The following is a 110,549-nucleotide window of genomic DNA, read 5'->3' on the forward strand; positions in this document are numbered from 1 at the left end:
GGTTTCGTCGGCGGCGGCCACAAGCCCACGCCCTGCCTCATCAAGCGGGGCACCGTCGATCCCGGTGACAACGCAGCCGGCGGCCCGGCACAAAGCGATGCCGGTCGCGAAGTGCACGCTGCTGGAGAGGTCTCCGCCATCGGTGACATACGCGGCGCGCCTGCCGGCAGCGACCCAGCCAGCGCCAGCGTCGTGGACACGACCCGAGGCCGGAAACGTTCGACGAAACCAGGGTGGGCCGGCAGATCCACGGCCCGGAATCCGGGCGCACCCGGGAACGGCGGATCCAGGTTGACGTCCACCAGTCGAGTAGCGGGCGAGGGCGTCAGCAGTGCGTCCTCGGCCCCGCCACACCGTACCCGGGCGACCGTCCCGTCAGTGACGAAAACCTCGCCACTGAGCGGATCGACCACCGCCGCCGCCCCATACGCAGCGCCACGTTGACGGCCACCAGCATGGTACCGACGGCGCAGTTCAGTGTGCCGCACAGGGGATGCACCAGCCACTGACGCAGAGCTCCGGCGGCGCCCTGCTGCCCGCCTTCCTCCCCGAGTACCGCGTCATCAGGCCGTGCGGTGCGGATGGCGTCGAGGATCGCCTTCTCGGCCTCCACATCGGCGGCGGTGGCGAAGTCCCCGGCGCCCTTGTCGATCCGGTCGAGCCGCCGGCCGTACATGTCGCGGACCACGTCCGCGCCGGCCCGCACCCCGGTTATCGCGACTGCAGCATCGTCGGAACTCACATATGAGTGGATCACGCCGTGCAGACTGTCGATGGGAGGCAGGCCGGAAGGAGACAGCGGGCAAGAACGAAGACGAGGTGGCACGGGCGGTAGCCCGGGGCCCGGCTCAGCACGAAGCGACTCCGACAGCTGGGTGACCCCTATGCCGGTCCTGCCTTGCTCGAAGCTCCGAAGAACGAGCGGACCCGAGACGCCGGAGGAGAACGTATGCCGCACCATGCAGCGGAGATCACACATCGGTTGGTTTCCTCGCCGGGAGGCCGGATTCATCTCGCGGAGCAGGGAACCGGACCGCTGGTGCTGCTCGTACACGGCTTCCCGGAATCCTGGTACTCCTGGCGCCATCAGCTGCCGGCCCTCGCGGCGGCGGGATACCGCGCGGTCGCCGTTGATGTCCGCGGCTACGGCCGCTCCTCCAAGCCGGCCGCGACGGATGCGTACCGGATGCTCGATCTGGTGGAGGACAACGTCGCGGTGGTGCACGCCCTGGGCGAGGAGTCGGCGACGGTCGTCGGCCACGACTGGGGCGCGGCCATCGCCGCGAACTCAGCCCTCCTCAGACCGGAGGTCTTCCGGGCGGTGGGGCTGCTGAGCGTCCCCTACACCCCGCGCGGCGGGCCCCGTCCCAGCGAGGTCTTCGCCCGGATGGGCGGGGACGAGGAGTTCTACGTCTCGTACTTCCAGGAACCGGGCCGCGCTGAGGCCGAGATCGAACCCGATGTACGGAGCTGGCTCGCGGGCTTCTACGCCGCCCTGTCCGCCGACACGATGCCCGCACCCGGTGCTCCCGATCCGCACTTCGTCACCGGGGCCGGGACGCTGCGCGACCGGTTCCCCTCCGGCAGGCTGCCCGCCTGGCTCAGCGAGAGGGACCTCGACGTCTACGCCGAGGAATTCGAACGCACCGGCTTTACCGGAGCGCTCAACCGCTACCGGAACATGGACCGCGACTGGGAGGACCTCGCCGACTTCGACGGCGCTCCCCTCACTCAGCCGTCCCTGTTCATCGGCGGCGGCCTGGACGCTTCCACGGCCTGGCTCGCCGACGCGATCGAGGCGTACCCGGTCACGCTGCCGGGGCTGGTCTCCTCCCACATCCTCGACGGCTGCGGCCACTGGATCCAGCAAGAACGTCCCGCCGAAGTCAGCCGTCTCCTGACCGACTGGATTGCCGCCCTGCCGGCCTGACACACTCGCGCGCCGCCCAGTGCTGTCGCACCACGGGAACATCCGCGCCGCCCGAGAAGACTTCCGGGGAACGGCCGAAATGATCCTCTGGCTGCAAGCCGCCGCAAAACCGATGGTCGGCCGCTCCGCCGGGGAACGACACCGCTGCGGCTTCGCGTCGGGCTGGAGCGTCCGGGCGTACGAGGACTCGCTCACCGCCTTCCGCGGAACTCCGGCGCCCCGGCGACGATGTGCGGCAGACCTCCCGCCCCGGCTCCTGACCGGCCTCCCTACCCGCTGATGGTTGCCGGGGGCGGAGTCCAGCGGCTTTTGGGCGGGATGGTGCTGCTGACTCCGAAGTCGTTCTTGAGCTGCTCGGGAATGGCGTAGTGCATGACGCGGCCGCGGGTGAGAGAGCTGAGTTCGAAGAGGGTGGTGAAGTGGCCCAGACGGTCCAGGGCCCAGGCTCCGAGTGGGGAGTTGTCCTCGACCGTCTCGAAGACATTGAGCAGGGCGGGGGCGGCTTTGACCGCCGTGTCCCAGGGGGTGCGGGGTACTTGGAGCCAGTCGGCGCAGGTGTCGCCGATGAGGGCGCCGACGACGGGGTCGAAGAAGGTACCGGGGACGACTTCCTCGTAGAGGTCGATGAGCTGGCGGGTGAGCTGGGCGCCCTCCTCGGACGGGCCCATGTGCCGGGTCATGTACAGGTCGGAGAACTCCCGGGCTGCCCTGAGGTCCTTGGGCACGTGGTTCTGGTCGACGCCGAGCATGGCGCCTACGACCCGCCAGGCGTAGTAGTAGGCGTCGGCGCCTTCGGTGCTCATGTGGATGCCCAGGCGGTGCAGGGCGTCCAGGACCTGGATGGAGAACATCATCTGCCCGCCGATCATGTCCTCCTGACAGATCGGTGTACCGAGGCCGGCGATGTCCCAGTGGTCCTCGCGCCTGAGATGGTGGCGGATGGAGGCGTGCAGCAGGCGGACCTTCTGGGCGGCCGGGATGAAGCGGCTGCCGGCCTCGAACGCGTCGGGCTGCATGAGATAGACGGTGAACTGCCCGGTCTCCGCCATCCGTTTGGACGGGTACTTCAGTGAATGGGTGGCCGACAGCAGCTTCGCCACGTGCGGCAGGACGTAGCAGGCGGGCATGGAGGCGAAGGACAGGGCGGTGGAGATGTGCACGTTGTTGTCGATGAAGAACAGCCGGGCCCTTTCCATCTCACTCCAGTCCACCCAGGCGGGCGGCGTGCTGGTCTCGTGCAGGTACTGGTGGGCCACGTCCGGCAGGCCCTCGGGCAGTTCCTGGCCGACGGTGGAGACGTACCGCATGAGGGTGTTGAACTTGCCCACCTCGCCGCGCTCGAGCAGTGTCGCCACGGTCGCGTCGGCCAGTTCGTCGCCGGCCGGCCGCAGGGCGTCCATGGATGCTTGGGTGTAGGTCATCGGTGCTGCTCCCGGGGGTGCGGCGGTCAGTGGTGGCGAGCGGCGGCGAATGTCGCCAGGCCGGACAGGGCGTGGTGGGCTTCGGCGGTCAGGCCGGCGTCGGCCAGAGCCTCGCGGGCTGCACGCAGCCGGGCGGTGATCATGTCTTCGACGCGGGTGACGGCTCCGGTGCGGCGAGCGATCTCCCGTACCCGCTCCACCTGCCGCTCGCTCGGTTTTCCCTGTCCCAGCAGGTGGTGGAGTTCGCGGCGCTCCCCCGGGGCGGCGGACCGCAGGGTGTGGGCCATCAGGGCGGTGGGCCGGTTGCCGATCAGGTCGTCGGCCGGGTTCTTTCCGGTTCGTGCGGGGTCGCCGAACAGGCCCAACAGGTCATCGCGCAGCTGGAACGCCTCGCCCAGCGGCAGGCCGTAGTCGCTGTACGCTTCGAGCAGCCGCGGCGGGGCGCCGGCCAGGAGGCCGCCGATGTGCAGGGGGTGTTCGACGGTGTACTTGGCGGTCTTGTAGCGGACGACTTTCACCGAGGCGTCCGGGTCCGGCTCGGCGCCGGTGCGCAGGATCTCCAGGCACTCCCCCGCCACCAGCTCACGGGCCAGCACCCCCCACAGTGGCCGGGCTCTGTTCAGATAGGCCCCGGGCAGGCCGCAGGTGGTGAACAGCTGGCCGGCCAGCGACATCAGCAGGTTGCCTGTCAGCATGGCCAGGGCCCGGGCACCGGCTTTCGGCCGCGCATGATCGGTGAGCGCCTCGCGCAGGGCGATGTGCGCGGTGGGGCGGCCGTGTCGGGTACGGCTGCGGTCGATCAGGTCGTCGTGGACGACGGCGGCCGCGTGGACCAGCTCAATCGCGCCGGCGGCGCGTACCAGCGCCTCGCTGTCGGGCTGGCCGGCCCCGCGCCAGCCCCAGTAGCAAAACGCCGCCCGGAGTCGTTTCCCGTGCTCCGTCGCCGCATGCATCTGCTCGGCGACCATCCCCAGAGAGGCGTCGATGTCGGCCAGCGCCTGCGCTTCCGCGGTGACGAACTCGTCGAGGACTTGGTCGACGCGGCTTTTCAGCAAGGCGTGCTCGTCCAGTTCACTCACTGCCGCTCTCCGTCTGGATGCGAGTGGTGACGGTACGGGCGAGGACCTCCAGGTGAGCCGGCGGCGTGGCCGCATACCGGTCCAGGACCAGGCGGCCGCGCGCCTTGGTCTCCTCCCGGCCGTCAGCCAACAGCTCGCCGAGGTCGGCGCGGCGCAGCAGACCGCTGACACCGCCCAACGCGCTGCTCAGACCGCAGACCGCCAGATCGGCCAGCCCCGCCGCCAGAGCAACGGCGTCCCCGGCCAGACCTGGCCCGCGGCCGTCGTGATGTGTCACGGCATGTCCCCCTGCAAGGCAGTGTTTTCCCCGGCTCCGGCCGTTCGGCAAAGAGCGAGTTCAGACGGTGTTCGGCACAATGCGCTTCGAGTGTGACCGTCGATCACCTCTCCGTGGGACCCATATGCACTATCGAGTGATCTTTCTATAAAGAACCCCGTCCTTGGTACGCGGTTGAGACCATGCGGCACCTCACGGGTCAGGGCGGTGCCCAGCGCCTGCCCCTTCAGGCGCGCGGCAGTTCTCCGGGGAGGAACGCCCTCCGTCCGCCGGAATCCGACCACTGGCCAACTCCCTTACCGCCGTGGCTGGTTGGGGTTTACCCGTCGGCCCACTACGGGGGGGGCCGCACTGCCGCAGAACGACGCACGCCCGTCGGGTGCCGAGCGGGAGAAGAGAGCTCCTCGTACGCCACCCGCCGCACGTCTCCGGTGGCCGGCCTGTGGCCTTCGGCCCGCGCCCAGGCCGGCTCCGCCGCGCCCGGCACGAGAAGCTCCTCGCGCTCAGCGGTCGACGCTCGCAGCCCTTCGGAGGCCGACATGAGAGTCCGGACCATGCCGTGAGGTGTCCAGCGATCCGGGGCTGCGCGGCCAAGGCCGGCGCCGCCGTACTACGCCGGGAACGTCCACTCCCCACCAGTCGACGCCCGTCCGGTCACGCCGGCATGACCTGCCGCCACCTTCGGCGTCTTCCGCGCAGGTGGCGGCCAGGTCGTCGAGCAACAGGGGCGGGGCGGAGATCAGGGCCGTCCCGGCGAAGAAGGCCGGGGCCGGGACTCGGCCGGCCCCGGCCCTGCGGAGGTTTTCGGCAGATACCCGGCTGCCGCTGCCCCGCCGACCATGCCGCGGTCACCGCGGACCTCGCGGCGCAAGGCCTTGAAGCGCTCTTCACGTTGCCGCCCTTGCGGCCTCAGGAACTCCCACCACGCCTGTGATACTAATACCGGTATAAGTATTGGAAGCGTCGCATCTCAAGGAGTCACGACACATGGTGGAGATCAAGACCGACACGGCACTGGAGACGATGCGCGAAGCCGGACGCGTCGTGGCCCACGCACTTGCGGCCGCCCGCGCGGCGGCAACCGTGGGAGTCCGTCTGCGCGAGCTCGATGAAGCCGCCCGTACCGTTCTGGCCAAGGCCGGAGCACGCTCTCCGTTCCTGGGCTACCAGCCCGCCTTCGCCCCGCTCCCTTTCCCCGCCGTGATCTGCGCCTCCGTGAACGATGCCGTCGCGCACGGCATCCCCGGCGACTACCGCCTGCGCGACGGCGACCTGGTCAGCATCGACTGTGGAGCCGAACTCGACGGCTGGACCGGCGATGCCGCGATCAGCTTCACCGTCGGCACCCCTCGTCCCGCCGACCTCGAACTCATCGCCGCCACCCAACAGGCCCTGGAAGCCGGCATCGCCGCCGCCGCCGTCGGCCATCGGATCGGCGACATCTCCCATGCCATCAGCACGGTAGCCCGCAAAGCCGCCTGCGGCATGCCGGCGGACTTCGGCGGCCACGGTATCGGCCGCCAGATGCACGAAGACCCCCACGTCCCCAACCACGGACGACCCGGCCGCGGCTTCCCCCTGCGCCACGGTCTCACCCTCGCCATCGAACCCATGCTCATGGCAGGAGGGCGCAACGACTACCGCACCGACCCCGACGGATGGACCCTGCGCACGATCGACGGCAGCCGAGCCGCCCACATCGAACACACCATCGCCATCACCGAGGACGGCCCCCGCATCCTCACCCTGCCCTGATCTCCAACCCGCTCTCACCCGGCAGCCGGGCGCATCGGCCACTCCCGGAAGCACCACCGGTGAAACGGGTCCTGCCGGCACCGGGTCCTGCTGGGCAGTACAGGCAACCTTGAACACGGAGCGGACGGCGCGTGGGCGCAGGGTGGCCGATCGCCCCGAACCATCCCCGGGGCCGGCCGTTTCCCTTCCGTGCCCGTGGTCCAGGCCGTGTCGCCCACCTTGACCGCTTCCGAGTGCCATCGCCTCAAGAAGGCTGTCTGCGGTCGCAAGCCCCCGCATCGGGCCCGGCAGCGGGCAACTACCGTACTGCCGGCTGCCCGGAGGTGCTCCCGTACCGGGACAACCGCGCAGACGCTGCTGCACGTGGCCACGGGCAGCAGACCGGCGGCGCCGAGCACGGAGCCGAGGAGCACGACGGCGCGCGGGCCGCGTCGGCCGAGAATGCGCCCGACGTGGATCCCGGCGAGGGCGGAGACGACGAGGCCGAGTGGGAACGCCGCGGTGGTCGCTCCGGCCGGCGGTCGTGGCGGTGAACTGCGGGCCGAGGACGGCGGAGGCGCGGCAGACGATGCCCCGGCTCACGGCCTGCGTGGCGCAGGGGCGGGCGGGGTGGGTGCGGGGCCGCGACCGGTCCCCTGCTCCGGTCGCGGCCCCACGCACAGGGCCGCCCAGGCCGGTCACGAGCCGCAGCAACCACCCGCCGGGGCCTCCTCGGCAGCCGCCCCGACCGCGGCGGGGACACCGAGCTGGACGAGCTGCGGCGTGGGCGCGCAGCAGCCGCCGTCGGCCTGGGCGGCCTCCGGGGCGTCGAAGAGGCCGGCACCACCGCAGACTCCGGTCTCGGGCAGGGTGAGTTCGACGCGGTCGGCCGCGTCGAGGTCACCGGCGATCGCGGCGGCGACGGAGCGGACCTGCTCGTAGCCGGTCATGGCGAGGAAGGTCGGGGCGCGGCCGTAGGACTTCGTGCCGACCAGGTATACGCCGGGTTCGGGGTGGGAGAGCTCGCGGTGGCCGTGGGGGTAGACGGTGCCGCAGGAGTGCTGGTTGGGGTCGATCAGCGGCGCGAGTCCGACCGGTGCCTGGAGGCGCTCGTCGAGGTCCAGGCGCAGCTCGTCCAGGAAGGTGAGGTCGGGGCGGAAGCCGGTCAGTACGATCACTTCGTCGACCGCGTCCAGGCGGCGCCCGTCCTCGCCGGCGAGGACCAGGCGGCCGCCGGCGTCGCGCTCGATCGCCTCGGTGCGGAAGCCGGTGACCGCGTCCGCGTATCCCTCGTCGACGGCGGTCTTCGCGGCCAGCCCGAGGGCTCCGCGGGCCGGGAGCTGGTCGGCCTCGCCGCCGCCGAAGGTGGAACCGGAGATGCCCCGGCGCAGGATCCACACCGCCTTCGTTCCCGCGCCGTCGTCGGACTTCGCGAGATCGGCGAGGTGGGCGAGGGCGGTGAAGGCGGAGGCGCCGGAGCCGATGACGGCGGTGCGCTTGCCCGCGTACCGAACGCGGACGGCGGGGTCCTTCAGGTCGGGGATGCGGTAGGTCACCCGGTCCGTAGCGGCCTTCTCGCCAAGGGCGGGCAGACCGCTGCCGCCGGCCGGGGACGGGGTGGCCCAGGTGCCGGAGGCGTCGATGACCGCGCGGGCGAAGAGCCGCTCCTCGCGACCGTCGGCATGGGTGGTGTGCACGACGAACGGCTGCTTGTCCCGGTCGGCGTCCACGATCCGGTCCCGCCCGGCCCGGGAGACACCGGTGACGGTGGCGCCGAGACGGACGCGGTCACCGAGGACGTCGGCCAGCGGCTGCAGGTAGAGCTCGGCCCAGTCGCCGCCGGAGGGGTAGGTGGCCGGGTCGGGGCGCGTCCACCCGGTCGGGGCGAGAAGCTTTTCGGCGGCCGGGTCGACGACCTCGCTCCAGGTGGAGAACAGGCGCACGTGCGACCAGTCGCGCACCGCGGCGCCGGCAGTGGGCCCGGCCTCCAGAACCAGGGGCTCGATGCCCCGGTCGACCAGGTGGGCGGCGGCGGCCAGACCGGTGGGGCCGGCTCCGATCACGACGACGGGCAGCTCGGTGGTGGCGGGCGCGTTCACGGCGACTCCTTGCTTGTTTTGACATCCGTCGATGGCTTGCGTGACCCACCATGGCACTTGCATTGACGTCCGTCAACATAGACGGACATCGAAATCGTAAGGGTTGCCGATGGAGCACATCGACGTCGTCGTGATCGGCGGTGGCCGGTCCGGACTTGCCCCCCGCCCACGCCCTGCTGCGGGCCGCGGCCCATGGCGCTGGAGGCACCCGACCGCGCGGCCGGGTCGTGGCCGCGCTACTACGACAGCCTCACGCTGTTCTCATCCGCCCGGTACAGCTCCCCGCCGGGGCGCCGTTCCCCGGCGGTGGTCCGGACCGCCATTCGCACCACGACGAGGCCGTTGCCCGGCCCACGGCCCATGCCGACCGCCTGGACACCGAGGTCCAAGACCTCGGCGGCGGGAGGGTATCGCGGCCGGGGTGTCGGGGCCGGCGTTCGCCGGGCTGGAGTGGCGGCGCAGCCTGCCGTCGAAACCGCTGGGCGGGGTGGGCCAGGACGCGGGCCACCCCGCCCGGCGCCCGGACGTCCGCCTCGTGCGCCGGTGACGGGGCCTCCCCGCGCTGGTTCGACGTATGTCAACATAGAAGCATGTCGAATGCGAAGGTGCTGCCGCTGCTCGAGCCGGCCGGCGACCAGGGTGTGGCGCCGTGCTGCCCGCCGCTGACCGAGCGCCCGATGACCGCCGATGAGGCCGAGACGGCCGCGCGGATGTTCAAGGCGCTCGGTGACCCGGTGCGCCTGCGGTTGTTCTCCTCAGTGGCCTCTCACGAGGGCGGGGAAGCGTGCGTGTGCGACATCTCCGACGTCGGCGTCTCCCAGCCCACGGTGTCCCACCACCTGAAGAAGCTGAAGGAGGCCGGTCTGCTGACCTCCGAGCGGCGCGGCACCTGGGTGTACTACCGGGTCGAGCCGTCGGTCCTCGCCGCGATGGGCAAGCTGCTGGCCATGCCGACCGCATTCTGACGCCCGGACGGACAAAGGGGGAAGCAGTGGCGAGTGGGACGTGGAGCGCGGTGGTCGTGCCGCTGACGGCGGTTCACGCCGAGCAGGTCCTGACGGTCTATCAGGCAGGGATCGACGAGGGCAACGCCACCTTCGAGACCAGCCCGCCGTCCTGGGAGGCGTTCGACGCCGCGAAGCTGCCCGAGCACCGCTTCGCCGCCCTCGACGAGCAGGGGACAGTGCTGGGCTGGGCCGCCGTGAGCCGGGTCTCGGACCGGTGCGCGTACGCGGGCGTGGTCGAGCACTCCGTCTATGTCCACCCCGCTGCGCGCGATCGCGGCGTCGCAGCCGCCTTGTTGAAGGCACTGGTCGACTCCGCGGAAGCGGCCGGGATCTGGACCATCCAATCCGGGATCTTCCCCGAGAACACCGCGAGCCTGGCACTCCACGAGCGGGCCGGATTCCGGATCATCGGCACGCGGGAGCGGATCGGACGCCATCACGGTGTCTGGCGCGACGTCGTCCTTGTCGAGCGCCGCAGCCCTGCCTGGCCGCCGCCGGCCACCTCCACATCCACGTACTGCGTCACGGGGCCGTGGTCAGGGGTGCGGGACCGAACTTCTTGCGCCAGGCAAGCGCGACGTAGACCAGCCCGATCAGCACCGGGACTTCGATGAGCGGTCCGACGACGCCGGACAGGGCCTGGCCGGAGGTGACGCCGAAGGTGGCGATGGCGACGGCGATGGCCAGTTCGAAGTTGTTGCCCGCGGCGGTGAACGCCAGGGTCGTGGTGCGGTCGTAGGCCAGACCCAGGCCCTTGCCGAGCAGGAACGTGCCGAAGAACATGATCGCGAAGTAGACCAGCAGCGGCAGCGCGATGCGGGCGACGTCCAGCGGCTGGGAGGTGATGGTCCTGCCCTGGAGGGCGAAGAGGATGACGATCGTGAACAGCAGCCCGTACAGCGCCCACGGACCGATCTTCGGCAGGAAGCGCTGCTCGTAGCCTTCGCGGCCCATCTTCTTCTCACCGACGCGGCGGGTGAGGAAGCCGGCCAGCAGCGGGACGCCGAGGAAGATGACCACGTTCAGGGCGATCTCCCCCATCGAGATGTCCAGGTGCTCGCCGTCGCCCAGGCCGAGCCAACCGGGAAGCAGGTCGAGGTAGAACCAGCCCAGCAGGCCGAACGCGACGACCTGGAAGACGCTGTTGAGCGCCACCAGGACGGCCGCGGCCTCCCGGTCGCCGCAAGCGAGGTCGTTCCAGATGATGACCATGGCGATGCAGCGGGCCAGGCCGACGATGATCAACCCGGTGCGGTACTCGGGCAGGTCCGGCAGGAAGATCCAGGCCAGCGCGAACATCACCGCGGGCCCGAGGACCCAGTTGACGACCAGGGAAGAGATCATCAGCTTGCGGTCGCCGGTGACGGCGTCGAGCTTGTCGTAACGGACCTTCGCCAGGACCGGATACATCATGATCAGCAGACCGAGGGCGATCGGCAGGGAGATCCCGCCGATCTCCACCTTCGCCAGCGCGTCGCCCAGTCCGGGGATCATCCGCCCGAGCCCGAGGCCGACGGCCATGGCGATGAGGATCCACACGGCGAGGTAGCGGTCGAGAGTGGAGAGCTTCTTGACGACCGAGTCGTCCCCGCCGGCCGGACCGGGGGCGGCGGTGATGGGCTCGGTGGAGGTCACGGGCAGGCCCTCTTGTTCTCGGCAGCGGTACGGGCGGAGGCGGCCAGCTCGGCGAACTGCTCCGACAGGCCGGCCAGGACCTCCGGCTTGAGCCTGTAGTACGTGAAGCGGCCGCACGGCTCGGTCTCCACCAGACCCGCCTCGCGCAGCACCTTCAGGTGGTTGGACAGGTTGGTCTGCTTGGCTCCGGTCTCCTCGACCAGGTGCGTCGTGCAGAGCGTCTCGCGCGCCAGCAGGGTCACGATCTTCAGGCGGAGCGGATCGCCCAGCACCCGGATCACGTCAGGTTCGACTGAAGTCAGCATGCGCTGATACTGTCACATCATCAACCGTTGATACCAGCGGGGGCCGAAGTCATGGGCGGCCGGGTTCCGCCATGCGACGAGAGAGAACGATCACCATGGCCGACAAGCCGTCCGTCCTGTTCGTCTGCGTCCACAACGCCGGCCGCTCCCAGATGGCCGCCGCGTGGCTGACCCACCTGGCCGGCGACCGCGTCGAGGTCCGCTCGGCCGGCTCCGACCCGGGCACTGCCGTCAATCCGGCCGCCGTCGAAGCCATGGCCGAGGTCGGCATCGACATCTCCGGGGAGAGGCCGAAGATCCTCACCGTGGACGCGGTGAAGGAGTCCGACGTCTGCATCACCATGGGCTGCGGCGACACCTGCCCGGTCTTCCCCGGCAAGCGCTACCTGGACTGGAAGCTCGAGGACCCGGCCGGCCAGGGCGTCGAGGCCGTACGTCCGATCCGCGACGAGATCAAGACCCTGGTCGAGGACCTGATCGCCGGGATCGCCCCGGAGAAGACGGGGTGAGCGGGATACGCGAGGTCTCGTCATCGGCTCCGGCCCCGCCGGACACACCGGCGCCCCCTCCACCGCCCGTGAGGAGGGAACCGCTCCACCGTGCGGGTCGGCACCGGAGCAAGGGGAGCACCCAGACGCGGGAAGGCGTCCCGGCGTGACCTGCGGGTGACGGCCTTGGCGCAGGCCGGCCGCCGCGCCAGGCCCGGCGCGCTTCGGCATCCGCGCCTGCCCCATTCCCATAAGAAATTTTATGGGGCAGTCTGCGCTGCTGAACTATTCCTCATCGATGCTGGTGTTGTCCCGGCACCGCGGTCTACCGCCGCGAAGCTCACGGCGCCGAGCGCCGCACCTTCCCGTTCAGGAGGAAAACTCATGCCGAAGGTCTTGATGGTCGTATCGGGCGCGAACAGCCTGGTACTGGCCGACGGATCCGCCCACCCCACCGGTTACTGGGCAGAGGAGGTCGCCGCCTCCCATGAGGTCCTCACCAACTCCGGAACCGACGTGGTGATCGCGACGCCGGGCGGTGTGCCGCCGACCGTCGACGCGCTCAGCCTCGACGAGCGCGGCGGCGTCTCCCCGAGCGACGCGCAGCGGTTTCGCACCTACCTCGACGGCATCGCCGACCAGCTCGGTACTCCGCTGTCCCTGGCGAAGGTACGGGCAGGCGACTACGACGCGATCTACATCCCCGGCGGGCACGCCCCGATGGCCGACCTCGCGCACGACGCCGACCTCGGTCGGCTGCTGAACGACGCCGACGCGCAGGGCCGGACCGTGGCGGCCCTGTGCCACGGAGTCGCCGCCCTGCTGAGCGCCACCGGGCCGGACGGTTCCTTCACGTTCGCCGGACGCGCTCTGACGTCCTTCACCGACGAAGAAGAGCGCCAGGGCGGCCTGGGCGACAACACCCCGTACTTCGTGGAGAGCCGGCTGCGCGAGCGGAAGGCCGTCGTCGAGACCGGTGCCGCGTGGAGCGACACGGTCGTCGCGGACGGCAACCTGATAACCGGCCAGAACCCGCAGTCCAGCACCTCCACCGCCCAGAGGGTCCTCAAGGTCCTCGCGAACCGCTGAAGGCCCCGGGCACCATCACCGCGAGGGGCGCGTGGCTGCATGCGCCCCTCGCCGCGCGGCTCCTGCACGGTGTCTCTTTCTGCCGCGTCTCTTTTCTACCGCTGACCGCGACACCCCGAACCAGAGGAAGCCCCGCCGCGGGACTGTCGTAAGCAGGCCGTGCGACCACTGACCGGGTGGTCGGACAACACCGGATCAGGAAACCGCCTGCCGGCCCGACAGCCGCTCCCGCGCGTGCGTGGCCAGACGTGGCATCGGGCCCACGGGATGCGACAGGCCACCGGCGGGCGCCCCGGACAACGCCCGTCGGCAACCGGTACCGGCCTGGGCCGGTCATCTGACGCTCGTAGCACAGGGCGTGGTGCTGCTGTTGTCCACCGCGTGGTTTTCTTTGCGAGTGATCAACGAGAAACGCTTCAGTGCGCCGAGACTTGATCTGTTGCTGACGTTCCTGGAGGTCTACCGGGCAGGGTCCCTGTCAGCGGCGGCTCAGCGCCTGGGGGTGACCCAGCCGGCTGTCAGCGGTCAGCTCGCGCGACTGGAGGGCCAGCTCGGAGAGCCGCTCTTCGTGCGCAGCTCGAAAGGGGTGACGCCAACGGCACGGGCAGCGGTGCTCGCCTCGCGCGTCGGCGTGCACGTGGACGGACTGCGCGAAGCGGTGACCTCCGGAGACGCACAACCGCTCCTGACGGGCACAGTGCGGATCGGCGGAGCCGCCGAGCTGATGACTCTGCGGGTGATGCCGGCACTGGCCCATCTGACCAGGCGGGGGTCCGGGTTGATGTCACCCTTGGGCTGGCCGACGACCTGCTGTCCGCACTGGCCGCCGACCGCCTGGACGTCGTCGTCTCGGCCGTCAGACCCAAGCTCGCGACTGTCGTGGCACAGACACTCGTCGACGAGGAATTCGTCCTGATCGCCTGCCCCGCGCTCGCTCACACCATCGGTGCCGAACGGCTGCGGACCGACCCGGTAGCCGCCCTGGCGCACCTCCCCGTGGTGGCGTACAACTCGGATCTGCCCATAGTGCGCCGATACTGGCGCAGCGAATTCGGGCGACGCCCGCCGAACCCCGTGGCGATGACCGTCACCGACCTGCGAGCCGTCCTCGAAGCAGTGATCGCGGGCGCCGGGTTGTCGGTCCTGCCGCACTACATCGCCGCCTCCGCACTGGAAACGGGGAAGGTGGTGCAATTGCACCACCCCCAGGCCGCGCCGCTGAACACTCTGTACCTGGCCGTCCGCCGCGGCGTTCCGGGGAATCCGGCTGTCACCGTCCTGCGTGATCAACTCCAGCAGGCAGCTCGCAGCTGGAACAGCCTGTGACCGCGTCCCCCACCCCGCCGGGATGCCGCGGCGGATGTCCTGCCCTGATCACCGCGGCTCGCTGCCGCCGCGACGCAGGCCACCGCATGTCCACATGCGGCCGCGATCTACGGCACCCGCTGAGTTGACGACGACCGCAGCCTGCGGTGTGGAGTCCCGCCAGGCAGACGGTTGCGGTCTTCTCGTAGCGGGAGAGAAGAGCGGTTCCGCCCAGGACGCGTTACTGCGGCTGCAGGACATCGGCCGGCGGCTGTTCGAACGTAACCCGGTGCTCCTCCAGCTCGGAAGCACCCGAGCCGGCGCCGACACCGTCCTGGCCCGGCATGCGCCCGGCTGATCGAGAAGGGCAAGGCGTCAGGCGAGTTCGCCCCCGCGGCGCCAGTCACCCGGCTGGTGGCCGCAGTCACCGTTCTCGGCCACGCAGCAGGCGACGAAGCCGGGGCGGGACCGCATGTCAGTGGAAGAGGCGGCAACATGGCTGCGGACCGCCACACTGGCCCTCCCGAGCATCAGGCCGAGCAACTCGGCATCCTGGGCCGCTTCGTCCGCCCAGGACGAAAAGGGTCTGTGCCGGCCGGACACGGATTCGCCGCCGGGGACGGTCTGCCGCCGCGCTGCCGGCTCTCACACCAGCTCCGGGGACCCGGGCTTTCTCAACGGTGCGTGCGGACGCTTCTCACTCCATGGCAGCAGAAGCCCGGGCCGGCCCCGTCCGCCCCGGCATCGGTACGAGACGGCGCCAGGGCAACGAAGCGGGAGTCGGCAGCCGGGCAGAGGCTGTCCCGCCGACGCGTACCTCCTCTGTCCGGAGTACAGCGGAAGCGGGCCGGCGCTGTACCTGACGCGGTGCGCCGACCGCCTCCAGGCACATGCCGGCCAGGCACCCGGCGGAGAAGGGCTATGAGGACCTCGGCGGGCGCGTGCCCTCGGCGCCTTCCGCTCCCGGGTCCACGTCGCCCTTCCTCTCGGACGCACGGCTTCTCCGGCCGGACTCCGATGCCCGGCGCTCCTCCTCCGGTGTCATGTCCTTTTCGCCGGTGACCTGCTCCAGAGGTGATTCGCCGCTCTTTTCCCGCTTGTCGGGCTCGTTCATCGTCACTCCTCGCTGGTAGCGCGTCCCGGCAGCATGGCGATCCCCGGGAGGCTCTTCACGCTCATCTTGCTCCCGCACCCCTCGGCCCGCACTCGGTGAGACTCTCAAAGGCGCTCGCCGGCCGGGCGCCGGCGCACCGGCCGCAGCGCCCGTTCGTACGGCTTCGACCACAGCCTCATGCAGGCGCCGGCTGTCGCCCCCGGTCGCGCACCGTACGGGACTGCCCGGCATCGTCAACCAGTCGGCAGCGCCTCCGACCGAAGCGCAGCCCGGCCTCGCCGCCGGCCCACGCGGTGTGCCTGCCCTGGGAGGAAAGCGCCTGCCGGCCGGCATCTCCGAGGCAGTCTGCGACCCCGTCGGCACCAGGGAGGAACGCACCACCGTCCCCCGGAGAGGGTCGCGCTCCGGCCGGGCCACACCGGAGCCGGCGCGCACAACACCCGTGCCGCTCGGCCGGCCTGCGCCGATGCCTCCTTCGACCACACGCGCCCGCCAGTCGGCAGCAATGGGTCCGTCTCCCACTGACCGGCTGACTCTCCGTTGTCCGCTGGTGCGCCCCTTCGCCGGGGCGCACCAGCGCCCGGTCCTCGCGCGCGAAGGTCGTGGTGCCTGGTCCTCCGTCGAAGACCGCCCCTGTCGGGAACCTGCGCCGTACCGAGGGCGACAGACCCCGGGGCGCCGGGCCGTCCTGAGGGCGGCCACCGGGCTGAACAGGCAGGAACGTACCTTGAGGGGAAGGGGGCACCTGATGCCCGGTGCTCGGTGGGGTGTCCCGGGGGCCTCCCGGCACCCTTCAGCCGGGCAGGTCGCCGTTGCCGCCCAGGTTCGCGACCATCCGACGCAGGACGTTGATCGTCGTCACGAAGTCGGCAGCATCAATGCCTTCGTGCATCTGCTCGTGAACACGCAGGTTACGTTCCCTGGCCCGCAGGCGGCCGGCCTCTCCGGCCTCCGTCAACGTCATGGCCCCCGCCTCCTCCGTCATCCAGCCACGAGCGACCAGGTCGTCGAAAACGCTGTCGAAGTCGATGCCCAGGTCGTCGTACGACGCCAGCCGCTCCGTCAGCGGGGCACGCGTCCATGCCCCAGGTTCCCCGGCCACATGGTTGAGCGTCCACCAATGCGGCTGCGTCAGGTCCTCCACCGCCAACTGGCCACGGAGGGCCCCGACCACCTGCCGGTATGCCTCGCCACTCCACGCTCCGATGGGTTGAGCGGCCAGTTCCTCGTGCGAGTACACCTTGATCGCCATGCTCATGCGCCTCCTTCAGGAATCGCTGGAACATGATCACCGTAAGACCTCAAGTCAGCTTGACATCAAGGAAGTTGCCAGGCGGTCCTGACGCCGAACACCTTCACGCAGACCTGGGCCGGGTCATTTGGTCATGGACGACAACCCGTCCTGCGGGCCCAGGTTGCCGACGAACGAGCCGAAGCCGCCTTGCTCGCCACCCGGTTCCCCACCTGCACCGGGGCCGTCAACCACTGCGTGTTCGACGCTCCGCAGACTGAGTGCCAGAACGGGCTGCCGGTCGACCAGCGGGGCCAGGCACCTCTGATGGGCGCCTGCCGGCCCGGCCGCTGCCGCAAATCCGTGATCACGCGAGGGCACGCTCCCGTCTCGATCGCCGAGTTCCGCAAACAGCCACGAGAGGCGAAGTCCGAGATCACAGAACCGGACGACAGGCTCGACACCCTCGCGACGGTGACCGTAGACCTCGGTGATCGTGGACCTCTGCCACGAGAACCAGGCCCTGGAGAAGCGCGTCGGCGACCGGAAGCCCACCGCCCTGCCCACCGCAAAGGGCCGCGGCTGCCGCTCGCGCTCCCGCAGTACTGGAGGCACCGCTTCGGGAGGACTGGTGACCTTCACCAGCCCTCCCGAAGCGGCCGAGCCTGTCCCGTCGTCTCGTAAAGTGACCGCCATAGCATGCCGAATCAGTGAACTGGTCATCGACGCAGCGGACCCCGACCGACTGGCCGCATTCTGGAGCGACGTCCTCGGTTACGTCGAACTCGGCCGGGAGAGCGACGGAAGCATCGAGATCGGCCCGCCCGACGTCGGTTTCGGCGGCCCGCAGCCCACCCTCGTCTTCAGCCCGACCAGTGCTCCCCGGGCGGAAAAGCTCCGACTGCACATCGATGTCAACGCCACCGACCGCGACCAGGATGCCGAGCTGGAACGACTCCTCGCTCTCGGCGCAAGGCCCGTCGACGTCGGCCAGACCGGCGCCGAAAACTGGCACGTCCTGGCCGACCCCGAGGGCAACGAGTTCTGCCTCCTGCACACCCGGCTCAAGCCCTTCTGACAGGGGTGTCCGTCCTCAGGCACTTCCTCCGTAGGGCACAGCGACGGCTCACGCAGGAACAGGAATGCACAGGACAACCAACAGGTGGGAGAGCGCCGGCGCGATCCGCCCGACCACCTCGTCCCCGGCCCCGGATCCGGCCCCGAATCCGGTCCCGCACACTCGACCACCCACCCGGCCCTCACCGCACGAGACCCGTTCTCAAGAAACCCACCACACCCCAGCCCGCACACCGCCCAACGCACCGACTGCCCACCTCACCACCGGCAGCTCGCCGGCCTTCGGACTGCTCTTTTCCCGTCAAGGGCGCCTACGGCTTCGCTACGTGACGGGCTTCACCGCCCGTGACCGGGGTGCCCCGAGTACGCAGGAAGCCCGTACCGGAGCAACTGTCGCGGCGCCGGCCCAGATTCCCGGTCCCGCTCGATTGCGGCGTGGATCATGCGCCCCGGAGGAAGTCTGTCGACCAGTGAGGCCGCTCGTCTCGACGAGGTCCCCATTGCCTGCCCATGCATCACCGGAGCCCGCAACCTCGCGCGTGCCTTCACCGGTCCGGTGCGGCATCACCGCAGGACGATGCTCGGACTACGGATCCAAGAGGCCGAGCAGTCCACGATCGGACCTGTCCGACCGTTCGGCGGCTTCCTGCGGCAGGTCTTCGACGCAGTGACGGCTGGTCCGCCCCCGGCCCACAGCTTCAGGCGTCGTCGGAGGTCACGTCTGCCGCGTGGAACTGCTGAAGAGAAGCAGGCGCGGACGCGCGACGTTCGCCCTGCTGCGAGCGCGTATTCTCGCGAGGCCCTGAGTCCGGACCCGGGCTCAGGCCGGGCCCACCGCCTTTCCAGACCTGCGGACCGGCGGGTCAAGAACCTTGTCGACCTCCGTGGACGCGATGTCGAGGAGTTCCCCACCGAACAGGCGGAGGGACTCTTCCCAAGGGTGGCCGAAGCTGCCGAAGCGGAAGTCCTCCGCGATGAAGATGCAGCAGTCCCCGCCGGGGTACGGGCTCAGTGGCCAAACCCGTTGCCCAAGGCCGCCGACCTCCTGCGGTGCGAAGCGATACGACGTGTGCTGCCAGTCGAGGGCGAACAGCGTGTCCGTCGGGCCCCCGCAGGAGGACAGCCCCTGCTCGACCACCGCAACCAGGCGGTCCAGACGCTCGTAGCTCGGATCGTCGTCAAGCGCAGCAAGGCTCCAGGTCACCGATGCGACGGGCTCCTCGATGGCCGGCCACGTGAACGAACTCATACTCGGCCGGAAGAGGAAATCCTCGTAGCAGCGGTCCCCTACGCGTTGGTACTCAGCCTCTGCCGGTGCGGCCACGGGAACTTCCATCATGTCGCGATCCCGTCGATTCGCCCGACGGACACTGAGGAATCGTTCCCGGAAGCACGGACCGAACCCGATTCACACAGCCCCTCAGGCCTTCGCGCCGAGACGCCAGGCGGCCCGGCCGACAGTCCGGGGCGGGCTGTCGGCCGGGCCGGGGAACCGTGCGTGTGGCATCTGCCTGCCGGGGGCAGCCCTCGGGAGGCGCCGCGAAGGTCAGGTGTCGATGCCGGTCACCGCGGTCGGGCCCAGTGGGGCATCGTCCTCGGTAATGCCGGCCTCGCGCAGAGCGGTGATGGCCACTTGCTTGGCGTGCTGCTCCGCGCTGTGGCTGTCATCGGCTTCCACCTCCAGGCGGATGCTGAACGTGCCGTTGTCATTGACGGTGAGGATGTCCAGGTCTTCCGACTGGCCCAGCACGGTGTGCTGGGGATCGGACGGACGCAAATGCCGCACGACAGCAGTCCGTTGGGACTCGGTGACTTCGTGCAGAAACGTGCCCGGGATGGAGATGACGTAGGTGGTCATGCAGACTCCCTTTTCTCGTGCCAAGCCGTCCGGTGCTCCCACAGAGCACCCCCGGGCCTGTCGGGGATCGAGCAGGAGCGAGAACTCCTCGAACGCGATCCGCTGTACGCCCCCGGCGGTCGGTCTGCGGTCTTCGGTACGGGCCCAGGCCAGTTCCGCCGCCCCGGCGTGAGAAGCTCCTCGCGCTCGGCGTCGCCGGGGGCCGGGCCGGTCGGTGCGGACAAGACCTGACGCCACACTCCTTCCGGACGCCCCGCCGCACCATTTCGAGGACCACAACCCGTCTCCACCTCCTGCCCCACCACGGCGGATACACCCGGCGTTTCCTGTCACCTCAGCCGAACGAACCAACACCGCCCGGCGGGTGACGGATGACCGGCGGTATGCCCTAGCCGGCCGCGGGCCCGGTGGGGACTCGGGCCTTGACACGCTTGCCGGAGGGCTCACGCTGTGCCGCGAAGTCCTCGCACACCGCGGTGACGATCTCCAGGCCGTGCCCACCGACCCGGGCCGGATCGGCGGGCAGGACGAGCGGCAGGACCGGGCTGGTGTCGGACACCGTGATCTCCAGGACCGGACCGGACAGCTCCACCTCGACGGCACAGGGACCCGGCGCGTACTTGCGCGCGTTGGTCACCAGCTCGCTGACGACCAGCTGGGCGATCTCCGTCAGCCGGGGCGAGACCTCGATCCAGCCGTCCCTGTGCAGCTGGGCCAGGAAACCGGTGACGAACCGCCGGGCGTCCCCGATCACCCCGGGCGTCACGTCGAACGCCTCACCGGCCCACACGCACCGGCCCGCGAGCACCGGCCGGCCCGGCACCGCACCGCCCACGGCGCCCGGGAAGTCCCGGCGAGCGGGCGAAGCGGCAGCACCGGCGCCGGCCGGCTCCCCCGTCGCCCGGTCGCTGTCAGCTCGCCGGGCCTGCGGACGGTGGAGGTTCTGGTCGCCGTTCATACCTGAGCACGTGCCCCGTCCGCCGCCCGTCAACCAAGGAAAGAAAACCTCGTTGAGTACCCCCCACGCCCTCATGTAGTCACCCGGAAAACGGAGAACCGGACGCGGAACAGCACCCGCAGGACCGACGCGGCCCACACGGCTCGCGGACCACACCGGCCACGCCGTGGACAGCGACCCGGTTCTGCTTCCCGCAGGGTCTGCGCGAGGCGCAGCCGGCGCCGTACCAGCCCGGAGAGCCCCGACTGCACCGAGGAGCAGCACGCCGAAGCCAAACGGCTGCGAGCGCTGGAGCTGAGTGCCGCCGTCGCCACGCCCCCTACTGGACCACGGTGGAGAAGGACGAGCTGGTGGAGGTGCGGGTGACGCCCATGCACGCCCACGAACCCCGTGGGAGAGGGTGGCGTGATGGCACGGAATCAAGGGGCACGGGGCGAGGTGGCGGCGTCTCGCCGCAGCACATCTCACCGAGTCGTACGTGATAACCCCTGACCTGCGCGGACACGGCCACTCGGCCATGGAACCGCCCTGGGACCTCGAGCGTCAGGTCGCGGACGTGCTGGCCGTGCCGGCCGGCCGGGGGCTCACGCGGGTCGACGTAATGGGCCATTCGTACGGCGCCCGGGTCGCCACGCGCCTGTCCCGGACAACTCCGGAGCGTATCGACCGGCTCGCCCTCCTCGACCCGTCGGTCCAGCTCCCGGCGCAGCCAGTGGGGGAACAGGCCCGCAGGGGCATGTCCCTCCCCCCTTACGACACGCCCGAGCACGCACGAGCCGAGCGTGCCGCCGCATGGCCCTTCGCGTCCGGACAGACGCTGGACGACGAAGTGGAAGAACAACTGGAACAAGGGCCCGGCGGCCGGTGGTGTCGGCGCCTCGAAGCAGCGGCTGTGGCCACCGCGTGCTCCGGGATGGCCCGCCCGCAGATCCTTCCTTCACCCACGGCGGACACGCTCTTGATGATCGTGCGGCGATCGGCTTCCTACGCTCCGAGTACGTCGCCGACTGCCGCGGCGTACTCGGCGGCAAACCGACCGTCACCGAGGTGGACCCGGACCCCATGCTGTACCCCGAGAACGACCCGACCCGACCTGGTCGGGCCGCTGCTGCACCGGTTCCTCACCCGGCGTGACGCACCGCCTGTTCCGGGCGGAAGTGGCCGGGTCACAGAACCGGCCCCGGCCGGCTCTCCCGCCTTCCCAAGGCTGCCCTGAAGCGGGCCGTCGAGTCGCACCTCGGGCGGTCAGCCGGCCTTGGCGGTTTCCTCAGCTCGTGCCCGGGCGGAGGTGGGCCGGCCGGAGCCGGTGCCGGTCTCGATGATCGTGCCGTTGAAGGTGAGGCGGTCGGCGGTGGCCGCGCAGAGCCGGGGGTCGCTGAACGCCTTTGTCCACCCGTCGAAACGTACTGCCGTCGTCGTCCGGCCGGACCGCAGACCTGACCGCTGGAGTCCGTCCCGGACACCGCGGTTTCCTCGGGTCACTCCTCCACAGTCCGGACCCCGCCTCGGTGCGCGGTCGGCAGGTGCACCACCACCAGCGTGAACGCGGCCAGTGCGACGTTGCGTGCCGCGGCGTCCAGGCCGTTCCAGTCGGACGACTGCCACATGGCGAACCATTCCCCGCCGATGGCCATGAAGCCGAGTCCGAACAGCAGCAGCACCATGACGAGGCCGAGCGTACTCACCCGACGCGCACGCTCGTACGCTCCACGGCGCAGCCCCACGCCCCAGAGCCAGGTGGCGAGAAGAAGAAGCACCGCGGCCAGGCTTTCCCAAACGATGATGACGACGTAAGCCACGTCCTGCACGACCGGTGACTCGATCGCACGCCACATCAGGTCCGGGTCCTTGAAGGTCGTGTCCATCGCGAGGACGTGCCGGACGAACTGCTGATTGGTCCCGAAGTCAGTGATGTTGCCGAAGGCAACCAGGGTCATGTAAAGCGCCATGGTGCCCGTCAGTGCCGTCGCCGCCACGGGCAGCGTGCCGAGTCGGCCCGCCTTGTCGAGTCCCGCCCGCCACGATCCGGTGCTTTTCTCGCTGCCTGTCATGTGCCCTCCCCGTCAGTCCAGCGGCACATCCTCGGCCGCGCGGATTCACTCAAGACGAGTATGCCGCTCGACCGGGCCCGATCCGGTTGAACCGGTGCCCGAACCGCCCGCGCACAGCCGCCGGTTCGACCGTCCACAGCCTGACACCGGCAAGGGCCCCGCCCATGGCCGTACCACCGAACGGCCTGGCCGTCCGTCACGCAAAGAACCGTTGCAGTACTAGGCCGTGTATCGAAAGTGCTGCCATGCACCTGAGCTGTGTGCGCGAAGGCTGAGCGCAACTCGGTGGCGCCTGGAAGTGGAAGTGAGGAAGGATCGCACACATGGTTTCGGTATTGCAGAACGTGGCGATTGACTGTGCGGATGCCTACGAGCTGGCCCGGTTCTGGAGCAGAGTGACTGACCGTCCACTGCATCCGGAGGACAAACCGGGTGACCGGGAGACTCAGGTGCTGCTGACGGGAGGCCCAGTGCTGTACTTCAACCAGGTGCCCGAGTCTAAGAAGACCAAGAACCGGATCCATCTGTGTTTGCGCCCTGAGACATCGCGTGAGCAGGAGGTGGAACGGCTACTCGGCCTCGGTGCCACCCTTGTCACCGATCACCGGAATCCCGATGGCTCTGGGTGGGCAGTCCTTGCTGACCCCTAAGGCAACGAATTCTGCGTTCTCCGCAGCAAGTCCGACCGAATCGCGATGAGTTCCTGACGGCCACGCGCCATCCTGGCCGTTTCGTATGACTGCTGGTCACAGCCACTCGTTGATGGCCGCTACGAGGACGGTAGCTTCGTAGCGGACCGCGAGCTTGTCGTACCTTGTGGCCACGGCGCGGTGCCTTTTGATGCGGTTGATGCCGCACTCGACCGCGTGGCGGGCCTTGTAATCCTCCGGGTCGAACTTCGGCGGACGGCCGCCGCGGGAACCGAGCTTCTTGCGGTTGCGAGCCTGGTCGGCCTTGTCCGGGATGGTGCAGCGGATTCCCCGGCGGCGCAGGTAGGCGCGGTTCTTGCGGGAGGCGTACGCCTTGTCGGCCCGCACGCGGTCGGGGCGGATGCGTGGCCGGCCCGGTCCGGTGCGGGGCACGCGGATCTTCTCCAGTACGGGTTCGAACTGCGGCGAGTCGCCGCGCTGTCCTGCCGTGACCACGATCGACATGGGCTTCTGACCTTGCTCGACGGCCAGGTGCAGCTTGGTGGTGAACCCGCCGCGGGAGCGTCCGAGTCCGTGATCGCGGGGCTCGTCAAAGACGCCGCCCGGTGGTTCCTTTTGCAGGTCGCCCTGCTTGCGGGCCCCGGCTGCATGCTGATGGGCGCGGCAGACCGTGGAGTCGACGCTCAGGTCCCACGTGATCGCACCCTTCGCGTCGGTCAGGGACTGGAGGCGGGTGAGGATCCGGTGCCAGGTGCCGTTCCGCTGCCAGCGACGGAACAGGTCGTAGATCCGGCCCCATGGCCCGTACTCGACGGGCACGTCCCGCCACGGAACACCGGTGCGGACCCGGAACCGTATGCCGTCGATCAGCTGCCGTCGAGGCCAGACGGGAGGCCGCCCTGCCTTCGTAGCCTTCGGCAACAACGGCTCCAACACTACCCACTGCTCGTCCGTGAGATTTCCCCGACCCATGAACCGTGATCATCCACAGCTCAAAATCCGCTTTCGATACACGGCCTAAGGGTTGTCCCGTAAATGATCTTCGAGTCGTCTTGGGTAGGGCTGGTCGCTGTGCGGTCCGTTGGCCTACCCGGCGAGAGCGAGGTTGTGCAGGCGGGCGATGCCGAGCATGGCGTGGTGGACTCCGTCGCCTTTGAGGCGGCAGTCGCGGAGGATCTTCCAGGTCTTCATGCGGGCGAAGACGTGCTCGACGCGGGCGCGGACCTGCTTGTGGGACTTGTTGTGCGCCTGCTTCCACTCCGGTAGTTCTTCGCCTTTGCGCCGGCGGTGTGGCATGACGAGTCCGGTGCCGGGGTAGCCACCGTCGGCGATCGTGAGGGTCTTGCCGACGGCCGCCTTGGCGCCGGATTCCTCCCAGGCTTTGCAGTCGTTGCGGTTTCCGGCAAGCGGTCTTCCCACCGCGACGACCAGGCGGGTGTCGGCGTCGATGACGACCTGATGGTTGGTGGAGTACCGGTAGTTCTTCGACTGCGCGGCGATGGCGTGGTCCCGGGTCGGGACCAGAGTGCCGTCCACGATCAGCACGGTGTCCTTGGCGAACCGCTTGCGGGGCTGGAGCGCGAGCATCGGCCCGAGGTGGTCGATGATGCGGTCGGCCGCCGACTTGGAGACCCCGAACAGCGGGGCGAGCTGGCGCATGGTCAGGTTGGTGCGCCAGTACGCCGCGACCAGCAGGGCCCGGTCCTCCAGCGGAAGGCTCCACGGCCGGCCCTTGCGGACCGCATCCGCACCCTCGCGTCGCAGCACGGTCACCAGCTTCCCGAAACAGCGCGGGCTCAGCCCGGTGAACGGGGCTATCCAAGACGGCTCCGACGCCGTGATCACACCAGCCACACCAAGATCATCTCACCCGTGACCAGCAGTTACGGGACAGGCCTTAGGAGGCGTTCGATGCGTCGCGCTCGGACCTGGAGGAGACCAGGACGCCGACCTTGTCGATGCGGTGCTCGGGGTTACCGCGGTCGTCGCGCCAGAAGTTGCCGGCGGCGTCGTCCTCGGGCGTCGCACAGGTGGAGATCGTGATCATCGCCTTGGTGGGCTTCTTCCCCGGCTCGCCCGGGACCGCGGCCCGCTGCTCGGCCAGGGAGCGCTCCGACCGGAAGGAGGTCTTCCTGGTCTCCGTGATCCGGTACTCGTGCACCATGCCGTCTGCCGCGACGAGGACGGAGTCACCGGTGTCCAGGGCCGGAAGATCGCGCAGCGGCCCGCCTGCGGAGAGCCGGTGCGCCGTGACCAGGTAGTTGCCGACCTCTCCGGGGCCGACGCCGCCCTTGTCCCCGTGCGGGCTGGCCGCGAGGCCCTTGTCCTGGATCCGCGTGCCGGCCCAGTCGTCGGTGGTGCCCTCGTACGGGACGACGCGCAGGTTCTCCAGGCCGATCTCGGGGATGGCGAGCACGGCGGACCGGATGCGCGCGTCGCTCTTCGGAGGCGCAGGCTCGGGCGACGGCGTGACGGCGCCGGCGGACGCGGCGACCGAAGCCGTGGCGGCGCCCGGGGCCGGGGACACTGCGGTCGGGGCGGTCGCCGCGTTCGCGGAGGGGACCTCGGCGGACGCGGCCGCAAACCTGTCGTCGCCGCTCGCCGCGTCGGCCCCGGTGGAGCAGCCGAGCAGCGCGACCATGACGGCGGCGAGTGTCGCGGGGACGGTTCGGTGACTCAGCATGGCATTCCAGGGTGATGGCCAGGCGGTCACACCACGGCGGGCGGCGGAACCTATCGGGCAAAACGACGATAGTCGATCGAATGTTTCCATAACAGGGTTCCCGCACGCGAGAACGGCCATTCACAGAGCACGGGATTGCACGGAATGCGGCAGCAAAAACACCCTGAGTGACGGAAGCCCCCTGGACGAAAGGAGCGGAGGAGCCCGTTGACTCAGGAGGGGGCCTGAGTGGCGAGCGTGACCGGCGCCGTTCGCCGCCTTTCAGGCGCGTACGGGGACCGCGGCACGAAGACCGAGGAGCTGCCGCGTATGCCCGGGTACGTGGTTCTCGGCGAGGCCATTGATAAGGCCCGCCAGCGGAATCGGCTGGTCCAGCACGAGTACATCGTTGGACAGCAGGAGCGACGGCACCAGGACCGAGGCGGCTTCGCCGTGGAGCCGATCGGCGATGTCGCACAGGACGGCGGCCTGGCTCCGGACATGATCAATCAGGTCCGCCCGGCCCGAGTGCTCGGCGATGATCCGGTCAAGATTCCAGGCGTCGAGGCAGATGCGGTTGTCGAAGGCGGGCCGCGAGCCGGCGACGACACCCAGAGCGACCGCTGCGATCGAGGCGTCAACGCTGAGGATGTGAGCCAATACCTGGTCGGCGTTCCAGCCTCCGTCGTCCGTGTCGCCGAGGCCGGGGGTGGCCGCCGCATCGAGCAACCTGTCGTAGGCGGTGCGAAGTACTGCCGTGTCCATGGTGCACTTCCTTCAGTCGGGGCGTTCCGAACCCGCATCCCGCTCGGCTGCCTCAGCGACACGCCTGATGTTCGCCAACCGCCGGTCCCAGTCGGCCGCGAGCGAGGCCATCCACCGCGCCGTCGCATCCAGCGCCGCGGGCCGCACCGAGTACCTCACCTCGCGCCCGACCCGGCTTCCGGAAACCAGGCCGGCGGCGTCCAGGACGGCTAGGTGCTTGACCACCGCCTGCCGCGAGACGGGAAGTCGCCCGGCGAGCGTCGTGGCAGTGGCCTCGCCCTGCGCGGCGAGCAGATCAAGCAGCTGACGTCGCGTCGGATCCGCCAGCGCGCCGAGGACGCTGTCGACGGCCTCGGCGGCGGGACGTTCTTCCGTCACGCGGAGGGCTGTTCGGCACGCGCTTTGAGCGCGTCGAGCTCCAGCGGCCAGCCTTCACTGTGGTCCTTGAGGTTCTGGCTGCGCAGCTCCTCGGATCCGGCCAGCCCCGTGAAGCCACTCTCGATGACACGGAGTCGCGTCCGGTCGCCTTCCCGGGTCAACGTGAACTCCACAAGGGTGCTGTTGTCCTCCCGCAGCTCTTCACCGGGAAAAGCGCTGGTCCAGCGGTAGGCCAGGTACGTCGGCGGCTCGACCTTCTCCACGCGCACCGGGAAGTCGCCGTGCTCGGCGTTCTTCAGCACCATCGACTCCCCCTCCTTGGCCACGGTGCCGGGCAGGCTCGCCTTGTCGGCCACCCAGAACCCGGGCTGCGCCACCAGCGACCAGACCCGCTCCAGGGATGCCGCGATCAGGGTTTCGCGCTCGATCCGGTCCTCGCTCATGAGGGACTCCTTCACCTTCACCATCGGATGCAACTCCAGGGTTGCACATTGGCTTCTGATGCGCAACCCAGGGGTTGCACTACCTGGCGGAGTGTCGCTTCAACCGGGGCGCCCGGGCGGTGCCCGACGGGTCGGGTGACTCCCTGCGGGCAGAACCTTCCGATCGCTGTGGGGCGGGGGGTACGGACGGCGCCCCTGGGCGCGACCGCCATGCCCGTGCCGCCGGTCGTCACCTCGCTGGTCGACACCCGGCCACAGCGGATCAACCCCTCGACGCACGAGGAGCCACGCTCATGAGCAGTACGGCTGACGCAGTCCGCCGCCCGCTCACACTCTTCGGCCCTCGCGGCCGCGCCGCGGACGAACGCTGCGGCTCCCCGCCACGGCCACCACCGTGCGGGCCGCCCAGGTGGCCGTGCGAGGGCCGGTGACCAGGTCCGGCTGCCGCGCGGGCCCGGCATCCTGCGGGGGGTGCCGTCCGGCCGGCGAGGATCCTCAGCCGGTCCCCGGAGGTGGTGCCCGGCTCGGCGGTGCAGCAGACCAGTTCGTACACCGCCCGGCCGGACAGCGGCAGGTCAACGGGGTGGTGGGCCAACTCCGGGCGGCCGACCTCGGGATGCCGCAGCCGCCTACCCCCTCATGGCGGCTGCGTACGTCGTGCGCGGCCCACGTGGTGCGGAACTCGGGGCTGAGCATGGAGAGTCCACCGACGAGTTCGCGCAGCGCCCGGTCGTGAGGCTCTCGGTCCGCCTCGGCACGCAGCAGGGCGACGGTGGCCTTGGCCGCAGCGTCCCGGTCGACGAAGAAATGGTGGGCGCCCGGGGCGAGGGAGTGATGGCGGGCGATGGGGGGCGGCCGTACTGGTCGTGGCGCTGCTGTCGAACAGCGGCGTCTGCAGGGCTCTGGCCGATGCGTTGCGGGCAATGACGTCCATGCGTCCGTTGCGCACGAACGCGGAGGACATCGTGGTGGAGTCGATCAGCTGCTGCACGCCGGGCGGGACCTCGACGTCATTGCGGTGCGACGCCGTGCGGTGGACGGGCCGGGCCGCCCGGGCGAGACCGAAGAAGCAGGTGCGCCCACCCTCGGAAAGCCGCAGTGCCTGGGCGACCGCGGCGAGGACGTCTTCCGACACCCCGCCGACATGGCCCTTCTCCAGGCGTGTGTACCACTCGGTGCCCATCCCGCGAGTACGGCGGCCTCCTGGCGGCGCAGCTCCGGCACCCGGCGCCGGCCACCGGTGGGCACAGCACCACCCGACAGCGGGGCGCTTCGCGGCGCGCTTCCCTGGGAACAGCATCAGGCGGCAGACTCACCCCCCTGCGGCCTCCGTCGTGGTCACGCCCGCCTTGGCCGGAGCACACGATCAGACGAAGGCCGCCCCGACGGTCGGCGAAGGCCCGGGTGAGCGAACCGGTTCATGACGCCGTTCGAGGCCCGAGGCCAAGAAATGAGATCAGGTCGAAGACACCTGTTCAGCCGGTTGACCGGAGGGGCGAGGGCGCCGGGGGCTTGACGCAGATCACGATGCCGATACCCGGACCTTGCCCAGGGGAGCACCAGGCTGCCGTTGTCCGGCCAGCTCACTGTCGCCGTCCTCGGCACAGGGATCACGGGGCCGCGAGGGCCCGCAACCTCGCCCGGGCCGGACACACCGTCCGCGCCTGGAACCGTACCCGTGACAAGGCCGGACCCCTCGCCGCCGACGGCGTGGAGATCACCGGCGCCCCCGCTGAGGCCGTCACGGGCGCCGATGTCGTCCTGACCATGCTGTACGACGGTTCCCGCCGCCCTGGATGTCATGGAGCGGACCGCCGAAGCCCTGCGTCCCGGCACGGCCTGGGTGCAGTCGACCGCCGCCGGCACCGAGGCGGTCGGTCACCTGGCCGGATTCGCCCGCGAACACCGGCTGGTCTTCTTCGACGCCCCGCCCCCGGCACCCGGCAGCCCGCCGAGGCCGGGCAGCTGGCCGTTCCGGCCGCCGGCCCGAGCGAGCACCGCCACGCCGTGGCCCCCGTCTTGGACGCGGCCGGCGAGGTCCTCGCCCTGCCGAAGGCCCTCGGAGTCGACCCGCAGAGCTTCTTCGACACCATCGCGGGCGGCGGGCTCGGCATGCCGTACCTGCGCGCCAAGGCCGGATTCGTCCTGAACGAGACCGGCTGTCCCCGGCGCGGTCCGCCATGGCCACCGCCGCCAAGGACGCCCGCCTGCACCGTCGGGCTGGAGAGGGGTCACGGTCTTGCCGGATCACCCGAGGGGCAGCAACTCGGCGTCGACCGGTAGCTGTTCCTCCTGCCGGCTGTGGACGACTGCCAGCTCGTAGGCGTGGCGGCGGCCCGGCTGCCACTGCCCTGCGGCCAGCCGCACAGCAGCGACGTTGGGAACGGGGCCGGAAGTCCAGTCCAGGGGGCCTGCGATGGTTTCCAGGCGCGTCCTTGCGAGTGCGGCTGCGACCGATGCGGGATCCGCCGGCTCGGCTGCGGTCGCAAGGGCGTGCGCGGCCACTTCGAACAGTGCGTATGCCAGGCCGAGGGGCTGGAGCCACTGCCTGCCCGTCTTCTGCTCGTACGCCTCGGCCAGTCGGGCCGCGCTCATTCCGTCGACGGACGACCGGTACGGATGATTCGGCGTCCAGTACACAAGAGTCGCCACGTTCGCCTGGGCCGGCTCCTCGCCGGCCGAAGGGACGGGCGGGTAGGCCAGCCACCTCGAACACGTGATCAACCGGGGCAGTGCACCCAGTTCCATGGCCTGCCTGCGGAACAGCGCCAGGTCCCTGCCGGTCGCCGCGCTCGTGACGACATCCACCTCCTGGTCCCGGAACGCCGCGAAGTGCCCGCCGAAACCGGCGGCCGGTTCGCGGTAACCGGCCGGGTCGACAAGGCGGTGCCCCCGCGCGCGGGCCGCCGGCAGGAACCCGAGCCCGGCGTGGCGCGACCAGTCGCCCTGCGGACCGTCGTTCCACAGACACCCCACGGCCCGCCCGCTCCCGCCCACCATGTCCCACAGGTCGGCGAAGGTTTCGGCGATGTCGTCGAGGCCCCAGCAGAAGTGGTACGTCCAGCGGAACGGCCTGTCCGCCGACGCTCCGCGCCCGTAGTAGTACACCTGCCACGGGAACGTACTCGACACGCAGGGGACGCTCGCCTCCTCGCACGCGTCGGCGACAGCCGGCAGCACTTCCGTACCCGCCAGCGTCAGCACGATCCCGGCGCCCTCCGCTCCCACCAGTTCCCGCACCGCCTGCCGTGCGCCCTCGGCCGTAGAGCGACTGTCCCGGCTCACCAGGCGCACCTCGTAACCGCGTTCGCCGTTCACGAGTCGTCGCAGCTTCGGCTCCAGCAGCTGCATGACGAACGTCAACGGGTCACCGAGACGAGCGAGCCTGCCCGTACGCGCGATCACCACGCCCACGGTCAGGACCCGGCCCCCGCTTGTACCACTTGTCTCCACCATGACCAGACCCGCGCTTCCCTCGACTGGGACACCCCCGCCGGACATCCCGGCTGAACAACTCATCCGCGCGCCGAACGTCACGCTGCCCCCGCTGCTCCCCCGGCACATGACCCGGACCAGGGCAGCAAGAGCCCGGAACCCTCCCGCCACGCGCCGGGAACCCGCACCGCCGGCGATCCGGTCGGGGAAGGCCGGACGGCCGTCCGGTGCCGCATCCGAGCGGTTTCCGCCTTTCACTGCCGGACGGGAACGCCGAAGTCAACCGGCGCGGAACACAAGATCAGATCGGAGTACCCGATCAATCGCTTAAGTAATGATTTCACCCCTGCGGGTCCACAACGGCGAGTGGCCCAACCATTGCTCTCTGCAATGATGTTGGACGTAGTCAGGACATCGGTTGCTGTGAAAGGAATGAGAAATATGAGTACATTGCAGCGTATTGCCGTGGTGATGGGGGCGACGGGTCTGATTCTGGCGACCCCTCTCGGCGTAGCGGCGGCCCATACCGGTGACGGCGACGCCGGTACGGGCGGTGTGCTGTCGAACCTGTCCGGCAGGAACTCCTCGGGGCACGCCAACCTCTGTGGCACCGGCAAGGTGGCGCTCTTCAAGGAGCGCACCTGCGTGGCTCACGACGGGAACAAGGCCGGCGGCGGGGATTACGCGGGCCCCAGCGGGGGCGTTCTTTCCAACCTGCTGTTCGCCCGCAATGCTTCGGGCCACAGCAACAACTGCGGCAACGAGACGGTCTCGGCCTTCAGCAGGACCACCTGCGTCACCGTCGACCGGTGAGGGCCGGCCAAGCAACAGAGCCGGCGTTCCGGAAGTAATCGGACGGTGTTCCTTGGCCGCGTGAACCGCGCGAGGAACACCGCCCCGTTCCAGCGCAGGAACCGTCGCTGCCCACTTGTTCAAGGGGGCGGATCCGATGGTGTCGGCCTGCACCCGGATCAGCTCGGTCGGAGCTGCGACGAAGGGCTGGGCGGCACTGCCGTCGGACATCGTGGCGGCGGCCTGCTCAAGACACTCGTACGCGGCGGGCAACCTGCAAAATGCCGGGCACGCCGACGTCCTGGGGTTGCCGCAACAACCCACTCCACAGAAGTCGCGCCAGAACCGACTCGGGTTCCGGCGCGACTTCTGTGGTCGGTGACAGTGAGTACCGACGCAGGGGTCCAGGTGCAGGGACGGATACAAGCGAACGCCGGGATCCGGTCGCGGGGAATCCCGGGGCTGGTTCCCGGCGTGCTCGCGCATGCGCGAGAATGCTTGACATGACTATGTGAAGAGCACCGGGCGAGCGTCGATGCTGGCTGAAGGTGAGCACCTGGGACACGGTCGCCGATGGGGATCGGAGAGTCTGTGCCGCCTGCGGGACAACTGTTCGTGCGTACCAGTACCGCTTCCATCCTCCCGAGTCCCCCCTGTTCGAGCGATGCATCGGGTTCACGTGGTGTGCCGGCTGCCGGATTTACTCCGGCGCGATGGTTCATGTTTCCCGGGATCGGCTTCTCGTCGATGTTTTGGCATCTCTGCCCCGGCACCGGCGGGAGAGGCTGGAGCGTGGCGAAGCGGCCCTGGTCGCGTACGTGGACAGCCGGCTCTCGGGGGGTTCGGGACCGCTCGGCTCTTGATGCCCTGCCGGTTCCGCTGTACGACGAGTGGGAGTTGGCCCCGACGAGCCGGCCGACTGCGCATCGACACCACGCCACGGCCTGGGGCGTTTCCGGACATCTTGTGCGGGGACACCGGACCGTGAGCGCGTACCGGCGAAACTTGAGTGGCGCGAGTCACTTCGGCCGTCCGCCCAGGCATCCGTCGTCTTTCCCGCCTGGCCGCCGAGGGCTAGTGTGCGGGTGCAGCCAGTGACCCATGAGGAGCCAAGACATGCCCGGTCGTCCGAGCGCGCGTTGACGTTGCAGGCCGTGATCGGCCTGTCATCGCGTGCTGCCTTGATGGTGCGGCACAGCGAGCCCTCCCCTGCCTGAATCGCAGGCGCACCTGGTGTGCGCCGGGTGACGGGCCTCGTCGTCGGCAATCCAAGGGATCTTCGTGCCGCCCACTTCCTCCGCCGCACCCGATTCCAGTCGGTCTTTTCCGCCACGTCTGTGGCGGGGTCGCGACTTCCGCAGACTCTGGGTGGGTCAGACGGCCTCCCAACTCGGCGAACACACCACCCTGATCGTTCTTCCGCTCTTCGCCGTCCTGACGCTCAACACCGGCGCCGGCCAGTTGGGTCTCCTCCGCGCGGTGGGGCAGGCACCGCTCCTGTTGCTCCCGCTCTTCGTCGGCGCGTGGGTGGACCGGTGGCGGACCCGCACGGTGATGGTGGTGACGGACGCAGGCCGGGCCCTGACACTGGGCGCCGCTGCCGTGGCCGGTCTCCTCGGCTGGCTCGGTCCGCCCGCGCTGCTCGTGGTCGCCTTCGTCGTCGGGGCACTGTCCGTGTTCTTCGACGTGGCTTATCAGGCTTCTCTCGTACGGCTGGTGGGACGCGGCCGGTTGCTGCAGGGCAACAGCGCGCTCGAGGCCAGCCGGTCCGCGGCGCAGATCGGCGGGCCCGCCCTCGGCGGCGCGTTGGTGTCACTGCTGTCGGCACCGATCGCAGCTGCCTCCAGTGCGTTGCTCTTCGCCTTGTCGTTCCTGTCGATCCGGCGGATCCGGCGGACCGAATCGATCCCGGAACGCTCGGAACGTCCTCCGCGGGTATGGCGGCGGATCCGTGAGGGCCTCCGCTTTGTGGTCGGTGATACCTCGCTGCGGACCGTGTGCCTCGCCTCGGCCGCCTTCCAGTTCTCCCTCGCGGCCATGATGACCGTCTATCTGCTCTTCCTGACGCGGGAACTGCACTTGTCCGGCACCACCGTCGGGCTGGCGCTCGCGGCGACGGGGCCGGGCGCGCTGCTGGCCGCTCGTATGCCGAGCCGGTTCGGTTACGGCCCGGTGCTCGTGTCCGCGGCGGCACTCGGCGACGGCGTGTTCCTGTGCGTGCCCGCGCTGCACGGCTCCTCCGCGGTGACGGTTCCCGCGCTCCTGGTGATCAACTTCGTGTTCGGAACCGCCGGCCAGTTGGTGAATGTCACGGTCATGGCGGTGCGGCAGGCCGCCACTCCGGACGGCATGCAAGGCCGCGCGGCCGCGACGATCACGTTTGTCGGCATGGGGACGGCTCCGCTCGGCTCCCTGCTAGGCGGGTTTCTCGCGATGGAGTGGGGGCTGCGCACCAGCCTCCTGGTGACGGCCGCGGGCATGATGTCGTCCCCGGTGGTGATGGCCTTGTCCCCGCTCGCCCGCCTGGGACGGGTCCTTCCGGCTCTCGCGGGACGCGCCGGCGGCCCACGGTCTTCCTGACTCCCCCGAGGCCGGCCGCCGTGACACCGGTGCACCCTCCGTCGGCCCAGTGGACGCGCGTCACTCGGGTTCGCCGGACTCGGCTGCGTGGGGTTCTCGGGCGAAGGTGACGGCCAGAGCGTCTGCCGAGCGGCCGCTGACGGCCGCCAAGCGGTCCAGGTGGGGCCTGTTGCGTTCTTGTGCGATCGATGGCCGGTCCCCGGGGACCCGAACCGCATGGCCGAGTCCGGTTCGGAAGACCGACGGGCTTCGGCCCCGCGCTGCTGTGCAGTGCGGGGCCGAAGGGGCGCCGTCCGAGACCGCGGTCGCGTCGTCGGTGAGCAGCGCCACCAGCCGTTCGGTGCGCCCCGACGCGGCGGCGGCGAGGAACTCCTCGACGACCCGGCGCGCTGACGTGGGATCGGCCTCGCCGCCGCGGCGGCGCTCGGCGGCGACCCGGCGCCGGGCCCGGTGGACATGCTGCTGGCTCGCGGACTCGGTGATGTCGAGGATCCCGGCGATCTCGGCGCGGCTGTACGAGAAGGCCTCGCGCAGGACGTAGACGGCCCGCTCGACCGGCGAGAGGCGCTCCATGAGGATCAGTACGGCCAAGGCCACCGATTCGCGCTGCTCGAAGGTGTCGGCAGGGCCGAGCACCGGATCGCCCTCGAGGAGTGGCTCGGGCAGCCAGTCACCGGCAGCTCGCTCGTGGCGCGCCTGTGCCGAGCGGAGCCGGTCGAGACGGAGATTGGTGACGCCTTTGGTCAGCCACGCTTCCGGCACCTCGAGCCGTTCCCGGTCTGCGGCCTGCCAGCGCAGGAACGTGTCCTGCACGGCGTCCTCGGCGTCGGTGGCCGGGCCGAGAAGACGGTACGCGAGTGAGGCCAGCCGACCGGCCGGCCTCGAACCGACCAATGGCTGCACTGTCCATGCGGAACAGCCTGTGCGGCGGCCCCGCACCGGCCAGGTCAGGCGCGGTGGCCGGGCGGCGCTTGCGCTTCGGCATGCCGAAGGCCGGGTGGGCGACGCCCCACCCGGTCCCCTTGAGCACGCCCGACTTGAGCCGCGCGGCGGTCCGGCCGCCCAGGTAACGGGACTTCGGCCGGGCGCCCCGTCCACCGTCTGAAAGACCGCGCCCCGCCGCCCGAGGCCGATGTGGTTGCCGTGGTGGTACTTCAGCCCGGTGGCCGGGACCTCGCCGCCCGTCAGGCGCGCGTTGACCGCGGCGGTCGCCCGCGGGGCGGTGAAGCCGGCCGAGGCGATGGGTCCCGAGCTGCTGGAGCGGATCACCGCGCGGCGCGCGGAACTGGACGAACTCGAAGAACAGCCGGCCAAGCAGCCGGCGGAGGTGCGGGCCGAGCGAGACGGACTCGCTGTCTCCGAAGGGGTCCTTGAGCGGGTGAGCGAACGGACCGCTGACGAGCGCGTTCCGGCCTCGTCGGTGCCCGCACAGGTGAGTGGACGGGTTGTACTGCTGATCCCGCACCGCACGCCGGACGTAGAGGAGACCGTGCTCCCGCCGGGCTGCCAGCGCATTCTCGCCGTCGTGCAGCAGGCCGCCGGATCGGTCACGGTCCGGCAGGTCGGCGAGACGCTGGGAGTGGAGACCTCCGGGCGGGTCAAGCCGGAACTGCTGCACGGGAAGCTGGTCGGACTCGTCGACCGTGGCCGGCTGTGGAAGCCACCCGAGGGCCGGTTCACCATCCGCCTGTGACCGGCTGCCGCCGGTCACGTAGTTCCCCACACAAGTTCAAACCCGTCGACGCCTCAGGCAAGGGACGGGCTGCCCTGCTGCCCTGGCCGACGGATCGATGCCAGCGGATGAGGAGTTGCTCGGCCCTCCTGCTGGAATGCGCGGTAGAAGCCGCCCATCACCGCGGCGACCGGCGCGTAACGGGCAAGGAGTGCCGCGACCGACGCCGGCACCGCCTCGGGCGACACTCCTTGGGCGCAGGTGTGCACGAACGCTTTACGTTCTTCCGGCTCGTATCCGTACAGAGCCACGGCCAGCCAGTTCACCAGGTGCGTGATGGTGTGGCACTGGTCGTAGGTACGGTGCTGGTCGAAGAAGTCGGCCTCATCTTGTGTGAGTTCGAAGCGGGTGGAGAACGCGAGGCCGTAGTCGGCGAAGAAGAGCTGCCGGCCGTCGGTCAGGATGTTCTCGAAGTGGGCGTCGAAGTGAAGCAGCCTGCGGGCGTTCATGAACGAGATGCCGGCTTCCAGCTCGCTGTCCACCAGGGCGCAGGCCCGCTCGGCGGCCTCGTCACCGGATCCGATATGGACACCCAACCGGTCGTGCGGGTTCTGCGGGATGTACCCCAGGAACAGCATGAGGCTCGCCGTGGACTGCTGGAGAGCTTCGATCCGACGGCGTATCCCGGATCCGCCTCCCCAGTAGGCGACAGCCCGGTCCATATCGGCCAGTTCCTCGGGAAGTGGTCGGCCGGAGTCTGGTGTCGTCCGCCAGTGGTACATCAGGGGAAAGCCCCCGTAGCCTCCCGCGACCACCCAGTTCGTCGTCATGGTGTGCACGGCCAGCTCCCGCCGGGCGCCGAATCCCGGGCTGCCGACGGTGCCGATGCCGTAGTGGCAGAAGACGGGAGCCCGAACAGATTCGCGGTGGAGTGAACATGCTCCGGTCGTCGCTCCAGATCGGTCAGCCGTACCTGCTTGACGAAGACCGGGGTTTCCTCGACCTTCAGCAGGACCGCCTTCCCGCCGATACCCGACCCGAGCGGTGTGCCTGCGTCCACGAATTCGCGCAGCTCGTGGACGCCGCGCGGCGCCGGCGATGTGGAAACGGCGCCGCGGGCGGCCAGACGAGCACCGCGGGACATGTCAGGGCTCTTCACCCGTGCCTCCAGCCGTGCCCCGCCTCTTGTGCGACGGCTTCAGCACACCGGACGGGAGCTTGAAACCACCCTCCCACGTCGGAGCCGGTGCGGTGTGGCGTAACCGAAGTCCTCCGGCGGCAGTCGAAGCCGTGTGACGATGACCGAAGAGTACGCCGAGGACTCCCGCGCGCTTGTTCACCCGTGCCGTCTGCCGCTGTCCACGGGCGCTGTCCACCACCTCGCCGGTCTGCTGCGACGGTATCCATGGCATCAGCGGTAAGACGAACACGTACCACGCCATGGAATAGGCCGCGTGCGGGTGACGCGCCCGCGCAGCCCGCGCAGCCCCCGCAGCCGGAGCGACTGCCGATGCGGGAGCACCACGGCGAGTGCGACAAGATGCTGTACGAGGGAAGCACCTGCACCTCATCGAACGGCTGGGGGCGCCATCGGAGCGGGAGAATCCCCTCCTGGGACGACCTCCCGCCCCTCCCCCGCTGCGGATCGCGCACGGCAGCATCCCGAGCCGATGACGCCATCCACGGCGGAAACGGGTGGTGGGGCCTGTTCCGTACCCTGGTGGCATGCGCATGCGCCCCACTCTGAACTGGACCCCCGCCGAGGACCTGCCGCCGGCCACCACGGATCTGGAGCCGGTCGCCGATGCGCTGAGCACCGGCGGTGTGCTGGTGCTCAGCGGTGCGGGCATCTCCACGGAGTCGGGCATCCCCGACTACCGGGGCGAGGGCGGGAGCCTGAGCCGGCACACCCCGATGACCTACCAGGACTTCACCACCAGCGCCCGGGCCCGGCGCCGGTACTGGGCGCGCAGCCACCTCGGATGGCGCACCTTCGGCCGCGCCCGGCCCAACGCCGGGCACCGCGCCGTGGCCGCGTTCGGGCGGCACGGCTTGCTCTCGGGTGTGATCACCCAGAACGTCGACGGCCTGCACCAGGCTGCCGGCAGTGAGGGCGCCGTAGAACTCCACGGAAGCCTTGACCGGGTCGTCTGCCTTTCCTGCGGCGCCTTCAGTCCGCGCCGTGACCTCGCCCGGCGGCTGGAGGAGGCCAATGCGGGCTTCGCGCCGGCGGCCGCCGGAATCAACCCGGACGGTGACGCCGACCTCACCGACGAACAGGTCGGGGACTTCCGCGTGGTGCCCTGCACGCTCTGCGGCGGCATCCTCAAACCGGACGTGGTGTTCTTCGGCGAAGCCGTTCCGCCGCGGCGGGTCGAGCACTGCCGCGAGCTGGTCCGTGAGGCGGCCTCGCTGCTGGTCCTGGGCTCCTCGCTGACGGTCATGTCCGGGCTCCGGTTCGTCCGCCAGGCGGCCCAGGCCGGAAAGCCGGTGCTGATCATCAACCGGGACCCCACACGGGGCGACCAGCACGCCCTCACCCGCATCGCGCTCCCCCTGGGAACAGCCCTCACCACCGTGGCCGGCCGACTGGACATCCCCACCGACGGCCGGGCGAGGGCCTGAGCGAGTCGCAACGGTGGGCGGCGCCGGCATTAACGGCTGCGGCGGCGCCAGCTCGTACCAGGTGACCAGGTGACCAGGTGACCAGGTGACCAGGGCCCGCCAGTACGGCGCGGCAGCGGTCGTACGGCTCGTAAGCAGTTCGGCGGCCGTCGATCCGGAGGGCGTCGAGGGCGAGGAGGAAACCCGTCTTCTGCTGCGCTTCGCCGCTCTGCGCGAGCTGGTGATGGCCGCGGAGGGGGAAATCCCAGGTGATCGGCGCCGAGCGGCAGGACCGGCGGCGTGGCACGGGCCGGCGTGCCGGTTCGGCGTACTACGCCGAGGCCGGAACGCCGACAGCGCCACGTCACGCGGTCGCCCTGGACAAGCCCTTGGCCCTGCTCCGGCTCCCGGTCCCGGCGCCCGGTCGCGTCTCAGCTCACCGCCCGAGTCACTCAGGCGCGGCCGGACAGGACCAGCAGGAGCACGCCGGTCCACGCGAGACGCACCCCCTCCGCGCTCAGAGCGCCGAGCCGGTCGAACACCAGCGTGGCCACCAGCTACGGCGCGGCAGCCGGGGCGGCAGACCGCCGCCTATGACCGCGAGGCATACAAGCAGCGCAACACGGCCGAGCGCTGCATCAATAGACTCAAGCAGTGGCTCGGCCTGGCCACTCACTACGACAAGACCGTCGTCATCTACCTGGCCGCACACCATCTCGCGGGCGTCTTCGTCTGGTCTGCACGCTGCCTCGAAGCCACCTTTGGCACAGAATGCTCGCGTGCTTCCTCCTCGACTGCTGTGGTGCGATCCTCGGCCCATCCCCCGGTTCAACCGTCAGGAACCGATGGCACTGATCGTCCGGGACTCCGGTCTCTACGAGTCGACTGACGAGGACGACTGCACAGTGTTCTCGTACTTCTGCCAGGCGCATGACCGCTTCTACCAGCGCGAGGCTTGCGGGGAAGGGCCGCACCTCGTGGCTCTGCACTGTGAAGAGCACGGGCCCGAAAGCATGTGGCCACAACCACTGATGCTGATGTTCCCAGAAGGGTTCGACCCCCCGCTGAGCGACGCGCAGCTGGCCTGGGTGCGGGCGGAGGACGACGCTGTCTAGGCATGATCCGGAAAAGACGCCTCAGTTCCGCGAGACCTCGCACCTTCACCGGACCGTGCCCGGTTTGCCCCCGAACTCCGTTCTCGTAATCCCTCGCACCATTGCGTTCACACAAATCCCCGCGCGACAGGTCGTGAGTGTTCCGGATGGTGGGTTCCGGATGGTGCGAACCGCCCGGAACCCTCACGATGCCAGAGCAGCAGCGGGCTTACCTGGCGAGTTCCACCAGTTCATCGAGCCGTGTCAGCTTCCGCGGGTTCCTCATCAGGTAGATCCGGGTGACCCGCCCGTTCTCCACCACGAGGCTCAGTGCGGTCGGCTCGCCGTCGATCTCGAACCGGCCCGCAGGCGCGCCGTTGAGCCACACGGCCGCCGTCTCGAACGGGGCCGCCACCCGGTTCGCGTGCGCGAGCACCGTCGCCACCAGTTCGGCCCCGTGGAGCGGAGCCAGAGCTGCGGCCGCAAGCCCGCCGCCATCGGCGATCAGGACCACGTCCGGCGCCATGACCTCCAGCAGCTCCTGCAACTGCCCGGTTCGCAACGCGGCCAGGAACCGCTCTATCACGGCCCGTTGCTCCATCCGGCTCACTTGCACCCGCGGCCGCCGAGCCGCCACATGCCCGCGTGCCCGCCGCGCGATCTGCCGCACTGTGGCCGCGGACTTCCCGACGGCCTCGGTGATCTCGCCGTACGGCATCTCGAACACCTCGCGGAGCACGAACACCGCCCGCTCGGTGGGCCCGAGCGTTTCGAGGACGGTCAGCATCGCGATCGAGACGCTCTCCGCGAGTTCGACGTCCTCGGCGACATCAGGGCTGGTCAGCAGCGGCTCCGGCAGCCACTCGCCGACGTACTCCTCGCGGCTGCGCGACAACGTGCGCAGGCGGTTGAGCGCTTGCCGTGTGACGACCCGGACGAGGTACGCCCGCGGGTCGCTCACTTGCGACTGGTCGACGTCGGCCCACCGCAGCCAGGAATCCTGCAGCACGTCCTCCGCGTCGGCCGCCGACCCGAGCATCTCGTGGGCGACCGTGAACAGAAGGCTGCGATGGGCGACGAACGGATCCTCGGTCATGCCGTCGACGCTGCCCGGGACGTCTCAGGGCGTGTGGCCAGTGGGATCTCGCAGGCATCGGAGAAACCCTGCGACGTGATTCCGTTCGCGTTGTTGTTCCTGGTCGCCATGTTGACGAAGGCGATGTACGCGGTGAGCTCGACCATCGCCGCCGGGCCGAGCCGGTCGAGCAGGCTCGCGTACAGCTCGTCGGTGACGGTCGGCGGCGTGTTCGTCATGGCCTCGGCGTACTCCATCGCGTCCCGCTCCAGCGGGGTGAACACCTCCGACTCCCGCCAGCGCGGCACCTGGCTCGCCTTGGCCAGGTCCAGGTTCTCGTTCTGCGCCTGGAAGTAGCCGACGTCGAGGCACCAGCTGCAGCCGACCTGCACCGCGACGGCCATGTGCGCGAACGACTTGAGGCTCGCGTCGGTCACATCCCATTCAGCCAGCTTGGCCGAAAACTCCAGGCTGGACGTGGCGACCTTGGGGTTGTGCCACACCACCTCGACGGGCTCGGGCACGGCACCGAGCTGCTTGATCATGTTTTCCCTCACCGCGGCGGGGAGCTCCGCCTTCGGAATGCGCGGTGTCATGGTGTCTCCTTGTCCAGTGGGCTGTTGGCCTGTTCGACATGAAGACACCGCCGGACCCACGAATGTGACAACCGCCGCCACGCCTGGTTTCGAGGGGGGTACGGCGTCGACCCGATAGCCCGCCTCTCATTCCGTCACCTCAAGGCTCGCATTTCGTCGGTTCCCCTCCGGAGCCGGAGGCACGCCGCCTTCGGCCCACCACCGCGAGGCGAAGGAGCGGTTGCGGCTACGCCGCCCTTCTCGAAGGTCCCCGAAGTGTGCTGTTTCAGAAGGAATGCATGCGTTGACGCCTGCCGTATGGCTCCTGAGCAGCGGCGACGCCCACACCCTTTTCCAGCGGAACGCCCCCTGAAGCTTCGCGACTCACTGATCAGAAAGAACATCGGCGCTCAACTGGCCAACTCGGACGCTCACTGGCCGGACGAAGCGTTCAGACATGACGTGCCGAGGTACGGTAGCGGTCACTCCTTCACCGGAGCGGAGCGCTTCGTTCCATGGTGACAGCGAGCCTGCCCTCGTGAACGCCGGGCGGACCGCCGTAGCCGGAGGTCAGTCCGCGTACACGAAGACCAGGCACAGAGCCGCGAACGGCACGACGGACGCGCCGAGCAGCGCCAGCACCGCCGGGACCGCCGCCGTCAGTCGCTCCCTGCCCTTGCGCTGGCCCGCGCGGAATACCGCGCGGGCCAGGACGAGCGGCAGCGTCACGAGGGCGAGGAAGACCACTGGCGCCGAGAGCCGGCTGAACGTGGTGGCGTCGGTGACCAGGTGCCAGGCTGTCGTGCCGAAGACCACTGCCGGGCCGGCCAGCAGGCCGAACGAGAGGACCGATGCCACGGCGACGGTCAGTCCTTCGGTCGCCCGCTCGGCACGCGTACGCTTCCGGCGCACTTCCGTCATCCCGCTGTACCCCATGCCCGTTCCCCCAGGTGCCTCAGTCCGGTGTCACCGGTGCTCCGGTCGAGTCGCGCAGCCCCCAGCCAGCAAGAGACGACAGCTCCACGGTCCCCGGGCGGTGGACACGATGATCTCATGGGCCCACCGGCCCGTCGGTGTCCCGCCGCTTCCTGCGCGGATCCGGCCAAGCCGGCCTCGTGAACCTCGACGACGGCCTCACCCGGGGCGCCTTCCCCTGCTCTTCACCGACCACGGGATGGGCCTGGCCGCCGGCGGACTCGATCCGGGCACCGCCATGGTCCGCCCTCATCCTCTCCATCTCCAGTCAGGCCCATCGAGCCCGCCGGCGTCAGGCAGGAGCCGGCCGGAGTGCGCATTCGTCTTCACCGACCGGCTACCGGCCACGCTCGCGCATCCGCGGACCCGCCTTGCCCGCGAGGCCCTCGGGGCACCCTGCGAGGTGGGGTCCTCCAGGATCGGCCGGGCCGTCGCCGGGATCCGCCCGCGGTCGATGAGTCGTCCGAGTCGGCGTGGTGAGCACGGCGAGGCAGCCGACGACCAGGGCGATGCCGGCCCACCCCGGAAGGGGCAGACGTTCACCGACGACGAGTACGGCCAGTACGGCCGCGACAGCGGGTTCCAGCAGGGAGAGGGTGGTCGCGGTGCTCGCCGGAACGTGCGCCAAGCCCCAGCCGAACAGGACGTAGCCGACGAACATGGGCACCAGGGCCATGTAGATGCCGACGGCCGCGTTGGACCAGGAGTAAAGGAGCGGGGCGCCGGTGGCCAGCAGCACCGGCATCAGCAGCAGCCCGCCCAGCCCGAAGACGGTTCCCATGGCCGCGCCGGAGGTCACACCGCGGCTGATCAGACGGTGGGCCGCCCATGAGTACAGGGCGTAGGTCAGCCCGGCCACGAGGCCCAGTCCCACGCCGAGCACGGTCTCCCCTGCGGAGTGGGTCCCGGGGCCGGAGTGCGCGCCGGCGGCTTCGGCCGTGCAGAGCAGCACCGTTCCGGACAGCCCCAGGGCAGCGCCGGTCATCCAGCGGCGCGTGAGGCGGCGCCCGTCGACGACGCGCTCGATCAGGGCCGAGGCGAGCGGGGCCGAGCCGATCGACACCACGGTGCCGGCGGCGACCCCGGCCAGGTGCATGGAGGTGTAGAACGCCAGAGGGTAGGTCCCGACTGCGATCGCGCCGAGCAGCACCACCCCCTTGTGCGCACGCAGTCGAGGTCCTTCCCGGCGGATGCGGGGGCGGCGACGAGCGCCTGGAGCAGTCCGCCCAGGCCCATGGCGACGGCCCCGATCGCGAGCGGCCCCACCGCGGGGGCGAACGTCGCGGCGGTGCCCGTGGTGCCCCACAGCACCGACGCCGTCAGCACGCACACCGCCCCCACGCCGACCGGGCCGGCCGCGTGTCCGGCGGGCCGCGTCACAGCCGGTCCAGCAGGTCGGCCGCCATCGTCCGTGCGTGTTCCAGGCGCGTACCCGCGCCTTCCAGCCCGGCCCGTGCCATGGCGCCTTCCAGCAGGAACGACAGGTGCTCCGCCACCGTGCGCGCTTCCTCGGGCCGCCCGGGCAGCAGCTCCTCGAGATGCCCGGCGAGCAGATCCTCGACCTCCTCCTTGTGCCGGCGCACCACGGCCCGGCCCTCGTCCCCAGCGGGCAGTTCGGCGGCCGCGTTCAGCAGCCCACAGCCCCGGAAGCCGTGCTCGTAGGCGAAGGCGGCGTGGTCGGCGTACGCGCCGAAGACGGCCAGCACGCCGCCGCGACCGCCTTGGGCTTCCTCCAGCCTGCGCCGGTACAGGCCCAGCCACTCCTCATGCCGTGCGTCGAGGTAGGCCATCACCAGATCGGCCTTGGAGGAGAAGTTGTTGTACAGGCTCATCTTCGCCACGCCCGCCTCAGCGGTGATCGTGTCGACACCCGTCGCCGCCACACCGTCCGCGTAGAAGCGGCGCGCCGCAGCGGCGAGCAGCCGCTCACGCGCGGCCCCCCGCTGCCTGCCGGGGCGCGCTGCCGCCGTTCCGGTCTCACTCATCGTCTTCCCTCTCCGCTACTAGGTAGGTCAGTCTACCTAGTAGCGAGAGGGTGCCCATTCCGGCCTGAAGCGAAGGCGGGCGGTGCAGCGGCGCTCGACCCGGGAAGCGCTCGGGGAACGCCGCTCCCCGGGAGGGACGCCGCGGAAGCCGGGTGAGGGCCGCGTCGAGCACGTAGAGCATCGAAGCTCCGTACCTCACGCGCGATCCGACGTCGTGCGGCAGCGTTGTGGGGCGAGGACAGCAGCGTTCCGGCGGCGGCCCCCCGGAAGAACAGGATCGCGGTCCGCGGGACCACCGCGGCCTTGAGGAACGTGCCGCCCCACCGCTGGGCCGTCGTATGCCCGCTCGTGGAAGTGGCCCTCTCGTCTGCCGTGTGCGGCGGTCACGTGGTGCGCCCGGCGCTGTGGCGCTCGACTGGATGTGCGCCGGTCCTCAGCCGGTGAAGGACTCGGGGCCGAAACGGCCCCACGCGACGAAGAGGGCCAGGGCAAGGTAGATCAGGTCGCCGGTGATCGTGGCCTTCTCGCCACGGCGCAGCCGCATGGTGAGCGCGCAGGCGAACAGCACAGCGAGTCCGGTGGCGGCCGAGGGCACCAGGACCGGCGCGACGTCGAGCAGCGCGGGCAGAATCAGACCGGCCGCAGCCAGCAGCTCGACGGCGCCGATGGCCCTGAGGGCGCCGGGGCCGAAGTCCAGGACCCACTGCGCGGAGGAGCCCATCGCGGCCATCTTCTCCCGCGGCACGAACATCTTGGCGCTGCCCACCAGACAGACAGCGGCCAGTACTCCGGTGGTGATCCACAGCGCGACGTTCATCGTCAACTCCCTGATCGAGGACTTCCGTACCCGGGACGAGGCGGCTGCTCGGCCTGTGACATCCCCACCCCCGGACAGCGGGGAGACGCAGGTCACACCGCGGTCACACCACGCCGTGTCACAGGCGGGAGGGCCATCTCGTCTCGGGGGTGGAGGCATCGACGAACATGGAGGAGCACACGATGGACGCGCGACTGAACTACCTCGCCAGCCCGACCGCCGGCAAGGCCCTCAAGTACTTCATGGGAGCCGGCCGGGAGCTGAAGGAGTCGCCGCTGCCGGCCGCGACGCAGGAGCTGGTGGCGCTGCGGGTGAGCCAGGTCAACGGGTGCGCGGTCTGTATCGACATGCACACCAAGGAAGCCGCCGCTGCCGGCGAGAGTCCGGTGCGGCTGAACCTGATCGCGGCGTGGCGGGAGGCCACGGTCTTCACCGGGGCCGAACGGGCCGCGCTGGAACTGGCGGAGCAGGGGACCCGGGTCGCGGACGCGGCCACCGGGGTCAGCGACGAGGTGTGGGCGCGCGCCACCGAGCACTACGACGAGGAGCAGCTCACCGCCCTCGTACTGCTGGTCTCGTTCATGAACACGGTGAACCGGCTGAACATCATCGCCCAGCAGCCGGCCGGTGACTACCGGGTCGGCCAGTTCCACTGAACCGCCGCCACGTCTTGCCCCCGGGACAGGCGCCGTGCCCCGGGCACGGTGGTCACGAGGTGGAGCACGGTCGCGGTACGAGCGTCGTCCGCCCCGCCCACCCATCGGATGATCTTCGAAGGGTGTCCGGCCGGCCCCGGACCGGCCGGACACAGGGACCGCAAGGGGGAGACAACATGGGCGAGGTCGGGGAGTTCGAGGAGCTGCGGCCGCTGCTGTTCTCGATCGCGTACCGGATCCTGGGCAGCGTGGGCGAGGCGGAGGACGCGGTGCAGGAGACCTGGCTCCGCTACGACGCCTCGACCACCCGGCCCGTGTCGGCCAAGGCGTTCCTGTCGGCCACGGTCACCCGGATCGCGATCGACGTGCTGCGCTCCGCCCGGGTGCGGCGGGAGGAGTACGTCGGACCGTGGCTGCCCGAGCCGCTGCTGGACGATCCGTACGAGGACCCGGCCCGCGCGGCGGAGCTGGCCGAATCCGTGTCGATGGCGGCGCTGCTGCTCCTGGAACGGCTCAGCCCGCTGGAGCGGTCGGTGTTCGTGCTGCGGGACGTGTTCGCCTTCGGCTTCGACGAGATCGCCGCCGCGGTGGGGCGCTCGGAGGCGGCGTGCCGGCAGCTGCTCGTACGGGCGCGCCGCCACATGCACGAGGGACGGCCCCGGTTCGAAGCGGACCGCCGGGAGCGGCAGGAACTGGCACGGCGGTTCTTCGAGGCACTGGCGCAGGGTGACCTGGAGGGGCTGCGGAGCCTGCTGTCCGCCGACGTCCAGCTCGTCGGGGACGGCGGTGGCAAGGCCCCGCAGCTGGCCAGGGCCGTCTCCGGTGCCGAGAACGTGGCCCGGCTGCTCGCCAGCGTCTACCCGCTGATGGCCCGGGCCGACATCACGTTCGAACCGCACGAGGTCAACGGCCAGCCGGGCGCGCTCTTCCGCGACCGCGACGACAAGGTCCTCCACATCCTCGCCCTCGACGTGCTCGACGGGCAGATCCAGACCATTCGCTCGGTCATCAACCCCGACAAGCTCGGCCACCTCGGCACGGTCGCCGATGCCTGGGCCGTCGACCAGGAAGTGAAGCGGGTCCGCAAGCGGACGCGGTGACCTCCCCTTCAACCCGGTGGGGGACCGGACGTTTCGGAGCGGTTGCGGGTCGGCGCCGACCACATGTCGGCGCCGGCCCGCGCCTGGGCCAGCTCGGTCAGCGCGTCGACGAACGGCTGAGCAGGCGTACCCGGCGACAGCGCGGCGGCGGCCTGCTTCAGACGTTCGTGCGCGACCGGGAAGATCTCCTTGGCCCACGCGTCTGTTCCTTGGTCCGCCGAGTGCCCGCCTCGAAGTTGATCTGCGTGATGGTCCACCGCGGGCAGGCGGAAGCCGCAGAGCACGGCCGGGTTCGGCAAGCCCCCGGTAAAGGGCTTGCATCCGGCAGGCGCACCGGGCCGGCTCCGAGCCCGGGGCGACGTCGAGGACATGACCGTGAGCATCAGCGGTGAGACGGAGCCAAGGAGCGGGGGCCGCGGTCTCCCCCGCATGAACGATCCTCCCGTACTTCGACCGCACAGGTTCGCCGGGACGGGTGGCCAAGGCAGTGAAGACGAGCGATCTGCCTTCCCGTCAATCGCCTTATTCACTAAGGAACTTGGCGTGTCCGCATCGTCGGCACGGCACTGGACTGAGACGGTGACCTCTCTGCCGGAAGACCCACCGTCACTGATCAGCGAAGACGACCGCGACACGGCCGTGCAGCGCCTGCAGGAGGCGTACGCCGAAGGGCACATCTCACACGAGGAGTTGGACGAAGCCCTCGCCCAGGTCCTCACCGCCAGGACAGGCAGCGAGCTCCTGTCGCCTCTGGCCTCGTTCCCGGAGAAGAACGCCGGCACCACGTCCACGATTGCCGCCGCCGGCGGGCGGATCCGGCGGCGCGGCGCATGGCGGGTACCTCGGATCCTCAAGGTCGAGTCCGCATTCGGAGGAGTGCACCTCGACATGTCCCGAGCCGTCATCGAACACCCAACAGCCGACATCGAGTTGCAACTCGGCACCGGCAGGGCCAGGATCACGGTGCCTCGCGACGCGATCGTCGACACCGAAGGCCTGCACACCGGGTGGAAGGACACGCTCTGCAAGGTCCGGCGGAGCTCCCGCCACGGCGGGCCGAGAATCCGGATCTCCGCGGTCATGGGGTTCGGACGGCTGAAGATCCGCCACGCGTGGCGTTGAGGCCCCGTCCGGTACCAGGACCGCCTGTCCGGCTCTTCTTCGCCCCCACTCGACTTGCTGGTCCTGTGGCCTCATCGGGTCGCCGGCCGGCTCAGGCTGCGGTCTTGGGGGACCTCCGCACCAGCGGATGCGTTTCTCGCCGCGGATGCGGGCGCGTTCTCGGCGTTCGGCGGCCAGGACGTCGCGGTGCCGGGCGTTCGCGTTACGCCGACGCAGGCAGGCACGGAGGGTCCGGGTCTGGACGGTGTGGTCGGGACGGCTGGAGCTGGTGACGGTGGGCTGTCGCAGTGGTCCGAAGCGGGCTTCGGCCAACCATGGCGCTGAACCGCCGCGCACCCGCCGTCGTGCTCGCGCGACGCTCCGGCCCCTTCCCGGGGCGCGTGTTGCGCGCCGGTTTCACAGGGGGTGGCGGGGGCGGGTACGGGCGGGCGTGACGGTGGAGGTCCGGGGGCCGGCCGGGCGGAGCATCTGTCCGGCGGCCAGTTCGCGGTAGGCGGGGCTGCTGGTGAGCAGTTCCTCGTGGCGTCCGCAGGCGGCGGTGTGGCCGTCGTCCAGTACGACGATCCGGTCGGCGTGCTGCACCGTGGAGAGCCGGTGTGCGATCACCAGCACGGAGCACTCCCGGGTGACGTCCCTCATCACTGTGGTGAGCGCCGTTTCGTTGACGGTGTCGAGGTGGGAGGTGGGCTCGTCGAGCAGGAGGAGCGCGGGGCGGGCAAGCAGGGCGCGGGCCAGGGCGACACGCTGGCGTTCTCCCGCCGAGAGGGTGCCGCCGCGTTCGCCGAGCACTCCTGACAGGCCGCCCGGCAGTCGCCGTACGACACCTTCGAGCCGGGCGAGTTCGACGACGCGCCGTACCTCGGCCTCGGTGGCGTCGGGCACGGCGTAGGTGATGTTGTCGCGCAGCGTGCCGTGGACGACGTGGGTGTTCTGGTCGACGACGGCGATGCGTTCCCGGCATGCGGCGCGGCTCAGTCCGGTGGCGGGCAGGCCGTCGAACAGCAGGACTCCGGAATCCGGTTCGTAGAACCTGGACACCAGGGCGAAGACCGTGCTCTTTCCGGCACCCGACTGGCCGACCAGGGCGACCTGCTGCCGGTGCGCGACGCTGAAGGACAGACCCCGCAGCACCGGCCGGTCCGGGACGTAGCCGAAGCCGATGTCCCGCAGGGTGAGGACGGGTTCCTCGCGCGGGGCGGTCTGCCGGACCGGTTCGCGCGTACGTACCCGGACAGGCGGTGTCTCCCGCTGCGAGGGCTCCGCGGGCAGGGACAGCGCCTGCTCGATGCGCTGGTGGGCGCCCATGCCTCGCTGGATGAGGCCGACCGCGCGGAAGACCGACGACAACGGCAGCACCAGGTAGGAGGCGTACAGCAGGAAGGCGACCAGGTCGCCGAGGGAGTTCGTGCGGCCGTCGACCCGCAGGCCGCCGATCACCAGGACGGTCAAGAAGGAACCCTGGACGGCGAGTTCGACCGCCGGGCTCATCACCGACGCGAGCTTCGCGGTCCGTACGCCCGCGGCGTGGGCCGCTTCGACGCGTACCCCGATGCGGGCCGCCTCGCGGTCCTCGCCGCGGTGGACCCGGACCATCGGGAGGGCCCCGAGCGCGCGTTCCAGGTCGGCGGCGATCGCGCCGACGGAGTCCTGCATACGTTCGGACGCCGCCCGGATGCCCTTCAGCAGCGAAACGACGACCGCGGCGGCGGCGGCCACCGTGAGGGCGACCAGGAGCAGCAGCAGCGGGTCGATCCACACCATGAGGACGATGGCGCCCGCCGCGACGAGGGCCCCCGTCACCAGGTCGACCAGTGCCTGGGACACGACCTCCCTCAGCAGGGTGGTGTCGGCGGTGACCCGGGAGATGAGGTCGCCGCTGCGGTGCCGGCCGTACTCCCTCATCTCCAGCCGGAGCAGCCGCGCCACCAGACTGTGGCGCAGCCCCCGCACGACGCCTTCGCCCATGCGCTCCAGGACGAAGCGGCCCACCGCGCCCGTCGCCGCTTCGGTGACGAACAGCGCGGCCAGGAGCAGCAGCAGCGGCCACAGCACCTGTCCCCGCCCGCTCGCGTCCACGGCGTGTTTGGCGACGAGCGGCTGGGCGAGTCCCAGGGCGGAGCCGACCAGGGTGAGCGCGGTGGCGGCGGCGACGGAGGCCCGGTGCCCGGTGGTCAACCGGTACATGGTGGCGACCGCGGCCCGGGTGGAGCGGTCGTCCCCGGCCCCCGGCCGGGCACGGTCCGGGCCGGTGCCGGTCATCGGTCCGGTCGGATCGCGGGGGCGACCGTCACCAGCCGGGTGAAATAGTCGTCGGGTACGCCCTCGCCCACGGGCCGGCCGTCCGCCTCGATCCAGGCGTGTGCCGTGAACGGCGGCACCATGCTCACCCCCGTGCACCAGGCCGGCCAGGTCCCCGAGAGGCGGCACAGGAGCGCCGCGCCCAGGGAACGCGGCAGGCAGCCCTTCGGACCGGCGCAGCGCAGACTCACCGCGCACATCGCGTCCCGGGCGTTCTTGGCCTGTGCGGCGGTGGCCGGCGCGGCCCCCCGGCGGACGAGGCCGAGTACGGCACGGATCCGGCGGGGCGGCAGGAGGGAGAGCGCGACGGCGGGGAGCAGGACGGCACGGGCGGTCAGCCGCCGCGCGAAGGGGACCCCGGAGGGCCTGTCCAGTGCGCTGGGTGTCGTCATCGGGCCAGCCCCGAGGTCCGCAGTTGCTGGACGAGGGCGTCGACGTCCTGTCTCGCCCGCTCGGGGGTGATGTCGAACGCGTCGGTGAGCGCGGCGACCGCGTCGGCTTCGTCGCCGCCCGCCATCAGCGTGTCGACCACCAGGGTGGCGGTGGGGTTCAGCTCCCAGTACTCCCCGGCGCGTTCGTCCAGGAGAACCGTGCCGTAGTCGGTCTCGGCAGTGGAGACGTCGACGCCGAACTTCAGTGCCATGCGTGTGCCCTTCCGCTGGGAGCTGTGGTCATGAGGACGTGGGCGTCCTGCGCCCGGCCGTCCGGTCGAGGCCGCGCAGCCACACTTCGGCGGCGATGGTCGAGTAGAGGATCGCGTCGCGCAGTCCGGGTGTGCCCGGCCGCTGGGCCAGCCGGCGCAGGGCCGCGCCGTCGACCAGTCCGAGCTGTTCCAGCCGCGAGCCCTCCCAGAGCGCCAGCAGGTCGGCGCGGTGTTCGCGCAGTCCGTTGGCGGCGTCCATGGACGCGGCGGCCTTGTTGGTGCGCCGCAGGCACGCGTCCGGCACGATCCCGCTCATGGCGGCGGTCAGGAGGGGCTTGTACCGCCAGGGCGTGACGCGCTCGCTCGGGCGGACCGCGAGGCATGCCTCGATCACCCGGTCGTCGAGGAACGGCGATGCCATCGGCACCCCGGCCCGGGCCGCCATCCGGTCCCACTGGCGGAGGACGCGGGTGCAGGAAAGGATCTGTTCGAGGTCGGTGTGCAGGCCGCGGTCCGGGTGGAGCGGGACCGCGTGCGCGGCGGCCTCGCGCAGCGCCCGCCGGGCCGCCCGTTCGGCGTCGGGGGTGACCCAGTCGAAGAGGCGAGGTGGCATGCCCCAGCCGAGACCGGTGCTGACGGTGGCGGGCGCGGGGTCCCGCAGGCGACCGCCGGAGTCGGCCAGCCACTTCCCGTACGGCCGCGAATCGGCCAGCGCACGTGCCGTGTCCGCGAGCGGCCACTGCCACAGGGCCCGGAAGCCGCGCAGCTGGCGGACGGCGAACAGCGGGCGGGTACGCAGCAGCCGGTGGTAGTACGCCTCGGAGCACCAGGCCACGTGGTCGCCCCCGATGCCGGTCAGGTGCAGCCGGCTGCCGCGCTCGGCCAGGGCGGGCAGGTGGTGCAGGACCCGCGAGCGGTCCATGACGCCGATGGTCGGTTCGTCCAGCAGGTCGTCGATGCCGAGCAGGTTGTCGTAGACCAGCGGCGAGGCGCCGGCGTCCCAGACGACGTGCTCGACGTCCGGCAGGGACCGGGCGGCCTGTTCCGCCCAGTACAGATCCGTGTCGGCGGGATCGCGCCCCGGCCAGGTGCTCGCCACCACGCGGGCCGGTGACCGCGCGGCCAGAAAACAGACGGAGGTGGAGTCGAGACCGCCGGACAGGTCGCAGCTGACCACGCCCCCCTGGCGCGTACGGGCGTCGACGGCTTCGGCGAGGACTTCACGGACGAGGGGCGCGCCGTCGGCGAGCGTGCGCACCGGCTCCGGCGGTGTCCACCAGCGCGAGTGGCGTACGGTCCGCCCGTCCGCCGCGACGATCAGCGCGTCGTGCGGGGAGACCGCGGTGATGTCCCGCCACATGGGCGCCTCGGCGAGCGGATGGGGAACCGGCCACAGCAGTCGGACGGCCAGCTGCTCCTCGTCCGGGCCGGTGCCGAGAGCGGCGGCGAGTACGTCGGCGCGGGTGGCGGCCACCTGCGTTCCGCCGACGCGGGCGTGGAAGACCAGCCGGAGACCGGACGCGGTGCCCTGCACCCTGAGCCGCCCGTCGAGCGCGGCGACGAGGTGGAAGCTCCCGGGAAGGGAACGGGCCAGTGCGTCGAGTCCGGCGAGATCGCGCAGTCGCGCCGCATGCCGTTCGAGCTCCGCGGCGTCGATCGGGCAGCAGCCGATGACGGCGAGGGCCGTGTGGCCGGCGCGCGCGGTGACGATCTCCTGGTCGTGCCACTGCCCCACCAGCCAGGGCCGGCCCGAGGCGTGCTTCAGGATCCGTGTTCCGGGGAGGGAGAGGGAGCGGGCCACGACGGCCGCGTCCTCACGGTCGGTGAAGACCGTGAAGTGCGCGTCGCCGGGGTCCGCCCCCGCACTCTCGTGCGACTCAGTCATGACGTCGGATCAGGGTCTCGGCCGTCAGTTCTTGCTCAGGATCAGCCGGTCGTTGCCGGAGCGCTGCAGCAGTCCGGTCTTCTTCCGGAACGTCCCGAGCCGGGCGAGTGTCGGTGCTTCGTAAGCCTTCTTCATGACTTCTCCTCACCTACAGGTGTCACGGCCGTCTCCCCGGCCGGCTGCGCACCGGAAGCCGGTCCGCAACCGCCCTGTCCAGGGCTCATCGGAAGCCCGGAACGAAGGAGCGGGCGTATGCAATAGCTACCGGTACACATCGATGCCGCGACAAGGCCATCAGAGAAAATAGGATCTAATGCAAATTCGGAAGTGGTCGGGCGCATGTGCTGCGTCCCATGAAGTCCGTCAAGAAGGAGACGTGGGACGAGCGGGCTGCGTACGAGAACGCAGAAACGTTTCTACCTGGCATCGCAAAGCACGCAACAAACATGGCGGCAAAGATGCGCCGAGGGGGAGGAACGGAGCCGCCGGGGCGCACTCAGCTCTTGTCGCCGCGCTTCCCTCCTTGCTCCGAACGAGGAGATGCAGCCCCCGCTCGAACAAGTCGCTGCGGGACCGGCCCCGGTGGTACGGCGGTTCGCCGAGCGTCCGGCCGAGGCGATCACGCCTGAGACGCGGGTGTGCGCCCAATCGCGATCATGGCGGCGTCGTCGCCCAGCTGTCCGCCGACGTGGTCGAGCAGATCACGCTGGAGGCGACGCAGGAACGCGTCGGGGTCGCTCCCGGTCCAGCCCGCGATTCGCTCGGTGAGTGGATAGAAGGCGCCAGTGGAGTCACGGGCCTCGACGACCCCGTCCGTGTACAGCAGCAGGAGGTCTCCCACCTCGAACTTGAACGCGTCGACGTGGTAGCGACGGCGCACCAGTTCGCCCAGACCCAGCGGGGGCGCGGGCTGGTAGGCGTCGATCGTCATGGCACGGCCGTTGCGCAGCAGAACAGGCGGTGGGTGCCCGCAGTCGATCATGTCGACCCTGCTGTCCTGATCGGGGATGTCCAGGATGACCGCGGTGATGAAGGTCTCCCCGGTCTCGTTCGTCTCCCCGGGTTCGGCCAGGTCCCAGCACACGCTTCCGTCGAGATAGGTGACCAGTTCGGCCAGGGTCGCCTGGCGGTGGGCTGCGGCCCGGAACGCGCCGAGCAGCAGGGCGGCGTCACCGACCGCGGTCATGCCTTTGCCCCGTACGTCGCCGACCATCAGCCGGGTGCCGGAACCGGTGCGTGCCGCCGCATACAGGTCGCCGCCGATCTCGGCCTCGGCCTCGGCGGCGAGATAGAGGGAGGCGACTCGCAGCGGTCCGATCCGTTTGGGCAGCGGCCGCAGGACGACGCGCTGGGCGGTCTCGGACACGTACCTCACCTGCGTCAGTTCTCTGGCGCGGCGCTCCCGCAGTACGCAGAAGATCACAAGGCTCGATCCGACCAGGACCAGGGCGGCGATCTGTGCCTGGTGGTTCGCCGAGAACAACTCGTCGTGGTCGCGCAGCACCGCGATGATCGCCTGAGTGACCACTGCGAGGGCGCCGACCAGCCCCGTCAGCCGGGGGCCTGCGAACGACGCGGTGATCGCCGGGGCCGCGACCAGCAGAGGACCCAGGTGGATATCGGGCGGTGCGAGAACGTCGATCACGGCAACCGCCACCATCAGCGCGATCGGGATGGCCACCATCGCGTAACCCGCTCGCGCCGACCGGCGAAGACCGACGAACCGCTGCAGCACACCTCCTCTCTACACCTGCCCTGCCGGGCACGCACCACCTGGCAGCGACAGACGAAGGGCCGTGGGGGACGTTGCCGGGTCCGGAGCCGGCCGCGGACGGGCGCCGGACCGGCGGGCTCTGTGCGGGATCCGGTTCGTACTGGACACCGGGACCCAGCGGGAGCCGAACTCCTCTTCCAGGTGCTGACCGGAGGCGGGAAGAAGAACAGCGTCGCCATCGCCTCCAACGAGTCCTTCGACCAGCGAGCCCTTCGACGGCCGGACCAAGACCTTCACCGGTCCCCCGGCTTCACGGAGCCACGGTCGGCCGTCTCACGTTCAACGGCACCATCATCGAGACCGGTACCGATTCCCACCGCCTCGCCGGCACCCGGGCGCGAGCCGAAGCACCCGCCACGGGCAGCCGGCCCCCGCGGGTGCCGTCTCGACGGCTCGCCACCCTCACCGGGCGCGTGCCGTCCCCTGCACTGTCGCCGGGGCCTTCGCGCGGCCTCTCCACGTTCTCCGGTCGAGTATCAGACCAGCCGTCGCAGCCACGATTCGAGAGCCGCATAGTCGCTGTCGACCAGACCACGGCGGGGATCGACACGATGGAGCAGGGCGTGCTCCTGGTGGTGGGCAGCGCCCCGGACCCGGTCGGTGTCGGTGACCTCGTCGTCGACCCAGACGAACGGGCGCCCCGCCGCCCATTCGACAAGCGCGCGGGTCTTCCGGTGCAGTCCGTTCCGCTCGTCCTGGTCATCGGTGTCGGACGGCTCCGGCCAGACCACCACCGCCAACCGCAGCGGACCGATGCGGGGGGCGACGCACTCGTTCGCGTCAGCCATCCATGTCGTCGCCCAGGCCATCTCGCGCGAAAGCGCCGCCAGCCGGGGCCCGTGCTCGGGACTGATCCTGGTCAGGAGCGGGTTCGCCTCGGCGCCAAGCGGATCAGGACCCGTCGCCCAGTTCGGATACCGCTGGGGCATCGCACCGAACGGGATGAGCGGCCCGTCGACATCGAGGAACAGCAGCGGGCGCTGCGCAGAACCAGTCACAGGAGCACGGTAACGGCATGCCCCACCGGGGCCGCCTCGATGACCAAGGCCCTGCGACCGCCCCGCCTGCTGCTGTTTCTCGTGAGCATCCACCGGGCCCAGGATCCGCAACCGCTGCCAGAAGTGGACGAAGCCAGTGGCGGCCTGGCGGGTGGCAGGCACGTAGCGCTGGTCCGGCTCCGAGGTCCCCGCCCCCGAAGAGAGACCGCTCCGGTACCGGGCGCGCCCTGGTCACGCGTCCGGGTGCGGGACCTCGCAGATGCCGTCCGGCCCGCACACGGCCCCGGACGGTGCGGCCGGGGCGAGGGGGCGCTCGGACCACGCGGTGCTCAGGACCTGGGCGAATGCCTCGGCAGGCCGGCCCCCGGAGAGGGCGAAGCGGCGGTCGATGACGAAGAAGGGGACACCGGTGGCTCCGAGCCGGGCGGCTTCCCGCTCATCGGCGCGTACCGCGTCGAGGTAGGCGTCCGGGTCGTCGAGAACGCCGCGTGCGTCGTTCTGGTCCAGTCCGGCGCGGGTGGCGAGGTGGAGGAGGGCGTCATGGGTGAAGAGGGTCCGGGCCTGGGCGAAGTAGGTCTCGAACATCAGGGACAGCAGTGGGTGCTGGCGACCGTGCGCCTTGGCGAGGTGCAGGAGGCGGTGGGCGTCCAGGGTGCTGCCGACCTGGCGGTCGGTGCGGTAGGCGAGCCCTTCGCCGGCCGCTGTTCTCGCGACCTGCTGGTCCATGCCGGGGCCCCGGGGGCCGAACTTGTCGGCCAGCATTTTGTGCACCGGTTCGACGTGCGCCTTGTCGTGTCCGGGGTCGAGTTCGAACGAGCGGTGGATGACTTCGACCTGGTCGCGGTGGTCGAAGCCGGCCAGGGCCTTTTCGAAGCGGGTGGTGCCGATGTAGCACCAGGGACAGACGACGTCGCCCCAGATCTCTACGCGCATGGTCGTGTTGTTCCTTGCGTCTGTGCGGGTGGCGGGGGTGTTGCGCTGTGCGGCGGGTGTCAGGCCGCAAGGGCCTGGGTGACGGCGGTGGACAGCGGTGTGGTCGGCCGCCCCAGGAGTCCGCTCAGGTCGGTGGTGACACCGGCCAGTGCGCCCTGGGAGACCTGCACGTCGGCGTCGACGATCAGGTCGGTGACGAAGCCGGGCAGACCGGCCCCGGTGAGGATCTGCCGGTACTGCTCGGCGGGCAGGTCCGCGTAGGCGACCGGCTTGCCGGACTGCGCGGCGCTCTCGGCGGCCAGCTCCGGCAGCGACCAGGCAGCGTCACCGGTGAGGTCGTAGACCTTTCCGGCCTGGTCGTCACGGGTGAGAACCACGGCGGCGGCTTCGGCGAAGTCCGCGCGGGTGGCGGAGGCGATCCGGCCCTGGCCCGCGCTGCCCGCGATGGCGCCGCGCGCGACGGCGTCGGGGAGGGTCGCGGTGTAGTTCTCGGTGTACCAGCCGTTGCGCAGCAGCACCGCGGGCAGGCCGGAGTCGTCAATGGCCTGCTCGGTGTCGCGGTGCACTCGCGCCAGACCCAGCGGGTTGGTGGGGGCTCCGGTGACCGAGGTGTAGGCGATCAGGCCGACGCCGGTCTTGGCCGCGGCGTCGACGGCCGCGCGGTGCTGGACGATGCGGGTGTCGTCCGGGCCGGTCGAGGAAACGAGCAGGAGCTTGTCGGCACCGGCGAAGGCGGTCAGGAGGGTCTCGGGCCTCTCGTAGTCGGCGAGGCGGATGTCGACGCCCAGGGCGGCGAGGTCCGCCGCCTTGGCGGGGGTGCGCACCGCCGCGGCGATCTGGCCGGCGGGCACACCGCGCTGGAGCAGGTGCTCGATGACCTGGCGGCCGAACTGTCCTGTGGCACCGGTGACAACGATCATGACGGATTCCTTCGCGTACTGGGGGCGAGGCCGGGTGGCATCCCGGCGGCTCCACCGACAGTACACTAACTAAAAGTTAGTGCAAACTTTTACACCGTGCTGTGTTCGGGGTAACGTGAAGGTGAAGGAGGCATTCATGAACGAGTTGTCCACCGAGGACGAGCGTCGGGCAGCTGCGCTGGAGTTCGACGTCTTCGCCAAGCACTGCCCCTCCCGTCAGGTACTGGACCACCTCACGGGCCGCTGGGGCGTCCTGGTCCTCGCGGGCCTGCGCAAGGGGCCCGCGCGCTTCAACGCCCTGCGCCGGCGCGTCGACGGGGTCAGCGAGAAAATGCTCGCCCAGACACTCCAGGCCCTGGAACGCGACGGCTTCGTCAGCCGCGAGGTTCTCACCGCCATGCCCCCGAGCGTCAACTACTCCCTCACGCCCCTGGGTGAGACCACGGCCGATCACCTCATGGCCTTCATCGGCCATATCGAAGCCAACATGTCCGCAGTCCTCGCATCCCAGGAAAAGCACACCCCCGCAAACCCGGCGTGACCCGGCCGCCCGGCTCGCGGTCGGGTCCGCCCGCACACCGACGAGCCAAGGCCGTGTCTCCCTGAGGTCCGGGACGGCTTGGAGCGCGTAGCGCGGTCACGGGCGGGTTTTCCGAGGCACCGCCAGCAGATGAGGCTGCGGGTGAGGGAGACGAAGGCGCCGTGGAGCGCGGGACGGCGCTCCCCGCGGACGGCGAGACGCTTGAAGTGGTGGAGCAGGGCAGCGGGGCGCTTTCGTGGTGGCCGCCGCGCTGATCAGCGCGAGCGTGTCACTTCGTGCTGAACTTCAGTACGGCGCCGTCCTCATTGACGGCGACGGCTTTGACGGTGACCTTGCCGCCGCCCGCTTCGCCGAATGACCCGGTTCCGCCGGCGCCCAGCCCGACCTCCCCCACGCCCCCCTTGGGCCCGCTATTGCGCACTGTGGCCTTGGTCTTCGTCAACGACACACGCAACTTCCATACGCCGACCACGACGTCCACCTGCTTCGTCACCAGGATCCCGCAGGCCCCGTCCTTGCAGGCGCCGGCGTCCGTGCCGTCTGCGGCTCCGGGCAGCGGCTCGGGCGGGGCGCACTTGGGCGCGGCGCGGTAGGCGGCCGAGAGCTTCGGCTCCTTGGCGGCCACGGTCGGCAGGCCGGGTTTGGGCATCTTCAAGGACTCGATCAGCCTGCCGACACGTTCGGCCCGATCGACCGAGTCCTCCGCGGGACTGGTGAACGCGCTGGAGCCGGTCAGCTCGGCGACCTTCGGCTGGATCCTCCCGATCTCCTTGGCCAGGCTGTCGTGCAGCCGGTCCGCGGCGGCGATGCCCGACGGCCGCACGTTGGCGAGTGCCTGCGTGACCTCGTCGGGGGAGGACGATGCGCCCTGCAGGTAGCCCACGGCGATGAACTCGGGTGCGATCAGCGCGTCCTCGGGTGGGTCTGTGATTTCCTTGACCTCGCCGGCGCTGTCCGTCTTCATCGTCTCGAAGAGCTGGGTGGCCTCGCACATCCGATCGGCCCATTTCACCAGCGCCCGGTCCGGCGCGGTGGACCTCGGCGCGGCTGACCTCGAAGCGCTCGCTGCGGGTCCCGCCGAACCGTCACCGTCCCGCGTGTCCGACGAACATCCGCCGACGGCGAGGGCGACCCCGACCGTCAGCACGGCGACGCGCCCCACCCCTGCCTTCATCGGCACAGCATTCCCTTCTTCCCGACGCTTCAGTCCCAGCCGCCCGCCATCGGCTGCGGCTCCCCCGTCAGGCACCCCGCCAGAGTGACGGAGGCGGTGCCGGCCCGGCTTCTGCGTCCTGGGTCCTCTGCCGCTCAGACCTGACGCCATGTCAGCGTGTAGCGCCAGAACAGCCGGCGGCGCAGCCGTGCACCGGGCAGTGCGTGTCGGGTTGTGGTGACGATGTCGGGAAAGGTCATGGCTGGTGGACGGGTTGGTGCGGTCATCGAGACCGGCCGGGGTGCTGTTCGGCCCTTGTTCTTGATCCAGCCCGTGGCGGCATTCAGCGGGATGGCGATGGTGCCGAGCAGATGGTCGACGGGGGTCTGCGCACGCCAGAGGCCGACGACGACCAGAGTCCCTCCGGGTGCCAGGTGCCGACGGAAGTGGGTGAGAGCCTCGGTGAACGGAAGGTGGTGGATGGTGGCGACGCAGGTGATGACGTCGTAGGAATCAGCGGGGATTCCGGTCAGCGCGTCTGCGGCAGTGAAGGTCACCGGGGCGGCCGCAGGGGTCAACTCCTGTGCCCGGGCTGCGATTGCGGGATCGGAGTCGATTCCATGCACCGCCTTGGCGCGTGCGGCCAGGAGCCTGGCCAGGTCACCGCTGCCGGAGCCGATGTCCAGGGCCTTGTCGAAGCGCCCGGGAAGCTGACGCAGGATCCACCGGTGGTAATGGGCGTTGTGGTCCCAGGGGTGAGCGGCGTTGAACCGGTCGAGCGCGTGCAGGAGGCGGCGTGGCAGTGTCGTCATGCGTCAAGTCCATCAGGCCCTCTGTCCTGCCGTACCCCTCCCCACCGGGGAAGTGCCGCCTGAGCCAGAACCTGCTTTCGGGTACTGAGCCGGTGGAGGGGAGCAAGGCGGTGGAGAAGGGCAAGGCGGTGGAGGCGCTGCGGGAGGAGATCGGGTGTGACGACGGAGCAGTTGGCAAATCAGCACGCTGGTCGGCAAGCATCAAGGAGGGCGCCCGCAGAAAGACTGCGGCCGAGCGCCGCAGCCGACCCGGGAGCGTTCTGGTCGGTCGCGCTGAATGCCGTTGCCGTCCTGGAGTGGTGCGAGGCGCGGCCGGCTTCGGTGTCAGTGGTCCCGCGTACGGTCTGTGCATGGTTGATCAGAACCCTCCCTCGCCCTCGGTGTACGACTTCGCGACCTGGGAGCCCGTACTGCGGCTTCTGCGGGACAGCGGGGCGATGGAGCGGGCCGCCCCGTGCATCCGCGTGGCGGGACGCGTCGGCCGAGGGGGCTGGAGTCTGCCTCTGCGGCGACGGATGCCACCGCCCGGCCGGGCCGCCCAGGTCGAGGACATGCGGGACGAGATGGAGGCGGTGGAGCGGGTGCAGAGCGCGCTCGCGGACGCCGCTGTCGGCGACATCTCGTTCACAGCGGAGATATCGCCGGACGGGAAGACCGTGCTCCGCCTGCTCGGGCAAAGCCCCGCCGTGGAGTCCGGCATCGGCACCCCGCACCCTGGGGCGCTCATCCTGGTCGAGGGCGCCGTTCCGCAGCCCTGGCGCTGTCTTCCCGATCCGGTGCCCGATGCAGTGCCGGCTCCGTCGGCGGATCCGGCGTTGCTGAAGCGGGTGCTCTCTGAGCGGTTGCCCGATGCCATCGGCGCGACGGAGGCGGAGATCGCCGCGACCGCCGTCGCGTAATGCGGCCTCGCAGCAGGGGGACGAGTGATCATCTGTGCTCGGAATGGTGACCATCGGCGTCCACGGCCTCGGCGGCGATCCCCTCTCGCGACGACTGCGACACGCAGACGTCCGCCTGCTGCTCGACGTACGTCAGCGCCCCGGTGCCCGCAGGCCCGAGTACGTCTGGGCGAACTGCACACCGGCCGGGAGAACCGGCATCGGCATCGGCGTGCAGGACGACACCGGAACGTGCGACCGCATCGCGTGGGCGGGCATCATCTTTGGCCCGCACACAGGTGTGACATGGCACGATGTGCCGCGTCAGGGGGCGGGTCGCTCCGGGGGTACGGCCTGGCGCCGCCTGCGGGACTGGACCACCCACCTCTGCAACGGTTCCTTGCGCCGCGATCGCCATGCTCCGGCCGCGCCCTTCGAGCGCGGAGACCGCAGTGGATGCGGACTCCGCTCAGGGGGGCGGGGTACCGCACCCGATCGCCGGCCTTGCTCGCGGCAGCACTCATCATGCGGTCGGTGCCCCGCGATGGCGGGGTGGGGGTGAGATCTGGCGGTTGAGTGGGACCGTTCGCCGGGCCATTTCGCCGCGCTTTCGCCGGGAGCGCGCTTCTTGGGCCACCCGCGGCTGCCGACGCAGCGTGAGGCCGTTCCTGCGCCGGTGTGGTGGAACAGGTGAGCCATGAACTGCGCAGTTCCGCGCAGTTCATGCCGAACTCGTCGAAGACGGCCTCATGTCCGGGGGCCGAGCGACTTCCCACATCGGCAAGGGTACGGTCATGCCCGTGAGCGCGACCCGCCGGCCTATGGCCAACTGCGCTACCTGCACAGCGAGTAGGAGAATTTGATGACCTCTGACGACGTTGAGTTCCGCAAGCAGATACGGTCGGACATACCGCATTCCGCGCGGGTGTGGAACGCGTGGCTGGGCGGGAAGGACAACTACCCGGTGGACCGGGAGCTGGCCGACGCGGTCACGGCCGCCTACCCGCAGATGGCCGGCATCGCGCAGGCATCGCGTGCGTTCCAGGCCCGGGCGGTGCGCCACCTCACCACCCTGGGAGTGCACCAGTTCCTGGACGTGGGAACAGGGCTTCCGGTGGAGAACAGCACCCACGAGGTCGCACAGGCCGTTGCGCCGCATGCCCGGATCGTCTACGTGGACAACGACCCCATCGTCCTGGTTCACGCCGCAGCGCTGCTGACCAGCGCCCCGGAGGGCAGGACGGCCTACGTGGATGCGGACCTGTCCGACACGGACGTGGTGGTCGACGAGGCGGCGAAGACGCTGGACCTGTCCGAGCCGGTGGCGGTGCTCCTGCTGTCGACCCTGGGGCACCTGCCCCCGGCCGACGGGATCAAGGTGGTCCAGCAGTACATGGCCCGGATGCCGTCGGGGAGCTACCTGGTGCTCTGCGACACGGTGAAGACGCCGCAGACACTGGCTGCGCAGGAGGCGTACGACTCGGGAGACAACCCGCCCTACCTGGTACGGGAACCAGAAGAGATCACAGGGTGCGCCGAGGGCCTGGAGCTGATCGAACCGGGCTTCGTGTCCATCGCGTTCTGGCGCCCGACGCAGGAGCACCCGACAGCCGTCGATCAGTGGGGGCTCGTCGCCCGTAAGCCCTGAAGGGCAGGGCGGGCAGGTTGCTGATCCTGTTCCGGGCCGGGGTGTCCACGGTGCCGCGTCGCGTCCATGAGGCAGAGGCCGTCGAGGTCATGCGTGGTGCCGGGGTTGAACCGCTGGAGCCCCGGCCCGTGGCAGGTACAGGGGGCCGGCAGGAGCCTCACGGTCATGGCCCGCCGGGTCGGGAACCAGCAGCGGCGCCGACGAGGCCGATCCCGACCGGCCCGGACGCGGCCGGCCCGGCTGCTCGGAGACGTACGAGCGCGTCTTCCAGGCGGAGGCGGAGCAGCAACACCGGGGCGAGGGCGGGCACCTGGACGAGGCGTGCCGCCGCACCGGTCTGCCGCAGGACGAAGCCCGCGCTCCGCTCCACGGCCCGGCCGCTCCCCACGGCCTCGTGAGCGAGCCGGGGGCCGCGGACTCCCCCGACCTCGGCCCCGCTACGGGATGAAGCCCGGGCGCTGGTCCGGCGCGGGCATCTCATACGTCAGGGCCGCCGCAGATGGGCCATACGCGTGCATCTGCGGGACGGCTCCGCAGGGCGGCCTGCCTGCCGGGGAGGACGTCGGCATGGCTGGAATCGAGCTCAGGAGTGCCGCTTTCAACGACGGCTCCTTCATCCCGCGCCGATGTGCGAAGGAGGGCGACAACGTCTCACCGACCTGATCTGGTCGGGCGTGCCCGACGGCGCCGCCGAACTGGTACTGCTGTGTGAGGACCCGGACGCTCCGACGGGAACCTTCGTCCACTGGCTCGTCACCGGCATCGATCCCGCGAGCGGCGGCGTGGAGGCCGGCCAGACACCCCCCGGCGGCCAGGAGCGGCGCAACGGCTACGGGGACCCCGGCTGGGGAGGACCCAACCCTCCGGCCGGCGATCAAGCGCACAAGTACCTCTTCCGCATCTACGCGCTTCCCGAGCCGGTCCCCCTGCCCGACAACGCGACGGCGGACGACGTGCACGCGGCCGTGGACAAGCGCCGGCCGGCCGGCGGCACGCTCATGGGGCTGTACCACCGCTGAACGGTCATTGATCCGACTGACGGCCGGGGCGGCCGGCGCAGCCACTGCTACGCCGGCCGCCCCGGCCGTACTCCTGAGGGGTCACGCGTGCCGTCGGGCCCACAGGGGGGTGACGAAGGCGATGAGGACCGCTGCGATACCGATCTGGAAGATGTGGCGGATCCAGTCGATACCGCCGGTGTCGCGCACACCGAAGGCGGTGGCGAGTGCGTTGCCGCCGACGGCGCCGACGACGCCGAGGAGGACTGTCAGCCACAGGGGGATGGGCTGACGTCCGGGAACGACCAGTTTCGCCAGCAGACCGATGATGAGCCCCGCAATGATGGCCCAGAGGAACGACACGGCAACTCCTTCCGTTCACTGCCCCGACCCTCGGGTACCAAGTCCGCGTGCCCGCCGGAGACGGCCATAAGCCTCGTTCGCCCCGGGGATCTCCGTGCAGCCACCGGGCCGGCACCATGCTGCGGCTGTCCTCGGGTGGCGGGGGGTGTGGAAACCTCCAGACGTCCGGGTCAACGCGGCATGCCTCAACGGCCCGCGGAGGAAGGAGGATTCCTCGCGGCCGCGGCCCCGGCACCGTGGCTACGACTTGTTGCCGGGCTCACACCGCCTGCTTCCGGACTCCGCGTCCATGGGGCCACGGGGAGATGTGGACACTGCCTCATGGGGTGCTCCACCATCGCAAGGCTTCTGCCGCTACGTCAGCGGGCACGTCGTGGCCACCGGCGAACTCGCGGTAGGTGACCGGACAGTCGTCGTCGCGGAGCGTACGGACGACTTCACGGCCGCACCGGTCGATCGGCAGCACCCGGTCCTCCGTGCCGTGGGAGACGAAGATGCGGGGCCGGCCATGACGGAGCATGGGCGCCATGAACCCGGGAGAGAAGGCGGGCACCGCGCCCAAGAGATCGCCGTTGGTCAGTCCCGGGGAAAGGGCGTAGGAGGCGCCGTCGGAGAAGCCGGCGATCGCCACGTCCGCCGCCCCGACCGGAAACCTCCGGAACACACCGGCCAGCGCGGTGTCGATCCGGACCACGTCCGGGCCGTATCCGCCGACGATCAGATCCCAGGTGGAGCCGGAGGACCGAGGCGCGAGGAGCAGGAGGTCGTCGGCTCCGGTCTGCGGACGCAGCCATTCCAGGGCCTGCTCGGCTGGCCCTCCGGCCCCGTGGAGCACGAGAGCCAGCCGATACGGCGGCGGGGCCGGGGGCACGCGCAGGAAGGCCTGCCTGTCCGTCCGGTACGTGCCCGGCTGCTGCGGCTTCGCTTCCACAGCGCGCGGACGCGCAGTGAGCCTGCCGTGGCGTGCGCCTTCCTGGACCGACCGGTGGGGAGCACCATTTTCGGGTATCGGCATTTCGAGCGCCGCCTCCCTTCACCAGGTCCTGGAAATCCTGGATCCTTCGGTCTCGTCATGGCGTCGGTCCGGTACCCCTGAGGCCCGGTGTACCGATGGTGGGGCTCAATGGGCGGTGGCCGCGTCCCGGCGGCGTGCCGGTCGGCAGTGCGCGCCGTTTCCCACAGGCTTGACGGTCCGACTGCATGAACCGCTCACTCGGCGTCTTGGCGGCACGCTCCGGCGCAGCCGGTTCGTCCCGCCTGCCACGGCCCCCGCAGCCGGCGCCCGCCACTCCGCGGGGTTCGGGCGCGGCTGGGCACGTGGAACGTGTTCACCGTCGCCCGCGCACGATCAGCGGGAGAGCCAAGAGCTGTCGGTCACAGGGTCCAGACGTGAATGGCGTTCTCCGTCGGGGAGGCCGTGTACCAGGTGCCGTCACCGGGGGCCTGGGGAAGTCCGGCTACCGGGAAGGGGTACGTGAGCTGTGCGGCCACACTCATCCGGTGAGATCGATCAGCCAGTGCCGGCCGGCGCCGAATTCCTCGTCGCTTTCGGCCGTGCCGACCACAGCCGTGTCCTCGTTGAGGAATCCTCCCTCGTAGTCGAAGAAGACCTCGGCGTCATCGCTGTCAGGCTCTGCCTCCGGGTGCCCGGGAACCGCGTCAGCACTCAGTTCGGCTTCCACCGAGCCATCGGTGGCCCGGTGCACGGCGAGGACGCCCTGGTCGTGCGTGACGGTCAGCAGTCGACCGCCGGACGGGCTCACCGCCGTCAATATGCGGTCTTCGTCTCCGAAGCAGTCGACCGACAGCGTCTGGCCGTCCCACCGTCCCCATCTCAGTGGGGAGCCGTCCTGGCCTTCACCGATGGTCAGACCCATCTGGTGCGGATCAGGGTGCGGCACATGGACCGACCCGGCAGCCGCTGTCCGCATATCGGCGCGTGCGAGCACCTTCCCGTCGGCAGCATCTATGACCAGCCATTCCTCCGCCCGGGCGTCGCGGGCGGGCGGATGCTGCGCGAGCGGGCCCCTGGTATGGGCCCACACCAAGGAGCCGTCCGCCGAGAAGCCGGCCGATCCGCTGCCCGCGTACCGATGATCCCGGTCGTCCGCGTACTCGTCGAAAGCGGCATGGCCCGCGCAGCCGGCCCAGCAGCGGTGTTGAAGCTCCCACCGCACCGCTCCCGTCCGGTCCACCGCCCGCAGCGCGTGCAACCCTGCGAAGACAACCAGGTCCCCGGCCGGCGCCACCGCGCATCCGCCGAACCGGCGCGTCCAAGGCGCGGGGAAGCGGACCTCTGGACCTCCTTCCGAGGCAGCGTCCGTCCGGCCCACCTCCCGCACGACCACGTCCGTGTCACCACGCTGCACCATCCGCCGTCCGCTGGGCCGGGACTCCAGATACGGAGCATCGTCCGCGCGAGAGAAGGAAAACGGGGCGGAAAAGGTGGCGACAAGGCGAGCGGACGCGGTCACAAGGCCTCCGGAACGAGGAAGGTCATCTACTCTACGGCCGGACACTGACAGCACCGCCCCATGGGCCCTGTGGGCCGGTCCCGGCCCGGACGGCGAACGGGTCCAGCCGGCCGGGCATCGGGAGCCGGCACCCCGAGGCCGGCAGGAACCCCGGCGTTGCCTCGTTGTTCCCGCCGGCCCGCGGCACCGACAGGTCCACCGGGCCTCGTGAAGACATCGGTTGCACGCCCCTCCTCCGGGCAACGCCCAGCCGCAGGACCACGTCCTTCCGGGCGTGACTGAACTCATCGACTCCTCCGGCCCTGACCGCTGCGAAGAGAATGTGCGGCCTGGCCCGCTATGGCGTCATGCCTCGTGGGTGGTGGGCATCACGGTCCTCGGGGTGGGCCTGGGCTGGGCGAGCGCCTTGTTCCGTACAGGGCCCGAGGAATACGGGCTGCCGTCCGTCGCTCCGGGGGCGGTCTGGCCGTATCTGGCCGTCTGGACTGCGACCGGCCTGGCTGCGGCGGTCGCGCTGCGGGTTGCCGCAGCCAGGACGCCGGTCTACGCCGTGGGGCGGGTCGCAGCCGTACTCACCGCCCTGGGCACCCGACTCTCGCTGGGCTGGCGGCCGGAGGCACTGGCGCTGGGGGCGATGGTTGCGGCTGTCCTGACGGCGGCGGTCCTGTGGTGCGCTCCTGCGCTGCGTTCCGGCGCTCGTGACAACCGCGGCGGGCGGCTCACGTCCGGCAGTTGACCCGCTTGTTGAACCTGCCCGGTGGGCCGTGCCAGGAGCACGGGAACCTCACCTCCACCACCGTGAGCACGACCGAGCCCGCCTTCGACCCGGGCAGCCGCTACTTGTGCCGCGAGTGGGCCGGCGTGTGACATCAGCGGCGGGACAAGGGGGCGGGGTGCGTGACGGCGAACATCGCTTCTCGGGGGCAACCGTGTGGCGCGAGGCGAGCGGGGACCGATTCGTGCAGCTCAGCGCCGCCGTAAGCGGCAGTTGTAAGGGGCACTGTCGCGTGCGGGACATGTGGCGCCACTGTCGCTTCGAGCAGTCACCAGTGGAACCTGCCCGATAATCAGTCGTCAGCGTCAGGAACGCTCTAGTGTCCTCGCCTGTGACTGAACTTTCCTCGTATCACCGTGCGACAGCCGATGCCTACGATGCCGTCGCCGTTCGCTATGCCGAATTGCCCCGCGACGACCTCGACACTCTTCCGCTGGACCGCGCGGTGCTCGCCGCGTTCGCCGAGACTGTGCGGGCCGCCGGATCCGGGCCCGTCGCCGAGCTGGGATGCGGTCCCGGGCCTGTCACAGCACACCTGCGGGATCTGGGACTGGACGTCTTCGGCGTCGACCTGTCGCCGGTGATGATCGGTCTCGCCCGCGAGACATACCCCGACCTGCGGTTCGAGGTCGGTTCCATGGACGCCCTGGACTTGGCCGATGGCCGGCTGCAGGGCATCGTGTCCTGGTATTCGGTCATTCACGTCCCACCGCGGGACGTGTCTTCGTACTTCGCCGAGTTCCGTCGGGTACTCGCGCCCGACGGAACTCTTCTGCTCGCCTTCTTCGAGTCGGAAGGTGAGCCGACCACGGCGTTCGATCACAAGGTGGCGACAGCCTACCGATGGCCGGTCGACGACCTCGCGGGGCTGGCCGGTGGGGCCGGCTTCACCGAGGTCGGCCGGATGCTGCGTGAGCCATGCGAAGGGGAACGGTTCCGTCGGGGGCATCTGCTGATGCGCGCAGGGAAGTAGCTTCGTCCCGTTGCCCGGCCGAACGGCGTCACGCGGGCGGGACGCGGTGGCAGACGCCGAACCACGCCGCCAGCGGTTTCCACAGCAGCAGCTCGGTCTCCTGCCACCGGCCGGGGGCGGGCTCCCAGTCCCCCGGCGCGCCGGGGGTCACCTGGGCCTCGCTCACGCCGTCGACGCCCCGCAGCGCCGGCTCATCCCACATCCACCGGGACGGGCAGGCCGCCGTTCGAGAACGGCCTGCTCCGGGGTGCCTTGGGTACCTCGGGGTCGTGTCCGAGTGGTGAGTGGAGCTTGAGAGACTGGTGGGTATGAGTATCGATCGTAGGAACAACGTCACCGTCATCGGCAACCCGCAGGGGCCGGCGGTCGTGCTGGCTCACGGGTTCGGCTGTGATCAGAACATGTGGCGGCTGACGGTGCCTGCCCTGGTCGAGGACTACCGGGTGGTGCTGTTCGACTACGTGGGTTCGGGCCGCTCGGATCTGTCCGCGTTCTCGGCGGACCGCTATGCCTCCCTGGACGGTTACGCCCAGGACGCAGTGGAGGTGTGCGAGGCCCTCGACCTGCGCGATGCGGTGTTCGTGGGGCACTCGGTCAGCGCGATGATCGGGGTACTGGCCGCGGGCATGGCTCCGGAGCGCATCGGGGCGCTGGTCATGGTCGCCCCCTCTCCGCGGTACATCGACGACGACGGCTACCGGGGCGGGTTCAGCGCGCAGGACATCGACGAGCTGATGGAGTCCCTGGAGTCCAACTTCCTGGGCTGGTCGGCGGTGATGGCACCGGTGATCATGGGGAACGCGGAGCAGCCCGAGCTCGGTGAGGAGCTGAGGAACAGCTTCTGCGCGACCGATCCGGACATGGCGCGCGTCTTCGCCCGCACCACGTTCCTGTCCGACTCCAGGGAGGATCTGAAAAAGGTGAAAGTGCCGACGCTGGTACTGGAATGCGCCCAGGACGTCATCGCTCCCCGGGAGGTCGGCGCCTACGTTCACCAGGCGGTGCCCGGCTCACAACTGGTCACTCTCGATGCGACCGGGCACTGCCCGCACCTGTCCGCGCCCGAGGTCACCAATGAGGCGATCACCGGTTTCCTGGCGGGCCTGCGGTGATGTGCCGTACCGGCCAGCAACCCGACCCCCACAACGCCGACGACGGGAAAACGTCGGATGCGGTGTTCGCCGCGCTGCTGGAGGACAGCGTCGACGAGCTGTACGAGAGCGCGCCGTGCGGGTATCTGTCCACGTTGATGGACGGCACCATCGCGAAGGTCAACACCACGCTGCTGAGCTGGCTCGGTCTGGAGCGGGAGGCGGTGGTGGGCCGGATGCGGTTCACCGACCTGCTGACCGTGGGCGGCAAGCTGTACCACGAGACGCACTTCGCGCCGCTGCTGCGGATGCAGGGCGAGATCGGCGGCATAGCCCTGGAAATCAAGCAGGCCGGCGGCGGCCGGATACCGGTACTGGTCTCCTCGGTGGTCAAGTACGGCAGTACCGGCGAGCCACTGCTGGTCCGCACCACTGTCTTCGACGCCCGGGACCGCCGCGCCTACGAGGAGGAACTCCTGCGCGGCCGGAGAGTGGCCGAAGAAGCCCGCAAACAGGCGGAAGCCGACCGCGCCAGGTTGCAGGACGCCCTGGCCGTGCTCCAGCAGTCACTGCTGCCCGCCATCCTGCCGCCGGTGCCCGGGATGGAGGCGGCTGCCCACTACCACACCGCCTCCCCCGACCGGATCGGCGGCGACTTCTACGACGTCTTCCCCGTCGACGGCGAACGCTTCGCCTTCTTCCTCGGTGACGTGTGCGGCAAAGGCCCCCAAGCAGCTGCGGTCACCTCACTGACGCGCTACACCCTGCGCGCCGCCGCCCTGCACGATCCAGACCCCGTTTCCGCTCTGTCCACCCTCAACAAAGTGCTCCACGAGCGCTACAGCGGCAGCGGCGACCCGCGTTACTGCACCACCGTCTTCGGCACCCTCGAACCCGACCCCGCGACCGGGCAGGTCGCCGTCCGCCTCGCTGCGGGAGGCCACCCCCCGGCCCTCGTCCTGCGCGCCGACGGTACGGCCGCCTTCCTGCCCACTCCCGGCGGCCTCCTCGTCGGCATCCTGCCCGACGCGCACTTCGCCACCGCCGCCACCGTTCTCGCCCCCGGCGACACCCTCCTGCTCTACACCGACGGCCTCACCGAAGCCCGCACCGGTGAAGACCGCGCCACCCTGTACGGGGACGAGGCCCTGCTCACCTTCGCCGCCGGCCACGCCGGCAAGTCCCCCCATGCCGTCATCCAGGCCCTGACCGGCCTGCTGGACGACTTCGGCGACGGCCTCGACGACGACACCGCCCTCCTCGCCCTCGGCGTCCCCGCCCCCGGCCCGGCAACGAAGACCCCACGATGAACCCGCTGAAGATCACCACCCGAGACGCTGCGACCGGTCCCATTCTGGCGATCACCGGCGAACTCGACTACACGAACGCCACCACACTGCGTGAACTGCTCGGCACGCTCACCCTCCAGCCCGGCCAGCGCCTCATCCTGGACCTGGGCAGCATGAAATTCTGCGACTCCAGTGGCATCACCGCCCTGATCGCTGCCCGCAACCATGCCCACGGCGCCCGCGCGGACATCGCGCTCGCCGCCGTACCCGCCCGTACGCTGCGCATCCTGCGCATCGTCGGCCTCGACCAGATCTTCCCCCTCCACCCCGACAGCGACAGCGCCGCCGGGTCCTGACCCGCGACGACCTGCTCACGCAGCGACAGAGGCGTCGAGCGTCTACCGCTCCCGGCTCGACGGCGCCCGAACGAGAGGTCACGGCCTGGCCCGTACCGCGCCCGGCATCCCCTGGCCCTTCGTCACCGCGCTCCAGGCCCCGGGGCGCGGTGACGCGGAGCGGTTCTTCATACCTGCCCCCGCCCAGGAAGTGCTGGACATGCTCACCGCCAATGCCCCGGTCGTGCAGCGGGGCGGGGCAGGGCAGCGGCCTCCCGTCGGTGGCCGCCTGGAAGAGGGGGATCACGGTCTGCGGGGCGATCGCGGCCTTCAGGAGTGTGAGACTGTGCCGCTCGGTCGTCGTCCGCCCGGCCGTGGTGTGGTCCTCCCGTCCGGCGTGTGACGGCGGGCGGGTGGTGATCCGGTGATCCGGCGTGCTCATCGCAGGGTGAGCGGGGTCTCGGTCTCGACACGGGTGAGTTTCTCCGGGTTGCGGACGTAATAGACGCCCGTGATGCGGCCGTCCTCGACACGCAGCCCCATGACGCCGTCGATTTCGGCGTCCAGGCTCAGGACCAGTGCCGGATTGCCGTTGACCACGGCGGGTGAACAAGTGATCGTGGCCTCGAGCTTGCTGGAGCCGCCGAGGTAGAAGCGGACCAGCTTCTCGGCGCCGATGATCGGCCGCAGCGCGGCCCCCTTCACGCCGCCGCCGTCGCTCACGAGGACGACGTCCGGGGCGAGCACGTCCAGGAGGCCCTGCGGGTCCCGGGTTTCGAGAGCGCGCCGGAACGACTCGACAGCCGCCCGGGCAGCGCTCGGGGAGACTGCCTTCCGGGGGCGTCGGGCGTCGACGTGGCGGCGGGCGCGGTGCGCGATCTGGCGGACGGCCGCAGGGCTCTTGTCCACCGCGGCCGCGATCTCGTCGTAGCCGACGTCGAAGACCTCGCGCAACACGAAGACGGCCCGTTCGGTCGGCGACAGCGTCTCCAGGACGATCATCAGCGCCATCGACACGCTCTCGGCGAGCTCGATGTCCTCGGCCACGTCCGGCGCGGTGAGCAGCGGCTCGGGCAGCCACTGGCCGACGTACGCCTCCCTGCGTCGCTTCATGGCGCGCAGCCGGTTGAGCGACTGCCGGGTCGTGATCCGGACCAGGTACGCCCGCTGGTCGTCCACCTGCCCCAGGTCCACCTTGACCCACCGCAGCCAGGTCTCCTGGAGGACGTCCTCGGCGTCGGCCGCCGATCCCAGCATCTCGTAGGCGACCGTGAAGAGCAGACTGCGGTGGGCCACGAACGCCTCGGTCGCCGGGTCGGTGGAGTGGTCGGTCATGTCTCGGCCCCTCTTCCTCGCATGCCTGGTCAAGCTGCCGGTTCGGTGGTGAGCGGCGTTTCACCCCGCTCGGCCCGCAGTATCCCCCGGCGCTTGTCGCCCTTGGGCCAGGTGTGCGAACCGGGCTTGCGCGCCTCGTTCACCAGATGCTTGACACTGAACTGGCAGGAGAGCTCCTTGAGCTTCGCGCCGGCGCGGCCGCCGACGTAGAGCCTCATCGCGGTGTCGTCCTTGTGCGCGAACTGGAAGACGCCGGCGCGACGCCCCAGGCTGACGCACATGGCGGGGAACGACAGGCTGACGGGCTCGGGCCGCTTGCCCGCGATGCGGCTGAGGACCGTGTCCGCGGCATGGGCGCCCAGGCAGCCCGCGGCATAGGCGCTCATCCGGAACGGCAGGTCGGACGGTGCCGCCGAGTCCCCGGCGGCGACGATGCGCTTGTCGGCCGTGCTGGTAAGCGTCTCGTCCGTGAGCAGGCGCCCCATCGCGTCGGTGCTCAGCCCGCTGCGCGCGGCCAGATCCGGCACACCGAAGCCGGCGGTCCAGACGGTGACCTCGCTCGGCAGCTCACGGCCGTCACCGAGGTGCACGGCGTGGCGCGTCACCGCCGTGACCTTCGTGTCGGGACCGTCGAGCACGGTCACCCCGAGCCGGGCGAGCCGCTTGGCGACCGTGCGTCGGGCCCGAGGGTGCAGGTACGGACCGAGCACGCCTCCGCAGACCAGGGTCACCCGGCGGCCCCGTTCCGCCAGCTCGGCGGCGGTCTCGATGCCCGTCGGACCGGCACCGACAACCGTCAGGGCGGCCGTCGTGTGCGCGGCGTCGACGACCGACCGCAGCCGCTGCGCGGCCTCCAGGGTGGCGACCGGGTGAGCGAATTCGGCCGCCCCGGGAACGCGCAGGCCGGTGCTGCCACTGCCCGCCGCGTAGATCAGGTAGTCATAGCCGACCGTGCCGCCGCTCGCCAGTGCCACGCCGCGCTCGGCCGTGTCGATCCGGGTCACGGTGTCGACGGTCAGCCGGACGCCCTCGGCCAGGATCTGGCGGTAGTCGACGACCGCGTCGTGGGACCCGCCCACCAGTTGGTGCAGGCGCAGGCGCGGGACGAAGACCGAGCGCGGGTTGATCAGGGTCACGGTCACGTCGTCGCGCTGCGTCAGGCGATTGGCCGCCATGACACCGGCGTATCCGCCGCCGATCACGACGACATCGATGTTCTCGGTCACGGTGTCTCCTCTGCATCAAGGGGTTCGGCCTCAAGACACCGCGTGACGGACAGCTGTGACAGCATGTGATGCAGATCACTCAATCCCAGGACTTCGATCACTCGGCTGATCAGCGACCCGGCCGCGTCGAGGCGCTCGTCGCAGGCGGACTGCCGGGGCGGGTGGCGGAACAAGTCCCCGACTGCCCCCTCCCTCAACTGCCGGATTGATCGCGAGTACCCCCCGGACCGCCCCCTCGGGCGAAGTCCCCCTCCGGCCCTCTTCTCCGGCCCGCACGGGACAGGCCGGGCGGCTCCGGTGCCAGTCGTCGGCGACATGAAGCACTTGCCGGGCTGAAGTCGCCGGACGCGCGAGACGGCGCATGACGGCGGCAGCACGGCCTGAGATACGAGTTTCAGTCATGACCCTGTTGTCTGGCTGAATCCAGTGCAATGCTGTGACGGCGGTGATCCTCTCGCCTCCCAGGCGAAGGCCCCCGTCCCCCGACCCCGCCCTGTGTACTGCCACACGGGCGGAGCCGCGCCGTCCCTCCCGGCCCCTCCCCACGGGAGGGCCGACGGCTGCGCAGACGCACAGCCCGCCCTGCGGCTTCACGGGCAGCCGTTCCGACCACGCACAACCCACCGTAAAGCGCTCGATCATTCCGCCGCTCGCGTACGCAGAGGGGTGGAACCCAAATGTGCCTGTGCCGACCGCAACGCAACCCGGGTGGCCGATCCCGGGGCGTGCCCGAGGCAGGTGGGCGACCGCGGGGCCGCCCCTCGTTCCGGTGGGTGTTCCACCGCGGCTGCGCATCCCGGGCCGAAGTGTCGGCGGTCAGCCCTTCGCCGGCGAAGAGGTCAGCCAGGGCGCGGAAGGTGTAGTCGGCGTGGCAGGCGCCTTCGAGGCGTCGCAGGGCGATGTCATAGCCCGACCGGCCGCCGCGGGAGACGTACAGCGGTTCGACGGAACGGAAGCGGATGAGCAGCCGCGTCAAGGCGGCGCTGAGGGCGTCCTGTTCGGCAGTGTGGGCAGGCGTGCCCACGCGGGCGCGGTGTCGGCCCCGGAGCCACCGGCGAACGATTCGGCGATCCGCATCGCCGTCTGGATCATCGACAGTGTTTCGGAATCGACGTGGCACAGGCAGTCGGCGACCGGGGCCAGGGCGGGGAGCAGGGACCCGCCGGCCGCCGGGATGCCGATGCCGGCGAAACGCACCGGTGGTGAGGCGGTGCGGTTGTGCCGGCGCATCCAGCGCAGCGGCTCCAGGCCGTCGAGCGGCGCCGCGGGATCGAGGTGGGCGAGCGGGACCGCGTGGGCGTGAAGCCAGTCGGTGAACAGGTCGTGGTGGGAGGGAGCAGACATGCCGGCAGCTCGATTCTCGGTGCTGGAATGTGAGGGGATCGCCGCATACAGGGCGTCCACCGGCGTTCGGTGACACGGCGGTGAACCCGCTCGGCCTCACCGCACGTAGCGCTTCCCCGGGAGGAGCCCGGCCTTCGCGGGGCCGGTCGGCCTCTGCCAGGACCGTTCAACGGGCCGGCGGCGGGTCCTGACGTGCCTCTGCAGCCTGTGCGGCCGCCGCGTCCTCCAGGTCGTCGATGCTGCCGGACATGATCGTGCGGACGTGTTCGGTGATGTGCCGGAGCGGCCAGTCCCACCAGGCCAGGGCCAGGAGGCGGTTGACGTCCGCGTCGCTGTAGCGGCGGCGGACGAGCCTGGCGGGGTTGCCGCCGACGATGCCGTAGTCGGGAACGTCGTCGACGACGACGGAACCGGAAGCGACGACCGCTCCGTGGCCGATACGGACGCCGGGCATCACCATGGCCCGGTACCCGAACCAGACGTCGTTGCCGACCACGGTGTCGCCCCGGCCGGGCAGGCCGGTGATCAGATCGAAGTGCTCGGCCCAGGAACCGCCCATGATCGGGAAGGGGAACGTCGAGGGGCCGTCCATGCGGTGGTTGGCGCCGTTCATGACGAACCGCACGCCTTCGCCCAGCGCGCAGAACTTACCGATGACCAGCTTCTCCGGACCGTAGTGATACAGCACGTTCCGGGTCTCGAAGGCCGTTGGATCGTCCGGATCGTCGTAGTAGGAGAACTCCCCGACCTCGATCAGCGGCGAGGTGACCAGTGGCTTCAGCAGCACCACTCGCGGCTGCTCGGGCATCGGACGGAGCACGGTCGGGTCGGCGGGAACAGGTGGCATGACGTATCGCTTCCTCTGTGACGGGTGCGAAGGGGGAAGGGGGTTCAGGAAGCCCGCGGGACCGGGCTGGAAGGTCTCAGCACGCGGTGGCGGACGTCGACGTCGCGCGCATGGCCAGGCGGGCGCCCCACCAGCGCCGGCGCAGTCGGCGGTCATGGCTGACGATCACGAGGGCGCCGTCGTACCCCATCAGGGCGGTCTCCAGCTCCTCGACGAGAGCGGGGGACAGATGGTTGGTGGGTTCGTCGAGCAGCAGGACGTCCGACGGCTCGCTGAGCAGTCGCGCCAAGGCGAGGCGCTGCCGCTGTCCGGTGGACAGTCGGCCGACCGGCACCGTGAACCGGTCGCGGTCGAACAGACCGAGGGACAGCAGCTGTTCGGCGTGGTCAGCGCTCTCTCCCGCCCGCCTGCGGGCGAAGGCGGCCAGTACGGTCTCGTCCGGTTTTCCCGGGCGCGGCTCTTGGGGGAGGTGGCCGATCCTGCCGCGGCGGGTGACACTCCCGCTGTCGGGGGCGACTCGTGCGGCCAGGACGCCGAGCAGGGTGCTCTTGCCCGATCCGTTCGGCCCCGTGATCAACAGGTGTTCGCCCGCCGTGACGGTGAGGTTCGTGCGGTCGAGCCGGCCGGTGACGGCGACGTCCGCGACGTCGAGTACGGCGCCCTGCGGGCGACGGGCGCGCAGTACCGGGGTGAAGCGCAGCGGCTCCGGCGGGGGCGGGACCGGGTCGGCGAGCAGGCGGCGCAGCCGTTCCTCGGCGTTGCGCACCCGGCCGGCCAGCGACTGCTGCACTCGTCCGCCCGCCCGGTCGTAAGCCATCTTGTTGCCGTCCTTCATCGCACGGCCCGGGGCCACCTGACGGGCGGTGGTCGCGGCGGCCTCGCGCAGCCGGTCGACGTCCGTCCGCCACTGGTCGTACGCCTGAGCCCAGCGCTGCCGGGCAGCCGTCTTCTCGGCGAGGTAGCCGGCGTAGCCGTTGCCGTAGCGGACGACGCGGCGCCGGTCGGTGTCCACCTCCAGCAGGCTGGTGGCGACGCGCTCGAGGAAGGCGCGGTCGTGGGAGACCGTCACCGTCGTGCCCCGCCGGGTGCGCAGATGGTCTTCCAACCAGGTCAAGGCCGTGCCGTCGAGGTGGTTGGTCGGCTCGTCCAGCAGCAGCACCTCCGGCGCCGCCGCAAGCACGGCCGCCAGCCGCAACCTGACCTGTTCTCCGCCGGACAGCGTGCCCACGGTGCGGTCACGGCTCACCAGCCCCAGGCCGAGGCCGTACAGGGCACGTTCCACCCGGGCATCGGCGTCATAGCCGCCGCGCAGCTCGAAGACGGTCATCAGATCGCCGTACTCGGCCGTGCCGGACTCGTCGCCGTCGGCCATCGCGGCCTCCAGGCGGCGCATGCGCCGCTCGACGGCGCGTAGATCGCTCAGGGTCCGGTCGATGATCTGTTGAACGGTCGCCTGCGGGGCCAGCCGCTCGTCCTGGGCGAGGTAGCCGACGCCGCCGGCGGCCCGGACGACGACCTCGCCCTGGTCGGGCCGTTCATGCCCGGCGAACAGCCGCAGCAGCGTGGTCTTGCCGGATCCGTTCTCGCCGATGATCCCGGTGCGCTCGCCGGCGGCGAGCGAGCAGGTCACCGAGTCAAGGACGAGCCTGCCGTTGTAGGACTTGCTGACGGCGAGCGCGGTGATCTGTGTAGGCATGCGGGGACTCCAAAGCATTCGAGGACGAGGCGGCAGACATGGGCCGCGGGACCGGGCGAACGCTTCGGAAGAGCATTGATCACTCCACTAGTGCGACAACTGATGCGTTAAGATGTTGCCACAACGCCGTCCCCGGAGCAACGGATCACCAGCGATGACTTTCGAAGCCCCAGAACCGGAGAGCACCCGGCCGCCTCCGACGCGGCGCCCCGGGGGCCGCACCGCCCGTATCCGTGCGCAGGTCCTCGACGCGGTCCTCGCGGAGCTCGGCGAACACGGCTACGACGGACTCGGCATTGACACCGTCGCCGCCCGCGCGGGCGTGCATCGCACCACGGTGTACCGGCGGTGGGGAGACGTCGGCGGTCTGCTCGCCGACGTCCTCGACGCGGCGAGCGACGACGGCTGGCAGCCACCGGACACCGGTTCACTGGAGAGCGACCTGGCAGCACTGAATCAGGAGATTCATGAAGCCCTGAGTGCACAGCCGCCGGTCGTCGCAGCGCTGATCGCCGCCTCGTTCCGCTCCGAGAAGGCCGCCCGTGCCCAGCAGCGGCTCTGGGAGGACCGGTACGCCCGCTGCGAGATCTGTGTCAGCCGGGCGGTCCGGCGCGGCGAACTCCCGCCGCGCACCGACGCCCGGCGACTGCTCGTCGCCGCCACCGCGCCGCTGTACCACTCGCTGGTACTCCTGCGTACGCCCCCCGACCCGCGGCTGCCCGGCCATGCGGCCAGGACCGCCGTTCTCGCCGCAGTCGCCGGCGCCTTCGCCGAGCCCTCGTCAGCAAGCGGCACCTGACCGGGACTCCGCCGGTTCCCGCGCCCCTTCGGAGGCTCGCACGGTACGCGTCACAGGCGGCCGGAGAGGGAGACCGAGGTGCGGGGGGCGGGGTGCAGGGGGCGGGGGCAGAGCGCCGGGGGCGGCTGCGCAACACCGCCCCGCCCGCGCGCCCCCTTATTTCAGCGACCCCGCCATCACGCCCTGCACGAAGTGCCGCTGGAAGGCGAAGAAGACGACCAGCGGAACCACCAGCGACAGGAACGCCCCCGGCGCCAGCACCCCGATGTTGCTGCCGAACTGCCGCATCTGGGACTGGAGCTCCACCGTCAGCGGCTGGGACTCGCTGTCCGCGAAGAGCAGCGCGACCAACATGTCGTTCCACACCCACAGGAACTGGAAGATCGCAAGGCTCGCGATGGCCGGGCGGCCGAGCGGGAGGACGAGGCGGGAGAAGATCCGCCACTCCGAGCCGCCGTCCATCCGTGCGGCTTCCAGCATCTCCCTCGGGATCTCGGCGAAGTAGTTCCGCAGCAGGAAGACGGCGAACGGCAGCCCGTACGCGACGTGGAAGAGGACGACGCCCGCGACCGTGCCGAACAGTCCTACCGCGCCGAAGAGTTTGGCGACCGGCAGCAGTCCGATCTGGACGGGCACGACCAGCAGGCCGACGACTATCAGGAAGATCACGTCGCGGCCGGGGAAGTCCAGCCAGGCGAAGGCGTATCCGGCGAGCGCCGCGATACCGACGACCAGCAGGGTCGTGGGGACGGAGATCAGGACCGTGTTCCAGAAGGCCTCGCCGATGCCGGAGTCCCGGAAGAGCGCGGTGTAGTTGTCCAGGGACAGCTGTGAGGGGTCGGTCAGCGCCGTCCACCAGCCGTCGGACGCGTTGTCCCGCTCGGAGCGCAGGGAGGAGAGGAACAGGCCCGCCAGCGGTGTGATCCAGATGAGCGCGACCACGATCAGTACGGCCTGGACGGCGCCGTTGCCGAGCCATGCGCCGAGCCGGCTCTTTCGCCGGGGTCGCGCGGGCGGCGCGAGGGGGACGGGGTGGACGGGGGCGGGCCGTTCGGCCGGCCGGCGCTCGACGGTGGTGCGGCCACTCATGATCGGCTCCTTCGGAAGCGCCGGACGTTGAAGATCATGGCCGGGACGACCAGCAGGAGCAGCAGGACGCTCAGTGCGCTGCCGAGCCCCTGGTCGTTGCCGCCGCCGAAGGACACCAGCCACATCCGGGTGGCCAGGACGTCGGCCTCTTCCTGGACCGGCCCCGGCGCGATGATGTAGACGAGGTCGAAGACCTTCATCACGTTGATGACCAGCGTCACGAAGACGACGGTGAGCACGGGCGCCAGCAGCGGCACGGTGATCTTGCGGAAGATCTGGCCCTCGGTCGCGCCGTCCATCCGGGCCGCCTCCAGCACGTCACGCGGGACGGCGGCGAGTCCGGCGCCGATGAGCACCATCGCGAAGCCGGTCCACACCCACAGGTAGGCGCCGATGACGGCCGGTGTGACGAGGGCGGGGCCGAGCCAGTTCACGCCCTGGTAGGGCGCGGTGAAGTTCGAGGCGGGCAGCCGGACGGTGTACTCGCCGTCCGCGAGGCCCTCGAACCGGAAGGAGCCGTCGGCCGTGGTCGTCGTGCTCGCGGCCACCCTGCCGTCGCGCACGGCTTCGACGGTCATGCCGGGCAGGCCCTTCTCCGCCGGATCGACCTTGCCCTGGGTGCCGCCGCCGCCCGGTGCGAAGTCGAGGTAGGCGACGCCGCCGATCCCGTCCGCGCCGGGGTCCGGGACGGTGGCGGTCTTCGCCCCGGGCGGCATCGCGCCGGGTGCCACGCCGACGAAGCCGAGGGTGACCGGCGTGCCGGGGCGGACGGCCTCTGTGGTGGTGTACGGGCCGCCGGCCGCTCCCCCGAGGCCCTGGTCCTCGCGGGCGCGGGCCGTCGGGTAGGCGGCCGGGTCCTCGAAGGCGTCGTGCGCCGCGACGACCGCCGCGTTGATCACACCGCGGTCGGGGTCCTGCTCGTAGGCGAGCCGGAAGACGATGCCCGCGGCGAGGAAGGAGACCGCCATGGGCAGGAAGAGCACCAGCTTGAAGGCGGTCGCCCAGCGCACCTTTTCGGTGAGGACGGCCAGCATCAGGCCGAGGCCGGTCAGCAGGGCCGGCGCGACGACGACCCAGATGGTGCTGTTGCGGACGGCTTTGAGGGTGGCGGGGTCCTGGAAGATCTCGGTGTAGTTCGCCGCGCCGACGAACTGCTCCCCGCTCGCGTCGAACAGGCTGCGTCCGACGGAGAAGACGACGGGGTAGACGACGAGCGCCCCGAGGAGCAGCAGGGCCGGCAGGACGAAGAGGACCGCGACGCGGCGTTTCCTGCGCTGGGCCCGGCGCCGCGGGTCGGGCGCGGCGCCGGTCTGGGGGGTGCGGGCGCTCGGGGCCCGCTCCTTGAGGATGTCGGCCATGGTGGTCGGCCTCAGTTCCCGTACGCCTTGGCGGCGGCGGCCTCGAGCTTCGCGGCGGTCGCCTTCGGGTCGGACGGGTCGCGCAGGAAGTCCTGGAGGAGTTTCCACTCGCCCGCGCCCTTGGTGCCGCCGAACGCCGCGGGCGCCTGGTCGGACATGTCGAAGCGGACGGAGTCGCCGGCTTCGACGAGGGACTTGGCGGTGGAGCGCGTGGTGTCGTCGCCGTACGCGTCGAGGCTGACGTTCTTGTTGGGCGACAGGAACCCGCCGGCGCCGGCCCAGATCTCGGCCGCCTCGGGCGTGGCGAGGAACTCGATGAGCTTCATGCCGGCCTCGCTGTTCGCGCCGTCCCTGAGGACCACGGCGGCGTCGCCGCCGCTGACCACGGGGGCCTCGCCACCGTCGACGGTGGGGAACGGGAAGAAGTCGGCGTCCTCGCCGAGCTCCCGGCCGAACTCGTCCTTGGCCATGCCGCCGATGAAGTCGCCTTCGTAGACCATGCCCGCCTTGGGCTCAGGGCCGAAGACCTGCTCGACGGAGGCCGGGAAGTCGGTCTGCAGCGCGGCCTTGGCGCCGCCCGCGACGAGCTGGGGGTCCTTGAACACTTCGCCGAGCGTGGTCAGCGCTTCGACGACGCTCTCGTCCGTCCACTTGAGTTCGTGCTGGGCGAGCCGGTCGTACTTCTCGGGTCCGGCCTGGGAGAGGTAGATGTTCTCGAACCAGTCGGTGAGGGTCCAGCCGTCCTCGCCGGCGATCGCGAAGGCGGGGCGGCCGGAGTCGGCGAGTGTGCGGCCCGCCTTCAGGAGGTCGTCGTAGGTCTTGGGCGCGCTGACGCCGGCCTGGGTGAAGGCCTCGGGGCTGTACCAGACGGTGGACTTGTGGGCGGCCTTGAAGTAGAGGCCGTAGTACGTGCCGTCGACGGCCCCGTAGTTCTTCCACACGGGGGCGAGCCCGGCGGTGGCCGTCTTGGCGGTTTCGTCGGACAGCGGCTTGAGCCAGCCCTCCTTCGCGAACTGCTGGAGGACACCGACCTGGGGCACCATCACGACATCGGGCGCGTTGCCTCCCTCGATCTTGCTGCCGACGAACGTGGAGACGTTGTCGCCGGAGGGGACGAACACGGTCTTGGCGCCGGTCTTCTCGCTGAAGGCGTCGAGCACCTTCTTGAAGTTCTTCTGCTCGCTGCCGGTCCATACGCCGGCGACGGTCACGGTCCTGCCGCTGAGCTCGCCGCCGCTCGCGGGGCCGGTCGTGTCGCCGCAGGCGGTGGCGCCGAGGGTGAGACCGAGTACGGCGGAGGCCGTGGCGGCCGTGCGCAGGGCGGTCGCCCTGGTGGTCGTTCTGACGGTTCGTCGCATGGTGAGGGTCCTTCCGGGGATGAGGGTCATGAGGCGGAGTGGTCGCCGGTCCACCAGGCGGCGGTGGCTCCGGGGAGCACACCGTCGGGGCAGGGGCCGCTGGAGAGCAGTGGGGTCCCGGTCACGGGTGCGGGGACCGGCTCCGTACCGAAGTTGACGGTGCAGATCAGCCCGTCGCCGCGGGCCATGGCCAGGACCTGCGGGGGCGCGTCGAGCCAGCGCAGGGTTCCTTCGCCCAACTGCGGCAGGCTGCACCGCAGTTGCAGGCCGTCGCGGTACAGGTGCCAGAAGGAGCGGGTGTCGGCCAGGGCCCGGTCGGTGGCGTGGTCCGCGAACCACTCGGGCTGCGGGAGCCACGGCCGGGCCCCGGCCGCGCCCTGGCTGAAGCCGAACGGGGAAGCGTGGCCGGACCAGGGCAGCGGGACGCGGCAGCCGTCGCGGATGCGCTTGCGGCTGCCGGTGCGGTGGAAGATCGGGTCGGTGAGCACCTCGTCCGGCAGGTCGAGGACCTCGGGCAGCCCGAGCTCCTCTCCCTGGTAGACGTACGCGGCGCCGGGCAGGGCGAGCATGAGGAGGGCCGCCGCGCGGGCGCGGGCGGCGCCGAGGCCGCTGCCCTCCACGCCGGGCTCGCCCGCGTACCGGGTGACGGTGCGGACCTGGTCGTGGTTGTTGAGGACCCAGGTGACGGTCGAACCGGTGCCGGCGATGTCGCGTATCGCCTCGTCGATGGTCGAGCGGAAGGCGTCCGCGTCCCAGGGGGCGGAGAGCAGGTCGAAGAAGAACGCCTGGTGCAGTTCGTCGGCTCGGACGTACTCGGCGTGTTCACGGGCGGTCGGTACGGAGACCTCGCCGACGAGCAGCCGGTCCTTGCCGTCGCGGGCCGCGTACTCGTCGCAGACCGAGCGCCAGCGGCGCCACACTCCGTGGACCTCGGGCTGGTTCCAGGCCAGCTGGTTGACCGAGTCGCGGGCCCGCTCGTCGGCGTACGGGTCGTCGGAGTCGGGGAGCTCCGGGTGCTTGAAGAGTCCTGCGGCGACGTCGATGCGGAAACCGTCGACGCCGCGGTCCAGCCAGAAGCGCAGTACCCGCTCGAAGTCGTCGCCGACGGCCGGGTCACGCCAGTTGAGGTCGGGCTGCTCCGGGGTGAAGAGGTGGAGGTACCACTCTCCCGGAGTGCCGTCGGGCTCGGTGACGCGGCTCCAGGCGGGGCCGCCGAACATGGCGCGCCAGTTGTTGGGCGGCTCGTCCCCGCCGGGGCCGCGGCCCGGCGCGAAGTGGAAGCGGGAGCGGGCGGCGCCGCCGGGACCCGCGGCGAGCGCCCCGTGGAACCAGGGGTGCGCGCTGGAGCAGTGGTTGGGGACGATGTCGAGCAGCAGCCTGAGTCCGAGGCGGCGTGCGTCGGACACCAGCAGGTCGAACTCGGCGAGGTCGCCGTAGACGGGATCGACGCCGGTGTAGTCGGTGACGTCGTAGCCGTGGTCGTGCTGCGGGGACGGGTAGAAGGGGCTGAGCCAGATGCCGTCGACGCCGAGCTTCCTGAGGTAGGGCAGCCCGGCGCGTACGCCGGCCAGGTCGCCGATGCCGTCCCCGGTGCTGTCGAGGAAGCTGCGGACGTAGACCTGGTAAATCACCGCGTCGCGCCACCAGGGATCAGGGGTGGCAGCGGTGCGGGCGGGGTGGCCGGTGCCGGCCGGAAGCGTGCTGAGCATCTCGCGTCGACCTGTTTCTGCTGGATGCGAGTGCGCCCCGGATCGGGTACGCCGTTATGCATGCATGTTAAGTAGCAGCGACTCGAAGGTGTCAACGACGTATCCAGAAACAGCTGAAAGCTGGGGTGGTTTGCCGCAGAATGAAGGGAATAAGAAAAAGGGGCTGCTACCTAACAGGTAGCTAGCGGCCTCTTGAGTCGACGGAGCGGCGGCGTCAGTCCTCGCGGGAGATCGCGGCAAGCTCGCGCGCGAGCCGCTCCACTGCTTCCCCGGGCGTCTGCCGCAGTGCCATGACGTCCTGCGCCACCGCCTGGACGGCCAGGCTCACCTGGTCGTAGCGCGGGCTCTTGGGCCGCGGGACCGCCGACAGCACGCTCTTGCGCAACGTCGGCAGATACGGATGGGCCTCGATCAGCTCCGGGTCCTCGTACAGCGCGGCGCGGACCGGCGGCAGCGAACCCTCGGTGAGCACCTGGCGCTGGACCCGCTCACTGGTGAGGTACGCGATCAGGTCCGCGGCCGACGCCGGATGGCGGGAGTGGCTGCTGACGGCGAGGTTGGAGCCGCCCAGCACGCTCGTCCCCGGTCCGGCCGGCCCTGGCAGCGGCACCACGCCGAACTTCCCCGCGACCTTCGAGTCTCCGGCACTCGCGTCGGTGTAGACGTACGGCCAGTTGCGGAGGAAGAGCAGCCTGCCGTCCTGGAACGCCTGGCGGGACTCCTCCTCCTTGTACCGGAGCGCCTCGCGGGGGATCCAGCCCTCCCGCACCCCGTCCGCCAGGAACGTCAGCGCCTCCCGGGCGGCGGCGGAGTCCACGGTGACGCGGTCGCCGTCGTCCCGCAGGATCGACCCGCCGGACGAGTGCACGGCCTCCGTGACGTTGGCGGTCAGCCCTTCGTAGGGCAGGAACTGGCCCGCGTAACCGTCCAGGCCGTGCCCGGGGGCGACCGTGCGGGCCTGGCGGGACAGTTCGGCCCAGGTGCGGGGCGGCTTCTCGCCCTCCCGCTCGAGGATGTCCTTGCGGTAGTAGAGCAGTCCGGCGTTGGTGACGTACGGGACCGCGTACAGCCGTCCGTCGAAGGTGGCGGTGTCGACGACCGGCCGCAGGAAGCTCTTCAGCGGGAAGCGGTCACGGTGCAGCGGGGAGATCCAGCCCGCCGCGGCGAACTCGGACGTCCACGCCACATCGATGTTCAGCACGTCGAAGCGGTCGCTGCCGGAGCGCAGTTCGCTGATCATCTGCGCCCGGGTCTCGTCGGCCGAGTCCGGCAGCTCGACCAGGGTCACCCGCTCGTCGGGGCGGGCCCTGTTCCAGTCGTCGAGCAACGGCGCGAGATAGTCGGTGAGATCGCCCGCCGTCACCAGTGCCATGGGCCCGCGGCCCTCGGGGCCCGCCGACTGGGCCCGGACGCCGGAACCGGCATGACCGGTCAGCAGTACCGCCGCGACCAGGAGCCCTCTACCCGCGGCACGCATCCACCGCATAGGCCCCTCCCCGTGCACGATCCGGCTGCGCCGCCGGCCATCGCGGCCTATATATACCCGTTAGGCATGGGCGATACTAGACGTCCAGGCAGACGGGGTGAGTGCCACCGGCCACACGGCCGCTGCCGGAACAACAGGAAACCATGTCAGCGGGAGGGAGGGAGAGCGCGTGCGGCTGCCGCTCCTGGCACTCCTCACCCGTGGCCCGGCGCACGGTTACGAGTTGAAGCAGCACCTTGAACAGCTCCTCGGCGCCGCGTACCCTCAGCCGAACATCGGCCAGGTCTACGTCACCCTGGGCCGGCTGGAGAAGAGCGGTCTGATCGACGGCGAGGACGTCGAGCAGTCGGGCCGGCCCAACAAGCGCACGTACCGGCTCACCGACGCCGGACGTGAGGCGGTGCAGGCCTGGTTCGAGGAGACCACGGACGAGCCGAGGGTGCGGGACGAGTTCTTCATGAAGCTCGCGCTCGCCCCGGAATCGGGACTCGCCGACCCGATCGCCCTGATCAACAAACAGCGGCGGCAGTACCTCAACACCATGCGGAACCTGTCGAAACTGGCCGCCGCCGAGGACCGGGACAACAGGATCTCCCAGCTGCTGATCGAGGGGGCCATGCTGCATCTGCAGGCCGACCTCGACTGGCTGGAGCGCTGCCAGGAGGAACTGGAGTGAGCGACACCACAGCGCCTTCGGGCGGAGCCGCCGCGCCCATCGTGCGCGCCGAGGGGCTGACCAAGACGCACCGCGGCGAAGGCGCACCGGTGCACGCCGTGCGCGGTGTGGACCTGACCGTCCGGCCCGGCGAGTTCGTCGCGGTCACCGGGCCCTCGGGTGCCGGGAAATCCACGCTGCTGCATCTGATCGGCGGTCTCCAGCGGCCCGACAGCGGAAAGCTGTGGCTCGACGGGCAGCGGGTCGACACGTACCGCGAAGCCCGCTGGGCGGTGCTGCGGCGGCGCAGCATCGGCGTCGTCTTCCAGTTCTTCAACCTGGTCTCCAACCTCACCGTCGCCGACAACGTCGAACTGCCCGCACTGCTCGCGGGCGCCTCCCCCAGAGCCGCCCGCGCGTCCCGCGCCGAACTCCTCGCCGAGCTCGGCCTCGAAGGCCGCGAGAAGTCCATGCCCGGCGAGCTCTCCGGAGGGGAGCAGCAGCGGGTCGCGCTCGCCCGCGCCCTGGTCAACCACCCCGCCCTGCTGCTCGCCGACGAACCGGCCGGCAGCCTCGACAGCAAGGGGACCCGGGAGGTACTGCGGCTGCTCTCCCGCTTCCACCAGCGCGGCCAGACGATCCTGATGGTCACCCATGACGCCCGGATGGCCAGCGCCGCCGACCGTGTCATCAGCTTCTTCGACGGACGCATCGCGGACGACGCCGAACTCGGCGCCGGGCGGAGCGGCCCGGGCGGCGGGGTGTCCAGCGTGCTCGAACTGAAGGGGTGACCGTGCGGGCCACCCTGCGCTGGGCGCACGCCGACTTCCGCGCACACCGCGGCGAGGCACTCTTCGTCGTCCTCGCCAGCGCGGGGATCATCGCCTCGCTGCTGTTGGCGGGCGCGCTGTTCAGCTACGCCGCCAACCCGTGGCAGCGGACCTTCAATCAGTCGCAGGGCGCGCACATCTGGCTGCAGACCAGGGCGGGCGCCGATACGGCCGCCCTGTCCGGGCTCGACGGCGTCGCCGCGCTCTCCGGCCCCTACCGGACCGCTGCCACCACCGTCGAGACGCAGGGCGCGCGGGCCGCGGTCGCGCTGCGCGCCGCACAGACCCGGCCGCCCGAGGTGGGGCGCCCGCTGGTGACCTCCGGCAACTGGCTCGCCCCGTCCGGCGGCGGCCCGGCGGCCGGTACCGTCGTACTGGAGAGCTCGGTCGCCCGGGCGCTGTGGGCCGAACCCGGCGACACCGTACGGGTCACCGGGCAGGACGGCGCCGCGAGCGCCCTGCGCGTGACCGGCGTCGCGGAGGCGGCGGAGCCCCGCTACCGGCCGGACGGCGGGCCCGGCATCGGCTGGGTGCTGCCCGGCACGCTCGACACCCTCGCCCCCGACGACACCGGACAGAGCGTGGGGCTGCGGCTGGAGAACGCCGGTGACACCGACTTCATGGTCCAGCGGGCGGTGACCGTGCTCGGCGCCGACCGGGTCGCCCAGGTCACCAAGTGGCAGCAGGCGCGGGCGGAGGCCGGCGGCGACGACCGGCTGTTCGGCCAGCTCTTCGCCGTCTTCGGTCTCGGCGCGCTGCTCGCGGCCGCGTTCGCCGCGTCCGGGGCGATCGGCGCCCGCGTGCGCGGGCAGTTGCGGGACATCGCCGTGCTCAAGGCCGTGGGCTTCACGCCGGGGCAGGTCGTACGCGGTTTCCTTGTGCAGCATCTGGCGTTCGCCCTGCTCGGCGTCGCCCTCGGGACGGCCGCGATCGCCGTCCTGGGCGAGCGGATACCGGGCCCGATCGGCGACGCGGCCGCCCTGTGGCAGGACCTGCCCGGATACGCGGCGCTCATGACCGGCGTGCCGTGCGGCGCGATCCTGCTGATCGCTGCGGCGACCGGGTTCGCGGCCTGGCGTGCCGGGCGGGTCCCGCCGGTCCCGGTGGCCCGCGCCGCCCAGCCGTCGGCCGCGCCGATGACCGCACTCGGGCGGCGGGCGCTCGGGCTCCGGGTGCCGCCGGCGCTGGTCCTCGGCTGGCGCTCGGCCTTCCCGCGCCGGGGCCGTACGGCCGTCGCCGTGGGGCGCCTCGCACTGCCGCTGGTGCTGATCACGGTCGCGCTGGTGGCCTGGTCCACACTCGACCGGTTCCGCAGCCGGCCGGCTGAGATGGGGATGCCCGCGGCGCTGACGGTACGGGCACAGCAGCCCGGCGGGCCCACGGAGGAGGAGCTGCTGCGGACCCTGGCCGAGATCCCCGAAGTCGCCGCCGTCCATCCGGGCGCCGAGATGGCGGCCCTCGTACCCGGGCAGACCGGCACCATCACGCTGCGCGGGCTCGGCACCGCCGGACGGCCGTACCCGTCGGCCGTCGCCGAGGGCCGGGCGGCCCGTGGTCCCGACGAGGCGGTCGCGGGGCAGGGGCTGCTCGACCTCCTCGGCGTACGGATCGGCGACTGGGTGCGGATGACGGTCGAGGGCCGGCCGCAGATCCTGCACATCGTGGGCCGCAGCATCGAACCGGAATCGGGCGGACGGGTCGTTTCCACGACCCTCGACACGCTGGGGGACCGCGATCCGCGGTTGCGGCCCGACTTCCACGCGCTGGTGCTGGCCGACGGCGCCGACCCGAGGGCCGTACGGGCCGCGCTCGACGAGGCGGTGGGCGGCACCCTGGAGATCCGCGAGACACCCAATCCCGCCGACCGGCTGGAACCGGCGCGCGGGGTGATCGCGGCCCTGATCGCCGTACTGGCCCTGATCGGGCTGACCGAGCTGCTGACGCTGATCGGCACCGGGGTGCGCGACCGGGGCCGGGACCTGCTCGCGCTGAAGGCGATCGGGTTGACGCCCCGGCAGATCGGCTCGGTGATCGTGATCGCCGCCGGCCTGACGGCGCTGGTGGCGGCCGTGGCCGGGGCAGCGCTCGGTGCGCTGTCGGGTGCGTGGCTGGTGGACGCCCAGGGCAGTTCGAGCGGGATGGGTGCGGGCATCGCCCGTCTGCCGCCGTGGCCCGTGCTGGTGACCGTCGTGACCGGCGCGGTGGTGGGGGCGGTGGCGGCGGCGACGCTGCCGGCGACGCGGGCGGCGCGGCGGCGGCTGGCGGACTCACTGAGCGAGACGCTCTGAACGCGGCCCGGTGGCGTGCGGAGCCCCGCACGCCACCGGGCCCGTGGGGGAGGAGGAGGTGACTGCGGCTCAGTTGCCGTCGAAACCGCCCTGGTTCCGGCCGCGCTGGTCTTGGCCGTCTTGGCCCTGGTCTCCCTGGCCTGGCCTCCGTCGTCCGCGCCGATCTGTGCGCCGACCGCCGCCAGTGCCGTCGTCACCGGCTGGAAGAACGTCTCGCCTCCCGACGTGCAGTCGCCACTGCCGGCCGAGGTGAGGCCGATCGCGCTACCGTCACGGGTGAACAGGGCACCACCGCTGTCGTCCGGCTCCGTGCACACATTGGTCCGGATCAGCCCGGTGACGGTGCCCTCCGGGTGGTTCACGGTGGCGTTCAGCCCGGCGACCTGGCCGCTGTTCAGGCCGGTGGTGATGCCCGTACGGACACGCGAACCGGCCCGACTGGCCGCTTCGCAGCGAGGTGCGGACTCGTCTCGAGCAGATGACGCCGCGGGCGAGTCGGAACCGGGCGAAGGGGCGCCAGAGTTGTCCGACGGGCCCCGAGGAGGCCGCGGTGTCTGCCGAAGTCGTAGCGCCGGCCGGCGGGCAACCGCTTGGCGGTCACGAGGGCGCCTACGCGGGCAGCGTGCCGCTCTGGGCCGCCTTGCGGTGCCGCGCGGACAGGCGGGAGCCGGACTCGCGGCGGGCGGCGCGGCGCAGGAGGGGGACCGCGAGGAGGAACCCGAGGACCGCCCAGGCGGTCAGGACCAGGGCGACCATGGGCAGTTCCCAGGAGCCGGCCGCCTCGGCGGCCCGTGCCGTGTCGGGGAGCAGCGCCGAACGCAGGCCCTGTGCCATCCACTTGAGCGGGAAGACCGAGGCCACCTGCTGAACCGGCACCGGCAGCGAGGTGATCGGGAAGACCGTTCCGGAGGTGAACAGGAGCCCCATCGTCGGCAGCATGACCAACGCCAGTGCCTCGCGGGGGTTGGGCAGTACCGCTCCTATGGCCGCGCCCAGCGGTACGACGGAGAGCAGCCCGAGCGTGGTGACCCACAGCAGCGTCAGCCAGTCGCCCGGGCCGTGCGGCAGCGGCCCGTCCACCAGCAGCGCCGCGGCCGCCAGGAGCAGGGCCAGGGTGCCGACCGCCATGACGACCACCAGCACGCACTTGGCGACGAGGTAGGCCGGTATCCCGCCGGGTGTGGTGCGCATCCGCAGCAGGACCCCCTCCTCCCGCTCGGTCACGAGTATCTGTGGGAGGTTGATCAGTCCGATCTGGAACAGCAGGTAGGCGGCGAAGCCCGCCAGCATCAGATGGGCCATCGGGATCCGGGTGCCGGGCACGTCGTCGCTGACGTAGGCGGCGACGAGTAGCGCGACGACCACGTTGGTCAGGTGGCCGGACATCTCCTTGCCGTTGCGCAGGAGGTGCCGCAGCTCGATGCCGCCGCGCTGGAGCCCGGCACGCCAGCCGTTCGCCATGGGTGTCTTCCTCATGCGGCCTGTACTCCCTTGTCCGCGTTCCCGTCCGTGCTGTCGGCCTCCCGGTGCACCATGTGCAGATAGGTGTCCTCCAGCGTCGGGCGGCGGACCTCCAGGCCGGCGATCGGGCCGTCCGCGTGCCGGTGGAGTTCCCAGACCAGCCGTGAGGGGTCCTCGGTGCGTTCGCGGCGGATCGTCCCGTCGTCCGCCGTCCAGCGGACCTCGGCCCGGGCGGCGGCCCGCCGGGCCAGTTCCGCGGGCGTGCCGCAGACCCGGATCCGGCCGCCGACCAGCATGGCGATCCGGTCGGCGAGCCGCTCGGCCTCCACCAGGTCGTGGGTGGTGAGCAGGACGGTGACACCCTCGTCGCGGGCCAGCCGTTCGACCAGTACGTGGAACTCGTGCCGCGCCTCCGGGTCGAAGCCGGTGGTCGGCTCGTCCAGGAAAAGGAGTTCGGGGCGGCCGACGATGCCGAGCGCGACGTCCAGCCGCCGGCGCTGGCCGCCGGACAGCCGGTCCACCTGCCGGCCGCCCTGGTCGGCGAGGCCGACCAGGGCCAGCAGTTCGGCCGGGTCGCGCGGGTCGGGGTAGTACGTGGCGAAGTGCGTCAGCAGCTCGGCGACCCGCCAGCGGCGGTGGTCGCGCCAGGACTGCAGGACCAGTCCGATCCGGCCGCGCCACGCGTCGTCGCCCCGCTCCGGATCCGTGCCGAGGACGCTCACCTCGCCGGCGGAACGCCGCCGGAAGCCCTCCAGGATTTCGACAGTGGTGGTCTTCCCGGCACCGTTGGGTCCGAGCAGCGCGAAGACCTCACCGCGGTGGATGTCCAGGTCGACGCCGTGGAGGACGTCGATGCCGCCGTACGTCATCGTCACGTCGCGCGCGTGGACGACGGGCTGGTCGGGTGTGCGCTTCGGCGTCAACGTCCTGCCTCCGAAGGGTGTCGCTGTCGTGGTGGTGTTTCGGCCGCCGCCGGGGAACCGGCGCCCTCGACGATCGCCCGGAGTGCCGCGACGTGGCCCTCGAAGGCGGTGCGGCCGCGGCCCGTCAGCCGTACCGTGGTGCGCCGCTTGCGGCCGCCGCCCTCCTTGCGGAGCTCCAGATATCCGGCCTCCTCCAGGGTGTGCAGCTGTTTGGAGAGCGCGGAGTCGCTGAGCGAGAGGCTGTCGCGGACGAACGCGAAGTCCGCCCATTCGGTGGCGGCGAGCAGCGCGACCACCGACAGCCGGGTGGCGGGATGGATCAGCTCGTCGAAGCCGGCGGGGACGCTCATCGGTCTGCCCCCGTGTCCGTCGCTCCGGTGCCCGCCGCCTGTGGGCCGCGGCCCCGCGCCGACCCGGCCGCCCAGCGGCCCGCCGGCCCGACGAACAGCACGAACACCGTCGCCGAGACCGTTGCCTGGATCAGACTGGCCGGCATCGGTTCCAGCGAATCGACCAGACGGCCGGTCAGCAGGACCGTCCCGCCGGTCACCACCGCCCCCGCGACAAAGGTGCCGAACATCCGCGGGGTGCACCGGGTGTGGTGCAGGCGCACCCGGCTCCGGCGGTTGTCGAGCACGGCCAGCACGCCCAGCAGCGCGACGTACGCGGCGAGGACCAGCCCCACGCCCCACCCGGGCAGGTCCAGGCCCAGACCGGCCAGGAAGAGCCACATGAGCGCGGCCGTGGCCCAGGTGGTGCCCGAGCCGCCCGCAGCGGACCGCTCGACCTCGTCGTACACCCGCTCCTGCGGCACCCTGATGCGCTGCAGATCCCGCCATGCCTGTTCGGCGTCCAACGGCGTGCCCACGGCCCTCGCCCTCCCGTCCCCGCGTTACTTTCCTACAAGGAAAGTTATCTTTGACTTTCCCGATAGGCAAGCAGGCGGTTCGCCGGCACCCCGCACCGCACCCCGGGCGGCGCCGTGCCGGTCACGCCCGCCCCGGCCGGCCGCGCCAGGGCCGGCGAGCGGGACAAGGGGCCGAACGGACCGCGGATGCACGCCGTCGCCGGCGGACAGCGCCCAATCCCCTGCCCCGAGCCGTGAACGAGAAGGCCGCCGAGCGCGTGCGGGGCGTACAGACCCTCCTCATCGAGGTCGACACCCGGCTTCGCGAGACCGCGCCGGACCGGCTCGTCGAGCGGGACCTGCCGCGCCGGGAGAGCGAAAGGACGCTGGGCCCCTTCAGCACGACGGCCACGCGGGCCGCAGCCGCCGTCACCAACCGAGCAGGCGCCGTCGACCCCGACTCCCAATGTGCTCCCCCGTGCTCGGTCCCGACCGAAGAGAGACTCGAACCATGGGTAGTTTGTCTGTTTCTGCGGGCATTGTTCACCGGCTTCACCGTGTGGGTACGTTCCCGTCATGCGTACACGACGACTGCTCCCCCTCGCCCTGGCCGCGCTCCTGCTGGGCGCCACCGCTCCGGCGGCCACGGCCGCCCCCGCAGCCGATCCCTGTGGGTATTTCACCCGCAACCACCTGGCCTTCTACAACCACTGCACCCACGACGGCTCCCGCATCAAGATCAAGATCGACCGGATCAACTGGCCGGACACCACCCACTGCGTCGACCCCGGCACCACTCAGCTCGGAACCACGCAGCAGATCCGCAACGCCTGGTACACCGGCCAGCTCTGCTGAACCGGGCCGTGGTTTCCGGGCTTCGGGCAAACTTTTCGCGAACAGCACCTCCTGGTAAGGATTTACGAAGCGACTGCCCGGACGGCTTCCCCTCGCCTGGCAGCCGCCCGGGAAAACACGCAGCTTGCTTGACGGCGCCCTTCGAGAAAGCCCGCGACCTGTCGGGGCTGATGCGCCGATCGGCGTACTGCCGTCCCGCAAAGACCCCGAGCTGCATGTCCTGGACGTGAGGTGGTGCGAGCCCGCCTGCCGCGTGCACCCGGTACCGACTCGCTGTGCGCCCCCGACGCCTACCGGTCAGCGCCGATGGCGCAGCGGCGGAAGCGGGTGCAGACCGTCTTCCACGGGCCGTAACGTTGACGGGGAGCGCACGCCGGCTCAGCTCCTTGCCTGTGGATGTGTCGAGGATGAGGAGCCACGCCGAGTGGAAACCGTGGTAACCGCCGCAGGTCACGACGACGCGGGTGGTGCCTCCGGCAGCGGAGGCCGTGACGGGTTCGCATTCGGCGTCCTCCCCCTCCCCCGTGCCGGCGACGGCGGGCTTCATGGTCCAGCGCGCCGCGCCGTCGGTCAGCCGGTACCGGCGCTGAGCAAACCGCCGCCACCACGGCCGTAGACCGGCACAGTCCCGCTGATGTTGCGCTCCCACACCGTGCGTCCGCTGCGTACGTCGACGCCCCACACGAAGTCGCACGGCTTCTCGTGCCCTGCGAAGGCGACGATGCCGATGCCGTCGACGACCTGGTCGCTCATCGCGCACACCGATTCGCGCACGGGCGCCCGCAGGACCCAACTACGGTTCCCGGTGCTGGACTCGTAAGCGATCAACGCGTCGGTCCGGGCGCGAACGACCGTGTCGGCTCCGTCGCCCACGGTCCAGGCACCGACGCCGCGCACGGACGAGGGCCGGTCTGTGCCGACCTGCCGGACAGGGTCGAGCACCGGCCCGCGCATCCATAGGCAGGCCTGCCAACCGGGCCGCAGCGCGATCATCACGCCCGCCGCGGCGAGCACACCGGGCACCACTTTTCCGGGACGCACGTGTCCGAAGGAGGCGATGGCCGCAGTGAGCCCGACGGCGCCCGCAAAGGCGAACAGGAAGGCCGGCACAAGCGTCGGCGTTGTGCCTTCCGGACAGGGCCGGTACCTGCTGCCGCAGCGATTTCCGGGGATGGATGACCCTCCCGGCAGATGGAACTCCACCGCGAGCCCGGCCAGTACGCCCGCTCCGACCATCAGCCCGGCCGCACGCGCCGGCGCACGGCGCCCGGCCGGCCTGCTGCCAGCCATCGTTCCCCCACCACATGCTGTTCCACGGCGCTCCCCAGCACCGGCCGGCTCACGTCGTGGAGCGGCGTTGAATCGTAACCCTCCTGTAGCGAGCACATCAGTCCGCAAAAGGGGGTCATGTCGGTCCTTCACCGGTCGACCGGGCCCGTCCCGGCTCCAAGCATCACCTGATCGTCGACCGCCACGGGACTCCGCCCGCTGTCACGCTCACCGGCGGCAACCGCCACGACGCCACCCGGTTCCTGCCCCTGCTGGACGCGAACCCGCCGATTCGAGGGCTTCGGGGCGGCCCTGCCGCAAGCCTCGGCGTCTGTACGCCGACCGGGGCTACGACTTCGACACATACCGCCGCCTGCTGCGGAGGGGCGGAATCAAGTCGGTGATCCCGACGCGGTGTCGCGCACGGTTCCGGGCCGGGCAAGGTGCGGTGGGTGGCAGAGCGCACCTTCACCTGGCTGCACCACTTCGAACGGTTCCGCATCCGCTACGGGCGACGCGTCGGCGACTGGGGCGGTAGCGGAGGTGGGCCTTGGCCCCGCTGACACGCAGCATGCATTTCTTGAAGACGTGCAACGGAGGCTGCCGGACGTCTACGGAGCCAGTCCGAGCTCCGGGATGACCGCCGTCGCTCTCCCCGCCTTCGGCGGGCAGGACACACCGCGCGTCGGCTCACGGGGCCCGTAAGCCGGACCGGCGACTCGGCGGAATGGCTGCACGAGAACGGTGCACTGAACCTGCCGAATATTTCCGGTCACAGCTCACAGCACCAGCGGGGGTCCTTGCGCATGCACCACGTGCGGGGTCCGTTGTCGGGGAGCAAGACCTCAGCGGTGACCTCGAAGCCGAGGCGTTCGTAGAATTTCACGTTCCGCTCACTGGAGGTCTCCAGGAACGCCGGGTACCCGGCGCGTGCGGCCGCCTCGACGCCGGGAACCAGCACCGCGCCGCCCAGGCCCTGCCCCTGGGCCTCCGGGGCGACCCCCACCGTGTTGAGGAACCACGCCGGCTCGTGCGGCCGGTACGGAGCGAGGGCCTGCTCCGCGGACTCGTAGGCAGCCGCCCGGTCACCCATGAGGTCACCGAGCAGCGGGCCGACCTCGGCAAAGGCGGGCGTGGGGTCCTGGTCAGGTGTGGCCCATACAGCGACAGCGCGGCCCCTGCCGGCAACCCACGCACGGCCGTACACCACCCCGATGCGGGTCAGGCAGAGCTCCTGGAAGCGCCGGATCCGGTCCTCGTGGTCGTCTGCGGCGACCACGTGCCGGGTGTAGGGGTAGTCGGCGAAGGCCCGGGCGAGGGTCTCGGCAGCGGTAGGGATGTCGGCGTCGGTGATGGGGCGTACGGCAGGGGTGTCCGGGTGGTGCGGCATGCCGGTTGAACGATCTTGCCGGAAGGCGAGTTCCCAGGAGCGTCGTGCTGGGCCATGTGTCACCAGCCGGGGACGTCGACCGGCTGGTACCGGTCGGACCCACGGCCGTGCGGGCCCCGCCAGCACGCCGCCGGGGCCCGGAAAGAGGGTTCCGCAGCCCGGCACTGGGCCGGTCCAGAGGCGGGCCGACCAGCAGGGCCTCTCTGCCCGCGAAGCCGTCGGCCGCCCGCTCGGCTCCGGCATGACCAGCGGGAGGATCAACGACTGCACCCGTTTCACCGCTACCCCGCGGTGGCCACCCACCACAGTGCGACGGGCTCGTCGTCCGCCACGGGGCGGCCGTGTCGATCGCAGCCCCCAGCGAACGGCTCCGGCCGGCTACCAGCCTTCCGGCCGTCGTCTCATCGACGGAGAGCCCGGGAACCGGGCATGACCGGTTCCCGGGCTCGCTGCCCGGTGGGGCTCAGCCGAGCCGGAGCGTCACCCGCTCCGTGCCCGCCGCGGCGGGCAGCAGCGTGCCCAGGTCCGTGCGCTCGGCGCCCGCGGACAGTTCCGCCGGCGCGTCGCCGGTGAGCAGCACCCGCCACGGGCCGGGCGCGCCCTCGGCCTCGACCGTCAGCACACCGCCGTCGCGCCGGGTGCGGAACACCGCGGCCGTCGAGCCGTCCGGCGCCGGGATCTCGGTGACGACCGTGACCCCCTCGGCCGGGGCGCCGACCCGGAGCGTGACGCCGTCGGCCCAGTCGTACACGGCCTCGTCGTCCTCCGCGCCGAACGGGATGACGGAGCCGGGCCGGGCCAGCAGCGGCAGGGTGTCGTAGCCGTGCGTCTCCTGGCGCCAGCACGGGCCCTGGACGCGCTCGCCGGTGAGCAGGTGGGTCCAGGTCCCCTCCGGCACGTAGTACTCCACCGTCCCGTCCCCGGAGAAGACCGGTGCGACGAGGATGTCCCCGCCGAGCATGTACTGCCGGTCCAGGGGGTGGCAGGACGGGTCGTCCGGGAACTCCAGGACCATCGCCCGCATCACCGGGGTGCCCTGCCGGGCGGCCTGCCGGGACGCCTCGTACAGGTACGGCATCAGCCGGTGCTTGAGGCGGGTGAAGTCGCGGGTGACCGCGACGGCCTCCTCGTCGTAGTCCCACGGCACCCGGTAGCTCCTGCTGCCGTGCAGCCGGCTGTGCGAGGAGAGCAGCCCGAACTGCGTCCACCGCTTGAAGACCGCAGGGGTCGGGGTCCCTTCGAAGCCGCCGATGTCGTGGCTCCAGAAGCCGAAGCCGGACAGCCCCAGCGACAGCCCGCCGCGCAGCGACTCGGCCATCGCGTTGAACGTCGACTCGCAGTCGCCGCCCCAGTGCACCGGGAACTGCTGGCCGCCCGCCGTCGCCGACCGGGCGAAGAGGACAGCCTCGTTCGCGCCGCGTTCCCGGGCCAGCACCTCGAACACGGTCTCGTTGTAGAGCTGGGTGTAGTAGTTGTGCATCAGCTCGGGGTCCGAGCCGTCGTGCCAGACCACATCGGTCGGGACGCGCTCGCCGAAGTCCGTCTTGAAGCAGTCCACGCCCTGCCGGACGAGGCCGCGCAGCTTCTCCGCGTACCAGCTCCTGGCGCCGGGGCGGGAGAAGTCCACCAGGCCCATGCCGGCCTGCCACAGGTCCCACTGCCAGACGTCGCCGTTCGGTCTGCGCACCAGGAAGCCCTGGGCGCGCGCCTCCTCGAACAGCGGGGACTTCTGCGCGATGTACGGGTTGATCCACACCGAGATCCGCAGGCCCCGCTCCTTCAGCCGGGCCAGCATTCCCTCCGGGTCCGGGAAGACGTCCGGGTCCCAGGTGAAGTCGCACCACTGGTACTGACGCATCCAGAAGCAGTCGAAGTGGAACACCCCGAGCGGGATGTCGCGTTCCGCCATGCCGTTGACGAACCGGTTCACCGTCTCTTCGTCGTAGGAGGTGGTGAAGGACGTCGACAGCCACAGCCCGAGCGACCACGCCGGCGGCAGCGCGGGGCGGCCGGTGAGCGCCGTGTAGCGGTCCAGGATCTCCTTGGGCGTCGGCCCGTGGACGACGAAGTACTCGACCGACTGGCCTTCGACGCTGAACTGCGTCTGCCCGACCGACTCGGAGCCGATCTCGTACGACACCTTGCCCGGGTGGTTGACGAAGACGCCGTAACCCCGGTTCGTCAGGTGGAACGGGACGTTCTTGTACGCCTGCTCGCTTGCCGTGCCGCCGTCGGCCTGCCAGATGTCGACCGTCTGGCCGTTCCTGGTGAACGGGGTGAACCGCTCCCCCAGCCCGTAGACCAGCTCGCCGACGCCCAGGGACAGCTGGGCGATGGTGTGGTGGCGGCCGTCGCCCGTGGTCGCGAAGCCCGTGCCGCGGCTCCCCACCGAGGTCAGGGTCCGGCCGTCGGCGGCGAACTCCAGCCGCCACGGTGCGTCGGTGTCCACGCGCAGCGACAGCTTGCCGCTGGTCAGCTCGGCCACCGGGCCGTCCCAGGAGATCTCCGGGGCGTGGCCGGGCTCTGTGTTCAGTGCGAAGTGCGGGCCGCGGTCCACGCCGCCGCCGTGGTGGGTGGAGCGGACGCCGATCACGCCCTCGGCGGGCGACCAGCACTCCACGGTGATCAGCGGACTGTTGAGGGTGTGTCCCCGGGTCTTCACGTGGCGGACCGGGGCGTAGAGGGTGAGCCGGCCGTCCTCGGCACGGGCGTCGGAGACCTCGGTGGCGTACGAGGCCCGGACGCCTTCGCGCATGAGCCAGTAGCCGTCGGTGAATTTCATCGGTGGGGCTGCTCCTGCGCAGGGGTACGGTCGCGGTGGTCGGTGATCAGGTCCCGGTACCAGCGGTAGCTGTCCTTCGGAGTGCGCTCCAGGGTGTCGTAGTCGACCCGGACGATCCCGAACCGCTTGCTGTAGCCGCGGGCCCACTCGAAGTTGTCCAGCAGCGACCAGACGTAGTAGCCGCGCACGTCCACGCCCTGCTCCATGGCGTCGGCGAGCGCCGCGAGGTGGTCGCGCAGATACGCCACCCGGTCGGCGTCGCGGATCTGCCCGTCGCCGTCCGCCCGGTCGTCCTCGGCGCTGCCGTTCTCGGTGATCAGCAGCGGGGGCAGGCCGGGGTAGCGTCGGCGCAGGCCGGTCAGCAGGTCCGTGAAGGCGCCCGGGACCACGGGCCAGCCCATCGTGGTCCGCCGTACGCCGTCGCACCACGACTCCTCGGCACGGATGTCCACGGCGGTGCGCGTGGCCGGGTCGGGGTCCCGGAACGGCACGTCGGAGACGGTGATCGGCCGGTAGTAGTTGATGCCGACGAAGTCCAGCGGCGCGCCGATCAGTTCCAGGTCGCCGTCGCGCCGGTACGAGCCGTCGGCGAGTCCGCCCCAGGTCTCCCGCTCGTGCTCCGGGTAGTGCCCGGCCAGCAGCGGGTCGAGGAAGACGTCGTTGTGCACGGTCTGCGCGCGGCGCACCGCGTCCCGGTCGGCGTCGCTGTCCGTGGCGGGCAGCAGCACGTCCGGGTTGAGGGTGATGCCGACGTCCGGGGCGCCCGCCTCGCGCAGCACCCGTACGGCCAGCCCGTGACCCACCAACAGGTGGTGCGCTGCGGCGAGCGCGCCCCGGCCCTCGCGGGCGCCGGGGGCGTGGCTGCCGGAGCCGTAGCCGGCGAAGGAGCTGCAGAACGGCTCGTTCAGGGTGATCCAGCGGCCGATCCGATCGCCGAGCCGGTCCGCCAGGATCCGGGTGTAGTCGGCGAACCGCCCCGCCGTCTCCCGTACCCGCCAGCCGCCCCTGTCCTCCAGCGTCTGCGGCAGGTCCCAGTGGTAGAGGGTCGCGGCGGGGGCGATGCCGGCGGCCAGCAGCTCGTCCGTCAGCCGGTCGTAGAAGTCCAGGCCCTTGGGGTTGCCGGGGCCGGTACCGTCCGGCTGCACCCGCGGCCAGGCGATCGAGAAGCGGTAGGTGTCCACGCCCAGGTCGCGCAGCAGGACGACGTCCTCGCGGTAGCGGTGGTAGTGGTCGCAGGCGACGTCGCCGGTGGCGCCGTCGGCCACCCGGCCGGGCTCGCGGCAGTACGTGTCCCAGACGGAGGGGGTGCGCCCGTCCTCGTCGTGGGCGCCCTCGATCTGGTAGGCGGCCGTGGCGGCGCCGAAGAGGAAACCGTCCGGGAAGCGGGGGAACCCGGGGCCGTCGGCGGGGGGACTCATCAGGATCGCTTGCCTTCTTCTCCGGTCGGCGGTCACTACTTGACGGACCCGCCGGCGATGCCGGCGGCGATGTACTTCTGGGCGACGACGAGCAGGATCGCCGCGGGCACGGCCGACAGCACGGCGGTGGCCATCACGGCACCCCAGTCGCTGACGTGTGCCCCGACGAACTGGTAGATGCCGAGGGTGACCGGCTTGACGTCGTCGGTCGTGTTGAGGGTCAGGGCGAACATGAAGTCCGACCAGGCGAAGAGGAAGGTGAACAGCCCGGCCGTGATCAGCGCGTTGCGGCTCATCGGCAGCACGATCCGGATGAACGCCGTGAACCGGTTGGCGCCGTCGACCAGCGCCGCCTCGATCACCTCACCGGGGACGGCCACCATGAACGCCCGCAGCAGCACGATGGAGAACGGCAGCCCCAGCGAGGCGTCCGCCAGGATCAGTCCCAGATAGGAGTTGACCAGGCCCAGCTCCGCGTACGCGCTGTAGAGGGCGTTGGCGATGACGATGCCCGGCACCATCTGGGTGATCAGGGTGGTGAAGACGATGGTCTGCCCGCCCTTGAGCCCGAACTGCGCCAGCCCGTACGCGGCCGGAGCGGCCAGTGCCAGGCAGACGACGACCGAACCGAGGGCCACGGTCAGGCTCGTCAGCAGCGACTTGCCCTGGCTGCTGAGCGCCGCGTCGAAGTTGGACAGGCTCGGCGAGGCCGGGAACCAGTCGGTGGCGGCGGTGCTGGTGTCGGGCTGCAGCGCGGTGTTGAGCATCCAGTACACCGGGAACAGCAGGAGGACGAGGATGAGCAGCGCGGCGGTGGTGTTCCAGGGACCGCGCAGGGACGACGGCTTCCTCGGTATCACTGGTATCACTTCCCCGTTCCGAAGTCGGCCCGGTTGGCCCGCAGGTAGAGCACGGCGAAGACCGCGCTGATGAGGATGAGGACGTTGCCGACAACCGCACCCTGGCCGAAGTCGAGCTGGAGGAAGGACAGTTGGTAGGTCACGGTGCCCAGGGTCTGGGTGGAGTCGGCGGGGCCGCCCGAGGTGAGTGCCAGGATCAGGTCCAGGATCTTCACCGTGGACATGAAGCCCAGCACCAGCACCACGGTGATCACCGGGCGGAGCAGCGGCAGCGTGATGCTGCGGAAGGTCCGCCACGGGTCGGCACCGTCCAGTGACGCCGCCTCGTACAACTCGCGGGGGATCTCCTGGAGTCCGCCGTAGAGGATCACCATGTTGAACGGGATGCCGATCCAGATGTTGACCAGGATCGCCGACAGCAGCGCCACGCCCGGGCTGCTCAGCCACGGCACGCCGCTGTCGGTCAGACCGAGCGCCTGGAGCGCGCTGTTGAGGATGCCGTGGTCCTGGTCGAGGATGCGCCGCCAGACGACGGCGGACACCACCATGGGAACCAGCCAGGGCAGCAGCAGCACCGCGCGTATCGTCCCGGAGAGCCGGAACCGGCGGGAGAAGAACACGGCCAGCGCCAGACCGAGGGTGAACTGGCCGGCCAGCGAGCCTATGGTGAAGACCGCGGTGTGCCACAGTGAGTGGGCGAACAGTTCGTCGGAGAAGACGGCGCGCCAGTTGTCGAGCCCGTTGAAGGGTGCCTCACCGGTGAAGTACGTCTTCGGCGTGTAGTGCTGAAAACTCATCAGGACGTTGCGGACGAGCGGGTAGCCGAAGAACAGCGCCATGTAGACCAGCGCGGGCAGGACGAACAAGTGGCGCAGTACGGAGCGCCGGCCGCGCAGGGAGGCGGGCTTCGGCGCAGGAGCGGCGGTCCTCGCCGTTGCGGTGGCGGAGGAGTGAGCGGTACTCATGGGCGTCCTCACTTCTCCCCGTCCGCGGCCTGCGACTGCGCCCGCTCCAACGCCGCCCCGGGCTCGGAGCGGCCCGTCAGCACCGACTGGAAGGAGCCCGCGAGCGCGTCCTGGATCACCGGCCAGCGGGTGCCGACCTGTGCGGTACGGGAGCGGGCCGTCGCGACCAGGTTCACGAAGGGGGCCAGTTCGGGGTTCTCTGCGGCGTACCGGTCGGCGGCGATCGCGCGGGTGGGCACGTTGTTCACGCGTTCGCCCCACGCGAGCTGGTTCTCCTCCTCGTTCAGGCAGTTGAGGATCTTCACCGCGTTCCGTTCGCGTTCGGGTCCGTCCTCGTTCTTCGGTACGGCCATCACCGTGCCGCCGATCGGCGGCACCGCGTCCTGTCCGGCCTCGGGCACCGGGATCGTGGCGACGGCCCAGTCCACCTCGTCCTGCTCACTGAGGACAGGCACCTGCCACGGCCCGTTGATCATCATGGCGGCACGGCCCGCGACGAACTGGTCGTTGACGTCCTGCTGGTTCCAGTTGACGACTGAGGCCGACACGGACTTGTCGTCCAGCATGTTCTTCCAGAGCTTCAGCGCCGCTTCGCCCCTGCCGTTGTCCAGCTGTGCCTCGTCACCGCCGCCGGACCAGAAGAACGGCAGGAACTGGTACACGCCGTCGGCGTTGGGGCTCGCGCTGAACGCCATGCCGTAGGTGTCGCCGCTGGTCAGTTTCTTCGCGGTTTCCCGCAGCTCGTCCCAGGTGGCGGGCGGCTCGACCCCGGCCTCGCGCAGCATGTCCTTGTTGTAGAGCAGCGCGAGGGAGTTCACCGAACGGGCGACCCCGTACTGCTCGCCGTCATGGCTGCCGAGCGAGGTGGCACTGTCGGAGAAGCCCGAGGTGTTCAGGCCGATCTCCTTCAGCGGGCGCAGTCCGCCCGTCCCCGCGAACTGCGGCAGCTCCGAGCCGTCGAGTTCGAGGATGTCGGTGAGCGAGTCGGACGAGGCCATCCGCAGGGCCTTCGACGCGACGGTGTCGGCGGGCACGCTGATCTGCTCGATCCTCAGACCCAGCGGCTTCGCGCAGCGGTCGAGGAACTCCTGGTTGGCGTCGTGCTCGGCCGCGTCGGTGGCCGAGTTGAGGACGGTGACGGTGCCGGGGTCGGGGGTGGTGGCACACCCCGTGAGGCCCAGCGCCGACAGGGCGGTGGCGGCGGTGGACGCCGCGATCAGCCTTGTGCGCCTGGCAGGGCGTTGCATGGTGATGGTTCTCCGTTCACGAAGACGGCTCCGAGGGAGGACCGATCACGCACCCGGTCGCCATCCGGGGGGAGATCAGCCGGCGTGGTGGGTGTTCCCCCGCCGTGTCCGAGGTGTCGGCGCCGATGGCTCCGATGGCGAGCCGGACCACGGAGGCGGACATCTCCGCGACGGGAAGTTCGATACGGGGCAGCCGCCGGCCGCCCAGGTCGTCCGGGATGCTGCCGACCAGTACGAGCGCCAGGTCCTCCGGTACCCGCAGGCCGAGCGCGGTGATCTCGTCCAGCAGGTGCGGCAGGAGGATCAGGTGCTGAACGACGAGTGCGGTCGGGGCGGGGCGGACGGAGAGCACCTCGCGCAGCCGGCGGCCCAGCTCCTCGGGTTCGCCGCTGGAGGGCACGGTCCGCAGCTCCGCGGTGGTCCCCGCGGCGGCCAGCCGGGCGCCGCGGAGACCGTGCAGCGCGTAGCCGCGCCGGGAGTCGATCTCGTGGTCGGCGGAGGACAGGAACACGATCCGCCGGTGGCCGGCCGCCACGGTCTCCCGCAGGGCCAGGGCGACGGCAGCCTCCCAGTCGAGGTCCACCCACGGCATGCCGGGATCGCTCTCGCTGCGGCCGAGCAGCGCGGCCGGGAACTCCAGCTCGCGGAGCGCGGCGATGCGCGGATCCTCTTCTTCCACTGCCATCAGCACCGCGGCGTCCGCCATGCCGCTGCCGGCGACCCGGCGCATCCCGGCGACGCCGTCGAGGTCGGTGATCAGCACCACGTCGTGGCCGTGAGCGCGGGCGGCGTCGCTGATGTCGATGGCGAACGTGCCGTCCGCGCCCCGGGACTTGCCGGGGACGCGGGGGACGGCCAGTGCCAGTACGCGGGTGCGGGCGCTGCGCAGGCTGCGGGCGGAGGCGCGGGGGTGGTAACCCAGCTCCTCGACGGCGGCGCGGACGGCACGGCGGGTCTCGTCGGAGATCTTCCGGGAGCCGCTGAGCACGTACGAGACAGTGCTGGGGGCCACACCGGCCCGCTCGGCCACGTCCTTGATCGTTGCCACGCCGCTCCTTCGCTGGCTGGTCGAATCGATTCGTCGAATCGATTCGATTCAACATGGCCGCAATGCTAGGCAGTTGGGAGATCGCGGACAAGAGTCCGGAGCGAAGTAATCCGGGGCGGCCGGGAGATGGGCCGGCGCGGCCGGAGCACGGGCTCGTGGCGTGCAGGACGGTGCGCTCCCCCCACCGCCTCGAACGCGGCGGCGCGAAGCGCGGCCGCAGCCGGGCCGTCGGTGCTTTCCTTCGGCCCGGCCCGGGAGTGGGTTCCGCAGCCCCGGGCTCCGCACCTCGTCGGTCCGTCGCCGGGTCACCAGGCCGTCAGGCCACCAGGCCACCGGGCGGGTCTCCGCGACGATGTCGGTGGCGGCCACGGCCTGGCCGGCCCGGCGCACGGCGAAGCCGGGGGCGCGCAGCCGCTCGACATCACGCCGTACCGTGCGCGGCGTGGCCCCGAGCCGGCCGGCGGGCTCGGGGTCGACCGGACCCGGCGCTGCTGCGACAGCCCGACCAGGGTGAGCACTCGCTCCGTCGTACCCCGCTCGTCACCGCTTGCCACGCCCATGTCACCCACCCGGCCGAAGAAGCGGACCGATCCTGTCCGCAAGAGGTGTCAGGGTGACTCCATGGACGCAGACGGACTCGGCTCGGACCGGACGCTGCGCGACCTCTGCCCGCACACGGAACCCGCTACGAACGGAGCAACCCGATGAGCCGCCACATCCAGGTCACCTTCGACGCCCACGACCCGCGGGCGCTGTCGTCCTTCTGGCGCGACGTACTGGACTACGTCCACCCCGGCCCACCCGGAGTCGACCTGCCCGAGGGCGCCGACCCGCTGGCCGCGTGGGACGGCTTCCTCGCGCGGATCGGCGTACCGGAAGAGCAGCGCAACACGAGATCGGCCATCGAGGACCCGGACGGGCACGGCCCACGCGTGTTCTTCCAGCAGGTGCCGGAGGACAAGGCCGCCAAGAACCGCGTCCACCTCGACGTCCGTGCGGCTCCCGGGCTGCAGGGAGAGGAGCGGATGGCAGCGCTTGAAGCCGAGTGCGACCGGCTCGTCGCACTGGGAGCGACGCGGGTACGCCGCTACGAGCCCGCTCCCCCGATGAGCGCCGGCTTCATCGTGATGACCGATCCGGAGGGCAACGAGTTCTGCCTGGACTGACGCGACTCGTCCGCGGTCGCGGAAGCCGCGGCGGTCTTGCGGCCGAGGCGGCCGGTGGTGACGAGGTGCCCCAGCAGCGGGGCGGGCGCGAAGCCTGGCTCGCGGACCTGGCCGACGGGCAGTGCGCGACGCCGTCGCTCGAAGACCGGGGGCGGGCCGGGCGGCTGCGGGGCGGACGAGGCCGACGGAGGGCGGGCAGGAGTCTGCCGACGTGGCCGGACGGTCAGGTCAGGACAGGTCTGGGCGCGCCTGGGCGAGGGCGCTCCAGCAGGCGCGTTCTTCCTGGTGGGAACCGGTCTTCGTCGTTTCGGCGACGGCCGCTCCCGCTTCTGTGGCCGCCGCGTCGACACGGCCTTCGCGGGTGAGAAGGGTGAGTGGCCGGAGGGGTTCGCGGGGTTCGGCGCCGTCGAAGGGGTGCCAGTCCCACGGGCCGTCGAAGCGCCGGGCGCGGCCTGCCGCGTCGGCGATCTCGTCTCCGGGCTCCAGAAAGGCGTAGGGGCGGAGGACCAGGCCGAAGGTGACCGGAATGTCGTCGTCTGGATCGAGGCTTCCGCCCTGCTCCTCCAGGCGTGAGTCGTACGAGCGGCCCGCGAACAGGACGACTGTTTCCCGTCGGGGGCGTGGCAGGCGGCCGGTCTCCTTGGGCGGGTCGTAGTGGGCGACGGCGATGACGTGTACGAGGGTCGGTGGGATGCCGACGTGGCATGTGTCGCCGGCGGTGAGCCGGTCGGGCGCCGGATCGGTGCGGAACAGCCCGTGATGCCCGTCGTCCAGCCCTGGATCGCCGTCGGCGACTACCCTGCCGTTCCAGTGGATCCAGTCGCAGTCCGGGTCGGCCGACCACCACGGCCACTCGACCACGATCTGGCCGCCGTACTTCTGCTTCCCGGTGACCTGGGCCTCCGTGAACGGACAGGGGATCCTGACGACGTCGCCCACCCGGAAATCCATCACACGCCCCCGGCCCTTCGCGCCTGATGCCACGGGCGCGACAGTACCGCTCCGGTACGACAGCCACCGCGGAGGCGGCCGAGGGAGCGGGGCCCATCGGGCAGGCCGGCGGGCTCACCTGCCCGGCGGAAGCGGGTCCGTGTCGGAGCCGCACGTGCCACAGCCGCACGTGCCGGAGCCGGCAAGGGGCGGCATCAGCCGCTCATTACCCCCGGGGTAATCGACCGCTCTCCCCTCCCCCGGCAGGATCGAGCACATCGACGGGAACCCCCACCAGGACCCGCCCGCAGCCCCGAGGAGAGCGCCATGACCGTCAAGTCCCCCGCCACCACGCCGATTCCGGTCACCACCGCGAGCTCCGTCACCGAGGCCACCCGGGCCGTCGTGCAGGATTTCGTCGCCGCCCGGGTGGCCGGGGACACCGAGCGGCTCGTCACGCTCTTCGCCGACGAGGTCGACTGGCTGCTCGCCGAGAACCCCGCCGTCCCGTGGATCCGCCCGCGGTCCACCGCCGCCGACTGCGCCGCCCAGTTCACGGAGTTGATGGAGCACACCGTGCCCGAGGACGCGCGTGCCTCCGTCGACGCCTTCCTCGTCGACGGCACCGACGCCGTCCTGACGGGGCACCTGTCGGGGACCGTACGCGCGACGGGAAAGTCCTTCGAGGGCCCGTTCGCGCTGCGCCTCACCGTCGAGGACGGCCGGATCACCCGGCACCACCTCTACGAGAACAGCCTGTCGATCGCCGAGGCCTGCACTCCGTAAGGTCACCGGCGCCGCGGGCGGGACCGCGATCAGGAGCGCCGGCAGGTGGTGCGCGGCGGAGCCGTGGATCTCGTGGCGGAGCCCGTACGGCTCAGAAGCCGGGGCCCGTCCCGCAACCGGACCGATGCCCCGTTCACCGGCGTCGGGACTGGTGGGCTCGCATGTTGAGGTGTCGCGTATTCCTCGTTGAGGCCGTGCCTGGTGTCACCGTGTGTGGTCGCCGGAGGCGTATCGGCTCCAGGTTCCATTGGCTTCAGTGACCAGGTGGGTGGGACGAGTTGGCGGATCGCGGAGATTCTGTCGCGCTGTGGCGGGACGCCGATCTCCCGCAAGTGGGCTTGGAAACTGCCCGGATCGCTGGGGGCGGAATCGGCGATTGTGCTCCCCTGCCGTCCCCATCGCAGTCATTGACGTTCCGTCGCTGCTGGAGGCGCTGGCCGAACGCGCGGCTGCCCGCGCGGAGCGGCACCTTCATCTCGATGCTCCTGGCCCGCTCCTGCCACATCTCCGTCCCCTCCCTGGAGCGGAACGCCCGCCCCGGCGTCGACGCGGTCGCCCGGCAAGTCGCCCAGCCCGGCCCCACCGCCCGACGGAAGCGCTGACGCCTCAAGATCATTACATTGCCGGGCGTGTCTGTGCCCGTCACAGCGTCATCCACCTGACGGGTGCAGGGCTCGACGCGCCACGAGTCGCACTGACACAGATCGTCAACTGATTGATTCTCACGGGTCTGGTCGCTGTCCGGGTCCTGCGTAGGGTTTCAGGAAGACGGCAGTGCGGCATTTGCGCACTCGATCTGTTGCCGCGCCGAGTGTTCAGGCGTACCCACGAGAGAAGGAAACACATCCCTTATGCGCGCCCTTGTGGTCGATCACAGTGAGGCCGGACCCGTCCGGTTCGCCGATGTCGATGAGCCCGTACCGTCCGCCGGTGAGGCGCTGGTGGAGATACGGCACATCGGTCTCAACTTCGGAGAGCTGAATTACGTGGACCAGTGGCCGGCCGGCGCTGTGCACGGTCACGACGCGGCCGGCATCGTGGTGCGCGCCGCATCCGACGGCTCGGGGCCGCCCGAAGGTACGCGCGTCGCGGTGGGAATGGCTCCCCACGCGTGGGCGGAGCGGGTGGCAGTCAGTCCCGCCTCGCTCGGCACCGTCCCAAAGAGCGTGGATCTGGCCGACGCCGCCGCGCTGGGGATCGCCGGCGTCACCCCGTTCCGGGTGCTGCGCACGCGTTCCCTGTTGGCGCGCAACGTGCTGATCACCGGCGCCAGCGGGGGCGTGGGGCACTTCGCCGTCCAACTGGCAGCGCTGGCGGGCGCCCGGGTGACGGCACTCGTCGGTTCGCCGGAGAGGGCCGCCGGACTCCGCGAACTCGGCGCCGACAAGGTCCTGACCGACCTGGCCGAGACCGGGGACCGGTTCGACCTCGTCCTGGACACGGTCGGCGGACCACTGGTGGCCCAGGCGTGGAGTTCCCTCGCCGAGGGCGGCATCCTCCACCTGGTCGGTTACTCCTCGGGACAGGAGACCACGTTCCCGTCAGGTGCCTTGTTCGGCTTCGGCGAACCCCGCAGCATCGCCACCTACGGCGACATGACACCGACCGGCGAGGAGCTGACGGACCTGCTGGGCCTCATGGCCGCCGGGAGGCTCTCGGCGCCGGTCGGACTGCGAGGCCACTGGCACGAGGTGGGCGACGCCGTCCAGGCGCTGTTCGCGCGGAAGGTGCACGGAAAGGTCATTCTTGACGTGGCCTGACGCTGTGGACCAGGACACATGCGCCGTCGCCCGCCGGGGCGGCTCGCGGCGGTGGACGAGAATGGACCCATGGATGTACTGGCGGAGGTCTTGCGTGTTTCGGGTGCGCGTGGGGCGCTCGGGGTCATGCTGAAGGCTGGAGGAACCTGGGGCCTGTGGCTGGACTCCTATCCGGGAGCGGCACTGCACGTGGTGTCCCGCGGCACTATGTGGCTCCACGTCACGGGCGAGAAACCTCTTCAGGTGCAGGCCGGGGACGCCGTCCTGGTGCCGCCGGGCACCGCACACGGGATAGCCGGCGGCGCCGGCGTGACGATGGGCTCCTGCGACCGCGAAGAGGCGGCCCGGGCTTTTGACGATGGCCGAGCCCTGAGGCTGGGCTCGGCGCCGGTGCAGACGGAAGTGATCGTCCTGCACTACGAGCAGGACCCGGAGGTGCGCACACCGGTGCTTACCTCCTTCGCTCGGCCGATGCACGTCACAGCCCGGGAGAACGCGCAGCTCAGAAGGACCGTCGAACTTCTCGCTGCTGAGCTCGCGCAGCCGCAGTTCGGCACCACCGCCGCCATCAACAGCATCGTCGACCTTCTGCTCGTCCAGTTCGTACGCGCCTGGCTTGCCCGCCATCCGCAGGAGCAGTCCGGCTCATGGCTGGGAGCGATGCGTGATCCGGTCGTGCGCGACGCTCTCGCGTGTGTCCACGCCCAACCGGGACACCCCTGGACCACGGAGACCCTGGCCGCCGCGACGAGCGTCTCCCGGGCGACGCTGTCCAGGCGTTTCCGGTCCGCCCTCGGACAGACGCCGGGCGCGTACGTGACGCAGTGGCGCATCGACCTGGCGTCCGTCCGGCTCCGAGATACCGATGAGCCGGTCGAGTCGATCTCCGGCGCGGTCGGATACGGCTCTCCGCACGCTTTCAGCCGTGCCTTCAGACGTGTCCGAGGCACGGCCCCGGGCGAGTACCGTTCTCGACTTCGCAAGTGACCGGCCTCGGGGCTGGTGGGCTCGCATGTTGAGGTGCCGCGTATTCGTCAGCGGAGACCAATTCTCGCCCTCAGGGCGTGACAGACAGTGATCGCCGGGAAGTCTCGCCTCCGCTGGGTGCCTCGTGATCGCGATTCGCCGCTTACTCCAGGTAGAGAGCTGCCAAGCGTGGCAGGTGGCGAGTCATTTCGCTGTGGTCGTCGAAGTCGAAGTCCCAGGTGGGGTCCAGCTCCGGGTAGCGGATGGTGAATGCGTCGTCCGGGAGTTGCTTGCCGGTCGCCATGACGTGTGCGTTCCAGACGATACTCAGCGTCTCCTCGCACTCGAGGTCGATTCCGTCGGCTGCTGCAGCTCGCACGATGGGCACTTCTGCGAGGGCATCGGGGTCAGCGACTATGCGCTCGAAGACCTCGCGTCCCTGCGCGATCAGCCAGCCGCGAAAGTAGTCGAAGCCGTCGTCGGAGCATCCGCCGTTGATCACGTAGGCAGCGGCCCACAGAGGATTCGTGTAAGAGTCGGCCATCAGGTCCCACAAAACCTGCTGAGCGGCGACGATCTCCTCGGCCGGGTGCGTGGCCAGTTGCGAGGCTGCCCGGCGGGCGACAACTTCTCCGTCGTTCGGGTTGGACGCCTGGTTGTGGGCTACCTCGATGAGCTGCCAGAACTGCTCTTTGTTCATGGCGGCAGAGCATGCCACCTGGTACTGACATCATGCCGGTCCCGGGAAGTTGGCCCGCCAGAGTAACCATGTCGCCCCCGTCAGCGTGTGTGGTCGCCGGGGGCGTATCGGCTCCAGGTTCCGCCGGCTTCGGTGACTAGCCGGGTGGCGGTCTTGTCGTGGTAGCCAAGGGCTTTCGCGATGACGGGAGCCGGTGCCTGGAGGACGAGTTGACGGATCGCGGAGGTCCTGCCGCGTTGCGGTGGGACGCCGATCTTCCGCAGGTGGACTTGGAGGCTGACCGGATTCATAGGCTGTCCGGGCTGGCGGCCCGGGAAAAGCCACTGTGAGCTTCTGC

104 protein-coding genes and 14 pseudogenes (2 of these 118 only partly in view) are annotated in these 110,549 nt (G+C 70.7%); 42 read left to right on the forward strand and 76 right to left on the reverse strand.

Going from position 1 to position 110,549, the window contains the following annotated elements:
- Window positions 1-757 (reverse strand): annotated as a pseudogene (locus BN1555_RS00990) (inositol monophosphatase); it reaches 63 nt to the left of the window's first position.
- Between the two features lie 192 nt (window positions 758-949).
- On the opposite strand from BN1555_RS00990, the gene BN1555_RS00995 reads away from it, so the two are divergent.
- Window positions 950-1,930: an alpha/beta fold hydrolase gene (locus tag BN1555_RS00995; protein ID WP_093797026.1), complete on the forward strand. Its 981-nt coding sequence runs from the start codon at window positions 950-952 to the stop codon at window positions 1,928-1,930.
- 269 nt (window positions 1,931-2,199) lie between these two features.
- Here the strand turns inward: BN1555_RS00995 and BN1555_RS01000 are convergent, their stop codons facing one another.
- The 3 genes from BN1555_RS01000 to BN1555_RS01010 are packed head-to-tail and all read right to left on the reverse strand — an operon-like array spanning window position 2,200 to window position 4,707.
- Window positions 2,200-3,351, reverse strand: coding sequence for an oxygenase MpaB family protein (locus BN1555_RS01000; protein WP_093797028.1), 1,152 nt, complete (start codon window positions 3,349-3,351; stop codon window positions 2,200-2,202).
- A 26-nt stretch (window positions 3,352-3,377) separates the two neighbouring features.
- Window positions 3,378-4,430 carry a polyprenyl synthetase family protein gene (locus BN1555_RS01005; protein WP_255305811.1) on the reverse strand — a complete coding sequence of 351 codons (1,053 nt, stop codon included), beginning with the start codon at window positions 4,428-4,430 and terminating at the stop codon, window positions 3,378-3,380.
- On the reverse strand, window positions 4,423-4,707 hold the full coding sequence (locus BN1555_RS01010; RefSeq protein ID WP_093797032.1) for a polyprenyl synthetase: 285 nt from the start codon (window positions 4,705-4,707) through the stop codon (window positions 4,423-4,425). The genes BN1555_RS01005 and BN1555_RS01010 overlap by 8 nt, the downstream gene beginning before the upstream one ends.
- A 987-nt stretch (window positions 4,708-5,694) precedes the next feature.
- Here BN1555_RS01010 and map point away from each other — a divergent pair.
- Window positions 5,695-6,462 (forward strand): type I methionyl aminopeptidase, encoded by a 768-nt coding sequence (map, locus tag BN1555_RS01020; protein WP_093797034.1) that lies wholly within the window; start codon window positions 5,695-5,697, stop codon window positions 6,460-6,462.
- A gap of 677 nt (window positions 6,463-7,139) precedes the next feature.
- On the opposite strand, the gene BN1555_RS01030 is transcribed toward map, so the two are convergent.
- The gene (locus tag BN1555_RS01030) at window positions 7,140-8,540 is read right to left on the reverse strand and encodes an NAD(P)-binding domain-containing protein (protein ID WP_093797038.1); all 1,401 of its coding nucleotides are present in this window, start codon (window positions 8,538-8,540) and stop codon (window positions 7,140-7,142) included.
- Window positions 8,541-9,130: 590 nt separating this feature from the next.
- Between BN1555_RS01030 and BN1555_RS01040 the strand changes: the two genes are divergently transcribed.
- Window positions 9,131-9,505, forward strand: coding sequence for an ArsR/SmtB family transcription factor (locus BN1555_RS01040; protein ID WP_093803079.1), 375 nt, complete (start codon window positions 9,131-9,133; stop codon window positions 9,503-9,505).
- Between the two features lie 50 nt (window positions 9,506-9,555).
- Window positions 9,556-10,032: pseudogene (locus tag BN1555_RS01045) on the forward strand (N-acetyltransferase family protein); the annotation flags it as partial.
- Between the two features lie 37 nt (window positions 10,033-10,069).
- Here the strand turns inward: BN1555_RS01045 and arsB are convergent.
- Together arsB and BN1555_RS01055 are read right to left on the reverse strand one after the other, a co-directional pair.
- Window positions 10,070-11,182 carry an ACR3 family arsenite efflux transporter gene (arsB, locus tag BN1555_RS01050; protein ID WP_093797042.1) on the reverse strand — a complete coding sequence of 371 codons (1,113 nt, stop codon included), beginning with the start codon at window positions 11,180-11,182 and terminating at the stop codon, window positions 10,070-10,072.
- Complete coding sequence (locus BN1555_RS01055) at window positions 11,179-11,487, reverse strand: ArsR/SmtB family transcription factor (RefSeq protein ID WP_093797044.1); 309 nt, start codon at window positions 11,485-11,487, stop codon at window positions 11,179-11,181. The genes arsB and BN1555_RS01055 overlap by 4 nt, the downstream gene beginning before the upstream one ends.
- Window positions 11,488-11,582: 95 nt before the next feature.
- On the opposite strand from BN1555_RS01055, the gene BN1555_RS01060 reads away from it, so the two are divergent.
- From BN1555_RS01060 to BN1555_RS39925, 4 genes are all read left to right on the forward strand, one after another.
- Window positions 11,583-11,996, forward strand: a complete 414-nt coding sequence (locus BN1555_RS01060) for an arsenate reductase ArsC (RefSeq protein ID WP_093797046.1) — start codon at window positions 11,583-11,585, stop codon at window positions 11,994-11,996.
- Between the two features lie 363 nt (window positions 11,997-12,359).
- On the forward strand, window positions 12,360-13,064 hold the full coding sequence (locus BN1555_RS01065; RefSeq protein WP_093797048.1) for a type 1 glutamine amidotransferase domain-containing protein: 705 nt from the start codon (window positions 12,360-12,362) through the stop codon (window positions 13,062-13,064).
- 397 nt (window positions 13,065-13,461) lie between these two features.
- On the forward strand, window positions 13,462-13,980 hold the full coding sequence (locus BN1555_RS39920; RefSeq protein WP_255306346.1) for a LysR family transcriptional regulator: 519 nt from the start codon (window positions 13,462-13,464) through the stop codon (window positions 13,978-13,980).
- A complete protein-coding gene (locus tag BN1555_RS39925) occupies window positions 13,884-14,390 on the forward strand; it encodes a substrate-binding domain-containing protein (RefSeq protein ID WP_255306347.1) in 507 nt (168 codons plus the stop codon). Before BN1555_RS39920 ends, BN1555_RS39925 begins: the two co-directional genes overlap by 97 nt.
- Window positions 14,391-16,276: 1,886 nt before the next feature.
- Here the strand turns inward: BN1555_RS39925 and BN1555_RS01085 are convergent.
- The gene (locus tag BN1555_RS01085) at window positions 16,277-16,741 is read right to left on the reverse strand and encodes a MarR family transcriptional regulator (protein WP_093797054.1); all 465 of its coding nucleotides are present in this window, start codon (window positions 16,739-16,741) and stop codon (window positions 16,277-16,279) included.
- Between the two features lie 667 nt (window positions 16,742-17,408).
- Between BN1555_RS01085 and BN1555_RS01090 the strand changes: the two genes are divergently transcribed.
- On the forward strand, window positions 17,409-17,792 hold the full coding sequence (locus BN1555_RS01090; RefSeq protein ID WP_093803081.1) for a VOC family protein: 384 nt from the start codon (window positions 17,409-17,411) through the stop codon (window positions 17,790-17,792).
- 819 nt (window positions 17,793-18,611) lie between these two features.
- Here the strand turns inward: BN1555_RS01090 and BN1555_RS01095 are convergent.
- The 3 genes from BN1555_RS01095 to BN1555_RS01105 form a co-directional block, all read right to left on the reverse strand.
- Entirely contained in the window at window positions 18,612-19,130 is a 519-nt protein-coding gene (locus tag BN1555_RS01095) for a DUF2716 domain-containing protein (protein WP_218058164.1), read from the reverse strand.
- Window positions 19,131-19,337: 207 nt separating this feature from the next.
- Window positions 19,338-19,649: a hypothetical protein gene (locus tag BN1555_RS01100; RefSeq protein ID WP_093797056.1), complete on the reverse strand. Its 312-nt coding sequence runs from the start codon at window positions 19,647-19,649 to the stop codon at window positions 19,338-19,340.
- Between the two features lie 388 nt (window positions 19,650-20,037).
- Window positions 20,038-20,607: an ATP-binding protein gene (locus BN1555_RS01105; protein ID WP_255305812.1), complete on the reverse strand. Its 570-nt coding sequence runs from the start codon at window positions 20,605-20,607 to the stop codon at window positions 20,038-20,040.
- 418 nt (window positions 20,608-21,025) lie between these two features.
- Between BN1555_RS01105 and BN1555_RS41460 the strand changes: the two genes are divergently transcribed.
- Window positions 21,026-21,823: an alpha/beta fold hydrolase gene (locus BN1555_RS41460; protein ID WP_093797058.1), complete on the forward strand. Its 798-nt coding sequence runs from the start codon at window positions 21,026-21,028 to the stop codon at window positions 21,821-21,823.
- Window positions 21,824-21,852: 29 nt separating this feature from the next.
- Here BN1555_RS41460 and BN1555_RS01115 read toward each other — a convergent pair.
- Both BN1555_RS01115 and BN1555_RS01120 read right to left on the reverse strand, forming a co-directional pair.
- Window positions 21,853-22,008 (reverse strand): annotated as a pseudogene (locus tag BN1555_RS01115) (AAA family ATPase); the annotation flags it as partial.
- 77 nt (window positions 22,009-22,085) lie between these two features.
- The gene (locus BN1555_RS01120) at window positions 22,086-22,658 is read right to left on the reverse strand and encodes a DUF2165 domain-containing protein (protein WP_093797060.1); all 573 of its coding nucleotides are present in this window, start codon (window positions 22,656-22,658) and stop codon (window positions 22,086-22,088) included.
- A gap of 323 nt (window positions 22,659-22,981) precedes the next feature.
- Here BN1555_RS01120 and BN1555_RS01125 point away from each other — a divergent pair, with 323 nt between their 5' ends.
- Window positions 22,982-23,308: a VOC family protein gene (locus tag BN1555_RS01125; RefSeq protein ID WP_093797062.1), complete on the forward strand. Its 327-nt coding sequence runs from the start codon at window positions 22,982-22,984 to the stop codon at window positions 23,306-23,308.
- Between the two features lie 96 nt (window positions 23,309-23,404).
- On the opposite strand, the gene BN1555_RS01130 is transcribed toward BN1555_RS01125, so the two are convergent.
- From BN1555_RS01130 to BN1555_RS41470, 8 genes and pseudogenes are all read right to left on the reverse strand, one after another.
- On the reverse strand, window positions 23,405-24,280 hold the full coding sequence (locus BN1555_RS01130) for an IS5 family transposase (protein ID WP_093797064.1): 876 nt from the start codon (window positions 24,278-24,280) through the stop codon (window positions 23,405-23,407).
- 114 nt (window positions 24,281-24,394) lie between these two features.
- Window positions 24,395-25,162: a transposase gene (locus tag BN1555_RS01135; RefSeq protein WP_093796984.1), complete on the reverse strand. Its 768-nt coding sequence runs from the start codon at window positions 25,160-25,162 to the stop codon at window positions 24,395-24,397.
- A gap of 43 nt (window positions 25,163-25,205) precedes the next feature.
- Window positions 25,206-25,991: a class E sortase gene (locus tag BN1555_RS01140; protein ID WP_093797066.1), complete on the reverse strand. Its 786-nt coding sequence runs from the start codon at window positions 25,989-25,991 to the stop codon at window positions 25,206-25,208.
- A 261-nt stretch (window positions 25,992-26,252) separates the two neighbouring features.
- Window positions 26,253-26,735: a hypothetical protein gene (locus tag BN1555_RS01145; protein WP_093797068.1), complete on the reverse strand. Its 483-nt coding sequence runs from the start codon at window positions 26,733-26,735 to the stop codon at window positions 26,253-26,255.
- Window positions 26,736-26,747: 12 nt separating this feature from the next.
- The gene (locus BN1555_RS01150) at window positions 26,748-27,113 is read right to left on the reverse strand and encodes an ArsR/SmtB family transcription factor (protein ID WP_093797070.1); all 366 of its coding nucleotides are present in this window, start codon (window positions 27,111-27,113) and stop codon (window positions 26,748-26,750) included.
- Window positions 27,110-27,556: an SRPBCC domain-containing protein gene (locus tag BN1555_RS01155; protein ID WP_093803085.1), complete on the reverse strand. Its 447-nt coding sequence runs from the start codon at window positions 27,554-27,556 to the stop codon at window positions 27,110-27,112. Before BN1555_RS01155 ends, BN1555_RS01150 begins: the two co-directional genes overlap by 4 nt.
- Window positions 27,557-28,051: 495 nt before the next feature.
- On the reverse strand, window positions 28,052-28,480 hold the full coding sequence (locus BN1555_RS41465; RefSeq protein ID WP_369688931.1) for an MmyB family transcriptional regulator: 429 nt from the start codon (window positions 28,478-28,480) through the stop codon (window positions 28,052-28,054).
- A 13-nt stretch (window positions 28,481-28,493) separates the two neighbouring features.
- Window positions 28,494-28,856: pseudogene (locus tag BN1555_RS41470) on the reverse strand (hypothetical protein); the annotation flags it as partial.
- A 270-nt stretch (window positions 28,857-29,126) separates the two neighbouring features.
- Here BN1555_RS41470 and BN1555_RS01165 point away from each other — a divergent pair.
- Window positions 29,127-29,784 (forward strand): annotated as a pseudogene (locus tag BN1555_RS01165) (NAD(P)-dependent oxidoreductase); the annotation flags it as partial.
- A gap of 19 nt (window positions 29,785-29,803) precedes the next feature.
- Here BN1555_RS01165 and BN1555_RS01170 read toward each other — a convergent pair.
- A complete protein-coding gene (locus tag BN1555_RS01170; RefSeq protein ID WP_093803086.1) occupies window positions 29,804-31,012 on the reverse strand; it encodes an ABC transporter substrate-binding protein in 1,209 nt (402 codons plus the stop codon).
- Between the two features lie 420 nt (window positions 31,013-31,432).
- Here BN1555_RS01170 and BN1555_RS01175 point away from each other — a divergent pair, with 420 nt between their 5' ends.
- Both BN1555_RS01175 and BN1555_RS01180 read left to right on the forward strand, forming a co-directional pair.
- Window positions 31,433-31,804: a hypothetical protein gene (locus BN1555_RS01175; protein ID WP_093797072.1), complete on the forward strand. Its 372-nt coding sequence runs from the start codon at window positions 31,433-31,435 to the stop codon at window positions 31,802-31,804.
- 1,314 nt (window positions 31,805-33,118) lie between these two features.
- On the forward strand, window positions 33,119-34,363 hold the full coding sequence (locus BN1555_RS01180) for an MFS transporter (protein ID WP_255306348.1): 1,245 nt from the start codon (window positions 33,119-33,121) through the stop codon (window positions 34,361-34,363).
- Between the two features lie 60 nt (window positions 34,364-34,423).
- On the opposite strand, the gene BN1555_RS01185 is transcribed toward BN1555_RS01180, so the two are convergent.
- Window positions 34,424-35,257, reverse strand: coding sequence for a sigma factor-like helix-turn-helix DNA-binding protein (locus BN1555_RS01185; protein ID WP_255305813.1), 834 nt, complete (start codon window positions 35,255-35,257; stop codon window positions 34,424-34,426).
- Window positions 35,258-35,303: 46 nt separating this feature from the next.
- Window positions 35,304-35,602 (reverse strand): annotated as a pseudogene (locus BN1555_RS39930) (oxidoreductase); the annotation flags it as partial.
- Here BN1555_RS39930 and BN1555_RS01195 point away from each other — a divergent pair.
- Complete coding sequence (locus tag BN1555_RS01195) at window positions 35,526-36,056, forward strand: hypothetical protein (RefSeq protein ID WP_255305814.1); 531 nt, start codon at window positions 35,526-35,528, stop codon at window positions 36,054-36,056. The pseudogene BN1555_RS39930 and the gene BN1555_RS01195 overlap by 77 nt on opposite strands.
- 53 nt (window positions 36,057-36,109) lie before the next feature.
- Here the strand turns inward: BN1555_RS01195 and BN1555_RS01200 are convergent.
- Window positions 36,110-37,179: pseudogene (locus BN1555_RS01200) on the reverse strand (protein kinase family protein).
- 581 nt (window positions 37,180-37,760) lie between these two features.
- Between BN1555_RS01200 and BN1555_RS01205 the strand changes: the two are divergent.
- The 3 genes and pseudogenes from BN1555_RS01205 to BN1555_RS01215 all read left to right on the forward strand — a co-directional run bounded on the left by BN1555_RS01205 (window position 37,761) and on the right by BN1555_RS01215 (window position 39,754).
- Window positions 37,761-38,660 (forward strand): NAD-dependent protein deacetylase, encoded by a 900-nt coding sequence (locus tag BN1555_RS01205; protein WP_093797076.1) that lies wholly within the window; start codon window positions 37,761-37,763, stop codon window positions 38,658-38,660.
- A 527-nt stretch (window positions 38,661-39,187) separates the two neighbouring features.
- Window positions 39,188-39,324: pseudogene (locus tag BN1555_RS39935) on the forward strand (IS5/IS1182 family transposase); the annotation flags it as partial.
- A gap of 160 nt (window positions 39,325-39,484) precedes the next feature.
- Window positions 39,485-39,754 (forward strand): hypothetical protein, encoded by a 270-nt coding sequence (locus BN1555_RS01215; protein WP_093803088.1) that lies wholly within the window; start codon window positions 39,485-39,487, stop codon window positions 39,752-39,754.
- Window positions 39,755-39,962: 208 nt separating this feature from the next.
- On the opposite strand, the gene BN1555_RS01220 is transcribed toward BN1555_RS01215, so the two are convergent.
- The 6 genes from BN1555_RS01220 to BN1555_RS01245 form a co-directional block, all read right to left on the reverse strand.
- Entirely contained in the window at window positions 39,963-40,829 is an 867-nt protein-coding gene (locus BN1555_RS01220; protein ID WP_093797080.1) for an RNA polymerase sigma-70 factor, read from the reverse strand.
- On the reverse strand, window positions 40,826-41,404 hold the full coding sequence (locus BN1555_RS01225) for a carboxymuconolactone decarboxylase family protein (protein ID WP_093797082.1): 579 nt from the start codon (window positions 41,402-41,404) through the stop codon (window positions 40,826-40,828). Before BN1555_RS01225 ends, BN1555_RS01220 begins: the two co-directional genes overlap by 4 nt.
- Before the next feature lie 549 nt (window positions 41,405-41,953).
- Window positions 41,954-42,319: a hypothetical protein gene (locus BN1555_RS01230; protein ID WP_093797084.1), complete on the reverse strand. Its 366-nt coding sequence runs from the start codon at window positions 42,317-42,319 to the stop codon at window positions 41,954-41,956.
- Window positions 42,320-42,695: 376 nt separating this feature from the next.
- Window positions 42,696-43,511: a DMT family transporter gene (locus BN1555_RS01235; protein WP_255305815.1), complete on the reverse strand. Its 816-nt coding sequence runs from the start codon at window positions 43,509-43,511 to the stop codon at window positions 42,696-42,698.
- 223 nt (window positions 43,512-43,734) lie between these two features.
- Entirely contained in the window at window positions 43,735-44,343 is a 609-nt protein-coding gene (locus tag BN1555_RS01240) for a TetR/AcrR family transcriptional regulator (protein WP_093797086.1), read from the reverse strand.
- Window positions 44,344-44,776: 433 nt separating this feature from the next.
- A complete protein-coding gene (locus BN1555_RS01245; protein WP_093797088.1) occupies window positions 44,777-45,160 on the reverse strand; it encodes a DoxX family protein in 384 nt (127 codons plus the stop codon).
- Between the two features lie 182 nt (window positions 45,161-45,342).
- Here BN1555_RS01245 and BN1555_RS01250 point away from each other — a divergent pair, with 182 nt between their 5' ends.
- The gene (locus BN1555_RS01250) at window positions 45,343-45,816 is read left to right on the forward strand and encodes a carboxymuconolactone decarboxylase family protein (protein ID WP_093803089.1); all 474 of its coding nucleotides are present in this window, start codon (window positions 45,343-45,345) and stop codon (window positions 45,814-45,816) included.
- Between the two features lie 176 nt (window positions 45,817-45,992).
- Window positions 45,993-46,916, forward strand: a complete 924-nt coding sequence (locus BN1555_RS01255) for an RNA polymerase sigma-70 factor (RefSeq protein ID WP_093797090.1) — start codon at window positions 45,993-45,995, stop codon at window positions 46,914-46,916.
- Window positions 46,917-46,924: 8 nt separating this feature from the next.
- Here BN1555_RS01255 and BN1555_RS01260 read toward each other — a convergent pair whose 3' ends face one another.
- Window positions 46,925-47,173, reverse strand: a complete 249-nt coding sequence (locus BN1555_RS01260) for a hypothetical protein (RefSeq protein ID WP_176709909.1) — start codon at window positions 47,171-47,173, stop codon at window positions 46,925-46,927.
- Between the two features lie 322 nt (window positions 47,174-47,495).
- Here BN1555_RS01260 and BN1555_RS01265 point away from each other — a divergent pair, with 322 nt between their 5' ends.
- Window positions 47,496-48,038 carry a DUF1707 SHOCT-like domain-containing protein gene (locus BN1555_RS01265; protein WP_093803090.1) on the forward strand — a complete coding sequence of 181 codons (543 nt, stop codon included), beginning with the start codon at window positions 47,496-47,498 and terminating at the stop codon, window positions 48,036-48,038.
- Window positions 48,039-48,152: 114 nt separating this feature from the next.
- Here BN1555_RS01265 and BN1555_RS39940 read toward each other — a convergent pair.
- The 7 genes and pseudogenes from BN1555_RS39940 to BN1555_RS01295 form a co-directional block, all read right to left on the reverse strand.
- Window positions 48,153-48,344 (reverse strand): annotated as a pseudogene (locus tag BN1555_RS39940) (IS630 family transposase); the annotation flags it as partial.
- A gap of 90 nt (window positions 48,345-48,434) precedes the next feature.
- Window positions 48,435-50,297 (reverse strand): ABC transporter ATP-binding protein, encoded by a 1,863-nt coding sequence (locus BN1555_RS01275; protein ID WP_093797092.1) that lies wholly within the window; start codon window positions 50,295-50,297, stop codon window positions 48,435-48,437.
- On the reverse strand, window positions 50,294-50,728 hold the full coding sequence (locus BN1555_RS01280; RefSeq protein ID WP_093797094.1) for a lasso peptide biosynthesis B2 protein: 435 nt from the start codon (window positions 50,726-50,728) through the stop codon (window positions 50,294-50,296). The genes BN1555_RS01275 and BN1555_RS01280 overlap by 4 nt, the downstream gene beginning before the upstream one ends.
- A complete protein-coding gene (locus BN1555_RS01285; RefSeq protein ID WP_093797096.1) occupies window positions 50,725-50,979 on the reverse strand; it encodes a lasso peptide biosynthesis PqqD family chaperone in 255 nt (84 codons plus the stop codon). Before BN1555_RS01285 ends, BN1555_RS01280 begins: the two co-directional genes overlap by 4 nt.
- Window positions 50,980-51,007: 28 nt before the next feature.
- Window positions 51,008-52,864, reverse strand: a complete 1,857-nt coding sequence (locus BN1555_RS01290) for a lasso peptide isopeptide bond-forming cyclase (protein WP_093797098.1) — start codon at window positions 52,862-52,864, stop codon at window positions 51,008-51,010.
- A 24-nt stretch (window positions 52,865-52,888) separates the two neighbouring features.
- Window positions 52,889-52,999, reverse strand: coding sequence for a keywimysin-related RiPP (locus tag BN1555_RS37785; protein WP_107081052.1), 111 nt, complete (start codon window positions 52,997-52,999; stop codon window positions 52,889-52,891).
- A gap of 484 nt (window positions 53,000-53,483) precedes the next feature.
- The gene (locus BN1555_RS01295) at window positions 53,484-54,548 is read right to left on the reverse strand and encodes a PP2C family protein-serine/threonine phosphatase (protein WP_093803092.1); all 1,065 of its coding nucleotides are present in this window, start codon (window positions 54,546-54,548) and stop codon (window positions 53,484-53,486) included.
- Window positions 54,549-54,758: 210 nt separating this feature from the next.
- On the opposite strand from BN1555_RS01295, the pseudogene BN1555_RS39945 reads away from it, so the two are divergent.
- Window positions 54,759-54,985 (forward strand): annotated as a pseudogene (locus tag BN1555_RS39945) (AAA family ATPase); the annotation flags it as partial.
- 129 nt (window positions 54,986-55,114) lie between these two features.
- Here BN1555_RS39945 and BN1555_RS01305 read toward each other — a convergent pair.
- From BN1555_RS01305 to BN1555_RS01315, 3 genes are all read right to left on the reverse strand, one after another.
- The gene (locus BN1555_RS01305; RefSeq protein ID WP_093797100.1) at window positions 55,115-55,636 is read right to left on the reverse strand and encodes an HAD domain-containing protein; all 522 of its coding nucleotides are present in this window, start codon (window positions 55,634-55,636) and stop codon (window positions 55,115-55,117) included.
- 231 nt (window positions 55,637-55,867) lie between these two features.
- Entirely contained in the window at window positions 55,868-56,569 is a 702-nt protein-coding gene (locus tag BN1555_RS01310) for a DsbA family oxidoreductase (RefSeq protein WP_093797102.1), read from the reverse strand.
- A 59-nt stretch (window positions 56,570-56,628) separates the two neighbouring features.
- Window positions 56,629-57,489: an SDR family oxidoreductase gene (locus BN1555_RS01315; RefSeq protein ID WP_093797104.1), complete on the reverse strand. Its 861-nt coding sequence runs from the start codon at window positions 57,487-57,489 to the stop codon at window positions 56,629-56,631.
- A 136-nt stretch (window positions 57,490-57,625) separates the two neighbouring features.
- On the opposite strand from BN1555_RS01315, the gene BN1555_RS01320 reads away from it, so the two are divergent.
- Window positions 57,626-58,030 carry a winged helix-turn-helix transcriptional regulator gene (locus BN1555_RS01320; RefSeq protein WP_093797106.1) on the forward strand — a complete coding sequence of 135 codons (405 nt, stop codon included), beginning with the start codon at window positions 57,626-57,628 and terminating at the stop codon, window positions 58,028-58,030.
- Between the two features lie 268 nt (window positions 58,031-58,298).
- On the opposite strand, the gene BN1555_RS01325 is transcribed toward BN1555_RS01320, so the two are convergent.
- Together BN1555_RS01325 and BN1555_RS01330 are read right to left on the reverse strand one after the other, a co-directional pair.
- The gene (locus tag BN1555_RS01325) at window positions 58,299-59,204 is read right to left on the reverse strand and encodes a hypothetical protein (RefSeq protein ID WP_141662793.1); all 906 of its coding nucleotides are present in this window, start codon (window positions 59,202-59,204) and stop codon (window positions 58,299-58,301) included.
- Between the two features lie 134 nt (window positions 59,205-59,338).
- Window positions 59,339-59,995, reverse strand: a complete 657-nt coding sequence (locus tag BN1555_RS01330) for a class I SAM-dependent methyltransferase (protein ID WP_093797110.1) — start codon at window positions 59,993-59,995, stop codon at window positions 59,339-59,341.
- A gap of 350 nt (window positions 59,996-60,345) precedes the next feature.
- Between BN1555_RS01330 and BN1555_RS01335 the strand changes: the two genes are divergently transcribed.
- Complete coding sequence (locus BN1555_RS01335) at window positions 60,346-60,894, forward strand: hypothetical protein (RefSeq protein WP_141662794.1); 549 nt, start codon at window positions 60,346-60,348, stop codon at window positions 60,892-60,894.
- Window positions 60,895-61,735: 841 nt separating this feature from the next.
- Window positions 61,736-62,521 (forward strand): SAM-dependent methyltransferase, encoded by a 786-nt coding sequence (locus tag BN1555_RS01340; RefSeq protein ID WP_093797114.1) that lies wholly within the window; start codon window positions 61,736-61,738, stop codon window positions 62,519-62,521.
- Between the two features lie 163 nt (window positions 62,522-62,684).
- Here the strand turns inward: BN1555_RS01340 and BN1555_RS01345 are convergent, their stop codons facing one another.
- Complete coding sequence (locus BN1555_RS01345) at window positions 62,685-62,891, reverse strand: hypothetical protein (protein ID WP_093797116.1); 207 nt, start codon at window positions 62,889-62,891, stop codon at window positions 62,685-62,687.
- 197 nt (window positions 62,892-63,088) lie between these two features.
- On the opposite strand from BN1555_RS01345, the pseudogene BN1555_RS01350 reads away from it, so the two are divergent.
- Window positions 63,089-63,540: pseudogene (locus BN1555_RS01350) on the forward strand (YbhB/YbcL family Raf kinase inhibitor-like protein).
- Between the two features lie 81 nt (window positions 63,541-63,621).
- Here BN1555_RS01350 and BN1555_RS01355 read toward each other — a convergent pair.
- From BN1555_RS01355 to BN1555_RS01365, 3 genes are all read right to left on the reverse strand, one after another.
- A complete protein-coding gene (locus tag BN1555_RS01355) occupies window positions 63,622-63,882 on the reverse strand; it encodes a GlsB/YeaQ/YmgE family stress response membrane protein (protein ID WP_093797118.1) in 261 nt (86 codons plus the stop codon).
- A 319-nt stretch (window positions 63,883-64,201) separates the two neighbouring features.
- Complete coding sequence (locus BN1555_RS01360; protein WP_093797120.1) at window positions 64,202-64,813, reverse strand: alpha/beta hydrolase; 612 nt, start codon at window positions 64,811-64,813, stop codon at window positions 64,202-64,204.
- A gap of 562 nt (window positions 64,814-65,375) precedes the next feature.
- Window positions 65,376-66,131 (reverse strand): hypothetical protein, encoded by a 756-nt coding sequence (locus BN1555_RS01365; protein WP_255305816.1) that lies wholly within the window; start codon window positions 66,129-66,131, stop codon window positions 65,376-65,378.
- Window positions 66,132-66,714: 583 nt separating this feature from the next.
- Between BN1555_RS01365 and BN1555_RS01370 the strand changes: the two genes are divergently transcribed.
- Complete coding sequence (locus BN1555_RS01370) at window positions 66,715-67,092, forward strand: hypothetical protein (protein WP_255305817.1); 378 nt, start codon at window positions 66,715-66,717, stop codon at window positions 67,090-67,092.
- A gap of 370 nt (window positions 67,093-67,462) precedes the next feature.
- Window positions 67,463-68,104, forward strand: a complete 642-nt coding sequence (locus BN1555_RS01375) for a class I SAM-dependent DNA methyltransferase (RefSeq protein WP_093797122.1) — start codon at window positions 67,463-67,465, stop codon at window positions 68,102-68,104.
- Window positions 68,105-68,132: 28 nt separating this feature from the next.
- Here the strand turns inward: BN1555_RS01375 and BN1555_RS38760 are convergent, their stop codons facing one another.
- A complete protein-coding gene (locus BN1555_RS38760; protein ID WP_176709911.1) occupies window positions 68,133-68,306 on the reverse strand; it encodes a hypothetical protein in 174 nt (57 codons plus the stop codon).
- A 106-nt stretch (window positions 68,307-68,412) separates the two neighbouring features.
- Here BN1555_RS38760 and BN1555_RS01380 point away from each other — a divergent pair, with 106 nt between their 5' ends.
- From BN1555_RS01380 to BN1555_RS01390, 3 genes are read left to right on the forward strand one after another with little or no spacing between them, the layout of a single operon-like run.
- Window positions 68,413-69,216, forward strand: coding sequence for an alpha/beta fold hydrolase (locus BN1555_RS01380; protein ID WP_093797124.1), 804 nt, complete (start codon window positions 68,413-68,415; stop codon window positions 69,214-69,216).
- Complete coding sequence (locus BN1555_RS01385) at window positions 69,216-70,505, forward strand: PP2C family protein-serine/threonine phosphatase (protein WP_093797126.1); 1,290 nt, start codon at window positions 69,216-69,218, stop codon at window positions 70,503-70,505. The genes BN1555_RS01380 and BN1555_RS01385 overlap by 1 nt, the downstream gene beginning before the upstream one ends.
- Entirely contained in the window at window positions 70,502-70,840 is a 339-nt protein-coding gene (locus BN1555_RS01390) for an STAS domain-containing protein (RefSeq protein WP_093797128.1), read from the forward strand. Before BN1555_RS01385 ends, BN1555_RS01390 begins: the two co-directional genes overlap by 4 nt.
- Window positions 70,841-71,257: 417 nt before the next feature.
- Here the strand turns inward: BN1555_RS01390 and BN1555_RS01400 are convergent, their stop codons facing one another.
- The 5 genes from BN1555_RS01400 to abc-f all read right to left on the reverse strand — a co-directional run bounded on the left by BN1555_RS01400 (window position 71,258) and on the right by abc-f (window position 77,267).
- Window positions 71,258-72,154 carry an RNA polymerase sigma-70 factor gene (locus BN1555_RS01400; RefSeq protein WP_093797132.1) on the reverse strand — a complete coding sequence of 299 codons (897 nt, stop codon included), beginning with the start codon at window positions 72,152-72,154 and terminating at the stop codon, window positions 71,258-71,260.
- Window positions 72,155-72,183: 29 nt separating this feature from the next.
- On the reverse strand, window positions 72,184-73,380 hold the full coding sequence (locus BN1555_RS01405) for an NAD(P)/FAD-dependent oxidoreductase (protein ID WP_093797134.1): 1,197 nt from the start codon (window positions 73,378-73,380) through the stop codon (window positions 72,184-72,186).
- Between the two features lie 972 nt (window positions 73,381-74,352).
- Window positions 74,353-74,724, reverse strand: coding sequence for an erythromycin esterase family protein (locus BN1555_RS01415; RefSeq protein ID WP_255305818.1), 372 nt, complete (start codon window positions 74,722-74,724; stop codon window positions 74,353-74,355).
- Window positions 74,725-74,890: 166 nt separating this feature from the next.
- The gene (locus BN1555_RS01420) at window positions 74,891-75,571 is read right to left on the reverse strand and encodes a CatB-related O-acetyltransferase (RefSeq protein ID WP_093797138.1); all 681 of its coding nucleotides are present in this window, start codon (window positions 75,569-75,571) and stop codon (window positions 74,891-74,893) included.
- Window positions 75,572-75,647: 76 nt separating this feature from the next.
- On the reverse strand, window positions 75,648-77,267 hold the full coding sequence (abc-f, locus tag BN1555_RS01425) for a ribosomal protection-like ABC-F family protein (protein ID WP_176709912.1): 1,620 nt from the start codon (window positions 77,265-77,267) through the stop codon (window positions 75,648-75,650).
- 154 nt (window positions 77,268-77,421) lie between these two features.
- Here abc-f and BN1555_RS01430 point away from each other — a divergent pair, with 154 nt between their 5' ends.
- The gene (locus BN1555_RS01430) at window positions 77,422-78,066 is read left to right on the forward strand and encodes a TetR/AcrR family transcriptional regulator (protein ID WP_093797142.1); all 645 of its coding nucleotides are present in this window, start codon (window positions 77,422-77,424) and stop codon (window positions 78,064-78,066) included.
- A gap of 156 nt (window positions 78,067-78,222) precedes the next feature.
- On the opposite strand, the gene BN1555_RS01435 is transcribed toward BN1555_RS01430, so the two are convergent.
- From BN1555_RS01435 to BN1555_RS01455, 5 genes are all read right to left on the reverse strand, one after another.
- Window positions 78,223-79,155 carry a carbohydrate ABC transporter permease gene (locus BN1555_RS01435; protein WP_255305819.1) on the reverse strand — a complete coding sequence of 311 codons (933 nt, stop codon included), beginning with the start codon at window positions 79,153-79,155 and terminating at the stop codon, window positions 78,223-78,225.
- A complete protein-coding gene (locus tag BN1555_RS01440) occupies window positions 79,152-80,513 on the reverse strand; it encodes an ABC transporter permease (RefSeq protein WP_093797144.1) in 1,362 nt (453 codons plus the stop codon). Before BN1555_RS01440 ends, BN1555_RS01435 begins: the two co-directional genes overlap by 4 nt.
- A gap of 11 nt (window positions 80,514-80,524) precedes the next feature.
- Window positions 80,525-81,871, reverse strand: a complete 1,347-nt coding sequence (locus BN1555_RS01445; RefSeq protein ID WP_255305820.1) for an ABC transporter substrate-binding protein — start codon at window positions 81,869-81,871, stop codon at window positions 80,525-80,527.
- Between the two features lie 26 nt (window positions 81,872-81,897).
- On the reverse strand, window positions 81,898-83,580 hold the full coding sequence (locus BN1555_RS01450) for a glycoside hydrolase family 13 protein (RefSeq protein WP_093797146.1): 1,683 nt from the start codon (window positions 83,578-83,580) through the stop codon (window positions 81,898-81,900).
- Between the two features lie 214 nt (window positions 83,581-83,794).
- Entirely contained in the window at window positions 83,795-85,066 is a 1,272-nt protein-coding gene (locus BN1555_RS01455) for an ABC transporter substrate-binding protein (RefSeq protein ID WP_093797148.1), read from the reverse strand.
- Window positions 85,067-85,235: 169 nt separating this feature from the next.
- Between BN1555_RS01455 and BN1555_RS01460 the strand changes: the two genes are divergently transcribed.
- From BN1555_RS01460 to BN1555_RS01470, 3 genes are read left to right on the forward strand one after another with little or no spacing between them, the layout of a single operon-like run.
- Window positions 85,236-85,742, forward strand: a complete 507-nt coding sequence (locus BN1555_RS01460) for a PadR family transcriptional regulator (RefSeq protein ID WP_093797150.1) — start codon at window positions 85,236-85,238, stop codon at window positions 85,740-85,742.
- Window positions 85,739-86,512 carry an ABC transporter ATP-binding protein gene (locus tag BN1555_RS01465; RefSeq protein ID WP_093797152.1) on the forward strand — a complete coding sequence of 258 codons (774 nt, stop codon included), beginning with the start codon at window positions 85,739-85,741 and terminating at the stop codon, window positions 86,510-86,512. The genes BN1555_RS01460 and BN1555_RS01465 overlap by 4 nt, the downstream gene beginning before the upstream one ends.
- 2 nt (window positions 86,513-86,514) lie before the next feature.
- Window positions 86,515-88,839, forward strand: coding sequence for an ABC transporter permease (locus tag BN1555_RS01470; protein ID WP_093803097.1), 2,325 nt, complete (start codon window positions 86,515-86,517; stop codon window positions 88,837-88,839).
- 155 nt (window positions 88,840-88,994) lie between these two features.
- On the opposite strand, the pseudogene BN1555_RS01475 reads toward BN1555_RS01470, so the two are convergent.
- From BN1555_RS01475 to BN1555_RS01495, 5 genes and pseudogenes are all read right to left on the reverse strand, one after another.
- Window positions 88,995-89,270 (reverse strand): annotated as a pseudogene (locus tag BN1555_RS01475) (trypsin-like serine protease); the annotation flags it as partial.
- A gap of 178 nt (window positions 89,271-89,448) precedes the next feature.
- Complete coding sequence (locus tag BN1555_RS01480) at window positions 89,449-90,300, reverse strand: ABC transporter permease (RefSeq protein ID WP_093797154.1); 852 nt, start codon at window positions 90,298-90,300, stop codon at window positions 89,449-89,451.
- A gap of 11 nt (window positions 90,301-90,311) precedes the next feature.
- Window positions 90,312-91,169, reverse strand: a complete 858-nt coding sequence (locus BN1555_RS01485; protein ID WP_218058234.1) for an ABC transporter ATP-binding protein — start codon at window positions 91,167-91,169, stop codon at window positions 90,312-90,314.
- A gap of 50 nt (window positions 91,170-91,219) precedes the next feature.
- Window positions 91,220-91,573, reverse strand: a complete 354-nt coding sequence (locus BN1555_RS01490; protein WP_093797158.1) for a transcriptional regulator — start codon at window positions 91,571-91,573, stop codon at window positions 91,220-91,222.
- Complete coding sequence (locus tag BN1555_RS01495) at window positions 91,570-92,091, reverse strand: hypothetical protein (RefSeq protein WP_255305821.1); 522 nt, start codon at window positions 92,089-92,091, stop codon at window positions 91,570-91,572. The genes BN1555_RS01490 and BN1555_RS01495 overlap by 4 nt, the downstream gene beginning before the upstream one ends.
- Window positions 92,092-92,646: 555 nt before the next feature.
- On the opposite strand from BN1555_RS01495, the gene BN1555_RS01500 reads away from it, so the two are divergent.
- Window positions 92,647-92,925 (forward strand): DUF6355 family natural product biosynthesis protein, encoded by a 279-nt coding sequence (locus tag BN1555_RS01500; protein ID WP_093797160.1) that lies wholly within the window; start codon window positions 92,647-92,649, stop codon window positions 92,923-92,925.
- 570 nt (window positions 92,926-93,495) lie between these two features.
- Here BN1555_RS01500 and BN1555_RS01505 read toward each other — a convergent pair.
- Entirely contained in the window at window positions 93,496-93,966 is a 471-nt protein-coding gene (locus BN1555_RS01505; protein WP_141662796.1) for a PQQ-binding-like beta-propeller repeat protein, read from the reverse strand.
- Window positions 93,967-94,337: 371 nt separating this feature from the next.
- Here BN1555_RS01505 and BN1555_RS01510 point away from each other — a divergent pair.
- Window positions 94,338-94,712 (forward strand): annotated as a pseudogene (locus BN1555_RS01510) (transposase); the annotation flags it as partial.
- 254 nt (window positions 94,713-94,966) lie between these two features.
- On the opposite strand, the gene BN1555_RS01515 reads toward BN1555_RS01510, so the two are convergent.
- The 8 genes and pseudogenes from BN1555_RS01515 to BN1555_RS41475 all read right to left on the reverse strand — a co-directional run.
- On the reverse strand, window positions 94,967-95,584 hold the full coding sequence (locus tag BN1555_RS01515; protein ID WP_093797164.1) for a GNAT family N-acetyltransferase: 618 nt from the start codon (window positions 95,582-95,584) through the stop codon (window positions 94,967-94,969).
- Between the two features lie 463 nt (window positions 95,585-96,047).
- Window positions 96,048-98,366: an alpha-xylosidase gene (gene yicI, locus BN1555_RS01520; protein WP_093797166.1), complete on the reverse strand. Its 2,319-nt coding sequence runs from the start codon at window positions 98,364-98,366 to the stop codon at window positions 96,048-96,050.
- Window positions 98,363-99,784 (reverse strand): GH1 family beta-glucosidase, encoded by a 1,422-nt coding sequence (locus BN1555_RS01525; RefSeq protein ID WP_093797168.1) that lies wholly within the window; start codon window positions 99,782-99,784, stop codon window positions 98,363-98,365. The genes yicI and BN1555_RS01525 overlap by 4 nt, the downstream gene beginning before the upstream one ends.
- A 35-nt stretch (window positions 99,785-99,819) precedes the next feature.
- The gene (locus tag BN1555_RS01530) at window positions 99,820-100,644 is read right to left on the reverse strand and encodes a carbohydrate ABC transporter permease (RefSeq protein WP_093797170.1); all 825 of its coding nucleotides are present in this window, start codon (window positions 100,642-100,644) and stop codon (window positions 99,820-99,822) included.
- 5 nt (window positions 100,645-100,649) lie between these two features.
- Entirely contained in the window at window positions 100,650-101,609 is a 960-nt protein-coding gene (locus tag BN1555_RS01535) for a carbohydrate ABC transporter permease (protein ID WP_093797172.1), read from the reverse strand.
- A gap of 8 nt (window positions 101,610-101,617) precedes the next feature.
- Window positions 101,618-102,856, reverse strand: coding sequence for an ABC transporter substrate-binding protein (locus BN1555_RS01540; protein ID WP_093797174.1), 1,239 nt, complete (start codon window positions 102,854-102,856; stop codon window positions 101,618-101,620).
- 16 nt (window positions 102,857-102,872) lie between these two features.
- On the reverse strand, window positions 102,873-103,904 hold the full coding sequence (locus tag BN1555_RS01545; protein ID WP_093797176.1) for a LacI family DNA-binding transcriptional regulator: 1,032 nt from the start codon (window positions 103,902-103,904) through the stop codon (window positions 102,873-102,875).
- 387 nt (window positions 103,905-104,291) lie between these two features.
- Window positions 104,292-104,464 (reverse strand): annotated as a pseudogene (locus BN1555_RS41475) (transcriptional regulator); the annotation flags it as partial.
- A gap of 144 nt (window positions 104,465-104,608) precedes the next feature.
- Between BN1555_RS41475 and BN1555_RS01550 the strand changes: the two are divergent.
- Entirely contained in the window at window positions 104,609-105,070 is a 462-nt protein-coding gene (locus BN1555_RS01550; RefSeq protein ID WP_093797178.1) for a VOC family protein, read from the forward strand.
- A 228-nt stretch (window positions 105,071-105,298) separates the two neighbouring features.
- On the opposite strand, the gene BN1555_RS01555 is transcribed toward BN1555_RS01550, so the two are convergent.
- Complete coding sequence (locus BN1555_RS01555) at window positions 105,299-106,054, reverse strand: hypothetical protein (protein WP_255305822.1); 756 nt, start codon at window positions 106,052-106,054, stop codon at window positions 105,299-105,301.
- Between the two features lie 273 nt (window positions 106,055-106,327).
- Between BN1555_RS01555 and BN1555_RS01560 the strand changes: the two genes are divergently transcribed.
- The 4 genes from BN1555_RS01560 (at window position 106,328) to BN1555_RS01575 (ending at window position 109,533) form a co-directional block, all read left to right on the forward strand.
- Complete coding sequence (locus tag BN1555_RS01560) at window positions 106,328-106,786, forward strand: nuclear transport factor 2 family protein (protein ID WP_093797182.1); 459 nt, start codon at window positions 106,328-106,330, stop codon at window positions 106,784-106,786.
- Window positions 106,787-107,193: 407 nt separating this feature from the next.
- Window positions 107,194-107,388, forward strand: a complete 195-nt coding sequence (locus BN1555_RS39950; RefSeq protein ID WP_255305823.1) for a PmrA — start codon at window positions 107,194-107,196, stop codon at window positions 107,386-107,388.
- A 249-nt stretch (window positions 107,389-107,637) separates the two neighbouring features.
- Window positions 107,638-108,546, forward strand: a complete 909-nt coding sequence (locus BN1555_RS01570; RefSeq protein WP_093797186.1) for a zinc-binding dehydrogenase — start codon at window positions 107,638-107,640, stop codon at window positions 108,544-108,546.
- 69 nt (window positions 108,547-108,615) lie between these two features.
- Complete coding sequence (locus tag BN1555_RS01575) at window positions 108,616-109,533, forward strand: AraC family transcriptional regulator (RefSeq protein ID WP_093797188.1); 918 nt, start codon at window positions 108,616-108,618, stop codon at window positions 109,531-109,533.
- 142 nt (window positions 109,534-109,675) lie between these two features.
- Here the strand turns inward: BN1555_RS01575 and BN1555_RS01580 are convergent, their stop codons facing one another.
- Window positions 109,676-110,212 carry a DUF4240 domain-containing protein gene (locus BN1555_RS01580; RefSeq protein WP_093797190.1) on the reverse strand — a complete coding sequence of 179 codons (537 nt, stop codon included), beginning with the start codon at window positions 110,210-110,212 and terminating at the stop codon, window positions 109,676-109,678.
- An 80-nt stretch (window positions 110,213-110,292) separates the two neighbouring features.
- A protein-coding gene (locus BN1555_RS01585) for a site-specific integrase (RefSeq protein ID WP_218058165.1) crosses the window boundary here: on the reverse strand, window positions 110,293-110,549 show its 3' portion. The gene runs 1,090 nt beyond the window's last position; the window shows 257 of its 1,347 coding nt (coding positions 1,091-1,347); the start codon falls outside the window, past its right edge; the stop codon is at window positions 110,293-110,295.

The sequence above is a fragment of the Streptomyces sp. Wb2n-11 genome, assembly GCF_001049855.1.
Taxonomy (GTDB): Bacteria; Actinomycetota; Actinomycetes; order Streptomycetales; family Streptomycetaceae; genus Streptomyces; species Streptomyces altiplanensis.

What these genes read in the sequence shown, in the direction of transcription:
- BN1555_RS00995 (WP_093797026.1), top strand. Translation starts at nt 950, where the DNA reads ATGCCGCACCATGCAGCGGAGATCACACATCGGTTGGTTTCCTCGCCG.
- BN1555_RS01000 (WP_093797028.1), bottom strand. Translation starts at nt 3,351, where the DNA reads ATGACCTACACCCAAGCATCCATGGACGCCCTGCGGCCGGCCGGCGAC.
- map (WP_093797034.1), top strand. Translation starts at nt 5,695, where the DNA reads ATGGTGGAGATCAAGACCGACACGGCACTGGAGACGATGCGCGAAGCC.
- BN1555_RS01040 (WP_093803079.1), top strand. Translation starts at nt 9,131, where the DNA reads ATGTCGAATGCGAAGGTGCTGCCGCTGCTCGAGCCGGCCGGCGACCAG.
- BN1555_RS01055 (WP_093797044.1), bottom strand. Translation starts at nt 11,487, where the DNA reads ATGCTGACTTCAGTCGAACCTGACGTGATCCGGGTGCTGGGCGATCCG.
- BN1555_RS01060 (WP_093797046.1), top strand. Translation starts at nt 11,583, where the DNA reads ATGGCCGACAAGCCGTCCGTCCTGTTCGTCTGCGTCCACAACGCCGGC.
- BN1555_RS01065 (WP_093797048.1), top strand. Translation starts at nt 12,360, where the DNA reads ATGCCGAAGGTCTTGATGGTCGTATCGGGCGCGAACAGCCTGGTACTG.
- BN1555_RS01085 (WP_093797054.1), bottom strand. Translation starts at nt 16,741, where the DNA reads ATGAGCATGGCGATCAAGGTGTACTCGCACGAGGAACTGGCCGCTCAA.
- BN1555_RS01095 (WP_218058164.1), bottom strand. Translation starts at nt 19,130, where the DNA reads ATGATGGAAGTTCCCGTGGCCGCACCGGCAGAGGCTGAGTACCAACGC.
- BN1555_RS01100 (WP_093797056.1), bottom strand. Translation starts at nt 19,649, where the DNA reads ATGACCACCTACGTCATCTCCATCCCGGGCACGTTTCTGCACGAAGTC.
- BN1555_RS01105 (WP_255305812.1), bottom strand. Translation starts at nt 20,607, where the DNA reads ATGAACGGCGACCAGAACCTCCACCGTCCGCAGGCCCGGCGAGCTGAC.
- BN1555_RS01120 (WP_093797060.1), bottom strand. Translation starts at nt 22,658, where the DNA reads ATGACAGGCAGCGAGAAAAGCACCGGATCGTGGCGGGCGGGACTCGAC.
- BN1555_RS01125 (WP_093797062.1), top strand. Translation starts at nt 22,982, where the DNA reads ATGGTTTCGGTATTGCAGAACGTGGCGATTGACTGTGCGGATGCCTAC.
- BN1555_RS01130 (WP_093797064.1), bottom strand. Translation starts at nt 24,280, where the DNA reads ATGGGTCGGGGAAATCTCACGGACGAGCAGTGGGTAGTGTTGGAGCCG.
- BN1555_RS01140 (WP_093797066.1), bottom strand. Translation starts at nt 25,991, where the DNA reads ATGCTGAGTCACCGAACCGTCCCCGCGACACTCGCCGCCGTCATGGTC.
- BN1555_RS01145 (WP_093797068.1), bottom strand. Translation starts at nt 26,735, where the DNA reads ATGGACACGGCAGTACTTCGCACCGCCTACGACAGGTTGCTCGATGCG.
- BN1555_RS01155 (WP_093803085.1), bottom strand. Translation starts at nt 27,556, where the DNA reads ATGAGCGAGGACCGGATCGAGCGCGAAACCCTGATCGCGGCATCCCTG.
- BN1555_RS01170 (WP_093803086.1), bottom strand. Translation starts at nt 31,012, where the DNA reads ATGGTGGAGACAAGTGGTACAAGCGGGGGCCGGGTCCTGACCGTGGGC.
- BN1555_RS01175 (WP_093797072.1), top strand. Translation starts at nt 31,433, where the DNA reads ATGAGTACATTGCAGCGTATTGCCGTGGTGATGGGGGCGACGGGTCTG.
- BN1555_RS01205 (WP_093797076.1), top strand. Translation starts at nt 37,761, where the DNA reads ATGCGCATGCGCCCCACTCTGAACTGGACCCCCGCCGAGGACCTGCCG.
- BN1555_RS01215 (WP_093803088.1), top strand. Translation starts at nt 39,485, where the DNA reads ATGGCACTGATCGTCCGGGACTCCGGTCTCTACGAGTCGACTGACGAG.
- BN1555_RS01220 (WP_093797080.1), bottom strand. Translation starts at nt 40,829, where the DNA reads ATGACCGAGGATCCGTTCGTCGCCCATCGCAGCCTTCTGTTCACGGTC.
- BN1555_RS01225 (WP_093797082.1), bottom strand. Translation starts at nt 41,404, where the DNA reads ATGACACCGCGCATTCCGAAGGCGGAGCTCCCCGCCGCGGTGAGGGAA.
- BN1555_RS01230 (WP_093797084.1), bottom strand. Translation starts at nt 42,319, where the DNA reads ATGGGGTACAGCGGGATGACGGAAGTGCGCCGGAAGCGTACGCGTGCC.
- BN1555_RS01240 (WP_093797086.1), bottom strand. Translation starts at nt 44,343, where the DNA reads ATGAGTGAGACCGGAACGGCGGCAGCGCGCCCCGGCAGGCAGCGGGGG.
- BN1555_RS01245 (WP_093797088.1), bottom strand. Translation starts at nt 45,160, where the DNA reads ATGAACGTCGCGCTGTGGATCACCACCGGAGTACTGGCCGCTGTCTGT.
- BN1555_RS01250 (WP_093803089.1), top strand. Translation starts at nt 45,343, where the DNA reads ATGGACGCGCGACTGAACTACCTCGCCAGCCCGACCGCCGGCAAGGCC.
- BN1555_RS01255 (WP_093797090.1), top strand. Translation starts at nt 45,993, where the DNA reads ATGGGCGAGGTCGGGGAGTTCGAGGAGCTGCGGCCGCTGCTGTTCTCG.
- BN1555_RS01275 (WP_093797092.1), bottom strand. Translation starts at nt 50,297, where the DNA reads ATGACCGGCACCGGCCCGGACCGTGCCCGGCCGGGGGCCGGGGACGAC.
- BN1555_RS01280 (WP_093797094.1), bottom strand. Translation starts at nt 50,728, where the DNA reads ATGACGACACCCAGCGCACTGGACAGGCCCTCCGGGGTCCCCTTCGCG.
- BN1555_RS01285 (WP_093797096.1), bottom strand. Translation starts at nt 50,979, where the DNA reads ATGGCACTGAAGTTCGGCGTCGACGTCTCCACTGCCGAGACCGACTAC.
- BN1555_RS01290 (WP_093797098.1), bottom strand. Translation starts at nt 52,864, where the DNA reads ATGACTGAGTCGCACGAGAGTGCGGGGGCGGACCCCGGCGACGCGCAC.
- BN1555_RS37785 (WP_107081052.1), bottom strand. Translation starts at nt 52,999, where the DNA reads ATGAAGAAGGCTTACGAAGCACCGACACTCGCCCGGCTCGGGACGTTC.
- BN1555_RS01295 (WP_093803092.1), bottom strand. Translation starts at nt 54,548, where the DNA reads ATGGTGGCCATCCCGATCGCGCTGATGGTGGCGGTTGCCGTGATCGAC.
- BN1555_RS01310 (WP_093797102.1), bottom strand. Translation starts at nt 56,569, where the DNA reads ATGCGCGTAGAGATCTGGGGCGACGTCGTCTGTCCCTGGTGCTACATC.
- BN1555_RS01315 (WP_093797104.1), bottom strand. Translation starts at nt 57,489, where the DNA reads ATGATCGTTGTCACCGGTGCCACAGGACAGTTCGGCCGCCAGGTCATC.
- BN1555_RS01320 (WP_093797106.1), top strand. Translation starts at nt 57,626, where the DNA reads ATGAACGAGTTGTCCACCGAGGACGAGCGTCGGGCAGCTGCGCTGGAG.
- BN1555_RS01325 (WP_141662793.1), bottom strand. Translation starts at nt 59,204, where the DNA reads ATGAAGGCAGGGGTGGGGCGCGTCGCCGTGCTGACGGTCGGGGTCGCC.
- BN1555_RS01330 (WP_093797110.1), bottom strand. Translation starts at nt 59,995, where the DNA reads ATGACGACACTGCCACGCCGCCTCCTGCACGCGCTCGACCGGTTCAAC.
- BN1555_RS01335 (WP_141662794.1), top strand. Translation starts at nt 60,346, where the DNA reads ATGGTTGATCAGAACCCTCCCTCGCCCTCGGTGTACGACTTCGCGACC.
- BN1555_RS01340 (WP_093797114.1), top strand. Translation starts at nt 61,736, where the DNA reads ATGACCTCTGACGACGTTGAGTTCCGCAAGCAGATACGGTCGGACATA.
- BN1555_RS38760 (WP_176709911.1), bottom strand. Translation starts at nt 68,306, where the DNA reads ATGTGGGATGAGCCGGCGCTGCGGGGCGTCGACGGCGTGAGCGAGGCC.
- BN1555_RS01380 (WP_093797124.1), top strand. Translation starts at nt 68,413, where the DNA reads ATGAGTATCGATCGTAGGAACAACGTCACCGTCATCGGCAACCCGCAG.
- BN1555_RS01385 (WP_093797126.1), top strand. Translation starts at nt 69,216, where the DNA reads ATGTGCCGTACCGGCCAGCAACCCGACCCCCACAACGCCGACGACGGG.
- BN1555_RS01390 (WP_093797128.1), top strand. Translation starts at nt 70,502, where the DNA reads ATGAACCCGCTGAAGATCACCACCCGAGACGCTGCGACCGGTCCCATT.
- BN1555_RS01400 (WP_093797132.1), bottom strand. Translation starts at nt 72,154, where the DNA reads ATGACCGACCACTCCACCGACCCGGCGACCGAGGCGTTCGTGGCCCAC.
- BN1555_RS01415 (WP_255305818.1), bottom strand. Translation starts at nt 74,724, where the DNA reads ATGTCTGCTCCCTCCCACCACGACCTGTTCACCGACTGGCTTCACGCC.
- BN1555_RS01420 (WP_093797138.1), bottom strand. Translation starts at nt 75,571, where the DNA reads ATGCCACCTGTTCCCGCCGACCCGACCGTGCTCCGTCCGATGCCCGAG.
- abc-f (WP_176709912.1), bottom strand. Translation starts at nt 77,267, where the DNA reads ATGCCTACACAGATCACCGCGCTCGCCGTCAGCAAGTCCTACAACGGC.
- BN1555_RS01430 (WP_093797142.1), top strand. Translation starts at nt 77,422, where the DNA reads ATGACTTTCGAAGCCCCAGAACCGGAGAGCACCCGGCCGCCTCCGACG.
- BN1555_RS01435 (WP_255305819.1), bottom strand. Translation starts at nt 79,155, where the DNA reads ATGAGTGGCCGCACCACCGTCGAGCGCCGGCCGGCCGAACGGCCCGCC.
- BN1555_RS01440 (WP_093797144.1), bottom strand. Translation starts at nt 80,513, where the DNA reads ATGGCCGACATCCTCAAGGAGCGGGCCCCGAGCGCCCGCACCCCCCAG.
- BN1555_RS01445 (WP_255305820.1), bottom strand. Translation starts at nt 81,871, where the DNA reads ATGCGACGAACCGTCAGAACGACCACCAGGGCGACCGCCCTGCGCACG.
- BN1555_RS01450 (WP_093797146.1), bottom strand. Translation starts at nt 83,580, where the DNA reads ATGCTCAGCACGCTTCCGGCCGGCACCGGCCACCCCGCCCGCACCGCT.
- BN1555_RS01455 (WP_093797148.1), bottom strand. Translation starts at nt 85,066, where the DNA reads ATGCGGTGGATGCGTGCCGCGGGTAGAGGGCTCCTGGTCGCGGCGGTA.
- BN1555_RS01480 (WP_093797154.1), bottom strand. Translation starts at nt 90,300, where the DNA reads ATGGCGAACGGCTGGCGTGCCGGGCTCCAGCGCGGCGGCATCGAGCTG.
- BN1555_RS01485 (WP_218058234.1), bottom strand. Translation starts at nt 91,169, where the DNA reads ATGACGTACGGCGGCATCGACGTCCTCCACGGCGTCGACCTGGACATC.
- BN1555_RS01490 (WP_093797158.1), bottom strand. Translation starts at nt 91,573, where the DNA reads ATGAGCGTCCCCGCCGGCTTCGACGAGCTGATCCATCCCGCCACCCGG.
- BN1555_RS01500 (WP_093797160.1), top strand. Translation starts at nt 92,647, where the DNA reads ATGCGTACACGACGACTGCTCCCCCTCGCCCTGGCCGCGCTCCTGCTG.
- BN1555_RS01515 (WP_093797164.1), bottom strand. Translation starts at nt 95,584, where the DNA reads ATGCCGCACCACCCGGACACCCCTGCCGTACGCCCCATCACCGACGCC.
- yicI (WP_093797166.1), bottom strand. Translation starts at nt 98,366, where the DNA reads ATGAAATTCACCGACGGCTACTGGCTCATGCGCGAAGGCGTCCGGGCC.
- BN1555_RS01525 (WP_093797168.1), bottom strand. Translation starts at nt 99,784, where the DNA reads ATGAGTCCCCCCGCCGACGGCCCCGGGTTCCCCCGCTTCCCGGACGGT.
- BN1555_RS01535 (WP_093797172.1), bottom strand. Translation starts at nt 101,609, where the DNA reads ATGAGTACCGCTCACTCCTCCGCCACCGCAACGGCGAGGACCGCCGCT.
- BN1555_RS01540 (WP_093797174.1), bottom strand. Translation starts at nt 102,856, where the DNA reads ATGCAACGCCCTGCCAGGCGCACAAGGCTGATCGCGGCGTCCACCGCC.
- BN1555_RS01550 (WP_093797178.1), top strand. Translation starts at nt 104,609, where the DNA reads ATGAGCCGCCACATCCAGGTCACCTTCGACGCCCACGACCCGCGGGCG.
- BN1555_RS01560 (WP_093797182.1), top strand. Translation starts at nt 106,328, where the DNA reads ATGACCGTCAAGTCCCCCGCCACCACGCCGATTCCGGTCACCACCGCG.
- BN1555_RS01570 (WP_093797186.1), top strand. Translation starts at nt 107,638, where the DNA reads ATGCGCGCCCTTGTGGTCGATCACAGTGAGGCCGGACCCGTCCGGTTC.
- BN1555_RS01575 (WP_093797188.1), top strand. Translation starts at nt 108,616, where the DNA reads ATGGATGTACTGGCGGAGGTCTTGCGTGTTTCGGGTGCGCGTGGGGCG.
- BN1555_RS01580 (WP_093797190.1), bottom strand. Translation starts at nt 110,212, where the DNA reads ATGAACAAAGAGCAGTTCTGGCAGCTCATCGAGGTAGCCCACAACCAG.